72 protein-coding genes, 1 rRNA gene, 1 pseudogene and 3 riboswitches are annotated in these 83,273 nt (G+C 42.9%); of the genes and pseudogenes, 53 read left to right on the top strand and 21 right to left on the bottom strand.

Annotated elements, in window-relative coordinates; all coding sequences use genetic code 11:
* Together rrf and JOD21_RS15260 are read left to right on the top strand one after the other, a co-directional pair.
* Positions 1-94 (top strand): 5S ribosomal RNA (gene rrf, locus JOD21_RS15265); the annotation flags it as partial.
* Positions 95-536: 442 nt separating this feature from the next.
* Positions 537-1,196: a type 1 glutamine amidotransferase domain-containing protein gene (locus JOD21_RS15260; protein WP_204730454.1), complete on the top strand. Its 660-nt coding sequence runs from the start codon at positions 537-539 to the stop codon at positions 1,194-1,196.
* Positions 1,197-1,242: 46 nt separating this feature from the next.
* Here the strand turns inward: JOD21_RS15260 and JOD21_RS15255 are convergent, their stop codons facing one another.
* A complete protein-coding gene (locus JOD21_RS15255; protein WP_204730453.1) occupies positions 1,243-2,193 on the bottom strand; it encodes a Gfo/Idh/MocA family protein in 951 nt (316 codons plus the stop codon).
* Between the two features lie 159 nt (positions 2,194-2,352).
* On the opposite strand from JOD21_RS15255, the gene JOD21_RS15250 reads away from it, so the two are divergent.
* From JOD21_RS15250 to JOD21_RS15180, 15 genes are all read left to right on the top strand, one after another.
* Positions 2,353-2,919, top strand: coding sequence for a DUF2179 domain-containing protein (locus tag JOD21_RS15250; RefSeq protein WP_204730452.1), 567 nt, complete (start codon positions 2,353-2,355; stop codon positions 2,917-2,919).
* Positions 2,900-3,094: an NETI motif-containing protein gene (locus tag JOD21_RS15245; protein ID WP_204730451.1), complete on the top strand. Its 195-nt coding sequence runs from the start codon at positions 2,900-2,902 to the stop codon at positions 3,092-3,094. The genes JOD21_RS15250 and JOD21_RS15245 overlap by 20 nt, the downstream gene beginning before the upstream one ends.
* A 70-nt stretch (positions 3,095-3,164) precedes the next feature.
* Positions 3,165-3,265: riboswitch (purine riboswitch) on the top strand.
* Positions 3,266-3,500: 235 nt separating this feature from the next.
* Positions 3,501-3,989 (top strand): 5-(carboxyamino)imidazole ribonucleotide mutase, encoded by a 489-nt coding sequence (gene purE, locus JOD21_RS15240; RefSeq protein ID WP_204730450.1) that lies wholly within the window; start codon positions 3,501-3,503, stop codon positions 3,987-3,989.
* A complete protein-coding gene (gene purK / locus JOD21_RS15235) occupies positions 3,986-5,134 on the top strand; it encodes a 5-(carboxyamino)imidazole ribonucleotide synthase (protein ID WP_204730449.1) in 1,149 nt (382 codons plus the stop codon). The genes purE and purK overlap by 4 nt, the downstream gene beginning before the upstream one ends.
* Complete coding sequence (purB, locus tag JOD21_RS15230; protein ID WP_204730448.1) at positions 5,131-6,426, top strand: adenylosuccinate lyase; 1,296 nt, start codon at positions 5,131-5,133, stop codon at positions 6,424-6,426. Before purK ends, purB begins: the two co-directional genes overlap by 4 nt.
* A gap of 230 nt (positions 6,427-6,656) precedes the next feature.
* The gene (gene purC / locus JOD21_RS15225) at positions 6,657-7,373 is read left to right on the top strand and encodes a phosphoribosylaminoimidazolesuccinocarboxamide synthase (protein ID WP_204730447.1); all 717 of its coding nucleotides are present in this window, start codon (positions 6,657-6,659) and stop codon (positions 7,371-7,373) included.
* Positions 7,370-7,624 carry a phosphoribosylformylglycinamidine synthase subunit PurS gene (gene purS, locus JOD21_RS15220; protein ID WP_204730446.1) on the top strand — a complete coding sequence of 85 codons (255 nt, stop codon included), beginning with the start codon at positions 7,370-7,372 and terminating at the stop codon, positions 7,622-7,624. The genes purC and purS overlap by 4 nt, the downstream gene beginning before the upstream one ends.
* Positions 7,621-8,304, top strand: coding sequence for a phosphoribosylformylglycinamidine synthase subunit PurQ (gene purQ / locus JOD21_RS15215; RefSeq protein WP_204730445.1), 684 nt, complete (start codon positions 7,621-7,623; stop codon positions 8,302-8,304). The genes purS and purQ overlap by 4 nt, the downstream gene beginning before the upstream one ends.
* Complete coding sequence (purL, locus tag JOD21_RS15210) at positions 8,288-10,501, top strand: phosphoribosylformylglycinamidine synthase subunit PurL (protein ID WP_204730444.1); 2,214 nt, start codon at positions 8,288-8,290, stop codon at positions 10,499-10,501. Before purQ ends, purL begins: the two co-directional genes overlap by 17 nt.
* Positions 10,486-11,907: an amidophosphoribosyltransferase gene (gene purF / locus JOD21_RS15205; RefSeq protein ID WP_204730443.1), complete on the top strand. Its 1,422-nt coding sequence runs from the start codon at positions 10,486-10,488 to the stop codon at positions 11,905-11,907. Before purL ends, purF begins: the two co-directional genes overlap by 16 nt.
* 237 nt (positions 11,908-12,144) lie before the next feature.
* Positions 12,145-13,179 (top strand): phosphoribosylformylglycinamidine cyclo-ligase, encoded by a 1,035-nt coding sequence (purM, locus tag JOD21_RS15200; RefSeq protein ID WP_204730442.1) that lies wholly within the window; start codon positions 12,145-12,147, stop codon positions 13,177-13,179.
* Positions 13,172-13,762, top strand: coding sequence for a phosphoribosylglycinamide formyltransferase (gene purN, locus JOD21_RS15195; protein WP_204730441.1), 591 nt, complete (start codon positions 13,172-13,174; stop codon positions 13,760-13,762). Before purM ends, purN begins: the two co-directional genes overlap by 8 nt.
* Positions 13,759-15,291: a bifunctional phosphoribosylaminoimidazolecarboxamide formyltransferase/IMP cyclohydrolase gene (gene purH / locus JOD21_RS15190; protein WP_204730440.1), complete on the top strand. Its 1,533-nt coding sequence runs from the start codon at positions 13,759-13,761 to the stop codon at positions 15,289-15,291. Before purN ends, purH begins: the two co-directional genes overlap by 4 nt.
* A gap of 422 nt (positions 15,292-15,713) precedes the next feature.
* Positions 15,714-16,970: a phosphoribosylamine--glycine ligase gene (gene purD / locus JOD21_RS15185; RefSeq protein WP_204730439.1), complete on the top strand. Its 1,257-nt coding sequence runs from the start codon at positions 15,714-15,716 to the stop codon at positions 16,968-16,970.
* 513 nt (positions 16,971-17,483) lie between these two features.
* Positions 17,484-17,580: riboswitch (cyclic di-GMP riboswitch) on the top strand.
* A gap of 34 nt (positions 17,581-17,614) precedes the next feature.
* Positions 17,615-17,761 (top strand): anti-repressor SinI family protein, encoded by a 147-nt coding sequence (locus JOD21_RS15180; RefSeq protein WP_204730438.1) that lies wholly within the window; start codon positions 17,615-17,617, stop codon positions 17,759-17,761.
* 52 nt (positions 17,762-17,813) lie between these two features.
* On the opposite strand, the gene JOD21_RS15175 is transcribed toward JOD21_RS15180, so the two are convergent.
* A complete protein-coding gene (locus JOD21_RS15175) occupies positions 17,814-18,134 on the bottom strand; it encodes a helix-turn-helix domain-containing protein (RefSeq protein WP_204730437.1) in 321 nt (106 codons plus the stop codon).
* Positions 18,135-18,468: 334 nt separating this feature from the next.
* On the opposite strand from JOD21_RS15175, the gene JOD21_RS15170 reads away from it, so the two are divergent.
* From JOD21_RS15170 to JOD21_RS15145, 6 genes are all read left to right on the top strand, one after another.
* On the top strand, positions 18,469-20,202 hold the full coding sequence (locus JOD21_RS15170) for an adenine deaminase C-terminal domain-containing protein (protein ID WP_338032911.1): 1,734 nt from the start codon (positions 18,469-18,471) through the stop codon (positions 20,200-20,202).
* Between the two features lie 76 nt (positions 20,203-20,278).
* Entirely contained in the window at positions 20,279-20,596 is a 318-nt protein-coding gene (locus JOD21_RS15165) for a YerC/YecD family TrpR-related protein (RefSeq protein ID WP_204730435.1), read from the top strand.
* A gap of 131 nt (positions 20,597-20,727) precedes the next feature.
* On the top strand, positions 20,728-21,405 hold the full coding sequence (gene pcrB / locus JOD21_RS15160; protein ID WP_204730434.1) for a heptaprenylglyceryl phosphate synthase: 678 nt from the start codon (positions 20,728-20,730) through the stop codon (positions 21,403-21,405).
* 60 nt (positions 21,406-21,465) lie between these two features.
* Positions 21,466-23,685, top strand: coding sequence for a DNA helicase PcrA (pcrA, locus tag JOD21_RS15155; protein WP_204730433.1), 2,220 nt, complete (start codon positions 21,466-21,468; stop codon positions 23,683-23,685).
* A gap of 12 nt (positions 23,686-23,697) precedes the next feature.
* Positions 23,698-25,710, top strand: a complete 2,013-nt coding sequence (gene ligA, locus JOD21_RS15150; RefSeq protein WP_204730432.1) for an NAD-dependent DNA ligase LigA — start codon at positions 23,698-23,700, stop codon at positions 25,708-25,710.
* Positions 25,711-25,718: 8 nt separating this feature from the next.
* The gene (locus JOD21_RS15145) at positions 25,719-26,933 is read left to right on the top strand and encodes a CamS family sex pheromone protein (protein WP_204730431.1); all 1,215 of its coding nucleotides are present in this window, start codon (positions 25,719-25,721) and stop codon (positions 26,931-26,933) included.
* 469 nt (positions 26,934-27,402) lie between these two features.
* On the opposite strand, the gene JOD21_RS15140 is transcribed toward JOD21_RS15145, so the two are convergent.
* The 6 genes from JOD21_RS15140 to putP form a co-directional block, all read right to left on the bottom strand.
* On the bottom strand, positions 27,403-29,790 hold the full coding sequence (locus JOD21_RS15140; protein WP_204730430.1) for a glycogen/starch/alpha-glucan phosphorylase: 2,388 nt from the start codon (positions 29,788-29,790) through the stop codon (positions 27,403-27,405).
* A gap of 3 nt (positions 29,791-29,793) precedes the next feature.
* Complete coding sequence (glgA, locus tag JOD21_RS15135; protein ID WP_204730429.1) at positions 29,794-31,233, bottom strand: glycogen synthase GlgA; 1,440 nt, start codon at positions 31,231-31,233, stop codon at positions 29,794-29,796.
* A complete protein-coding gene (locus JOD21_RS15130; protein ID WP_204730428.1) occupies positions 31,230-32,258 on the bottom strand; it encodes a GlgC family sugar phosphate nucleotidyltransferase in 1,029 nt (342 codons plus the stop codon). Before JOD21_RS15130 ends, glgA begins: the two co-directional genes overlap by 4 nt.
* Positions 32,255-33,412, bottom strand: coding sequence for a glucose-1-phosphate adenylyltransferase (locus JOD21_RS15125; RefSeq protein ID WP_275579605.1), 1,158 nt, complete (start codon positions 33,410-33,412; stop codon positions 32,255-32,257). Before JOD21_RS15125 ends, JOD21_RS15130 begins: the two co-directional genes overlap by 4 nt.
* Positions 33,413-33,428: 16 nt before the next feature.
* Positions 33,429-35,294, bottom strand: a complete 1,866-nt coding sequence (gene glgB, locus JOD21_RS15120; protein ID WP_239581628.1) for a 1,4-alpha-glucan branching enzyme — start codon at positions 35,292-35,294, stop codon at positions 33,429-33,431.
* A 300-nt stretch (positions 35,295-35,594) separates the two neighbouring features.
* Positions 35,595-37,034: a sodium/proline symporter PutP gene (putP, locus tag JOD21_RS15115; RefSeq protein ID WP_239581631.1), complete on the bottom strand. Its 1,440-nt coding sequence runs from the start codon at positions 37,032-37,034 to the stop codon at positions 35,595-35,597.
* Positions 37,035-37,493: 459 nt separating this feature from the next.
* Between putP and JOD21_RS15110 the strand changes: the two genes are divergently transcribed.
* The 6 genes from JOD21_RS15110 (at position 37,494) to JOD21_RS15085 (ending at position 43,515) form a co-directional block, all read left to right on the top strand.
* Positions 37,494-37,919, top strand: coding sequence for a YueI family protein (locus tag JOD21_RS15110; RefSeq protein WP_204730425.1), 426 nt, complete (start codon positions 37,494-37,496; stop codon positions 37,917-37,919).
* 356 nt (positions 37,920-38,275) lie between these two features.
* Positions 38,276-38,566 (top strand): Asp-tRNA(Asn)/Glu-tRNA(Gln) amidotransferase subunit GatC, encoded by a 291-nt coding sequence (gene gatC, locus JOD21_RS15105; protein WP_204730424.1) that lies wholly within the window; start codon positions 38,276-38,278, stop codon positions 38,564-38,566.
* A gap of 12 nt (positions 38,567-38,578) precedes the next feature.
* Complete coding sequence (gene gatA, locus JOD21_RS15100) at positions 38,579-40,030, top strand: Asp-tRNA(Asn)/Glu-tRNA(Gln) amidotransferase subunit GatA (RefSeq protein ID WP_204730423.1); 1,452 nt, start codon at positions 38,579-38,581, stop codon at positions 40,028-40,030.
* A 12-nt stretch (positions 40,031-40,042) separates the two neighbouring features.
* Entirely contained in the window at positions 40,043-41,476 is a 1,434-nt protein-coding gene (gene gatB, locus JOD21_RS15095; protein WP_204730422.1) for an Asp-tRNA(Asn)/Glu-tRNA(Gln) amidotransferase subunit GatB, read from the top strand.
* A 376-nt stretch (positions 41,477-41,852) separates the two neighbouring features.
* Positions 41,853-42,422, top strand: a complete 570-nt coding sequence (locus tag JOD21_RS15090) for a thioredoxin family protein (protein WP_204730421.1) — start codon at positions 41,853-41,855, stop codon at positions 42,420-42,422.
* A 112-nt stretch (positions 42,423-42,534) separates the two neighbouring features.
* The gene (locus JOD21_RS15085; protein ID WP_204730420.1) at positions 42,535-43,515 is read left to right on the top strand and encodes a diacylglycerol kinase; all 981 of its coding nucleotides are present in this window, start codon (positions 42,535-42,537) and stop codon (positions 43,513-43,515) included.
* Between the two features lie 37 nt (positions 43,516-43,552).
* Here JOD21_RS15085 and JOD21_RS15080 read toward each other — a convergent pair whose 3' ends face one another.
* A complete protein-coding gene (locus tag JOD21_RS15080) occupies positions 43,553-44,002 on the bottom strand; it encodes an NUDIX hydrolase (protein ID WP_204730419.1) in 450 nt (149 codons plus the stop codon).
* Between the two features lie 634 nt (positions 44,003-44,636).
* Between JOD21_RS15080 and rlmD the strand changes: the two genes are divergently transcribed.
* From rlmD to JOD21_RS15035, 9 genes are all read left to right on the top strand, one after another.
* Positions 44,637-46,013 carry a 23S rRNA (uracil(1939)-C(5))-methyltransferase RlmD gene (gene rlmD / locus JOD21_RS15075; RefSeq protein WP_204730418.1) on the top strand — a complete coding sequence of 459 codons (1,377 nt, stop codon included), beginning with the start codon at positions 44,637-44,639 and terminating at the stop codon, positions 46,011-46,013.
* Positions 46,014-46,151: 138 nt separating this feature from the next.
* The gene (locus tag JOD21_RS15070; protein WP_204730417.1) at positions 46,152-46,598 is read left to right on the top strand and encodes a staygreen family protein; all 447 of its coding nucleotides are present in this window, start codon (positions 46,152-46,154) and stop codon (positions 46,596-46,598) included.
* 178 nt (positions 46,599-46,776) lie between these two features.
* Positions 46,777-46,878: riboswitch (purine riboswitch) on the top strand.
* A gap of 145 nt (positions 46,879-47,023) precedes the next feature.
* The gene (locus JOD21_RS15065; RefSeq protein ID WP_204730416.1) at positions 47,024-48,217 is read left to right on the top strand and encodes a NupC/NupG family nucleoside CNT transporter; all 1,194 of its coding nucleotides are present in this window, start codon (positions 47,024-47,026) and stop codon (positions 48,215-48,217) included.
* A gap of 149 nt (positions 48,218-48,366) precedes the next feature.
* The gene (locus tag JOD21_RS15060; RefSeq protein ID WP_204730415.1) at positions 48,367-49,374 is read left to right on the top strand and encodes a macro domain-containing protein; all 1,008 of its coding nucleotides are present in this window, start codon (positions 48,367-48,369) and stop codon (positions 49,372-49,374) included.
* Positions 49,375-49,509: 135 nt separating this feature from the next.
* Positions 49,510-50,166, top strand: coding sequence for a vWA domain-containing protein (locus JOD21_RS15055; protein WP_204730414.1), 657 nt, complete (start codon positions 49,510-49,512; stop codon positions 50,164-50,166).
* A gap of 62 nt (positions 50,167-50,228) precedes the next feature.
* On the top strand, positions 50,229-50,966 hold the full coding sequence (truA, locus tag JOD21_RS15050; protein WP_204730413.1) for a tRNA pseudouridine(38-40) synthase TruA: 738 nt from the start codon (positions 50,229-50,231) through the stop codon (positions 50,964-50,966).
* A gap of 375 nt (positions 50,967-51,341) precedes the next feature.
* The gene (locus tag JOD21_RS15045) at positions 51,342-51,875 is read left to right on the top strand and encodes a glycerol-3-phosphate responsive antiterminator (protein ID WP_204730412.1); all 534 of its coding nucleotides are present in this window, start codon (positions 51,342-51,344) and stop codon (positions 51,873-51,875) included.
* 313 nt (positions 51,876-52,188) lie between these two features.
* Positions 52,189-54,201, top strand: coding sequence for an alpha/beta fold hydrolase (locus JOD21_RS15040; protein WP_239581627.1), 2,013 nt, complete (start codon positions 52,189-52,191; stop codon positions 54,199-54,201).
* Positions 54,202-54,623: 422 nt separating this feature from the next.
* On the top strand, positions 54,624-55,310 hold the full coding sequence (locus JOD21_RS15035) for an isoprenyl transferase (RefSeq protein ID WP_204730410.1): 687 nt from the start codon (positions 54,624-54,626) through the stop codon (positions 55,308-55,310).
* A 42-nt stretch (positions 55,311-55,352) separates the two neighbouring features.
* Here JOD21_RS15035 and JOD21_RS15030 read toward each other — a convergent pair whose 3' ends face one another.
* Positions 55,353-55,913, bottom strand: a complete 561-nt coding sequence (locus tag JOD21_RS15030) for a TetR/AcrR family transcriptional regulator (RefSeq protein WP_204730409.1) — start codon at positions 55,911-55,913, stop codon at positions 55,353-55,355.
* 144 nt (positions 55,914-56,057) lie between these two features.
* Here JOD21_RS15030 and JOD21_RS15025 point away from each other — a divergent pair, with 144 nt between their 5' ends.
* Entirely contained in the window at positions 56,058-56,816 is a 759-nt protein-coding gene (locus JOD21_RS15025) for an SDR family oxidoreductase (RefSeq protein ID WP_204730408.1), read from the top strand.
* 270 nt (positions 56,817-57,086) lie between these two features.
* Positions 57,087-58,217, top strand: a complete 1,131-nt coding sequence (locus tag JOD21_RS15020; RefSeq protein WP_204730407.1) for a GGDEF domain-containing protein — start codon at positions 57,087-57,089, stop codon at positions 58,215-58,217.
* A 44-nt stretch (positions 58,218-58,261) separates the two neighbouring features.
* On the opposite strand, the gene JOD21_RS15015 is transcribed toward JOD21_RS15020, so the two are convergent.
* Positions 58,262-59,569: a cytochrome P450 gene (locus JOD21_RS15015; protein WP_204730406.1), complete on the bottom strand. Its 1,308-nt coding sequence runs from the start codon at positions 59,567-59,569 to the stop codon at positions 58,262-58,264.
* 156 nt (positions 59,570-59,725) lie between these two features.
* Between JOD21_RS15015 and JOD21_RS15010 the strand changes: the two genes are divergently transcribed.
* The 3 genes from JOD21_RS15010 (at position 59,726) to JOD21_RS15000 (ending at position 62,077) form a co-directional block, all read left to right on the top strand.
* Positions 59,726-60,355, top strand: a complete 630-nt coding sequence (locus JOD21_RS15010; RefSeq protein ID WP_204730405.1) for a transporter — start codon at positions 59,726-59,728, stop codon at positions 60,353-60,355.
* A gap of 63 nt (positions 60,356-60,418) precedes the next feature.
* Positions 60,419-61,201 carry an SDR family oxidoreductase gene (locus JOD21_RS15005; protein ID WP_204730404.1) on the top strand — a complete coding sequence of 261 codons (783 nt, stop codon included), beginning with the start codon at positions 60,419-60,421 and terminating at the stop codon, positions 61,199-61,201.
* Between the two features lie 96 nt (positions 61,202-61,297).
* Positions 61,298-62,077: a Cof-type HAD-IIB family hydrolase gene (locus tag JOD21_RS15000; RefSeq protein WP_204730403.1), complete on the top strand. Its 780-nt coding sequence runs from the start codon at positions 61,298-61,300 to the stop codon at positions 62,075-62,077.
* Positions 62,078-62,303: 226 nt separating this feature from the next.
* Here JOD21_RS15000 and JOD21_RS14995 read toward each other — a convergent pair whose 3' ends face one another.
* On the bottom strand, positions 62,304-62,744 hold the full coding sequence (locus JOD21_RS14995; RefSeq protein WP_204730402.1) for a MarR family winged helix-turn-helix transcriptional regulator: 441 nt from the start codon (positions 62,742-62,744) through the stop codon (positions 62,304-62,306).
* A 281-nt stretch (positions 62,745-63,025) separates the two neighbouring features.
* Between JOD21_RS14995 and JOD21_RS14990 the strand changes: the two genes are divergently transcribed.
* The 4 genes and pseudogenes from JOD21_RS14990 to JOD21_RS14975 all read left to right on the top strand — a co-directional run bounded on the left by JOD21_RS14990 (position 63,026) and on the right by JOD21_RS14975 (position 66,826).
* Positions 63,026-64,459 carry an MDR family MFS transporter gene (locus JOD21_RS14990; protein ID WP_204730401.1) on the top strand — a complete coding sequence of 478 codons (1,434 nt, stop codon included), beginning with the start codon at positions 63,026-63,028 and terminating at the stop codon, positions 64,457-64,459.
* Between the two features lie 110 nt (positions 64,460-64,569).
* A complete protein-coding gene (locus JOD21_RS14985; protein WP_204730400.1) occupies positions 64,570-65,313 on the top strand; it encodes a YqcI/YcgG family protein in 744 nt (247 codons plus the stop codon).
* 13 nt (positions 65,314-65,326) lie between these two features.
* Positions 65,327-66,155 (top strand): annotated as a pseudogene (locus JOD21_RS14980) (NAD(P)H-hydrate dehydratase).
* Positions 66,156-66,328: 173 nt separating this feature from the next.
* Positions 66,329-66,826 (top strand): DoxX family protein, encoded by a 498-nt coding sequence (locus JOD21_RS14975; protein ID WP_041121956.1) that lies wholly within the window; start codon positions 66,329-66,331, stop codon positions 66,824-66,826.
* A 419-nt stretch (positions 66,827-67,245) separates the two neighbouring features.
* On the opposite strand, the gene JOD21_RS14970 is transcribed toward JOD21_RS14975, so the two are convergent.
* Positions 67,246-67,983: an SDR family NAD(P)-dependent oxidoreductase gene (locus JOD21_RS14970; protein WP_204730399.1), complete on the bottom strand. Its 738-nt coding sequence runs from the start codon at positions 67,981-67,983 to the stop codon at positions 67,246-67,248.
* Positions 67,984-68,145: 162 nt separating this feature from the next.
* On the opposite strand from JOD21_RS14970, the gene JOD21_RS14965 reads away from it, so the two are divergent.
* A complete protein-coding gene (locus JOD21_RS14965) occupies positions 68,146-69,798 on the top strand; it encodes a diguanylate cyclase domain-containing protein (protein ID WP_204730398.1) in 1,653 nt (550 codons plus the stop codon).
* A gap of 76 nt (positions 69,799-69,874) precedes the next feature.
* Positions 69,875-70,591: a YebC/PmpR family DNA-binding transcriptional regulator gene (locus JOD21_RS14960; RefSeq protein WP_204730397.1), complete on the top strand. Its 717-nt coding sequence runs from the start codon at positions 69,875-69,877 to the stop codon at positions 70,589-70,591.
* 52 nt (positions 70,592-70,643) lie between these two features.
* Here the strand turns inward: JOD21_RS14960 and JOD21_RS14955 are convergent, their stop codons facing one another.
* Positions 70,644-71,042 carry an S-Ena type endospore appendage gene (locus JOD21_RS14955; RefSeq protein WP_204730396.1) on the bottom strand — a complete coding sequence of 133 codons (399 nt, stop codon included), beginning with the start codon at positions 71,040-71,042 and terminating at the stop codon, positions 70,644-70,646.
* A 330-nt stretch (positions 71,043-71,372) separates the two neighbouring features.
* Between JOD21_RS14955 and JOD21_RS14950 the strand changes: the two genes are divergently transcribed.
* Positions 71,373-73,802: a S8 family serine peptidase gene (locus tag JOD21_RS14950; protein WP_204730395.1), complete on the top strand. Its 2,430-nt coding sequence runs from the start codon at positions 71,373-71,375 to the stop codon at positions 73,800-73,802.
* 243 nt (positions 73,803-74,045) lie between these two features.
* Here JOD21_RS14950 and JOD21_RS14945 read toward each other — a convergent pair whose 3' ends face one another.
* The 5 genes from JOD21_RS14945 to JOD21_RS14925 all read right to left on the bottom strand — a co-directional run bounded on the left by JOD21_RS14945 (position 74,046) and on the right by JOD21_RS14925 (position 77,993).
* Positions 74,046-75,608, bottom strand: a complete 1,563-nt coding sequence (locus tag JOD21_RS14945; protein ID WP_204730394.1) for a polyamine aminopropyltransferase — start codon at positions 75,606-75,608, stop codon at positions 74,046-74,048.
* Between the two features lie 23 nt (positions 75,609-75,631).
* Positions 75,632-76,027: a DUF350 domain-containing protein gene (locus tag JOD21_RS14940; protein WP_204730393.1), complete on the bottom strand. Its 396-nt coding sequence runs from the start codon at positions 76,025-76,027 to the stop codon at positions 75,632-75,634.
* 26 nt (positions 76,028-76,053) lie between these two features.
* A complete protein-coding gene (locus JOD21_RS14935; RefSeq protein WP_239581626.1) occupies positions 76,054-76,641 on the bottom strand; it encodes a DUF4247 domain-containing protein in 588 nt (195 codons plus the stop codon).
* A gap of 153 nt (positions 76,642-76,794) precedes the next feature.
* Positions 76,795-77,460 (bottom strand): PspA/IM30 family protein, encoded by a 666-nt coding sequence (locus JOD21_RS14930; protein WP_204730392.1) that lies wholly within the window; start codon positions 77,458-77,460, stop codon positions 76,795-76,797.
* Positions 77,461-77,480: 20 nt separating this feature from the next.
* Positions 77,481-77,993 carry a DUF4178 domain-containing protein gene (locus tag JOD21_RS14925; protein WP_041121965.1) on the bottom strand — a complete coding sequence of 171 codons (513 nt, stop codon included), beginning with the start codon at positions 77,991-77,993 and terminating at the stop codon, positions 77,481-77,483.
* 146 nt (positions 77,994-78,139) lie between these two features.
* On the opposite strand from JOD21_RS14925, the gene JOD21_RS14920 reads away from it, so the two are divergent.
* Both JOD21_RS14920 and JOD21_RS14915 read left to right on the top strand, forming a co-directional pair.
* Positions 78,140-78,664: a sigma-70 family RNA polymerase sigma factor gene (locus tag JOD21_RS14920; protein ID WP_204730391.1), complete on the top strand. Its 525-nt coding sequence runs from the start codon at positions 78,140-78,142 to the stop codon at positions 78,662-78,664.
* Entirely contained in the window at positions 78,651-79,967 is a 1,317-nt protein-coding gene (locus tag JOD21_RS14915) for a DUF4179 domain-containing protein (protein WP_204730390.1), read from the top strand. Before JOD21_RS14920 ends, JOD21_RS14915 begins: the two co-directional genes overlap by 14 nt.
* Positions 79,968-80,178: 211 nt before the next feature.
* Here the strand turns inward: JOD21_RS14915 and JOD21_RS14910 are convergent, their stop codons facing one another.
* Positions 80,179-82,044 (bottom strand): methyl-accepting chemotaxis protein, encoded by a 1,866-nt coding sequence (locus tag JOD21_RS14910; RefSeq protein ID WP_204730389.1) that lies wholly within the window; start codon positions 82,042-82,044, stop codon positions 80,179-80,181.
* 202 nt (positions 82,045-82,246) lie between these two features.
* The gene (locus JOD21_RS14905; protein ID WP_204730388.1) at positions 82,247-82,549 is read right to left on the bottom strand and encodes a DUF6509 family protein; all 303 of its coding nucleotides are present in this window, start codon (positions 82,547-82,549) and stop codon (positions 82,247-82,249) included.
* A 90-nt stretch (positions 82,550-82,639) separates the two neighbouring features.
* Here JOD21_RS14905 and JOD21_RS14900 point away from each other — a divergent pair, with 90 nt between their 5' ends.
* On the top strand, positions 82,640-83,161 hold the full coding sequence (locus JOD21_RS14900) for a type 1 glutamine amidotransferase domain-containing protein (protein ID WP_204730387.1): 522 nt from the start codon (positions 82,640-82,642) through the stop codon (positions 83,159-83,161).
* The last annotated feature ends 112 nt before the right edge of the window (positions 83,162-83,273 follow it).

Below are 83,273 nucleotides of genomic sequence, written 5' to 3'. Positions count from 1 at the left end.
TCACACCCGTTCCCATGCCGAACACGGAAGTTAAGCTCTTCAGCGCCGATGGTAGTTGGGGGTTTCCCCCTGTGAGAGTAGGACGTCGCTAGGCACTTTTGAAAAAGTCTTTCCTTTAGAGGAGAGGCTTTTTTTGTGCGTTTGGAAGGAAAAAGGCCAGTGACCTGAAGGCAAGAAGGGCAAAAGGCTAGAATCTCAAGTGCATTCAGTGCGGACGGCCAGTGACCTGAGTGCATTCAGGGCAAAAAGCCAGGATCACAAGGGTAGAATCCTGATCTGCATTCCTTCAGTCTGGCCGTTATTTCCATCAGCACCGCGATTTATTCCTTCCTTCAGCTGAAATCATTATTCCCTCACCCGTCGCTTCGTCATGTGAGGACATCAGTAGAATACCTTGTGCGGACCTGACTAATCATGGCGCTGAGGGGTGAAAAAATGCTTAATTCAGTATTGGATCGTTTAATGAAGCTGTGAACGGGTATCGTAATAGAGTGAAACAAGATAATATCCATTACTGAAAAGGTGGTATGTCTACAATGAGTAAAAGCGTATTAATGGTATTAACGAACACAAGTGAAATTGATAATGAACATCCGACAGGCTTATGGCTTTCGGAATTTGCAGAACCTTATGTTGAGTTTAAGAAAAATGGCTATGATGTAACAGTGGTAAGCCCTAAAGGCGGCGGAATCCCGTTGGATCCAAACAGTCTGGATGACGGTGAGAATCCATCAGAGTGGAAAAAAGCTGAAGAAGAGCTGCAGAATACTGAAAAGCTCTCCAGTGTAGTATTTGAGAATTTTGATGGCATCTTCCTGCCGGGTGGACATGGTACGATGTTTGACCTGCCAAATGAGCCTCAATTGCAGGACGCATTGTCGCACTTTGCTGAGAATAATAAAGCGATCGGTGCTGTATGTCACGGACCGGCCGGTTTTGTGGATGTAGAGTTGTCTGATGGAACTTATCTGGTTAAAGGTAAGAAAATGACCGGCTTTACAGATGAAGAAGAGAAGGAAACTGGTTTAGATTCTCTTATGCCATTTCTTCTTCAGTCTAAGCTTGAAGAACAGGGCGCTCATTTTGTAGCGCAGGGTAACTGGGCAGAGCATGTCCTGACTGATGGCAAGTTTGTTACTGGACAAAACCCTCAGTCCAGCCAAAAAGCTGCTGAAGCATTTGTAAAAGTATTATAAGAAAAAAGCGCAAATCCTGTATATATAGGGTTTGCGCTTTTATTATTCATTTTTTAAGCAATTCTTCAAACACCTTCTGTACTGCAGTTCCTTCTTCAAATGTAATCAGATTCACCGGCTCTCCAGTGAGGATTGACTGATGAAACGAAGTCAGTAGCGTTTCAGATGCTGATACGGATCTCTCCTGGATTAATTGCAACGGCTGATCGGCTGTTGCATGTTTCAGTTCTGACCACTGATCAAGTGAGAGCACACCTTTTGTTCCATAGATTCTGTACGTTAAGTCATCTTTCATGCCGATTCCGCTGTGGCCATTGATCAGGATTGGCACGTGTCCTGCATTTCCCAGTGCGATGATGCTTGTTTCACTCAGTTCTTCGTTCTCAGGATATAGCGTTTCATTTGACATTATGGCTATTTTTCCAAATAACCGGTGTGTTAACTGAATAAAATGAGGGGTAATCTCTCTGATGAATCCACCTTGTTCATGTTTTGCAATCCAGTCATTTCGCTGCCAGAAACGTGGCCATGTTTCAAATCTCATGGTCAGTTCAATACGGACGATTTCACCGATTGAGCTGAGTTTTTCTTTTAAAAGGGCGACTTCCTGACTGTAGTGCAGGGGAAAATGGATCGCATTGATTACTTTTGCCTCTTTAACAGCTGCTGCCATTGCTTCTGCCTCTTCAGTAGAATTAGCAAGCGGTTTTTCACACAGGATCGCGATTCCACGCTTTGCGGCAAGCAAGGCATAGTGATGATGGTATTTTGGCGGCACAGCTATATAGACAGCATCCAATGAACCGTACTCAATCATCTCTTCTGCATTTGTATAATGGATGGCTTTTAAGCCATGTTTTTCAGTTGTTTGTTTCATAAGATCTTTATTGACGTCGCTGATTGCTGAGACGGTGAAGCCTTCGTGCTGTTCAAATGACGGGATCAGACGCTGTCCGATCGCGCCAAGTCCAATGATTCCGATGGATAACTCTTTCATGATCTTCACTCCTGTACAAATGATAAGACAATTATATCACTTAGACACACGAAGTTATGAAAAGTTCACGATTTAAGGCGTAATGTTCTTTACATTTTCCACTCAGCCTAGTAGGATTGCTTTTAGGATTTGAAAATATCGGAAAAGAGGAGAAGTTATTTGCTTGAAAACAGCTTAGTTATGGTAGCGATCATTTTTTCAATTAATATTTTTTATGTATCGTTTTTTACCATTCGAATGATTTTAACGTTGAAAGGATACCGTTATTATGCTGCAGGTGTCAGTATGGTGGAGGTTGTTATATATGTAGTCGGATTAGGGTTGGTGCTTGATAATCTGAATGAGATACAAAACCTGATTGCTTATGCGTTAGGTTATGGGTTAGGCGTCATTATTGGAATGAAAATTGAAGAGAAGCTCGCGCTTGGTTATATTACAGTTAATGTGATTACGACGGATAATGGTCTTGAGCTTCCGAGAAAACTGCGTGAACTTGGTTATGGCGTTACAGACTGGGAAGCGAATGGACTTGAAGGTGACCGGTTTGCCATGCAGATTCTCACACCAAGGAAATATGAATTAAAATTGTATGACCGCATTAAAGAAATTGATCCAAAGGCATTTATGATATCATACGAACCAAAGGCCATTCATGGCGGATTCTGGGTGAAGAGTGTGAGAAGAAGAATGTCGCAGGAGGAGAAGAATGAGCAAAAAGTGGTTTGACGTTGAAGAGAACGAGTCAATTGGTGACTGCCTTGATCGAATGGCGCAGGAAGGTTATACACCTGTGAGAAGAATGGAAGAGCCGGTGTTTAAAGAAGTAAAAGATGGATCTTCTGTCAGACAGGAGCCAATTAGACAGAAAATCAGATTTCAGGGTCAAAAAAGCGAACAATGAAATGTTCAGAAAATACAATGTTCGCTTTTAGTGTTGACGTTCTGATGTCACCTTGTTATGATGATTACGAAATCAATTGAATGAACGGCCTCATATAAAATCGGGAATATGGCCCGAAAGTTTCTACCCTGCACCGTAAATGACAGGACTATGAGGGAAAGAGTCAGGTACACTCGCATATTCTGCAGGTCTCCTGACATTTGTCAGCAGCTTTCCTTCATTAGTATTAATGAAAGAAAGCTGCTGTTTTTTTATTTATCTAAATAAGAGATCTTTTTAGTAAATGATTAGATTCAGCTGTTGATTTTCGTTCTGGACGAAGACTCCCGCACTGGGCAGGAAAGCGACGTCCTCCACGGAAATCACCAGCGGTTATAAAAGAAATTTACCCGGATGGAGTGAGAGGATGTCAGCACTTGTTAGCGTCATTATGGGAAGTACGTCAGACTGGCCATCAATGAAAAAAGCATGCGAAAAACTGGACGAGCTGCAGGTACCTTATGAAAAGCAGGTAGTCAGCGCGCACCGTACACCAGACCTCATGTTTACATTTGCAGAACAGGCAAGATCGCGCGGTATCAAAGTGATCATTGCGGGTGCAGGCGGAGCAGCTCATCTGCCTGGAATGGTGGCAGCGAAAACAACACTGCCTGTCATCGGGGTACCGATTCAGTCAAAAGCGCTGAACGGACTGGATTCACTTTTATCCATTGCACAAATGCCAGCAGGCGTACCTGTAGCAACCGTAGCGATTGGGGATGCAGGAGCCGCAAATGCCGGTCTTCTGGCAGCCCAGATGCTGTCATCTTTTGACGAAACGCTTGCTGAAAGAATTGCTGCTATGAGAAAGAAGAGTGAAGAAAAAGTACTTGAAAGCAGTGGTGATCTCGTATGAAGAAAATGGTCATGCCACCGGCTGTGATCGGAATTATAGGCGGAGGTCAGCTCGGCAGAATGATGGCGATCGCAGCTAAAGAGATGGGGTTCAAAATTGCTGTTTTAGACCCTTCTGAGAATGGTCCGTGTGCCCAGGTCGCAGACTTCACGATTCAGACAGCTTATGATGACGAAAAAGGTCTTGCAGAGCTGGCAGAACTCAGTGATGTAATCACCTATGAATTTGAAAATATAGATTATGAATCTTTGAAAAAACTTTCTGAAAAAGCATATGTTCCGCAGGGGGCAGAGCTGATTAAAGTGACACAGAACCGCCAGTTTGAAAAAGATTCTTTAACGAAAGCAAATGTTCCGACTGCTTCTTATAAAATCATAGAAAACGAACAACAATTATATGATATGATAGGAACGTTCGTTTTTCCGATGTTATTGAAGACCATTACAGGGGGTTATGATGGGAAAGGACAGGTAAAGCTGAATAGCGAGGATGATATGCCAGAAGCAGCTCAGCTGATCTGTCAAAATGGAACATGTATATTAGAAGCATTTGTCGATTTTGACTGTGAAATCTCTGTCATTGTTCACAGGAACGCACAGGGCGAAACAGTAACCCAGCCAATCGCTGAGAATATACATGAAAACCAGATCCTTCATGCTTCCATTGTTCCGGCAAGAGTGGAGAAAAGCATCAAAGCAGATGCAATCAGGCTCGCAAAACAGGTAGCTGATCAGCTTCAACTGGTTGGTACGCTTGCTGTTGAGATGTTTGTCGGTAAAGAGGGAGAGCTGTATGTGAATGAGCTCGCTCCGAGACCTCATAATTCGGGGCACTACTCGATTGAAGCAACTTCCGCATCACAGTTCCGTCAGCATATCAGAGCGGTTGTGAACTGGCCGCTGCCTGATTCAGATTTATTGAAACCTGCCGTGATGGTGAACCTTTTAGGACAGCATGTTCAGCCTGCATTAACAGCCATTGCAGATTATCCGCACTGGTCACTTCATTTGTACGGAAAAGACGAAGCAAAATTGAACAGGAAAATGGGGCATATCACAATATTGACAGACGATCTTGAGAAGACACTTCATGAAATTGAAGCATCAGATGTCTGGACCCCTGCAGTCGAGGAGGCACAACGATGATTGAACGTTATACGCGACCTGAGATGGGTGCGATTTGGACTGAACAAAACCGCTTTGAAGCATGGCTTGAAGTTGAAATTCTGGCTTGTGAAGCATGGTCAGAGCTTGGTGATATTCCGAAAGAGGATGTAAAGAAAATACGCGATAACGCATCATTTGATGTAGACCGCATTAAAGCAATTGAGGAAGAAACGCGTCACGACGTTGTGGCATTTACAAGAGCGGTTTCTGAGACGCTTGGAGATGAAAAGAAATGGGTGCATTACGGGCTGACTTCAACAGACGTTGTCGATACAGCACTCTCATATCTGTTAAGACAGGCAAATGAAATCCTGCTTGCTGACCTTGAACGTTTTGTAGATATTTTAGCTGAAAAAGCAAAAGAACATAAAGATACAGTGATGATGGGCCGTACACACGGTGTCCACGCTGAGCCGACAACGTTCGGCCTGAAGCTTGCACTCTGGTATGAAGAAATGAAACGTAACCTGGACCGCTTTAAGCGCGCAGCAGCAGGCGTTGAATTCGGTAAAATGTCAGGTGCAGTTGGTACTTATGCAAATATCGATCCATTTGTTGAATCTTATGTATGTGAAAAGCTTGGCTTAACGCCTGCTCCGGTTTCAACACAGACGCTTCAGCGGGACCGCCACGCAGATTATATGGCAACTCTTGCACTGATCGCAACTTCAATTGAAAAGTTCGCCGTTGAAGTCCGCAGCCTGCAAAAGAGTGAAACGCGCGAAGTGGAAGAGTTCTTCGCGAAAGGGCAGAAAGGATCTTCAGCAATGCCTCATAAAAGAAATCCGATCGGCTCTGAAAATATGACAGGCCTTGCACGTCTGATCAGAGGATATATGCAGACCGCTTATGAAAATGTACCGTTATGGCATGAGCGCGATATTTCTCACTCATCAGCAGAACGCGTCATTCTGCCGGATGCAACGATCGCACTGAATTATATGCTGAACCGTTTCGGTAACATCGTGAAAAACCTGACAGTGTTCCCTGAAAACATGAAGCGCAACATGGACCGCACACTCGGCCTGATCTATTCACAGCGCGTATTACTCGCACTGATCGACAAAGGCCTGTCACGCGAAGAAGCGTATGACACAGTCCAGCCGAAAGCGATGGAAGCATGGGAAAAGCAGGTACACTTCCGCGAGCTTGTTGAAGGTGAAGAAAAAATTACGTCAAAATTGTCACCTGCAGAAATCGAAGACTGCTTCGATTATACTTACCACCTGCAGCATGTAGATACGGTGTTTAAGCGCATCGGACTTCTGTAATTCTATTTAAATCATGAAGCAGACACTTTCTATTGATGGTATCGTCTATTTTTACATTCTGAGTTGATCTGAGTGTAAGGCGGTGACTCCAGCGGGATATGACGGAGAGCTGAGGAGGCTCAGCGCCGTCCCCGCAGAAAGCGTTCGCTTGAAGCGAAGATCAACGGTTCACAACTAGGCTTTATGATAAATAATCCCAATATTCCGACATTCGAAAGGATGAAATCCAGTTGAAAAAAGAACAGCTTCTCTATGAAGGCAAGGCAAAGCGACTGTATCAGACAGATGAAAAAGACGTTCTATGGATTGAATATAAAGACTCAGCTACTGCATTTAACGGTGAGAAGAAAGAGACGATTGCGGGTAAGGGTGTGCTGAATAACCTGATCACGAGCCTACTTTTTGAAAAGCTGAAGGGTGAAGGAATTGAGTCTCACTTTATTAAGAAGATTTCTGATCATGAGCAGCTTGTGAAGGCAGTTGAGATCATTCCGATTGAAGTGGTTGTGAGAAGTACAGTAGCAGGAACGCTTGCGAAGCGGATTGGTCTGGATGAGGGAACAAAGCTTCCGAAAACAATTGTGGAGTGGTATTACAAGGACGATGATCTCGGTGATCCGCTCATTAACGAAGATCACATTGAAGTACTCGGACTGGCTTCAGCTGAAGAGCTGAAACTTTTAAAAGAAAAAGGACTTCAGGTAAGTGAGGTCATGACAGCATTTTTCAAAGAAATCGGTCTTGATTTAATCGATTTCAAGCTTGAGTTTGGCCGTGATGAAAATGGACAGGTGCTGCTGGCTGATGAGATTTCACCTGATACGTGCAGGCTTTGGGATATTAAAACGGGTGAGAAGATGGATAAAGATGTGTTCAGACGGAATCTTGGAAGTCTGACAGAAGCTTATGAAAAGGTATTAAACCGACTGGGAGGCGTCAAATCATGATAAAAGTTAAAGTTCATGTAACGTTAAGAGAGAGTGTACTTGATCCGCAGGGAACAGCAGTAAAGAATTCACTTCATGCAATGGATTATCACGAAGTGCAGGATGTACGAATCGGAAAATACCTTGAGCTGTTAATCGAACCATCTGATCGTCCGATTGAAGAGACAGTGAAAGAAATGTGCGAGAAGCTGCTCGCAAATACAGTTATTGAGAACTATGAGTTTGAAGTGGAGGAGGCCGTTACACAATGAAGTTTGCGGTCATCGTATTTCCAGGATCAAACTGTGACATTGACATGTACCATGCAGTAAAAGATGAGCTTGGTGAAGAAGTTGAATACGTCTGGCATGATGAAGCTGACTTAACTCAGTTTGACGGCGTTTTACTGCCTGGTGGATTCTCTTATGGAGATTACCTGCGTTCAGGGTCTATTGCCCGCTTTTCAAATGTGATGAGTGAAGTGGTAAAGGCAGCTGAAGAAGGTAAGCCTGTCCTTGGCGTATGTAACGGATTTCAGATTCTGCTTGAAGCAGGACTGCTGCCTGGTGCCATGCTTCGTAATCAGGGGCTGAAGTTTATCTGCCGTCCTGTCGAACTTGAAGTTGTCAATAACGAAACCATGTTTACACAAGCCTATCAGAAAAATGAGCGGATCACAGTACCAGTCGCACACGGTGAAGGGAATTATTTCTGTGATGCGGATACCTTAAAGCAGCTTGAAGCAAACGGCCAGATCGCTTTTCGCTATGCGGATAACCCAAATGGCAGCCTGCTTTCAATTGCAGGGATCACGAATGAAAAAGGAAATGTCCTTGGTATGATGCCTCACCCTGAACGTGCAGTGGACGAGCTGTTAGGAAGTGCAGATGGACTTAAATTGTTTCAATCAATCGTAAAACACTGGAGGGACTCTCATGTCGTTAATGCTTGAACCGGCACAGCAGCAAATTAAGGATGAGAAAATCTATCGTGAAATGGGGCTGACTGATGAGGAGTTCAGCCTAGTAGAGGGTATCCTTGGCAGATTGCCTAACTATACAGAGCTTGGATTATTTTCAGTCATGTGGTCAGAGCACTGCAGCTATAAAAATTCTAAGCCTCTTTTAAAGAAATTCCCTGTAACAGGTGAGCAGGTACTGCAGGGACCGGGAGAAGGAGCTGGCATTGTTGATATTGGAGACGGCCAGGCAGTGGCATTCAAAATCGAGAGTCATAACCATCCATCTGCGATCGAACCTTACCAGGGTGCGGCAACAGGTGTTGGCGGAATTATACGTGACGTATTTTCAATGGGAGCTAGACCCATTGCGATACTCAATTCCTTACGCTTTGGAGAACTGGATTCTCCTCGTGTTCGGTACTTATTTGAGCAGGTAGTAGCAGGTATTGCAGGTTATGGAAACTGTATCGGTATTCCGACAGTCGGCGGCGAAGTGCAGTTTGATAAATCTTATGACGGCAACCCGCTTGTCAATGCCATGTGCGTTGGACTGATTAACCATGATGAAATCCAGAAAGGTCAGGCAAAAGGTGTCGGTAATACTGTGATGTATGTGGGTGCTAAGACGGGCCGCGACGGGATTCACGGTGCGACATTTGCATCTGAGGAATTAACAGAGGACTCAGATGAGAAGCGCCCGGCAGTACAGGTAGGGGATCCATTTATGGAGAAGCTTCTGCTTGAAGCATGCCTTGAGCTGATTAAAAACGATGCGCTGATTGGTATTCAGGATATGGGTGCGGCAGGTCTGACAAGTTCATCAGCTGAAATGGCAAGTAAAGCAGGTTCAGGTATAGAAATGAATCTTGATCTTGTTCCACAGCGTGAAACAGGCATGTCAGCTTATGAAATGATGCTCTCAGAATCACAGGAGCGTATGCTGATCGTTATTGAAAAAGGACGTGAAGCAGAAATTCAGGAGCTGTTCCACAAGTACGATCTTGATGCAGTAGCAGTCGGAACGGTAACAGACGATAAGCGCCTTCGCCTTGTTCATGAAGGAAATGTCGTAGCAGATGTGCCGGTCGATGCGCTTGCTGAAGATGCACCTGTGTATCATAAGCCGTCTAAAGAGCCTGCTTACTACCGTGAATTCCAGGCGATTGAAAATGCAGAGCCTGAAGTTGAAAATGTTGAAGAAACACTGCATGCACTATTAAAGCAGCCAACGATTGCAAGTAAAGAATGGGTCTATGACCAGTATGACTATCAGGTGCGTACAAACACAGTTGTAACGCCTGGTTCTGATGCGGCAGTCCTTCGTATCCGCGGCACTGAAAAGGCGCTTGCAATGACAACAGACTGCAATTCACGCTATCTGTATCTTGACCCTGAAACAGGCGGAAAGATTGCAGTGGCAGAAGCTGCAAGAAATATTGTCTGCTCAGGCGGACGTCCGCTTGCGATTACAGACTGCCTGAACTTCGGCAGCCCGGATAAGCCGGAGATCTTCTGGCAGATGGAAAAATCAGTGGATGGCATGAGTGAAGCATGCCGCGTGCTGAATGCACCTGTTATTGGCGGAAACGTGTCTTTATATAACGAAACGAACGGTACAGCAGTCTACCCGACGCCGGTTGTCGGTATGGTCGGACTGATTGAAAACCTTGAACATATTACAACACAAAGCTTTAAACAGGTTGGAGATGCCGTCTATCTGGTTGGTGAGACGAAAACTGAATTTGGCGGCAGTGAGCTTCAAAAGCTGACTGCAGGAGAGATTTCAGGTAAAGCACCAGAGCTTGACCTAACAACAGAGCTTGATCGTCAGGAAAAGGTACTGACAGCAATTAAACAGGGGCTTGTACAATCGGCTCATGACCTTGCTGAAGGTGGACTTGCAGTGGCGCTGGCTGAATCAGCATTCGGCTCAGGTCTTGGTGTGACAGCTGAGACAGAAGGATCTGCAGTAACGGAGCTTTTCAGTGAAACACAGTCAAGATTCTTAATCAGTGTGAAACCTGAAAATCAACAGGCTTTTGAAGCACTGACAGGCGCAAAGAAAATCGGTGAAGTAACAGCACAGCCTGTATTAAAAGTTGTGCATAACGGATCAGCCGTCATTGACCAGCCAGTTGAAAAATTTGAAGAGAGCTGGAGAGGAGCAATCCCATGCTTGCTGAATTAAAAGGATTAAATGAAGAATGTGGCGTCTTCGGCGTCTGGGGCCATGAACAGGCTGCGCAGATGACGTATTACGCACTTCAGAGCTTGCAGCACCGAGGTCAGGAAGGAGCGGGTATCGCTGCAACTGACGGGGAAAACTTATCTTTCTCAAAAGGTGAGGGGCTGGTAACTGAAGTATTTAACCAGGAAATGCTTTCTGAGCTAAAAGGACACGGAGCAATCGGTCACGTCCGCTATGCAACAGCAGGAGGAGGCGGTTATGAAAACGTTCAGCCGCTCGTCTTCCGCTCACAAAGCGGCACACTGACACTTGCCCATAACGGGAATCTGGTTAACGCAAACCAGTTAAAGCATCAGCTTGAGCGTCAGGGAAGCATTCTTCAGACAACGTCTGATACAGAAGTGCTTGCCCACCTGATCAAAAGAAGTGGATATGCCTCCCTTGAAGAACGTGTGAAAAACGCACTGACAATGCTAAAGGGTGCTTATGCGTTTGTGATTATGACTGAAACTGAATTAATGGTTGCACTGGACCCGCATGGTTTAAGACCGCTGACACTTGCAAAAGTCGGTGACGGTTATGCAGTGGCTTCTGAAACATGTGCATTTGACATTATCGGAGCGGAAGTGATTCGTTCAGTAGAGCCTGGAGAGCTGTTGATTATTAATGATGAAGGGATCCGCTCAGAGCGCTTTTCATACGCAACGAACCGTGCAATCTGTTCAATGGAATACATTTATTTCTCAAGACCGGACAGTGATATTGATGGAATCAATATTCACTCTGCGAGAAAACGACTCGGCAAACAGCTCGCGAATGAATTTCCGATTGAAGCTGACGTTGTAACAGGCGTTCCGGATTCAAGTATCTCAGCAGCAATTGGCTACGCTGAGGAAGCGTCTATCCCTTATGAAATGGGACTGATTAAAAACCGCTACATCGGCCGTACTTTTATCCAGCCATCACAGGAGCTTCGTGAGCAGGGCGTTAAGATGAAGCTGTCACCGGTAAGAGGTGTCGTTGAAGGCAAGCGGGTTGTCATGGTGGATGATTCAATCGTCCGCGGGACAACAAGCCGCCGGATTGTGAAAATGTTAAAAGAAGCAGGAGCGACTGAGGTACACGTCGTGATCAGTTCACCGCCGATTAAGAATCCATGTTTTTATGGAATTGATACAAGCAGTCACGAAGAATTGATTGCATCCAAGAACTCAGTTGAAGAGATCCGTCAGCAAATTGGCGCAGATTCTCTATCGTTTTTAAGTGTAGAAGGACTTGTGAAAGCAGTCGGGCGTGATGATGAAGGCGAAAACCGCGGTCACTGTCTTGCATGCTTTACAGGAAAGTATCCAACCGAGATCTATCCGGATACACTCCATCCTTATGAAAAAGAATTAGCGCATTAATATATTGGATTGGCTATTTTAAAGCCCAACATTTTTTTAGCACAGCTGGTGATTGTAGCGGAAGGGGGACGACTCCAGCAGGAGAAGCGTGACAGGTGAGACCCCGCAGCGCGAAGCGTGAGGAGGCTTACCGCACGCCCTGCGGAAAGCGGTCCCCCTGCAGCGGAAATCAACAGCCAAATTTTTACAGAGCTATCTGATTAAAAGACCCAACAGCGTATTCAAGGAGGAACATTCATGTCTGATGCCTACAAACAGGCCGGAGTTAACATCGAAGCAGGATACGAAGCAGTAGAACGGATGAAAAAACACGTCAAGCGCACAGAACGTGCAGGTATCATGGGCGCATTCGGCGGATTTGGCGGCATGTTCGATCTGTCGGCACTGAACTATAAAGAACCAGTACTGATCTCAGGAACAGACGGCGTCGGTACAAAGCTGAAGCTTGCATTTGCCATGGATAAGCACGACACAATCGGCATCGACTGTGTAGCAATGTGTGTGAACGATATTGCCGCTCAGGGAGCAGAGCCGCTGTATTTCCTTGATTATCTGGCAGTCGGTAAAGCAGAACCTGAAAAGATAGAGCAGCTGGTAAAGGGAATTGCGGATGCGTGTGTGGATTCAGGCTGTGCGCTAATCGGCGGGGAAACTGCTGAGATGCCTGGCATGTATGAAGAGGATGAATACGATATGGCAGGGTTTGCAGTAGGTGTAGCTGAAAAGAGCAAAATCATTACAGGTGAAGCAATCAAGCCTGGGGATGTTCTAATTGGCCTGCCGTCAAGCGGAATCCACAGTAACGGCTTTTCGCTTGTCCGTAAAGTCCTTCTTGAACAGCAGCAACTGAAGCTGACTGACCGTCCGGATGGCTTTCAGCAAACGCTTGGTGAAGTGCTCTTAACACCGACCCGACTGTATCCAAAAGCTGTAAAAACAGCTCTCGCAGCAGGTGAAGTTACAGGGATGGCGCATATCACGGGAGGCGGTTTCTATGAGAACCTTCCACGCATGCTGCCTGATGGTACATCAATCGAAGTGATGAATAACAGCTGGCCTGTGCTTCCTGTGTTTGATCTGATTCAAAAGGCAGGAGATTTTTCAGATCAGGAAATGTTCAGCGTGTTTAATATGGGGATTGGCTTTGTATTTGCAGTCCGACCTGATTATGCAGCAGCGGTTCAGAGAAAGCTTGCCGATTCAGGTGAAGAGAGCTTCGAGATCGGTCGTGTAACAGCTGAAAGCGGAAAGAAGGTAACAATCTATGAGTGATATAAAATTTGCTGTATTTGCATCAGGAAGCGGAAGTAACTTTGAAGCAATTGCACAGGCAGTACGCGACGGCAGATTAAAAGGTTCACTCGTGTTACTTGTAACAGATAAACCTGGCGCATATGCAGTTAATCGTGCAGAAGCATTGGGGATTGAAGTGTGTGCACTCAATCCGAAAGATTTTTCGTCAAAAGCTGAGTATGAGACAGCAATCCTTGAAATGCTTCATCAAAAAGAAGTAGAATGGCTGGTATTAGCAGGGTATATGAGACTCATCGGATCCGTCCTTCTTCAGGCCTATCCAAGGCGTATTGTTAACGTCCATCCATCACTTCTTCCTGCTTTTCCGGGGAAAGATGCACTCGGACAGGCAATCGACAGTGGCATGAAAGTAACAGGTGTCACAATTCATTACGTGGATGAAGGAATGGATACAGGTCCTGTCATTGTACAGGAGCCATTTAAAATTCCTGACGGTTGGGAAAGAGAAGAGATTGAAAAGGTGATTCATGGCATTGAACACCGTCTTTACCCTGAAACACTTAATCAGCTATTTGCTGAAGCATTGGAGGAAACAAAATGACTAAACGTGCGTTAATCAGTGTATCTGAAAAAGCAGGTATCGTGGAATTTGCAGAACAGCTGAAGGCACTTGGCTATGAAATCCTTTCAACAGGCGGCACAAAAACACTGCTTGCTGATAATGGAGTTGAAGTAAAAGGTGTCGATGAAGTAACCGGTTTTCCGGAAATCCTTGAAGGACGCGTAAAAACACTTCATCCATCTATTCACGGTGGACTGCTTGCCAAGCAGGATCAGCCGGATCACCAGCGTCAGCTTCAGGAGCAGGGAATTGAAGCGATTGACCTTGTGTGTGTAAACCTCTATCCATTCCAGCAGACGATCGCAAAGCCGAATGTATCATTTGAAGATGCTGTTGAAAATATTGATATCGGCGGACCGACTATGCTGCGTGCAGCTGCTAAGAACCACGCATACTTAACGGTTGTTGTTGATTCAGAGGATTATGAAAAGGTGATTGAAGAATTAAAAGCAGGTGGCGTTTCACCTGAGTTCAAAAAGCGTCTCGCTGCAAAAGTGTTCCGTCATACTGCAGCTTATGATGCTTATATCGCACAGTACTTAACAGAGGAATCTGGTGAAGAAAACCCTGAGCGAATCACGGTGACATATGAACGCAAGCAGGATCTGCGCTACGGTGAGAATCCTCACCAGAAAGCAGCATTCTACCGTAATCCGCTCGGCTCTGAATTTTCAATCGCACATGCGCGCCAGCACCACGGAAAAGAGCTTTCCTACAACAATATCAAAGATGCCGATGCAGCCCTTCAGGTTGTAAAGGACTTTGATCAGGCAGCAGCAGTTGCTGTTAAACATATGAACCCATGCGGAGTAGGCACCGGTGACAGCCCTCAGGAAGCTTTCCAGAGAGCATTTGAAGCAGATTCCACATCTATTTTTGGCGGAATTGTCGCATTCAACCGTGGTGTTAATAAGGAAACGGCTGAAAAACTGGCTGATATTTTTCTTGAGATCGTCATCGCACCTGCATTTTCAGAGGATGCACTTGAAATTCTCACAAAGAAGAAAAACATCAGACTGCTTACTGTTCCATTTGACCGTCACGTAAAGCATGAATACATTTACACGTCAGTTGAAGGCGGTCTGCTTGTGCAGCATCAGGATAATTATACGCTTGAAGATGCTGACCTTAAAGTCGTAACGAAGCGTAAGCCGACTGAAGAAGAGTGGGCAGCAATGAAAACAGCCTGGAAGGTGGTGAAGCACGTTAAGTCGAACGCAATTGTCGTTGCTGAACCTCATATGACACTGGGCATTGGCGCAGGTCAAATGAACCGTGTCGGAGCAGCCAAAATCGCGCTTGAACAGGCGGGCGAACGCGCGAAGGGAGCTTCGCTTGCTTCAGACGCTTTCTTCCCGATGAATGATACAGTTGAAGCAGCTGCTAAAGCTGGCATTACTGCGATTATTCAGACAGGCGGATCGATTAAGGATGAAGATTCGATTAAGAAAGCTGATGAATATGGCATTACGATGGTGATGACCGGCGTACGTCATTTTAAGCATTAATTCGAATTAGGTCTGTGATCAATGGCGTTTGATCTCCATTCCAGGCGGACGCTTTCCGCGGACGAACGGTCAAGCCTCCTCAGGCAGAAAACCACTGCCTTCCGGGGTCTTTCCCGATCGTTTTTCCGCCGGAGTCGCCGCCTTCCATTGCGATCAACGCTTTGCATATGAAAGGTTTAGCGCTTTTTAGAGTTATCCCATTTAATTTGTGTATGTATGAACGAAACTTCTCTATTTACGTAAGAGGTCCATGTCAAAGCCGCTTACAGAATATATTTAAGCCGGCTTCTTCATGGGGCCGGCTCTTTTTAAAATTCAGCTATGTTAAAGTGAACTGTTGTATTAGTACAGCTGGTGATTGCAGCGGAAATTACCAGCCACCTTTAACAGAGCCTCTAAATATAGTATCAGGAGGAATCATCATGAATGTACTGGTTATCGGACGTGGAGGGCGCGAGCATGCGCTTTGTTATAAATTTTCGAAGGATGATTCAGTCAGTAAAGTTTTCTGTGCACCGGGAAATGCCGGTATCGCTACTCACGCAACATGTGTTGAGATAAAGGAAACAGATCAGCATGCACTTGTTGAATTTGCGACGAGCAACAATATTGCATTGACTGTAATCGGTCCTGAACAGCCACTCTCAGAAGGGTTGGCTGATGCGTTCGCAGCTGCCGGGTTAAAAGTATTCGGGCCCTCTCAAAAAGCATCTGCAATAGAAGGCAGTAAAGCTTTTGCAAAAGAGCTGATGAAACAATATGATATTCCAACAGCCGGTTATGAGACTTTTACTGACTTTGCGGATGCTTCTGCCTACATAAAGCAAAAAGGTGCGCCAATTGTGATAAAAGCTGATGGTCTGGCAGCGGGTAAGGGTGTCGTTGTAGCCATGACGGTAGAAGAAGCTCTTCAGGCGGCAGAAGATATGCTTGAGCACAACCGCTTCGGTGCATCCTCTGCGAAAGTTGTTGTAGAAGATTTTCTGGATGGTGAAGAATTCTCACTTATGTGTCTGGTAAACGGGAGCAAGATTGTTCCGCTTGCCCTCGCGCAGGATCATAAAAGAGCGTATGACAATGATAAAGGGCCTAATACAGGCGGAATGGGTGCATATTCACCTGTTGCCCATCTTCCTGCTGAAACTGAAGAAACGGCAATGAAAGAGATCATTAAACCGGTTGTAGAAGCAATGGAGAAAGAACAGCTTGATTTTACAGGTGTATTGTATGCAGGGCTGATTCTGACTTCAGAGGGGCCGAAAGTGATCGAGTTTAATGCCCGCTTTGGAGATCCTGAAACGCAGGTCGTACTGCACAGATTAAAATCTGATCTGGCTACACTTTTATTAAATCTCTTAGATGGTGAGACCGGAACTCCAGATTGGTCAGATGAAACAGTAGTGGGGGTGGTCATTGCATCAGAAGGCTATCCGGGTGACTATCAGAAAGAACAGCCGCTTGAATCAATATTAAAAGCAGATACTTTCTTTTATCATGCAGGGACGAAAAACTCAGATGGCGGGATCGTTTCTGATGGGGGAAGGGTGCTCCTTGCAGCTGGTGTGGGAGAAAACGTGGCAGCTGCACAAACGCAGGTTTATCAGGCCTTACAGAGCGTTCACTCAGAGCATTTCTTCTATAGAAAAGACATAGGTAATAAAGCATTAAAAAGAAGTTAGAATATTCTAATTTAATGACTAAAACGGAGTAATTGAGAGCAATTACCTGTTAAACATTCTTTTTGCACCTGAAACAGGGTTTTTTCACGCTTGCATCATTACGTTCTTAGATTATAATGAGAGTACAATAATTCTCTATAAAGAACAAAAGGGGTGATCCTATGGTGCGAAAAGAATGTCCAAAGTGTACGCGTTCCTCATATAGCAGCGGTACACGAGAAGTCTGGAACTGTCCGGTCTGCGGAGAAGATCTGACCGCATATCCTTCCTTGAGAGCAATCTCTTATTACGAGCTGAATCAGTCAATTCGTCAATCTGCGTACCACCATTCTCCAAAATAAGCCAATAGAGTATTGTAACATAAATTTAATGTTGAAAAAGTCAGAATATTTAGGTGTATATGACTATTTATTTGCTGGGACATGGGTGCTAATATATATTCATAGCACAAATAAATTTATTTTTCAAACTTTTAACCCGATGTTTAGCCCAATGCTGCAATCGCTTTGAGAGAACAGAAAAAGGCAAACCACCTGAAAAGGTGGGACGCAAAGCTAACGGGTCTAAGGCCAATATAAAAATAGGGAGCTATGACGGCTGAGCCGCCTGAAGTACTGTAGAAAGTATTTTAGGAGGGGAATGTAATGGGTCGGAAAAACGAAGTTGATGTTGAGTGGATGGCGCTGATTGAGGAAGCTGTACAGGCGGGTATCTCGCCCGAGGAAATTAAAAAATTTCTTGAAGGGACAGGCTTGAACAGCTGGGGAAGGAATGATTTAGTTGTTGGTTGAACCGGATTTAAGGCGATAAAATAGCCTGTGCATCAGCAATGAGCTGCACAGGCTATTTTTGATTGATACGCCATTTATTGAATTCAATAAATTCTTTAAATTGTTCTTTTGAAATCCCAGATTCCATTGCAGTCTTTGCAAGATTGACCCATTCGCTGTCTACATTATTCTCATCACTATCAGGATCAAGCAGAGAATTTACCGTGACTCCGAGAACCGGAGCGATTTTTTCCAGAAATTGAATGGATGGATTTTTTTGAAGATTTCTTTCCAGAGAACTGATATATGATTTTGCTACCCCTGCCTGATCCGCCAGTTCAGTCAGCGACATTTTCTTTTCTTTTCTTAAAGACTTAACACGATCTCCAATCATCCCAATCACTCTCTTTGCTCAAATATTCTTATTTTTATCATATCATACAAACGTAAAAAGACCACCGATAACTGAAAGGACAATACTCTTTATTTCTGAATATTTTGTTTACTCTTTTAAAATCCCCTTGCAGCCTTAACTTGAAACACCTTTTAAATACTTTTTTTCATCATATCAATTTTTTCATCAAAAAACAGGAATCATATATATACTTTTTTAAAATAATGTTCAACGATGCACATTATCAAGAAAAAATCACATTTCTTTTGTGCGGTGACGCGTAAAATATGGTAAGATGAATGAAACTTTTAAGGATATTATTGGAGTGATGAGAGTGGAACAGAGATTCCCCTGGAAGATCAGTCATTTGAGAGACCATTCTTCTATTCTGGATGGGACAGCATCTCCTGATCTCGTATTGACAGACGCACATTATCTTAATTCATCTCTTCATCAATGGATGAAGGGTAATATATGGATTTATCAGGACAGAATTGTCTATGCAGGAAGCAGCATGCCTGAAAAAATGAATGGTACTGAAATCATTCAACTGAAAGATAAATGGATCGTGCCGGGCTACATTGAACCGCATGTACACCCGTTTCAGTTGTATAACCCGCAAAGCTTTAGTGAGTATGCAGCTGCGCGTGGAACGACAACATTTATTCAGGATAATCTCATGCTGCTTTTATTATGCGACAAAAAGAAAGCGCTTCCTTTTATGCAGCAGTTTAAGGCTTCGCCACTTAACTATTACTGGTGGAGCAGATTAGATTCACAGACTGAGCTGAGAAATGAAGAAGATGTTTTTACTAACGGTGAGGTTTTATCATGGCTAGATGACCCGAGTGTTTTGCTTGCAGGTGAGCTGACTGCATGGCCGAAGCTTGCTGAGGGGGATGACCTTCTCCTGAGCTGGGTACAGGAAGCACGCCTCCGCTATAAAAGAGTAGAGGGACATTTGCCGGGGGCATCTGAGAAGACAATCGCTAAAATGACACTTTTTGGTGTGACAGGTGATCATGAATCGATGACAGGTGATGACGTCTGGAAGCGTCTTGAACAGGGACTTGCAGTGACATTAAGACATTCATCGATCAGACCGGATCTTGCACAGCTGATCCGCGAGCTGAAGGAGAAGCAGTTACATTCCTTTGACTCACTGATGATGACAACAGACGGATCAAGCCCTTCATTTTATGAAAGCGGCGTCATGGATCAGCTGATCAAAATTGCAATCGACGAGGGTGTTGAGCCGATTGAGGCTTACCATATGGCAACATATGCAGTCGCAAAATATTACCGCCTTGATTATATGCAGGGAATGATTGCAACGGGCAGGCTTGCTACATTAAATATTTTAAGCGATCCTAAAAATCCTGTTCCGGAATCAGTGATGTCTAAAGGAAAGTGGATTAAAAAAGACGGGGTCGTGCAGGAGCAGGAATTCCAGCCTGACTGGTCTTCTATCCAGCCTCTTGATATTAAATGGGATATTGACCATGATGACCTTCAATTCTCAATGCCATGTGGAATGAATATGGTGAACAATGTCATCACAAAACCTTATTCGGTATCAATTGACGCCAGTGTCAATGAATTGTCAAGAGATCATGATGAAAGCTTTCTGATGCTGTTAGACCGGCATGGCGAATGGAAGATCTGTACGCTGATCAAAGGCTTTGCATCTGATCTCGGCGGCCTTGCTTCATCATTTTCAAATACAGGAGATATTCTGCTCATTGGTAAAAGTAAGCAGGACCTGATAGACGCCTTCAATAGAATGAAAGAAATCGGGGGCGGAATCGTGCTGACTGATAAAGGTGAAAGGCTTCATGAGATTCCACTTGCCCTTGGAGGTGTGATGTCAGATCAGCCGATGGAAACGCTGATTGAACAGGAAAAGGAACTCAGAAACGTATTGAATAATCGCGGCTATGCTTTTGATGATCCTGTCTATACACTACTGTTTTTGAGTTCAACGCATTTACCTTATTTAAGGGTGACTCAGCGGGGAATATATGATGTAAAGAAGAAAACGGTACTCTTTCCAACGATAATGCGTTAAAATGTAAAAGAGTCCTAATTTCAGCTGAGCACACGTTTGCTCTTGCAATACTTTTAAAAGGAGCTGTATCTGTCTGATGCAAATCGATAAATTAAGAGGGAAGGAACTGGACCAGCTATGCGAAGCCGTCCTTTCACTTAAAGACAAAGACGAAGCCTACCGATTCTTTGATGACTTGTGCACAATAAATGAAATACAATCTCTTGCTCAGCGCCTAGAAGTAGCCAGAATGCTGCGTGATGGAAATACCTATCATAAAATAGAAACACAAACAGGTGCAAGCACCGCAACCATCTCACGTGTCAAACGCTGCCTGAATTACGGTAATGACACTTACGCAATGGTACTCGAACGCGTTCATCAGAGTGATGACAGCGGACAAGAGAAAGAATAAGTCAGCTCAAAGCCTCCTGAAATCAGGGGGCTTTTTGATTCGTTCAGAACTTCCTGCCCACTTCTCTTTTAGAGACCGTTTTTCGGTGCTATAATAGGACGGATAATGAGTGTTCGAATGGAGGATTTGGCATGTACGATGTCCGGGAATGGAAACATGTTTTTAAACTGGACCCTAATAAAGAAATATCAGATGAAGCCCTGGAGCAGATCTGTGAATCTGGAACAGATGCAGTGATGGTTGGCGGTTCTGATGGTGTAACACTTGAAAATGTATTAGATCTCATGGCGCGCGTGCGCAGATACACAGTTCCATGTGTACTCGAAGTATCTGCCCTTGAAGCAATCACGCCAGGCTATGATTTATATTTTATCCCAACCGTGTTGAATACAAATGATCCGAAATGGTTTAAAGGACTGCATCTTGAAGCAGTAAAAGAGCATGGAGATCTGATGAACTGGGAAGAAATTCTCGCAGAAGGCTATTGTATCCTGAATCCTGACTGCAAGGCCGCAGCACTTACAGGAGCAGATGCAGCGATCAGTGATGAAGAAGTGATCGCATATGCACGAATGGCTGAACATCTGTTTTCACTTCCGGTTTTTTATATGGAGTACAGCGGGACCTATGGAGATCCTGCACTTGTGAAAAAAGTAAGCAGTGAGTTAAGTGAAACGGTTTTATTTTACGGAGGCGGCATCAAAAACAAAAAAGATGCACGTGAAATGGCAGCTTTTGCAGATGTTATAGTAGTTGGCAACATTATTTATGATGATTTAAAAGAAGCGTTGAAAACAGTTTTAGATTAAAGTTGTCCGGTAACTGAATTCCGGTCTATAATAAGAACAAACGTTCGAGGTGGTGCGACAATGCAATTTTTAACAGACCGTCTGCTTAATGGAATGAACCCGGAGCAGGCAAGAGCAATAAAAGCAACAGATGGACCTCTGCTGATTATGGCAGGAGCGGGTTCAGGGAAGACTAGAGTACTGACACACCGGATCGCGTATTTAATGATTGAAAAAGGAGTAGCGCCATATAACATTCTGGCGATTACCTTTACGAACAAAGCTGCGCGTGAAATGAAAGACCGTGTAGGAAACATACTTGGCGGAGCGGCTGAGGATGTATGGATTTCAACATTTCACTCCATGTGTGTGAGGATTTTAAGAAGAGACATCGACAGAATCGGATATAACCGCAATTTTACAATCCTTGACTCAACTGATCAGCAGTCTGTTATCAAACGGATTTTAAAAGACAAAAATCTGGATCCGAAAAAATTTGATCCACGCGCAATTTTATCTGCAATCAGCTCAGCGAAAAATGAACTGACAACACCGGAACAATACGCTAAGGATGCGGGCAGTTACTATGATCAGACAATCAGTGAAGTATTCACTGAGTACCAAAAGAGACTGAGAAAAAACTCGGCGCTTGATTTTGACGATCTGATTATGCAGACGATCCACTTATTTGAGCGTGTACCTGAAGTGCTTGAGACCTACCAGCGCAAATTTCAATATATTCATGTGGATGAGTATCAGGATACAAACCGTGCTCAGTATATGTTAGTCAAACAGCTGGCATCACGCTTTAAAAATCTGTGTGTTGTCGGGGATTCCGATCAGTCCATCTATCGCTGGAGAGGGGCGGATATTACAAATATCCTGTCCTTTGAAAAAGATTATCCGAACGCTACAGTTATATTACTTGAACAAAATTATCGTTCTACTGAGAAAATACTTGATGCAGCAAATGCTGTCATCCAGAACAATCCGAACCGGAAAGCGAAAAATCTCTGGACGGATAAAAAGGGCGGACAGAAGATCACATATGTCCGCGCTGACAGTGAGCAGGGAGAGGGACAGTTTGTCGCCGGAACGATTAACGAAATGGTCCGCTCCGGTAAGAGAAAGCCATCTGACTTTGCGATCCTGTACAGAACCAACGCGCAATCCCGTGTGATGGAGGAAGTACTCATGAAATCAAATATTGAGTACACAATTGTCGGCGGGACAAAGTTCTATGACAGAAAAGAAATCAAGGATATCCTTGCCTATCTTCGTCTGGTGGCGAACCCTGATGATGATATCAGTCTGATCAGAATCATCAACGTGCCAAAGCGCGGAGTGGGTTCGACTTCTCTTGATAAAATTGCAAATTATGCAAGGGATAACGAGATGTCTATGTACAACGCACTCGAACTTGCGGATTTTATTGGACTAAGCGGAAGAGCAGCTAAAACGGTTCTTGAATTTCGTGAGTTCATTAAGAACTTTACTCAAATGCAGGAGTATCTTTCAGTGACGGAATTAGTAGAAGATATTATTGACAAGTCCGGTTATCGTGAATCGCTTCAGGCGGAAAAAACAATTGAAGCCCAGAGCCGTCTTGAGAATATTGATGAATTCTTATCTGTGACAAAAGAATTTGAAAAAGCAAGTGATGATAAGAGTCTGATTGCTTTCTTAACGGACCTTGCTCTTGTTGCAGATATTGATCAGCTCGATAAGGATGATGCGCCTGCAGATGCTGTTACATTGATGACACTTCACTCTGCAAAAGGGCTTGAATATCCCGTGGTCTTTTTAATGGGCCTTGAAGAAGGGGTGTTCCCGCACAGCCGTTCACTGATGGAAGAAGCAGAAATGGAAGAAGAAAGACGCCTGGCATACGTAGGCATTACACGTGCAGAAGAAGAGCTGTTTATTACCAATGCACAAATGCGTACGCTGTTTGGCCGGACAAATATGAATCCGGTATCGCGTTTTATCGCGGAAATCCCGGCAGAGCTGCTTGAAGAGCCAATGAAAAAAGAATCAGTTTCTCCAGGCAGAAGCTTTGGCTCACCTGCAAAACCAAGCCCGAGAAAAGCACCTGTCAGGCGCCCGGCTGCGCGCAATACAGGCGGCAGTGATATGGGATGGAGTGTCGGTGATAAAGCACAGCATGGCAAGTGGGGTACAGGAACAGTAGTCAGTGTAAAAGGAGAAGGCGATTCGATGGAGCTTGATATCGCATTTCCAAGTCCAACCGGCGTGAAAAGACTGCTGGCAAAATTCGCACCTGTGAATAAAGTCACTTAAGGAGATGAGTATGTGAGTGAGTCTGTTGAAAAAAGAGTACAGGAATTGCATGATCTGCTGAATCAGTACAATTATGAATATCATGTACTGGACAAGCCTTCTGTACCTGATGCTGAATACGATCAATTATTAAATGAATTAAAACAAATAGAAGCAGACCACCCTGAACTTGCTACTTCAGATTCCCCGACGCAGCGTGTAGGCGGTGCGGTGCTTGAACAGTTTTCAAAAGTAACGCACCGCACATCCATGCTCAGTCTCGGCAATGCTTTTAACGAAGAAGATCTGAAAGATTTTGACCGTAAAGTAAGAGAGGTAGCAGGGGACGGTGCGATGTACAGCTGTGAACTGAAGATTGATGGTCTTGCAGTTTCCCTGCGCTATGAGGACGGATTGTTTGTCCAGGGTGCTACAAGGGGGGACGGATCAGTCGGTGAAGATATTACAGCAAACCTGAAAACAATCCGGTCTATCCCACTGCGCCTGAAAAAGCCACTATCAATTGAAGTGCGCGGAGAAGCCTTTATGCCGAAATCCTCGTTTTTAAAACTGAATGAAGAACGTGAGAGAAAAGAAGAAGCGTTATTTGCCAATCCGAGAAATGCTGCTGCAGGGTCGCTCAGACAGCTTGATCCGCGCATTGCTGCTTCAAGAAATCTGGATATCTTTTTGTATGCGATTGGTGATCCCGGAGACACAGGTGTCAGATCGCAAAGTGAAGGCATGAAGCTGCTTGATGAAATGGGACTTAAAACGAATCCGGAACGCAGAATGTGTAAGTCTATCGATGAAGTGATGAACTATATTCATGAGTGGACAGAAAAAAGAGCTGATTTGTCTTATGATATAGACGGAATTGTTATCAAAGTGGATTCACTGGATCATCAGGAAGAGCTTGGTTTTACAGCAAAAAGTCCACGCTGGGCGATTGCCTACAAATTTCCTGCTGAAGAAGTCGTAACAGTGCTGCGTGATATTGAATTAAGTATCGGCAGAACTGGAGTAGTAACGCCAACTGCACTGCTTGAACCTGTCAGAGTAGCCGGAACAACTGTGCAGCGCGCTTCTCTGCATAACGAAGATCTTATCCGTGAAAAAGATATCCGGATCGGTGACCATGTGGTAATTAAAAAAGCCGGGGATATTATTCCGGAAGTCGTCAGTGTGATTACTGACAAACGTACATGTGAGGAAAAAGAGTTTCATATGCCAACCAATTGTCCAGCATGTGACAGTGAACTGGAGCGGCTCGAAGGCGAGGTGGCACTCAGATGCCTTAACCCGAAATGTCCGGCACAGCTTCAGGAAGGTCTGACTCACTTTGTATCCCGTAACGCGATGAATATTGATGGTCTTGGCGAAAAAGTCATTGCCCAGCTGTATCAGAGTGAATTGATACGGGACGTTGCGGATTTGTATAGCTTAACAAAGGAGCAGTTAATCGGTCTTGATAGAATGGGAGAGAAATCAGCTGACAATCTGTTACATGCGATTGAAGCATCCAAGAAAAACTCTATGGAAAAGCTGCTCTTTGGTCTCGGGATCCGCCATGTTGGTGCTAAAGCTGCGAGAACCATAGCTGAACATTTCCATACAGTTGATGCATTAAAAGAAGCGTCAGCTGAAGAATTGTGTCAAATTGATGAAATTGGTAACAAAATGGCCGATGCAATCGTCACATACTTTGAGAACGAAGAAGTCCTTGAGTTAATCGAAGAATTAAGAGAAAACGGCGTTAATCTTACTTATACCGGACCTGTAAAGAAAAAAGCAGAAGAAGTTGATTCAGCTTTCTCAGGTAAAACAATTGTCTTAACCGGGAAATTAGCTCAATTGACACGCGGTGATGCGAAAGAGAAAATAGAACTGTTGGGCGGAAAGGTAACAGGCAGTGTCAGTAAGAAAACAGACCTGCTAATTGCCGGAGAAGACGCAGGGTCCAAACTGACGAAAGCACAGGATTTAAATATCACTGTGTGGGATGAAGATAGACTGGTCGAAGAAATAAGAAAACAAGAGGTGTAGCAGTTAAAATGAAAAAATGGTTAGCCGCTGCGACGGGTACTGCATTGCTGATGAGCGGCTGTATGCCGTCTTTTCAGCAGGAAGATGAAGTCGTGCAGGAAAATGCCCCAGAAGACAGTGAAGAGCAGACGGTGATTATCCCTAATTTCCAGATTTCTGATGAGTATTACCGTACGCTACTTCCATATGAACCTTCCCCTTCAAGAGGGATGGTTGTTAATAACCTGAACACAAATTATGATATTGCTGAGTTTGAAAATGGATTGATGCGTGTCGCACAGCAGAATTTTTCACCTGAAGAATATTTTTTTCAGGCGGGACAATTTCTTGAGAGTGACACAATCTCAAGCTGGCTGAATCGTGAATTTACTGAAGAACAACTTACTGAGTATGGTATGGAGCCTGAAGAGAATATTGGATTAAATCCTCTGGATAACGGCGAAGGATCACGTGCTGAACGTGCAGAAAGAAGTCCGATTCTGCTCGCACATATTCTTGAACATAACTATTTCGTCAAATCTTCAGGAGATGAATCCAAAGTCAGATTAGGCGGCATTGTCATTGGGCTTGCAATGAACTCTGTGTATTATTACAACAATGATGGAGATCCGTATGGTCCTACCTTTGAAGAAAATATTCCTCAGAGCAGACTTGAAGAAGAGGGAAAGGCGATCGCTGCTGAAGTTGTGTCGAGAATCCGTGAAATCGCAGCAAATGATCCTGAAAAAGCAGAGCTGGCTGATGTGCCTGTCACTGTCGCACTGTTTAAGCAGGAACCAAAAAGCACCGTTATTCCGGGTAACTTTTTCGGATATTCAACTGCTGAAGCGGGCAGTAGCGAGCTTGGCGAATGGAATGCAATGAACGAGAATTATGTTTTGTTCCCTTCAGAAGAAGCACGTGAAAGCTACCGGAATGACGAAACAGCATTTTTGAATTTCAAACAGGATATTGAAACGTACTTTCCGAACTTTAATAGCGTAATTGGAACAGGACTGTACCGTGGGGATCAGCTCTCACATCTTAAGATTGATATTCCGATACAATTTTACGGAAAGTCAGAGATCGTCGGCTTTACACAATATATTGCCGGCAGATTAATTGATTTGTTCCCTGAATACTTTGATATTGAAGTGAGTATCACATCAATCAACGGCCCTGAGGCATTGATTATTAAAGAACCTGAAGATACAGAACCATTTGTTCATATTTATGAGCAGTAAGCTGTAAGGCTTACTGTTTGTAGAGCAATGAAAAAAGACTGAGACAATTTGTCTCAGTCTTTTTTATGAGATCCAGCTCCAGCAGGCAGCTCCTCGGGTCATAAGCCACGCATCGGTAAACGGGAAAGTTCGCCCGTTTACCGCTCCGCGTCTTATACCTGTCGGAGCTAAACGCCTGCCTCCGCTTTTCACGAGATCCAGCTCCAGCAGGCAGGGGCTAGTGCGGTTCCCTCGGTTCCTTAAGATAAGTCAACATCGGCTCACTTCGTCACCGTGTTTCCTTTATCTCAATCCACCTCAGTCCACCGCATACGCCCCTAAACGCCTGCCTCCGCTTTTCATTAGATCCAGCTCCAGGCGCTAGCTCCTCGGGTCATAAGCTACGCATCGGTAAACGGGAAAGTTCACCCGTTTTCCGCTCCGCATCTTATGCCTGTCGGAGCTGAACGAGCGCCTTCCGCTTTTCATGCTACAACCCCCAAATTTCATCCGCATACTGCCTGATCGTCCGGTCGCTTGAGAAGTACCCGGAGCGGGCAATGTTATGAATACTTGAATTCAGCCAGCGTTTTTTATCCTGATAAGCTTCAGCTGCTTTTTCCTGTGCACGTACATAGGCATCAAAGTCTTTTAATAGGAAATACTGATCATTTTCCATCAGCAGTGAATCAGAGATCATCTCAAAATCATAGAACGTGTCCGGGAAAAATCCGGAAGTGAACTGATCGATGATTTTCTTAATTCTTGGATCACCGTGGTAATAATCATACGAATGATATCCACCGTGCTTTTCATATTTCATTACTTCCTGAGCCGTCAGTCCGAAGATGAAGATGTGTTCAGGACCTGTCAGTTCTTCGATCTCAACGTTGGCACCATCAAGCGTACCAAGTGTCAATGCTCCATTCATCATGAACTTCATATTTCCGGTTCCTGAAGCTTCTTTACTCGCAGTCGAGATCTGTTCGCTGATATTCGTAGCCGGAATGATCTTTTCAGCCAGTGACACTCTGTAGTTCTCCAGAAATACGACGGTTAAGTAGTCTTTGGAAACCGGATCGTAATTGACCAGGTTCGCAACAGAGTGAATCAGCTTGATCACTTTTTTTGCGTAATGGTAGCCTGGTGCAGCTTTTGCCCCGAAAATGAACGTTTGAGGATGGGGCTTAAATGAGCTATCCTCTTTCATTTTGTTGTAAAGGTGCATCACATGCATAATATTTAACAGCTGTCTTTTATAGGCATGAAGTCTCTTAATTTGAACATCAAAGATCGAATCTGGATTGACTTGGATCCCGTTTTTCTCCTGGATCAGATCAGCCAGTATACGCTTTTTATCGTGCTTAATCTGGTCAATCTTATATTGAAAAGCAGCATCATCAGCGTGCTTGACAAGATCATTCAGCTTTTCAGTATCCTTTACCCATCCTGTGCCGATTGTCTCATTGATTAAGGCTGTCAGTTCGGGATTTGCCTGCAGAAGCCATCTTCTATGTGTGATACCATTCGTTTTATTATTAAAACGGTCAGGGTAAAATTCATGGAAGTTTTTCATCTCACGCATTTTTAGAATTTCAGTGTGCAGTCTCGCCACGCCATTAATACTGTGGCTGCCGACAATAGAGAGGTGAGCCATTTTCACAAATCCATGTGCGATCACAGCCATTGATTCGATGCGGTCCCAGTCACCCGGATAAGCCTCCCACAGATCTTCACAAAATCTTCTGTTGATCTCTTCAATAATCAGGAAGATACGCGGGAAGAGGGGTCTGAATAAATCGACTGACCATTTTTCAAGCGCTTCTGATAAAATCGTATGGTTCGTATAAGAGATGGTTCCTGTGACAATGCTCCAGGCTTCTTCCCAGCCCATACCTTCTTCATCCATTAGAATTCTCATTAATTCAGGGATTGCGAGGGCAGGGTGTGTATCATTAATATGAATCGCTACGTGTTCATGAAGTTCTGTTAAATCATCATGGTCTTCTTTATAGTCACGCAGAATACTCTCAAGGCTCGATCTGACCAGAAAATACTGCTGTTTCAATCTGAGGATCTTTCCTTCATCTGACATATCATCAGGATAAAGAAACTCTGAAATCTGCTCAGTATCCCGCTTATATTGCATAAAGTCTTTGTGTGGCGGGAAGTGTTTTGCAGGTTCAGCGCCCCATAGACGAAGCGTATTCACCCGTTCTGTATCAAAACCGATAACAGGCATATCAAAAGGGACAGCAAGCACCGTTTCTGCTTTCTCATGGGTAAAGATCATCCGGCCATTTTTTTCAGTCCATTTGACTTCGCCCCAATAAGGAACTTCTACAGCAAGATCGGCTTTCCTTATCTCCCATACATTCCCATTTCTCAGCCATTGTTCAGGAAGTTCCACCTGATAGCCGTTTACAATTTTCTGTTCAAACAAACCATGCTTGTATCGGATTCCATGTCCGTGACCTGCGAGTGACAAAGAAGCCATTGAATCAAGAAAACATGCAGCCAGACGGCCAAGGCCACCGTTACCAAGGCCTGCATCAGCTTCAGCTTCTTCCAGTTCACTTAAGTTGATACCCAGGTCAGACAGGCCATCTTCAACCAGGTCTTTGACACCCAGATTCACCAGGGAGCTTACAAGCAGCCTGCCAAGAAGGAACTCAATTGATAAATAATAGACTTCCTTATGGTCGCCTTTACGTGATTCTTCATTCGATGCAATCCAGTTCGTGCTGACATGTTCCCGCACCATCATACCGAGTGTCTGATATTGGTGCTGTAAAGTTGAATGTTCGAATGATAAACCGCTTGATTGTTCAAGCCGTTGTAAAAAGGCTGCCTTAAATGCTTTTTTATCTGTAAACATGCATTATTTCCTCCTCTGGAGTCCCTCATAAAGGCTGTAATATTCCTCAGCTGATTTTGCCCAGCTGTAATCGCCTGACATTGCGTTTTTCTGAAGAAGCGGCCAGACTTTCCTGTTGCTGTAATGTGAAAGCGAACGCTCAACTGTATGCTTCATATCATGTGCATTATAAGCACTGAATGTGAAACCATTTCCTGTATGTTCAGTTTCATGCCATGACTGTACAGTGTCATTCAATCCGCCGGTTTCCCTTGCAATCGGAATGGTACCGTACTGCAGTGAAATCAGCTGACTGAGTCCGCACGGTTCAAACATTGAAGGCATTAAGAAGAAATCAGCTCCTGCATAGATCCGGTGAGCGAGCGCTTCGCTGAATCCGATATAGACACCGGTTTTTTCAGGGTAGGCACCTGCTAAATAGTTAAAGTAGCTTTCAAATTCAGGATCGCCGCTTCCAAGGACAATGAGTTGCATGTTTTGCTCATTTAATAACTCATGCATCACCCTTTTAACAAGGGAAAGTCCTTTTTGCTCGGTCAGCCTGGTCACCATGGCGACAACAGGAATATGGTCAGAGACAGGAAGGTTAAATTCTTTTTGCAGCGCAGCTTTATTTTTCTTCTTATCTTTTAACGTTTTTAATGAATAGTTTTTTTCAATATACGTATCTTTTTCAGGATGATAGGCATCTGTATCAATCCCATTCAAAATGCCGCTCAGTTTAAAAGATTGGTCGCGAAGCAGCCCATCAAGTTTTTCACCGAAGAACGGGGTCTGAATTTCATCTTTATAAGTAGGGCTTACAGTTGTCAGCGCATTAGCACTTAACAGGGCACCTTTCATAAAGCTGACAGCACCGTAGAATTCCAGTTCGCCTGAAGTGAAATAGCGGTGATCAAGGTTCAGCAGGTCACCAAGCACACTTTCAGGGAACAGCCCCTGAAATTGCAGGTTATGGATCGTAAAGACCGTTTTTATATTTTTATAAAAAGGATAAGTTCTGTACTGCCGGTCGAGAAGGAAAGGGACCATTCCTGTGTGCCAGTCATGCGCATGAATCACATCAGGTTTGAATGGAATGAGCGGCAGCGCATCAAGTGCAGCTCTGCTGAAAAAAGCGAAGCGCTCTCCATCATCAAAATCCCCGTACAGTGCATTTCTTTTGAAATAATATTCATTATCGAGCAGGTAGTAGGTAACGCCGTCATGCTTTAGCGTTTCAATTCCACAGTACTGCCTTCTCCAACCGACATTTACATAAAACGTTTTAACCTTTTTTGCTTTTAGGAGAAGGTCTTCTGAGATCGTTGAGTACTTCGGCAGCATCACCCGCACATCAGCTCCGAGTTTGATTAACTCTTTAGGAAGAGCCCCGGCGACATCGCCGAGGCCTCCTGATTTTGCAAATGGCGCACATTCAGAAACTGTAAACAATACCTTCATGATTTCACCATTGCTGCTTCACGTACGCTTCCTTTACGGAGTACAAGCGGCTGTTCAGCAGTTCCTTTTAATGAAGTGCCATCAAGTACTCTAACGTCTTTATCGAGAATGACATATTCGAGTGAACAGTCATTTCCGATTTGAGATTTCTGCATAACGACACAATTTTTAACCTTTGAACCCTGGCCGATTTTAGCGGCTCTCGACACAATGCTGTTTTCGACGCTTCCACGTATGTCAGCTCCATTGGCAATCATTGAATTACTGACTTGTGCAGTGGAACTGTATTTTGTCGGTGGTTCATCTTTAACCTTTGTATAGATCGGGCGGTCCTGAGTGAACAGGCGGCTCCAGACATCGTGACGCAACAGGTCCATTGAGTGCTTCAGGTAAGCAGGGATTGAATCAATAATGGCTGTATAATCCTTGTGATCATAAGCCCCGATTTTGTAGTTATGAAGTGGCTGTTTCACTACATCCGATACACTGATGAACTGTGAACGGCGTCTGCCTTCGATCAACTCGATCAGCAGTGCTTTACTGATCACATAGATCTCAAGAGACTTTCCATTGTGCTGAACCTCAGTAATATCATAGTCATGGATTAAATGTTCTGCCAGCGCTTCTTCAAAATCGATATTCGCAATCACATAGCTGCTTGCAATGACAACGTAATCCTGATGACTGCGCTTGAAAAATTCAATGTGCTGCTCCAGTCTTGAAAATGATCCGATACTGGTCGTTTCATTTGGCTCAAAGTAAGGAGGGAAGAAGAAGAGACCGTCTCTTTTGCGGTCAAGATCCCAATTCTTACCTGAACCAATATGGTCCATCAGTGAACGGTACTGATGCTTTGGGAAAATGGCTACACTGTCCACACCCGAGTTCACCATATTGGATAAAACAAAATCAATAAAACGGTATCGCCCTGCAAAAGGAATGGAAGCAACAGAGCGGTTCAATGTCAGATCCTGAAGTCCTCCCATTACTGTGGCTGCATCAATGACTCCTAATAAACGGCTCATGCTGTCACATCCTTTCTTAATTTCTCGACTAATTCTTGTGTGACAAGGATAATTTCCTCGTTTCCGTCTGCCGGTGAAATCGTAACACCATCAGGAACAGTGATATCACCTGGAACAATTGCTTTTGTGATCGTTACATTCTTTCCGATTACTGCATCGGGCATAACAACTGACTCATGCACAGAAGCACCTGTTCCAATGGAGACACCCTGGAAAATGACTGAGCGTGAGACTTTTCCTTCAATCACACATCCCTCATTAATGAGTGAATCTGTCACTTCTGATGAAGCGGCAAGATACTGAGGCGGCTGATTCGGGTTTCTTGAATAGATTCTCCATGAGTGATCGAACAGGTTAAGCCCAGGATTTTCTGCAAGCAGATCCATATTCGCTTCCCACAGGCTTTTTACTGTTCCGACGTCTTTCCAGTATCCTTCAAACGGATAGGCCATCAGGCGCTTTCCTTCGTTAAGGAATAAAGGAATGATATCTTTTCCGAAGTCATGGGAAGATTCTTCATTCAGATTATCCTGATCAAGGTATTTCTGCAGTGATTTCCAGTTGAAAATATAGATACCCATTGAAGCCAGGTTATTCTTTGGCTCAGCAGGCTTTTCATCAAACTCCAGAATTTCCAGGTCATCATTTGTGTTCATGATGCCAAAACGGCTTGCTTCATCCCAAGGAACTTCAATGACTGAAATCGTCGCTTCCGCTTCATTCTGGATATGATAATCAAGCATATTTGAGTAATCCATTTTGTAAATGTGATCTCCTGAAAGTACAAGCACATACTCAGGATCATATTGTTCGATATAGTTCAGGTTCTGATAGATCGCGTTGGCAGTTCCGCTGTACCATTTAACTCCGCTTGCTTCTGTGTAAGGAGGGAGAACAGTTACCCCGCCATTACGGCGGTCAAGGTCCCATGCGCTGCCAATTCCGATATATGAATTCAGAACGAGCGGCTGGTACTGTGTGAGCACTCCAACCGTGTGAATACCTGAATTAGTACAATTACTAAGCGTGAAATCGATAATGCGGTATTTACCGCCAAACGGCACAGCCGGTTTGGCAATTTTCGTTGTCAGGGAATGAAGGCGGCTTCCTTGTCCTCCTGCTAATAACATTGCTACACATTTCTTCTTTACCATCATGTCACGCTCCTCTTTATTTTTTTGCCGGCTTCCAGATCGTTACGCCAAAAGGTGGAATCTTTACAGTGAGAGACTGTTTTTTATTGTGAAGCGGCTTTTCTTCAGTTACTGCTGACTGATTTAACAGGTTTGTACCACCAAACTGCTGAAGATCACTTGAGAATACTTCTTCCCATCTACCTTCAAAAGGTGCACCAATCTCAAAATGATCGTAGGTGACATTGGTAAAGTTACAGATAACCATTAATGTATCGCTTTTTCTTTTTCCTTTTCTGATAAAGGAATAAATACTCTGTTCTGCATTATCTGCATCAATCCATTCAAACCCTTGAGGATCGTGATCAAACTCATGTAATGCTTTATGGTTTTGATAAAAGTCCATCAGCTCTTTTGAGAAGTGGTCTGCCTGATGATGTGCATCATAATCTTTCAGGAACCAATCAAGACCCTGAACATATTTCCATTCGTCAAACTGGGCGAACTCACCACCCATAAATAACAGCTTTTTCCCTGGGTGAGTGATCAGATAGCTGAGAAGTAATCGCCACTGTGCGAACTTTTCCCAGTATTCACCTGGCATTTTGTGAAGAAGAGACCTTTTTCCATGTACCACTTCATCATGTGAAAGGGGTAGAATATAATTCTCCGAATATGCATACACAAGTGAGAAAGTGAGCTTGTGATGATGGTGTCTCCGTTCAAATGGAGGATATTCCATGTAATCAAGCACATCGTTCATCCATCCCATGTTCCATTTATAATTAAAGCCAAGACCGCCTTCATGCACAGGTTTTGTGACACCTGGCCAGTCTGTGGAATCCTCTGCCATCATGAGAAACCGCGGATTTTCCTTAAAGACCGCTTTATTTAACTCCTGAAGAAACTCCGTTGCATAAGGGTTAGCCGTCTCAGGTTCGCTATTGGCCCAGTAAATAATATTAGCCACAGCATCAACTCTTAACCCATCAATTCTGTAAAAATGCATCCAGTAAAGCGCATTTGAAATTAAAAAGCTTCTGACTTCGCCTTTTGCCAGATTAAAGTTAGCTGTTCCCCACTCGTGATTCTCCCGATCGTTAAAGGAATCATATTCATATAAAGGTTCCCCATCGAACATATATAAACCATGCGAATCTTTACAGAAATGCCCGGGCACCCAATCCATCAAAACGCCTATGTCCTCCTGATGACAGCGGTCAATCAGGTACATCAGGTCATGAGGTGTGCCAAAACGGCTGGTAGGGGAGAAGTATCCTGTACCCTGATATCCCCACGAGGCATCAAGGGGATGTTCAGTTAAGGGAAGTAACTCAATATGAGTGAATCCATGTTCTTTTACATATGGAATTAATTCATCAGCATATTCTCTATAAGTAAAGTAAGATCCGTCTTCTTTTTGTTTCCAGGAATTCAGGTGCAGTTCATATATAGAGAGCGGCCTCTCATAGATTGGTCTGCGCTTGCGGACGCGCTGACGGTATAACTGATCACCCCATTTATATCCTGAGAGGTCATAAACGACTGAAGCTGTCTGAGGTCTCAATTCAGAATGAAAAGCATACGGATCAGATTTCAGAATCAGGTCACCGGAAGCAGTGGTAATAGCGTATTTATACATTTCTCCTGTCAGGTCCCGGTCTATTGTACATGTCCAGATTCCTTCCTGATTTACACGTGTCATTTCATACTTTCCTGTTTCCCAGTTAGTAAAGCTGCCGGTTACAGATACGGCTTGAGCATGGGGAGCCCACACAGTAAATCTTGTACCTGTTACTTTCTTCTTCTGCTTTTCAAGATGTGCGCCGAAAGTGTGATGAGCGTTATAAAGGGTTCCTTCATGGAAAAGATGAATGTCAAAATCACTGATTGTTTGATCCATGTGCGCCATCCTTTCTATATATTCGTCTATACAATTTCAACATTAACACAATAAAGTCCTTGTGGAATCTGAATTTTCGATAAAAATTTTGAAAATTCAGAAGTAAGCGTTTGCATTTGTATATCATTGTTTCAAGTGACAACTAAGGGTGATATGTAATAAGTGTTCAAAACTAACAGTCAGTGAAACGGTATTGATCAATAATGAAATTTTCCCCAATCACTTGCAGTTGAAACAATTATTCAGAAATTCACTGTAATAAAAAACGGCTGATCCGAAGACCAGCCGCTTTAATCATAATTATTTATTTGATTCTACTTCATGTACTTTTTCAAACTTATCGAAGCCTTCCTGAACCGGTTCACGTGAATTACCGTTGATCAGGCTGACTACAACAATTGCAATCGTACTTAAGATAAAGCCTGGAATCATTTCATATAACCAGCTGCTCAGTCCGAGTACATACACCCAAAGGATGACTGTAATCGCACCAGTAAGCATACCTGCAAGGGCACCCCAGCGAGTCATACGCTTCCAGTAAAGTGAAAGTAAAATCGCAGGTCCGAATGCTGAACCGAATCCGGCCCAAGCATTACTTACGATATCAAGAATTGAGCTATTAGAATCCAGTGACAGGATGATTGCTACTAGTGATACGAGAAGTACAGAGATACGGCCAACAAGAACAAGCTCTTTGTCAGATGCACTGCGCTTCAGGAACGTATTGTAGAAATCTTCTGTCAGCGCACTTGATGTTACAAGCAGCTGAGAAGAAACTGTACTCATGACTGCCGCGAGAATCGCTGCCAGTAAGAATCCTGAAATCAGCGGATGGAATAGTACCTGAGAGAAGAAAATAAAGATTGTCTCAGGATTATCAAGCGTACCGCCTGTTTCTGAAATGTAAGCAATACCGATTAGTCCTGTGAATAATGCACCGATAATCGCAATAATCATCCATGTCATACCAATACGGCGTGCTGACTTTAATGACTTAACGTCTCGGATTGCCATGAAACGTACGATAATGTGCGGCTGACCGAAGTAACCAAGACCCCAGGCCATTAATCCGATGAAACCAAGGAATGTTGTACCCTCAAAAAACGATGTCAACGTTGGATCAATTGAATTCAGCGTATCGAATGTCGGTCCCACACCGCCAAGTTCCATGAACGCGACAATCGGTACAAGGATCAGTGCCACAAACATGATACAGCCCTGTACAAAGTCTGTCATAGATACTGCAAGGAATCCTCCGAACAGTGTATAAGCAAGTACTACACCCGCAGTTACAAATAAACCAAGTGTATAATCCATGCCAAATGCACTTTCAAATAGTACTCCACCAGAAACCATACCTGAAGATGTATAAACAGTGAAGAAAATAATGATGACAATTGCGGATACGAAACGCAAAATTTTTGTATTGTCTACAAAGCGATTCTCGAAGTAATCAGGGATTGTAATTGAATCGTTTGCCACTTCCGTATAAGTTCTTAAACGAGGTGCAACTAAAATATAATTTAAATATGCCCCAATTGATAAACCAACCGCAATCCACATGCCCGAGATTCCGGATACATAGATCGAGCCTGGTAGACCAAGCAGCATCCATCCACTCATATCGGATGCTCCTGCAGATAGTGCTGTTACAGCCGGGCCCATTTGTCTTCCACCCAACATGTACTCTGATAGGTTGCCGGTCGATTTTTTATAAGCGTAATAACCGATTGCCAGCATCCCGATGAAATATAATGCGAGAGATATATAGACTTCAAAAGTAATCTCTACAGCTTCCACCAAATCTCCTCCTTGTAAAATGAATTTTTTGTGTCAAATGTTGCATGACGCTTACAGTTGACTAACCTAACAAAAATTTTACGACTGTTCAAGTGATATAAAATGCATCATATCAACTTAAAACGTCGTCACCCTATTAAGCACAAGGGTTAGGGGATGATTTCAAAAACATTAAAGTAAAATAATTCTGAAAATTAAATCATACTTTATTTTAATCTGTAACTTGAAAATTTGGCAAGTAAAATCACCTGAAACGTTGATACATAAACGTTAGAGAATGGAATAATCATCCTGTAAAGGAATTGTAATATGCAAAAGAATGTGAATAGATACACAAATAGATGATTTGAAAAGTAATATTTTGTACAATAGAATCATGATAAATGAAAGGGTGAGAGTATGGCACAGGGCAAGAGTGTAGACGATTATATTCAGGAAGGAATATATGGTGCCAGAGAAACTTTGCCGGATGAAAGAAGGATGTTTTTAACTTCGATCAGAGAACGTATCGAATTTGCGCTCCTTCAAAATCAGGTGCGTGAATCTGATGTGTACCCGGAAATAGAGCAGGCACTGAAGAAACACCGCGATCTGAAAATGTTTTTAAACGGAAATATGAATTACAGATTTTTATCAAAATATATTCAGCTCGCCGACCGTTACAAAACATCCTATCAGGTTGTAACGAATAAAGAACACAACTCTGAATACGGGCTAGTTTTAGCGCATGCGGAAGCAGTGGATAAGGACAAGATCACACTGCCTAAAAGACATGCAGATAACGGGGCAGCACCGTCATTCTGGGATCGTTTATTCCGTTCTTAATCGCTTTCTTCTATTTTAATATGGGCGGGATGAACAGTTTAAGCAAAATATGAGATTATAATTCAAAATTAAAGGTTATGTTAATCCCGATGTTGTTTTAGCATAGCTGGTGATTGCAGCAGAAGGGGGACGACTCCAGCAGGAGAAGCGTGACAGGTGAGACCCCGCAGGCGAAGCCGAGGAGGCTCACCGCACGCCCTGCGGAAAGCGTTCCCCCTGGAGCGGAAATCAGCAGCCAACTTTAACAGAGCTAAATTTATAAGGCAGGGTCTTCAGGTAAAGTTGCCTGAACTCCTGCCTTTTTGGTATGATAAACAGTATTGTGAGTGTTCGAACATACACGGAGGTGAGTCACAATGACGAAAATTACAAAAGATGAAGTAAAACACGTAGCTCATTTAGCAAGACTGAATATTGACGAACAGGAAGCAGAAAAGTTTGCTGACCAGCTTGGTTCAATCATTACATTCGCTGAACAGCTGAATGAACTCGACACAGAGAATGTTGAACCGACAACGCACGTTCTTGATATGAAAAATATTTTACGCGACGATAAGCCAACTGACGGCCTTCCGCGTGAGCAAGTATTAAAAAATGCACCGGATCACCAGGATGGACAGGTGAAGGTGCCGACGATTTTAGAGTAGGAGGGCAAAGAGATGTCTTTATTCGATCACAAACTGGCGGATCTGCATGATCTTTTACATAAAAAAGAGATTACCATTGCTGATCTTGTCCGTGAATCATATAAACGTATTGAAGAAGTCGATGGTAAGGTTCAGGCCTTCCTGACACTTGATGAAGAGCGTGCACTTGCGCGTGCAGAAGAGCTTCAGCAAAAGCTTGGCAGCGACGAAGGTCTTCTATTTGGTATGCCAATCGGTGTAAAAGATAACATCGTTACAAAAGAACTCCGCACGACAGCTGCAAGTAAAATCCTTGGAAACTTTGACCCGATCTATAATGCAACAGTTGCAGATAAACTGCACTCAGCTGATGCGATTACAATCGGTAAGCTGAACATGGATGAATTTGCGATGGGATCTTCAACAGAGAACTCCCATTTTGCTAAAACGAAAAACCCATGGAACCTTGATACAGTACCGGGTGGATCTTCAGGCGGATCTGCAGCAGCAGTGGCAGCCGGAGAAGTACCATTCTCACTTGGTTCTGATACAGGCGGTTCAATTCGTCAGCCAGCGTCATTCTGTGGTGTAGTTGGACTTAAGCCGACTTATGGCCGTGTATCTCGTTTTGGACTGATTGCATTCGCATCTTCACTGGATCAGATTGGACCAATTACAACAAACGTTGAAGATAATGCTTATCTGCTAGAAGCAATCGCTGGACTGGATCCAAACGATTCCACTTCAGCCAATGTGAATGTTCCAAACTACCGCAGCGCACTGACAGGTGATATTAAAGGCCTTAAGGTTGCTGTGCCAAGAGAATACCTTGGTGACGGTGTAAGTGAGGAAGTACGCCAGTCAGTCCGCGAAGCGCTTAAAGTGCTTGAAGGACTTGGTGCAACGATTGATGAAGTATCACTGCCGCATTCTAAATATGGTGTAGCAACGTACTACCTGCTGTCTTCTTCTGAAGCATCAGCAAACCTTGCACGCTTTGACGGTATCCGCTACGGTTACCGCGCTGATAACGCAGAAAACCTGATTGACCTTTATAAGAAAACACGTGCAGAAGGCTTCGGTGATGAAGTAAAACGCCGTATTATGCTTGGCACATATGCACTAAGCTCAGGTTATTATGATGCTTACTATAAAAAAGCACAAAAAGTACGTACATTAATTAAGCAGGACTTCGAAAAAGTATTTGAAGACTATGATGTAATCGTAGGACCAACTACGCCAACACCTGCTTTTAAGATTGGCGAGCAGATTGATGATCCGCTTACGATGTATGCAAATGATATTCTGACGATTCCTGTTAACCTTGCGGGCGTACCGGGTATCTCAGTACCTGCAGGTCTTTCAGAAAGCGGTCTGCCGCTTGGCCTTCAGATTATCGGAAAGCACTTTGATGAAAGCACAGTTTACCGTGTTGCACACGCTTATGAACAGGCAGCAAATCACAACATGAAGCCGGAACTGTAGGAGGGAGAAGACATGACTAACTTTGAAACGATTATTGGACTTGAAGTACACGTAGAGCTGAAAACTGATTCAAAAATGTTCTCTCCTGCACCTGCTCATTTCGGTGCGGAGCCGAACACGAATACAAATGTCGTTGACCTTGGCTACCCAGGCGTACTGCCGGTTATTAACCGCCGGGCAGTAGACTGGGGTATGAAAGCTGCAATGGCCCTTAACTGTGAAATTGCAGAACATACAAAATTCGATCGTAAAAATTATTTCTATCCTGATAATCCGAAAGCGTATCAGATCTCACAATTTGATCAGCCAATCGGTGAACACGGCTGGATTGAAATTGAAGTAGATGGTTATAAGAAGAGAATCGGGATTACACGTCTTCACTTAGAAGAAGATGCCGGTAAGCTGACGCACACTGATCAGGGATATTCACTTGTAGACTACAACCGTCAGGGAACACCGCTGATTGAAATCGTATCTGAGCCTGATTTGAGAACGCCGGCTGAAGCCTATGCGTATCTTGAGAAGATCAAGTCGATCATCCAGTACACGGGCGTGTCTGACTGTAAAATGGAAGAAGGATCTCTTCGCTGTGATGCAAACATCTCACTCCGTCCAGTCGGCCGTGAAGAGTTCGGTACAAAAACTGAGCTGAAAAACCTGAACTCATTCAACTTTGTTAAAAAAGGTCTTGAGTTTGAAGAAAAACGTCAGGAAGAAGTATTACTTTCAGGCGGAGAAATTCAGCAGGAATCACGACGCTTTGATGAGTCAACAGGCAAAACACTTCTGATGCGTGTGAAAGAAGGATCTGATGACTACCGCTACTTCCCTGAGCCAGACCTTGTATCAATGGTCATTGATGAAGAGTGGAAAGAGCGCGTGCGCCAGACAATCCCTGAGCTTCCGGATGCGCGTAAAAAGCGCTATGTAGAAGACCTGGGACTGCCAGCGTATGATGCAATGGTACTGACACTTACAAAAGAAATGTCTGATTTCTTTGAGCAGACGCTTAAGCAGGGTGCAGATGCGAAACTTGCTTCTAACTGGCTGATGGGTGAAGTATCTGCCTACTTAAATGCAGAGCAAAAAGAACTGAGTGATACAGCACTGACAGCTGAAGGCCTTGCAGGCATGATTAAGCTGATTGAAGATGGCACGATTTCATCTAAAATCGCGAAAAAAGTCTTCAAGGAACTGATTGAAAAAGGCGGAGATCCAAACAAGATTGTAAAAGAAAAAGGTCTTGTACAGATTTCTGATGAAGGTCAGCTGCTTGGCTTTGTAACAGAAGCGCTTGATAACAACCCTCAGTCGATTGAGGACTTCAAGAATGGTAAAGACCGTGCGATCGGATTCCTTGTCGGTCAGATTATGAAGGCATCTAAGGGACAGGCAAATCCTCCGATGGTGAATAAGCTGCTGATGCAGGAGATTAAGAAGCGGTAAAAATGATTTTTGTTTTTGGTGGAAACGCACTTTTGTGGTGCGTTTCTTTTTTTGTGTGGCTGTAGTGGAGTGGGGTGGTCAGGGGGTTGATGGTGGTGCGCAGTCATTATTGTTTCATCTTTTCGGATATATCTATCAGCTTTCTGATTAATTCTATGAGCAATCCGGGTTATTCGTTCTGCCGTTAGTTCGTACTGGATGATTCAATCACCTTTTAAAATAATTCTATCAGCTCCCGCATTTTATCTTACACCTTTTACGCTATTCAGCCACCTTACCCGCACTCTACCACCAGGTCTGAAACCGGCACATCCCATAAGCAACTCACTCGAATAAAAAACTCTACTATGAGATGCTTGAAAATGAGGTGATTAGGATGACAAACTTGAATGAATGGTTTGATAAAGGATTAACGGCTGAGGCTTACAAGGACCAGATGGAGTCTCATAAAGAGAATATGGAATCTGTCTATGAGCAGTTCACGCTTCCGGAAGATGAGACTTTTTTCGAAAAGCTGAAGGAGCAGCAGCTTCGTGCGATTGTGATTACTGAAGACTGGTGCGGGGATGCGATGATGAATAATCCGGTCCTTCTAAAACTCGCTGAACGTTCAGGGATGGATGTAAGGTTTGTTCTGCGGGACAGCAACCTTGAACTGATGGATCAGTATTTAACGAACGGTAAATCACGAGCGATTCCGATCTTTATTTTCATTGATCAGAACGGCAAAGAATTAGCTAAATGGGGACCGAGAGCCAAAAAAGTTCAGGCATTTGTCGATGAAGCAAGATCTAGTCTCCCGGCAAAAGAAGATCCGGCCTTTAAGGGTGGTCAACAGCTGATGATTAAACAGCTGACGGCTGCTTACACTGAAAGGGAGGACTTCTGGAATGAAGTCTATCATGAACTAAAAGATCAGCTCACTATGGTAAAATCCGCTAATTAACGATATGATTAGGACAAGCCGATAGAATGGCTTGTTCTTTTTTGTTTACATAAACTTAAAAGTGATTATAATTTTATAGTATGCTTAATTTATAAAAGGCAGGCTGAATAGAATGAAACGAGCTAGAATTATTTATAATCCGACTTCAGGACGTGAGATTTTCAGAAGGCACCTGCCTGAAGTATTAATGAAACTTGAACAGGCGGGATATGAAACATCCTGTCATGCGACAACATGCGCGGGGGATGCTTCTGTTGCTGCAACGACTGCAGCTGAACGCGGCTTCGACCTGATCATTGCCTCAGGCGGGGATGGGACGTTAAATGAAGTCGTCAACGGTCTTGCAGAAAAACCGAACCGTCCGAGACTTGGATTAATTCCGACTGGGACAACGAATGATTTCGCACGCGCGCTCCATATTCCAAGAGATATTGAGGATGCGCTTGATATTATTATTAAAGGTGATACAATCCCGGTTGATGTCGGTAGAATGAATGATAAATATTTTATAAATATTGCCGGCGGCGGGCGGATCACTGAACTGACGTATGAAGTGCCAAGTAAGCTGAAAACAGTTCTTGGACAGCTTGCATATTACTTAAAAGGGATTGAAATGCTGCCTTCCTTCAAGCCGACGAATGTCCGCATTGAGTATGATGGGAAGGTGTTTGAAGGGGAAGTCATGCTGTTTTTAATCGGACTGACCAATTCAGTTGGCGGGTTTGAGAAGCTGGCACCGGACTCTTCCATTAACGATGGGCTGTTTACACTCATGTTCCTGAAAAAAACAAATATGGCGGAAACGATCCGGGTGATCTCACTGGCGCTGCGCGGTGAACATCTCCACGATCCGCACCTTGAATATGTAAAAGCAAATCATATAAAAGTGACCTCACAGGATACGGTTCAGTTGAATCTGGATGGGGAGTTTGGCGGACTGCTGCCTGCTGAATTCCAGAACCTATACAGACATCTGAATGTGTGTGCACCGCTTGATAAGCTGCGTAAAGAAGATCGGGTTGACGCAGATAAGAATGTCGTACTGAAAAACAGTCTGATTGATGAAGAAGATGAGATCAGGAGCGATCAATAGACAAGAAAAAAGGCCTCGGCATCTGCCAGGCCTTTTCTTATACTTCGTTCAGCCACTCCACTGCATTGTCCATGTCAGCTGCAAGCTTAGAAGCATCTTCAAGTGGACGCCATTCAAACTGAAATTTGAATCCGTCATCTTTACCATTACTTTCTACTGTATATTCCCACTCGTTTTCCACAGGACGCTTTAGAGCCAGGTGGAAGAAATTACGCTCATAATATCTGGAGCGGTCCTCAGAATAATACATATGCTTATGAAGCTTACCTTGAAGCTGAAGTTCGTCTCTCTTCAGGCCTGTTTCTTCCTCAATTTCACGATAAAGTGCATCAATCAGCAGTTCATCGTCTTCAACGCCGCCACCTGGTACCTGGAGGCCAGCCTGTGGACGTTCTTTTTGTGAAAAGACCAGCAGTTCAGTCTTTCCGGCATTCTCCCGCGTGATATAAGCGAGTACTTTTTGTTTTACGATAGGTGATTGTTCCATAACGCTTCCTCCTTAGTTAGAATTTTAAGAATAGTTCCTCTATTCTACACACCATTAAATAAAAAATCAAGGTTATTTAGGTAATTTTATATATACCCCTTATAGGGTATGGGTAAACATTTTTAATGATCTAGGCTCTGTTAATGGTGGCTGTTGATTTCCGCTCCAGGGGAAACGCTTTCCGCAGGGCGTGCGGTGAGCCTCCTCGCGCTTCGTGCTGCGGGGTCTCACCTGTCACGCATCTCCTGCTGGAGTCGTTCCCCTTCCGCTGCAATCACCAGCTGTGCTAATACTACGTTGGACTTTAACAGAGTTATAATCTAAAAACTTAACTAAGCTTTTTAATGAGAATCGCTGAACCTTTCCGTGGCGAACTGCGCTTTCCGCGGACGAACAAACGTGGCCGGTTGCACCGTTTTGGCTTGTAAATGTTGTATATTGCGTAGCAGCTGTAAGATACACCCGGGTTAGTCGTAATGAGACAGCCCACAGCTGCAGTGAGACGCGATTTGATTGTTGTGACACCAGAACCAGCCGTAGCTGTAGATAGCTCTTTTGCATAATAATCAAGTCATGCAGATTAAAATATGCTACAATAATGGGCAGCGATTCTAACGAAGAGGGCGATTATGAGATGACGAAAAAGCAGGCATTACCTGTTAAGAAGAATGATACGGTAACAGTGACAATAGAGGATTTAACGCATGAAGGGCACGGCGTTGGAAAGGTGGATGGATATCCGCTGTTTATTCCAATGACGCTGCCTGATGAAGAAGTGAAAGTGAAGGTATTGAAAACGACGAAAAACTTCGGTTTCGGCAAGCTTGAAGAGATGGTACAGGCAAGTGAAGACAGAACTGAACCGCCATGTCCTGTCTATGACCGCTGCGGCGGATGCCAGCTTCAGCACTTCAGTTATGAAGGCCAGCTGAAGGCGAAGCAGAAGCAGGTGCAGGATGTGCTTGAGCGGATCGGGAAGATTAAAGATGTACCCGTGCATCCGACGCTTGGGATGGAAGACCCGTGGCGTTACCGGAATAAAAGTCAGATCCCTGTCGGCAGTGAAAGTGGAAGGATCATTGCGGGATTTTATGCCACGAGAAGTCACCGGATTGTGGATACGGATGTATGTCTGATCCAGGAGGAAATCAGTGACCGCGTCATGAACATAGTGAAGCAGGAAGCTGACCGTTTTGGCATTCAGCCTTATGATGAAGAGAGACATAAGGGGGTGCTGCGCCATGTAGTAGTGCGTTATGGCCGTACGTCAGGCGAAGTAATGGTCGTGCTTGTGACGCGTACCAAGCACCTGCCGCATGCTGAAGATCTGATCGCTGTTTTACGTGAAAAAGTGCCTGGATTAAAATCGATTGTTCATAATATTAACGATCAGCGTACGAATGTCATCCTTGGCAATAAAGGACAGAGGATCTGGGGCAGTGATGTTATTTATGATTCAATTGGTGAAGTAAAGTTTGCCATCTCGGCACGAAGCTTTTACCAGATCAATCCTGTGCAAACAGAAGTGCTCTATCAAAAAGCACTTGAATACGCGCAGCTGACTGGAGAAGAATCAGTGATTGATGCATACTGCGGTATCGGTACGATCTCACTCTTTTTAGCACAAAAAGCGAAAAAGGTATTTGGCGTTGAGATCATCAGACAGGCCATTGAAGATGCAAAAGCAAATGCAGAGCTCAATGGCTTCAGTAATACTGAATTTGAAGCAGGCCCGGCTGAAGAAGTGATTCCCGCATGGCACAAAAAAGGCAATCAGGCAGACGTGATCGTAGTCGATCCGCCGAGAAAAGGCTGTGATCAGGCGCTGCTTGATACCATGCTTGCGATGAAACCGAAGCGGATTGTGTATGTATCGTGTAATCCGGCGACGCTTGCAAGAGATTTGAGAATTCTCGAAGACGGTGGGTATCAGACGCAGGAAGTGCAGCCTGTGGATATGTTCCCGCAGACGAGTCACGTGGAGTGTGTGGCGTGGCTTGAACTCGCTTAAAATCATTTATTTCAAAAGCATTCACTTAACCGGGTGGATGCTTTTATTTGTGAAATTTATTTAAACTTACATACCTGATCGTGAAGGACCATAAATTTTATGAGTAGGAAATACAGTATATTTCAGGAGGGCGATCTGTTGAAAAAGCTGAATCCGGAAAAGTTAACTGTTGAATTCAGCACAGGTGTAACGATGACTGAACCGATAATAGGACGCAAGTATACATTAACTCACTCCGACATCACTGCAGACCTTTTTCTCACAATTGGTCTGCAGTTTGCTTGTGAAAAGGTCAATGCTATGAGGGATGAAGTGCTTGCAGAATGGAAAATGGCTGAGGGATTTCCATTTCTATACGTATATGTTTATGTTGATGGAGCGTTTGGTCCGGCAGTTACTGCTGTGCGGGATACAATTTTCAGGAGGGAGCTGCCTTTGGCTTTAGAGGCAATCAGATATGGAGATCGAACATACTTTGCAGCGCATCCAGCGTTAGACAGTGCACCGATCTGGATTCACTTTGATTCAACAAATCCACTGTACAACAAGTTTGAGAACTGGGGCACTCCTGGTGATTATAAGTAATTTGCTTAAACTCCCTGTTCATTAAACGATTTGAACGATTTAACATAACTGTGAAGAAATCATTAAAAAGATGGCATAAATCCAGTGATTTTCCATCCTGATCGTGTGAAATTTCATAATATATAATCTTTACGATTTCATATTGTTTAAAAGTTATTCCTCGTGTTAAAGTGTCAAAATAAACTTCATATGAATTCCTTATATAACTATGGTGATATGGACCATAAGTCTCTACCTGGCAGCCTTAAACAGCCGGACTATAAGGAAAGTCATTCTATGCATGAAAAGTGTATGGGGCTTTCTTTATATTGAGAGAAAGTCACATACACTTTTTTTATTTTTCCTGAAAGTGGTCTGACATCATACGACCTTAAAGAAATATAAGAAATAATTGAAGTGAACACATTACTGGGAGGTATCTTGCTTTGAGTTTTATTTATGGTGTTTTTTCTTTAATGGGCGTTCTATTTTTGGCCTGGCTATGGAGCAGTAAGCGCTCAGCGATTAATTGGCGTACAGTCATAATAGGGATTGTGCTTGAATTTTTGCTTGTTATGTTTGTTTTGAAGGTTCCTTTTGGACAAGCCATGCTGAATAATGCGGCGCTCGGAGTTCAGAAGGTCATTGATTATAGCACGGAAGGAATCATGTTCGTCTTCGGAGGTTTTTATGAGGAAGGGACCAACATCACTTTCGTTTTTGCCATTAATGTTCTGGGTGCGATCATTTTTATTTCGGCACTCATTTCTGCTCTCTATTATTTACGCCTCATTCCCTTCTTTGTGAAATATATCGGAATTGTACTTGGCAAAATTTTAGGTACAACAAAGGTGGAATCGTTCAATGCGATCGGCAACTCCTTTTTGGGATTGGTTGAAGCTCCGCTATTGATCAAACCTTATCTGATTAAGCTGACCCGCTCAGAGGTTTTTGCTGTGATGGTTGGAGGAACAGCCTCGGCAAGTGGTGCTATACTGATCGGGTATTCCTTAATGGGAATTGATATGAAGTTACTGCTTCTTTCCGTGTTCAGTGTGCCACTCGTTTCGCTCGTCATAGCTAAAGTGATGGAGCCTGAAACAGAGGAATCACAGACAAATGGAGATATCTCGCTCGGAAAAACCACTCATACAAATGTGTTCGAAGCCATTGCAGATGGTGCGTTAAACGGAACAAAGCTCGCCATCAATATTGGGGGACTGCTGATCGCTTTTATTGGAATCCTGGCACTGATTAACGGTCTGCTTGGTCTGGTTAACACAGAACTTTCCACTATTTTTGGTTATGTTTTTTATCCCTTAGCATTGCTGATCGGTATTCCGATGGATGAGGCATTTAAAGCAGCCTCCATTATAGGTACCAAGCTTTCTGTTAATGAATTTGTCGCATTCAGTGAACTGTCAACAATTATGGATGATCTTTCACCAAAGACGGTGGCGATTTTAACCGTTGCGCTTTGCAACTTCGCCAATCTGTCATCCATTGGACAATTGATTGTCGGATTAGGTTCCCTTGAGCCCAGCCAGCAAAAGACTGTATCAAAATTAAGCTTCAAAGCAATTGTGGCAGGAACACTGGCAAGTTTTATTACAGCCATTATTGTAGGCATCTTTTTGTAAGAATCATCATGATTCTGTTGATCGAGAATTATCTTAGGAATATGACATTTAAACACGTTTATAATCGGGACGGAGTGACAGTTCGATCATAGAACTGTCACTCCGTCCCTCACTTTTACCTTATAATAAGTAAAAGGAGTGATAGAGCAATGCCCTTTACGATCATCAGGCAGGACATAACAAAATTAGAGGTGGATGCAATTGTGAATGCTGCTAACACTGCGTTGCAAATGGGCGGTGGTGTCTGCGGTGCCATTTTTAACGCGGCAGGAGTATCTGAACTTCAGGAGGCGTGTGACGGACTTTCCCCTATTCATACAGGGGAAGCGGTGATTACTCCAGGGTTTAATCTGCCGGCTAAGTTCATTATTCATACAGCTGGTCCGGTTTATCATCACGCGAACAAAGAGAAGAGCGAAAATGATCTTCGTACTTCATACATAAATTCCTTGAAGAGAGCTGTTGAAAATAAATGTGAGAGCATTGCATTCCCGTTAATTTCAAGCGGTATATTCGGTTATCCAAAAGCTGAGGCTCTGCAAGTGGCGACTGCTGCTATACAGGATTTTCTTACTGTTCATGATATAAATGTGATGCTGGTTATATTTGATCAGTCAGCATTTAAAATAAGCCAGGAACTGCTTGGATCTGTTGAAAGTTATATTGACGAGTATTATGTGGAAAAGTACGAAATAAAAAGAAGAGACTTACTACATGATGAACAGGAATTTTTATATAAGTCTCTGCAGCGTCCGAGTGATCAGGATAATGATTTCAAAGAATTACATCTGCCGATAGAAGATTTTGTCGATCATCTTGATGAACCGTTTTCGACTTCACTTATGCGGCTGATTGATCTTAAGGGAAAGACTGACGTTGAAGTATACAAACGTGCAAATCTTGATAGAAGGCTGTTTTCAAAAATCAGAACAGCTAAAGGCTATGAACCGAGCAAGCGCACAGCTGTGGCTCTCGCGATTGCATTAGAGTTGTCGGTTGAAGAAACAGCTGACCTATTAAAGCGGGCAGGGTACGCATTGTCACGCAGTCAAAAATTTGATGTGATTATCGAATATTTTATTGTGAATGGGAGATATGATATTTTCGAGATTAATGAGGTCCTTTTCAAGTACGAATTACCGTTACTGGGTAGTTGAAGTACAGATTGTGGGAATAAGCTGCAGGTATGATTCAGTCTGAAAACATCAAACTTAATTTGTCGCTTCTGAAGCGACCGTTGGATAAATTGAGCTTGTTATCCTTAAGTTACAAAACTTGAGGAGGACATCATCATGAAAACTGCCTTAACCGAATTAGTGTTCATACTGGATAAAAGCGGATCGATGAGTGGGTTGGAATCTGATACAATAGGCGGGTACAACTCAATGCTTGAAAAGCAGAAGATGATTAAAGGTGAATGCAATATCACGACTATATTATTTGATCATACGTATGAGTTGCTTCATGATCGCATGGATATAAGAGAGGTCAGCCCACTGACTGAAAAGGATTACCAGATCGGCGGATCAACGGCGCTTCTTGATGCGGTAGGAAGAACGCTGCACAAAATCATCAATGTGCAGAAGTACGCTAAAGCTGATGCCCGTGCTGAGAAGGTGATGTTTGTTATAATTACTGATGGAGAGGAGAATTCAAGCTGCGAATATTCAGCCGGAAAGATCAAAGCTCTCATCGAACAGCAAAAGACAGAGTACGGTTGGGAATTCGTTTTTCTTGGAGCAAACCTGGACGCAGTCAAAACTGCTGATAGGTATGGAATCTCATCTGACAGAGCGATAGATTATCTTGCTGATCAGAAGGGCACACAATTAAACTATAAAGTAATGGCACAGGCTGTCGCGTCATTCCGGGAAGCAGGAACGGTAGATGAGACCTGTTTTGAGGAAATCCGTAAAGATGTAAAACAGCGCAGAAAGAAAAAATCATAAGACAATTCCCCGATCTGAATTTGCAGGTGCAGGGGACTAAAGGGTTAAACAAGGAGATCTAAATGAACAATTACAAACTAACCATTCAATATGACGGAGGCCGCTATAAGGGCTGGCAACGTCTTGGTAACAGCGATAACACCATTCAGGGGAAAATTGAAAACGTGTTGACAGAGCTGGCGGGAGAAAAGATTGAAATCATTGGATCCGGCAGAACGGATGCCGGTGTACATGCGCTTGCTCAGATTGCTAACTTTAAGATGCGTAAAGATGCAACTGAAGATGAAGTGATGAAGTATTTGAACAGATATCTTCCGCATGATATTAGCGTTACCGACGTGACGCTGATGCATGACCGCTTTCATTCCCGTTATAATGCGAAAGATAAAACGTATTTGTATAAGATCTGGAACGAGCAGTATACACATCCCTTCATGCGGAAATACAGTATGCATGTTGATGAAAAGCTTGATATCGAAAAGATGAGACATGCATCTCAGCATTTTCTCGGAGAACATGATTTTACTTCTTATTCGAACGCGAAATCGAAGAAGAAGTCTATGGTTCGTGAAATATATTCGCTTGATATTACTGAAGATGCAGGATTTATTGAAATCAGCATTCGTGGTAACGGCTTCCTTTACAATATGGTTAGAAAAATTGTCGGAAGCCTGATCGAAGTCGGATTGGGAGAAATGGATGCAGCCGCAATACCCGCCATTCTCGAATCCAAAGAAAGAATACAGACGGGCCGTATGGCTGATGGAGAAGGATTGTATTTGGAGAAGGTTGGTTTTTAAGATATTTCCCCAGTGAGACACATATTGAATAGAAGCAGCATTCACTAATAGGGGTGGATGCTGTTTTTTGTATACTATAGTACTTTAGATCGTTAAATCTTTAGCAGGGTAATTGACTAAACCTTTTGAAGGAGGTATATTTTGTTAAACGAATTATTTATTATGCAAATTGTCGTATTCATAAAAAGAACAATACCTTTTGAGAGAATACACGATTCATATAATAAATACTTTCGTTATCAAGTTGGCTATGTTAGAGACCAATGTTGTTCTGGCACAGCTGGTGATTGAAGCGGAAAGCGTTCCCCCTGCAGCGAAAATCAACAGCCCTCTTAACAGAGCTATCAAGTTAAAAAAGTCAAAAGAGGTGATAGGTTGTTAAAGAATGTTATACCTGCTGTGCGTAATATGAAGGATTTTGAATACGCGTTAAGAAAAGATCATGAAACAATTATTTTACTTGAGACGCGTCTTTCACAAATTGAAAGCGTTGTCAGATATGCAAAGCAGCAAGAGAAAAAAGTGTTTATGCATGCTGACCTTATTCAGGGGTTAAAAGTGGACGAGTATGGTCTTGAATACTTAATTAATAATGTAAAAGTTGATGGGATTATTTCAACAAAGTCATCAGTTATTGCTTTTGCGAAAAAATATAATGTGATGGGCATTCAGCGTTTATTTGCACTCGATAGTCATGCGCTTGATCATAACTTAAACGCATGTAAAAAAATCCAGCCTGACTATATCGAAGTTTTACCCGGTATTATTCCGGATATTTTGAAAGAAATAAGCGACGAAACTGGGATTCCATTAATCGCAGGTGGTCTTATTCGTACAAAAGAAGATGTTGAGAATTCGTTAAATAACGGGGCTACAGCTGTTACAACTTCAGACAGGAGTCTGTGGTAGCAGGGAGTTTGACATTGATTTATTAGAAATTAATTTTACAATTATTATAGAAAAATAACTAAATGAGATTGACAACGCTTTCATTAATTTATATACTTTCATAAAGTTAATATTTTGTGACGAGATGAGGAGACACATTATTTTGCCTAAACATTTGTTTCGGGCGATTTAATGTGTCTTTTTTATTCTCTAAATGTCAGAGAAGCTTCATGGGGGTGAGTTCTTATACATATTTTAATTAAACGGAAGTAATTGAATGCTGGGGGATTAGAGTTGGGTTTACATTTTTTAATAACATAAAGGGGATGGGATGATGAGAAAGAAGCCTATTATATTTTTAGTGCTTTCATTATTATTGATTTTTGCCGGCAGTTTTGTCGCGTCGTTATTTAACAGTTCGCACGGAGATGTTGATGTTTCAAGAATTTATTTTGAGACCCCAAGAGGTGAATTGTCAGGACTTCTCTATAAACCTGATGATGCTGATCAGGAAGCGAAGCCAACCATCATCGCCACACATGGATATCTTAACTCAGCCGAAATGCAGGATGCCCAGGCGATTGAGATGTCAAAAAGAGGATATGTTGTGCTGGCGTTGGATCAATATGACCATGGCCATTCAACAAATACAACAGAAAAGCCGGTTCCTTTCTTTTCGTTCTGGCCGCACGCTATATATGATGCTGTTCAGTATATGTATGATCAGGAATATGTGTTAAAAGATGAGGAAGGTAATGGTGTCATCGCAGTATCGGGTCATTCAATGGGCGGTTTCTCTTCTACCCATGCGGTGATGCTCGATGAAGTAGATTTTCAGGAAAGCGGTATCAGAAAAATCTTTGCATCCCTCACGATGGGATCAGATTATCAATGGATTAAGACACTTGGATTTACAGATGAAGAAATCAATGGATCTTATGGACCGAGATTTTCAGGTAAAATTGCAGGTCAGTACGATGAATTTTTCTTTGATGCTGCAGCAACAGGCGCTGGTCAGTCAGTTGTAAAGAAAAACTATGTTGCTACAGAAGAAGGAATGGGCTTTTTAGGTAACCCTGAAACGGCCTCAGCAGGTACTGTCTATGATGTCGATGGCGGAAAACGAATTATCTATCAGCCGAATGAAACTCATCCATGGAATCATTTTTCTGAGACTTCTACAGCTCATGCGATTGATTTCTATGATATGACATTTGCCGATTATGATGCACTCGTATCAGTCGGGCAGGATGGTCAGACATGGGTATGGAAAGAATGGTTTTCATTTGTAGCTTTAATTGGTTTCTTTTTATTCTTTATTCCGTTCATCAATTTATTAGGAAAATTACCGTTCTTGAAGAACATTTATACAAGCAAACCGGCATCACTTCCTGAACCAAAAACAAATGGCGGGAAGCTTGCAGGACTATTACTGATTGTTTTTGGTGCATTGTTCCCAGCTATATTCTTCTCTGCTTACTACGGTGGAGACTTTTATGGCATGCGCCTGTTAAGACAGGTCAGCATGATCTTTATTGCATTAGCAGCGATCGTTCTGATTGTTTCCATTGTGAAAAATGCAGAAAGAACCATCAAATCATGTTCGTTCATTGTATTGGTGTTAAGTGTCATTCAGTATTTCTTCTTGAGAAATCAGGCTGATTTAATTGCGACAACAGAATTCTTTGGTGCCCCGACCGTTAACCCGGTTCTATACTGGGCACTTAACGTGGCGATCGTCACGCTTATTATCATGGTTTGTTATCATTTCGTTTCGAAAAAGCCTGATGGGGCAACAGTTCAGAATTACGGTTTAAAAACAGGTTTTAAGACGATTGTTGCTTCATTATCGGTTGCGATTTTAGCAGTGGTGGCTGGATATGGGCTTCTCTTCATTGTTGATAGCCTATTTAAAACTGATTTCAGATTATGGACATTTGCGGTTAAAACATTTGAAGCACAGCATCTAATCGCTTTACTTAAATATGCACCACTGTTCTTCATCTATTATTTTGTAGTAGGTCTTTCGGTGAACATGAATACAGCTACTGTAAAATACGATGGCTATAAAGGTTATGTCATATCAATATTTCACTTTGTGGGTGGTCTCGCTCTGTACCTCGTTTATCATTACGGTCTGTTATTCTTAACTGGAACAGCAGGATACCCGAGTCAGTCACTATCTTCAATTATTGTCATTGGTCTAGTGCCGGTGTTAGCAATTGCAGCTGTATTTAATCGTTATTTGTATAGAAAAACAGGTAATGTTTATGTAGCAGCATTTCTTAACACGCTATTAATGACCATGATCACGATTGCAAACACTGCGCTATATACAATCATCTAAAATGTTAGATACAGAAAAAAAGTGAAAAACCTTTAATTAAAAGTATTCTGTAGAGTAGACGGTTTTACTGGTCTACACTGCAGAATACTTTTTTATTTTGGGCTTTGTTAAAGCCCAATGTTGTTTTGGCACAGCTGGTGATTGGAGCGGAAGGGGGACGACTCCAACAGGAGAAGCGTGACAGGTGAGACCCCGCAGAAGCGTAGCTTCGAGGAGGCTCACCGCACGCCCTGCGGAAAGGGTTCCCCCTGAAGCGGAAATCAACAGCCACTATTAACAGAGCTTTATTTTTTAAAGACGAGTATGAATTTAATTAGTTATATACTCCCAATAAATGAATATTGTATAAATTTTTATTGATTATCAATAAAAATTTATTTATAATCATAATTAATTCATTCCAAATTGAAAGGTGAGAATTCATGAGTCAATTAGCAGACATTTCACATATAGCAATTATTATGGATGGTAACGGGCGCTGGGCAGAGAGAAGGGGGCTGTCACGGACGGATGGTCATGTTGAAGGCGTGTCGACTGTAGTGAAAATCGTGAAAAGAGCGGCTGAAAGAGACGTGAAGTTTCTGACGCTTTATACTTTCTCCAGCGAAAACTGGAAAAGGCCTCAGAAAGAAGTTGAGTTTATTCTACAGCTGCCTAAGAAGTTTTTGTTTCAATATCTTCCGGAATTAATGAAGAACAACGTAAAAATAAATATACTTGGAGACATCCGGCAGCTTCCTTACAGTACGCGTGAAGCCCTTAAGCATGCTGTGAGGAAGACTGCTAAGAATGATGGCCTGCAGTTGAATTTTGCGCTGAATTATGGTGGAAGGCAGGAGCTCCTTAAAGCGTTTGAGGAGATGAAAGCTGCTGGAGATGACGTAACTGAAGATCATCTTGAGAAGTACCTTTACACAGCAGGTATGCCGGATCCGGATCTGCTGATCAGAACTGGTGGGGAGAAGAGATTGAGTAATTTCCTTCTGTGGCAGATGGCATATACAGAGTTTTGTTTTTCAGATTCACTCTGGCCTGACTTTTCAGTAGAAGAGTTTGATGCTGCGATAGATGAGTTTGCCGTGCGTCACAGACGCTTTGGCGGGTTGTAAGGGTAACGCTAAGGCCTGGTAATCAGGCCTTTCGTTTTTTAATCATCGTTCCCCCTTTTTCAAAATAAATACCAGATTCCTGCTCATGTCTTCAGCGGAATCCCTGAAACCTCTTCTGTACCACTCGATGATCAGACCAATGATTGCATTGGAAGTATAGGAGAAAAAGAAGTCACGCGGTCCATCAATTTTTTCGCTGTGGGGGTCTTTTTCGAGCACTTCTTTCACCGCGTCAAAAAACATATAATAGTAAGAGATCGACACTTTTTCTGAGAAAATTACACTGTAGAAGTCCTCGTACTTTTTTATATGATGAAAAATTCGTACTGTGTCCGGATCAAGATTTTTTACATCTAAAAATACATTGTGCCGGTAGGGTTCTTCGTATGAATCCTTCAGGTCCTCCATGATCTCTTCAAAGAACTCCATGAATACATCTCCAACTTCCTGATAATGAAAATAAAATGTCCCCCGGTTAATATTAGCTGTCTTACAGAGTTCAGTAATTTTAATCCGGCTAAGCGGCTTTTCTTTTAGACATTCAGTCAGTGCATAGTGAATCCGTTCTTTTGTTTTTACCACACGCAGGTCGTGCTTAGACAAAAAATCATCCCCTTATCATACACATTTAAATCGTATGTACATTATTATACAACTCTTCATTTTTTGCTGATTGTATCTGATTCTACCTCTATCATAAAATGTTATTGAACATGTGTACATTAAAATTCAGAAAGGGGTATAGTGATGCGTCTGAAAGATAAAGTAGCGATTGTAACAGGAGCAGCTTCAGGTATGGGAAAAGCGATTGCGGAATTGTATGCAAAAGAAGGGGCAAAAGTGGTTGTATCTGACTTTAACGAAGAAGGTGCAAAGGCGGTAGCTGACTCGATTAAACAGCAGGGAGGGACTGCAATTGCAAACCGTACGAATGTAGCTGAACTGAATGAATTAGAGCATCTATTTCAAGAAACAAAAAGTGCATTTGGAAGACTTGATATTTTAGTTAACAATGCAGGAATTATGGACGGAATGGAGCCTGTTGGTGAGATCTCTGATGAAAAGTGGGATCGCGTATTTGCTGTTAATACAACTGGTGTGATGCGTGCGATGAGAATTGCGGTTAATCTTTTTCAGGAGCAGGGCAATGGTGTAATCGTCAACAATATTTCTGCAGGAGGTCTGAGAGGTGCGCGTGCAGGAGCTGCTTATACTGCTTCAAAGCATGCAGTAACGGGGCTGACTAAAAATACTGCTTATATGTATGCACAATCAGGCATCCGGTGCAATGGGATTGCGCCTGGTGGAGTAGAGACAAATATCGGTTCCACGATGACCAATATTTCAGAGTTCGGGATGGGCCGTCAAATGACTGGCAGCAATACAATGCCAAGAGTGGGACAGCCTGATGAGATTGCCCAGCTTGCATTATTCCTAGGATCGGATGAATCAAGCTTTGTAAATGGACAGGTCATCGCTGCGGATGCCGGCTGGATTGCGTATTAATCACAAAATATGAGGCAAAGACTAAGACATAACAACTGTTTTAGTCTTTTTTAAATTGATTCGATAAAGTTACATATTGTGTAGCCAGGATAATGATTGGAAAGGAAATCAACAGTAAAATTTAATAAAGATATCCGTTAAAGAATTATCAAAAAGTTCTCAATTGAGAAAATATTCCGTTGACAAAGGTGAAAAAAGTAGGATAATAGAATGAAAAAGAGATACAAAGGGGTCTATTATTCACTACTTTTATAGAGGCGGGAGAGGGATATGGATTATCTGGTGCAGTTTCAGTTAAATGTTTTTGCCTTAGCCGCGCTGGTCATTCTCTATGCAATTGTGAAAATGAGGTCGAAAATTGAGACTTTCAGTAAAAAAATGCTTAAAGCATTGATGCTTACGAGTGGAATTGCAATGATTTTAGAGCCGCTGACGTGGATTTTTGATGGCATGCTTTTTCCAGGAGCATACTTTCTGGAATACAGCACGAACTTTTTTCTGTTTCTCGTTGGACCAGTCCTTGGAGGGTTAATGCTGTCTTACGTGGATTATCATATTTTTAAAGATCCTAAACGTATTTATAAAAAAGGCTTTTATCAGCACTTAAGTATCCTGACATTTGCTGTATTAATTGTAAATCTTGCTTACCCCGTTTATTTTCATGTAGATCCACTTTCAAACAAATATAGCAGTGGTGATTTTAAGGACATTCATTATGTCGTATTAGCTTCACTTTATGTATACATGATTTTCTTTTTACTTAAGAACCGCAAACATACACACACATATATTATCAATATATTTATGGGATTTTTTACACTGCCGATTGTAGGAATGATCATACAAATGTTCGATTCCAAGCTTTATTTTTCCTGGACTTCAGGTGTGCTGGCTATTTTAGTCGCTTATATCTTCTTAGAATCAACGACCGCTGAGGAAGATTTCCTTACAAAACTCTATAATCGTCACAGTTATGAAGTGTATCAGAAACATTTGATTGAAGCTGGAAAACCTTTTGGTATTATGCTGATTGACCTGAACTATTTTAAGGAGATCAATGATCAATATGGCCATCAGCGTGGTGATCAGGTGTTAATTGGATTTTCCCAGACGCTTAAGAGGAGTTTTGATCAAAAAGGACTGATTGCAAGACTTGGCGGTGATGAATTCATCATTGTTTTTGAAGGAAATCATAAAAATCCGGATGAAATTGCCGGAAAGATTGACCAGTTGTTAAGCAAGCATGAAGATCCACTGATCAAGGAGCTGAGTTTCAGCTATGGCTGTGAATTTTATCATCACCATCAGTCAGTGGATAAAATGTATACCACAGCTGATGAAAAGATGTATCAGTATAAACGAGCGAGTAAATCTATGCATGAACAGAGTGAGATGATTTAAAAAGAGAGGTCCCGTCACCGGAGGCCTCTTCTTTGTTGCTCATATTATCTGACTGCAGAAAATCCATCCAACAGCTCAGCAAGATTCTTTTCATAATCAGCAGCCTTTTTGACATTTTTAATCACAAGTCTGCTATTAGGAAATGTCGGCATTCTTTCCAAACTGAATGACAGATCCTGTTCAGGTACATCATAAGTCAGGTTCTTAGCAAAGAATTCAAAAAATGAGCTCATCACAATCACTGTCAGCCACTCACCTGCGCAGCGGTGTCCTGTATGATGATCTCCTCCGCCCTGTGGGATAAATGAAAACGGGCTGCCTTTCCAGCCGTCGAACCTTTCAGGGATAAATGAATCAGCGTCATCCCATGAATCAGGATGACGATTCGTACCGAAAATATCGAGTACAACCAGCGTATCTTTCTTAAATTTATATCCTTTGAACGTAAAGTTTTTCTTCACTTTCGCAACCATTGCAGGTACAAAAGGATAATACCGGCGGGTCTCCTGTGCAAACATATGGCTGTATTTCGGATTTTGTTTAAGTTTCTCTACAGTCTCCGGATGCTCATGCATCGCCAGCACACCGAATGTCAGGAAGTAAGCAGTCGCAAGAAGTGGTCTGAATGAATTGCTTAATTCAACAGCTGCAATCTCCTTATCAAATCTTTTCCCGTTATTCTCACGGTGATGGGACATAATATAAGCTGCCGTATTAGGCTTCGGGCTCATCTTTCCTTTCCTTACACCTTTAACAATATCCTGAAGCCAGGCTTCATGACTGTTTCTCGCTATCTTCCCATCTTTAAATCTCGAGAGCGATCCACCGAATGAATCAATCATATCGATCATTTCACGGGTGCGCTGCTTCACTTCCTCTTCTTCAAGCGGAACGCCTGCCCACTCGCATCCTGCTCTGGCTAAGATCTCCTGCATCTCATCAAAGATGACCACTTCATCAGCATGTTCCCACTTACTTACTTTTTCATCCAAATGTTTAATTGCCATACGTTTCAGGTCTTCAACCCTGTCCGGTGTGAACATAGAGAGGAAAGTGCGCTTTCTGTTCAGATGCGCTTCACCGTCCATTCCATGAAGGCTGCCTTCTCCAAACAGTGACATTTTAAATGGCTTTGGCATGGCACCTTCACGTTTGAACTTTTCAGTATCATAAAAAATCTCTGATGCTTCTTCTCCTGCTATACAGACTGCTTTTTTGCCAAGCAGCCTCGTTTCAAAAATATCTGAACCAAGTTCCTGCCGCTGATTCGGTAAAAATTGAAAGCCTTCTTTTATTAGAGTGAGAGAGTTATCTATTCCCTTTGCGCGCGGTACAGGCTTTTTCACATCCATTTTTAGCAGCTCCTTTATATGTATCATGTTAATAACAAAATACCCTGACCCCATGCTGATAAACGCAATCAAAAAGGGGACTTAATTAAATGAATCCATCATGAACGCTGTCTGGTAGTATAGACATAGAGATTAATTGAAAGAAGGTGATCATTGATGTCATCCATACTGACTAGATTATATGAAGGCTTCATGATCATACTCGTAATTTTTACAATTACAACATTATGGAGTGACCAGCCATACAGTTCCATCACAAACTGGATTGTCTGGCTGATCTTTTTTATCGATTTTGCTGTCAGATTATATAGGGCGGATTCCAAATGGGGATTTTTTAAAAAGCATCCATTTTTGACGATTGCCATTATTCCGTTTGATCAGTTTTTTCAGGCTGCCCGTATTGTAAGAATCATCTACCTGTTCCGTACGAAAACCATTACAAAACACTACGTCCAGCCATTTATTGATAAGCTCACGAATGCGTCAAAAGCAATCATTCTGCTGAGCATCCTGGGATTATTCTTCCTGGAGTCTCTTGTGATATGGCAGCTGCCGAATGTCATAACAACTTATACTGAAGCCCTTACTTTTATCTTCAGCCAGCTCTTGTTTTTTGGGCGGAGGATCTATGAGATTGAATCAACATTGATGCATACATTCGTCATTGTGAACTCGATCATAGGTGTGATCCTTCACGGCATCGCACTGCAGTGGATATTCAGCAGATTTGAAGATTCATTTAGTTCTTTTAAAAAGTTTGTGAAGAGCAAGGTCTCTTCTTCATGACGTTTAGATTTTGTTCAGTTGGGAAAAAGCGGGATATGACTTGATATTCAGGAGGAACCCGATATGACAAAGACAATCTTTATTACTGGAGCAGGAACAGGACTTGGCCGCGGGGCGGCACTTGGGCTTGCGAAAAAAGGACATCGCGTAATTGCAACAACGGAGCTGACAGCGCAGAAAACGGATCTTTTAAGAGAAACGGATGAACAGGGGCTTGATATGGAAATCTTCAAGCTTGATATTACAAACCAGCGTGACCTTGCTGAAATTGCAAAACATGACTTTGATATTTTCGTTGCCAATGCTGCAATCAATGAAGGTGGGCAGCTTGGTGAAGTGCCGATGGACAGATTTCGTGCATTATTTGAGGTGAACGTATTTGCTACACTGGAATCAGCGCAGCTTGCCGCGCAAAAGCTTGTGAAAAAAGGAAGCGGTAAGATTATTTTCATGAGCTCAATGGCCGGTATTTCAGCCACACCATATGTTGGACCTTACACAGCAACAAAACATGCACTTGAAGGCATTGCACAAACAATGAAAGCTGAACTTGAAGAGTTCGGTGTACAGGTAGCAACCATTAACCCTGGACCATTCGCAACCGGATTCAACAAACGGAGTGCTGAAGAAAAGTGGAAGTGGTATAACGAGAACCAGCACTTTACACGAAAAGAAGATATGATCGAACAGGAAGAAGGCTTACAGGAGTTTGACCCTGAGGACATGATTCAAAAGATGATCGAAATCATTCCAGCGGATCATCACAAATTCCGTACAGTCTATCCACAGGAAACAGAAGACCAGCTGAAAGAGACACAGAAAGAACGATGGGACATGGAGATTTAAATGAAAGCAGCTGACGCGTCAGCTGCTTTTTCTGTGCGAAAAATCACAAAGTCAGGTACACTTATCGTATAAAACATTAAAAAGGTTGGATGAAACATGGAAAAGAGCATTATATTTTTTGATATAGACGGTACGCTGCTGAATCACGATAAAAAGCTGCCTGCCTCAACAAAGGAAGCAATTTTCAGGCTGCAAAAGCTTGGCCATGAAGTTGCCATTGCAACAGGCCGCGCACCGTTCATGTATGAAAATCTCAGAAAAGAGCTTGGGATCCGCTCATTTATCAGCTACAACGGCCAATATGTCGTGCTGAATGATGAAGTGATCTACACAAATCCTCTTAACGCGGAAGCACTGGAGAAACTGACTGCTGTCGCTGTTGAAAATGAGCACCCGGTCGTGTATATGGACCATGAAGACATGAAAGCAAATGTACGTCAGCACGCTTATATTGAAGAGAGTATTGGAACGCTGAAGATCGGTATGGAACCAACACATGACCCTGACTACCATGTAGACCGCCCATTGTATCAATCTTTATTATTCTGTGAAAGAGGAGAAGAGGAGCAGTACAGAGAAACATTTACTGACTTTGATTTCATCAGATGGCATCCTTATTCTGTGGATATTCTGCCAAAAGGCGGTTCCAAAGCACAGGGTATTGCTAAAATGGTTGAAAAACTCGGCTACCCGGCTGAGCGCCAGTTTGCATTTGGTGATGGACTGAATGATATAGAAATGCTTACAGCTGTGGAAAACAGTTTTGCAATGGGAAATGCACTTGATAAAGTAAAAGCTTCTGCAAAATTTGTAACCAAATCCGTTGAGGATGACGGGATTTTGCACGGACTGAAGATGGCAGGACTGTTAGACTGAACAAAATCCCTCTGGCGTGTTTTTGCGTCAGAGGGATTTTTTAAAGAGGGGGAAAACCAGAAGTAAAAAGTAGTTCATTTACACAATCTCCTGAACGGACTACAAAATTTTCGTAACATGACGTCATATTTCATGAAAGCCAGAAGGTATTTCATGAACACCACGTGTAATCTCCTGAACCACATCCGATATTTCATGAACCATTCTACCGCCGATGCTCAGTCAATCAACCCTTGGACCAATAAACCTTCACCGAGTCATTGAACTTCTTCAAAAGTACACCAAACTGAGCGCGTTCCTCTTCAGTCCAGTCGCTCAGCAGTTCATCGACTTTCTCTCTTCTGATCTGCTGGTATTCAGTCATTTCGCGCCTGCCTTCTTCAGTAATTTCATATAGATATGAACGTTTATCCTGAGGCAGCGGCACTTTTTTAATATAGCCTTTTTGGTCGAGAGATGCTGCCTGTCTGCTGACTGTTGAAATATCTAGCTGTAGTTCTTCTGCAAGGCCTTTAACACCGGCCGGTCCATGTGTTGATATTTGAAATAGAAGCAGATAGGCAGCTCTGACCAGATTTTCTTCACGCTTGTTTCTGGCTACAGAAGCAATGCGTCTTGATAAGACCGCCATTTCAAGTTCTATTTGTGATAATGATTCTTCGCTCATATAAATACCGCCTTTTTATCTTTTTGGTTATGTTAAAGGCCTATGTTGTATTGGCACAGCTGGTGATTTCAGCAGAAGGGGGGACGACTCCCAGCAGGAGAAGTCCGCATGCCCTGCGGAAAGCGTTCCCCCTTGAGTGGAAATCAACAGCCTCCTATAACAGAGGCATCTTTTTAAAACAAGTTACTTGCCACTCAATAGTTGTATGATACAATCATATAGTTGTATAATGCAAATACTTAATTCGATTAACGAAATTTTTAATAGAAAGAAGGATGAATATGACGACACACGCAGAAAGCCAGCCGGCAGCTGGAGCTGGGATTAATAAGGTGCCACTACTGATTGTGCTGATTTCAGGTGCTTTTGCAGCAATCCTCAACCAGACATTGCTCGCAACAGCCATTCCTGTCATTATGGAGGATCTGCAGCTTAATGCCTCAACTGCACAATGGCTCCAATCGATTTTTATGCTGGTAAACGGAATTATGATTCCAATCACAGCGTTTTTAATAGAAAGGTTCACAACGAGACGGCTGTTTTTAACAGCGATGGGATTATTCGCGTTTGGTACACTGGTTTGTGCCATTGCACCGAATTTCGGACTGTTACTGACAGGACGCGTCTTACAAGCATCAGGGGCAGGAATTATAATGCCGCTGATGCAGACGATTTTATTTCTAATCTTTCCGATTGAAAAAAGAGGACAGGCGATGGGCATGTTCGGATTAGTCATTGCCTTTGCACCGGCGATCGGACCGACGCTATCGGGCTGGATGGTCGATCAGTTCCCATGGAGAAGCTTATTCTACATTATCCTTCCGGTTGTTCTGATTGATATTGTTGTTGCGTATTTTATATTAAAAAATGTAACGAAGCAGACTTTCCCTAAAGTCGATCCTGCTTCAATTGCACTTTCAACCCTTGGATTTGGTGGACTGCTGTATGCATTCAGTACGGCTGGAAACAGCGGATGGGCGAGTCCACAGGTATTAGTTTCATTGATTGTAGGACTGATTGCTTTACCAGTTTTTATCACAAGACAATCCAAGCTTAAGCAGCCGATGCTTGAATTTAAAGTTTTCCGTAATAAAGTATTTACGATTACTACTATTATCGGAATGGTTGTATTCATCGCAATGATTGGCGGTGCAGTAGTATTGCCGCTTCTGATGCAGAATATGCTTGGATTTACTGCGTTTGAGTCAGGGCTGATGCTCCTGCCTGGTGCTGTGCTGATGGGCTTGATGAATCCTGTGTCAGGGAAATTGTTTGATATGTTTGGTGCACGCTGGCTTGCGATAACCGGTATGACACTTTTAACGATCACAACATTTATGTTTACGAACCTGACGACAGAAACGACATTTACTTATCTCGCTACTGTCAATGCTGTAAGGATGTTCGGGCTCGCGCTTGTAATGATGCCTGTTACTACAGCCGGACTGAACCAGTTACCGACAAGTCTGATTCCGCACGGGACTGCCATGAATAACACAATGAGACAGATTGCCGGAGCTGTTGGTACGGCACTTCTTGTTACGGTAATGTCAACTGCTGCTATTCCATCTGAAGGCATGCAGGGAATGGTGCACGGCGTAAATGTATCATTTATTGTTGCAGGGATTACAGCATTGGTTGGTCTGATATTAGCGTTTTTCGTTAAATCAAAAAAAGATATAGACCGGGATATAGCTGAACAAAACCGCAGCTGATCACATAGACAGTACTCAATCATGGGTACTGTCTTTTTTAATCAATTTTGGTGTTTTGTCTGGGAATTAAGGGTAAATAAAAGCATCACGGACAAGGTGGAGGAAATCTAATGACATTAAAAAGTTCAGGATTATTAACAAAAGAAGATATGGAAAGACATGAAAATTTGCCGGAATGGCTTGTGAATGAATATAAAACATTTGAGCAAACTGTACTGGATCCGACGTTTCCCTGCTATTTCGGGATGAAGGGTCAGCGCAAAGGAGAATTACGTTATGCATACATATCGCAGGATGACTGGACAAACCTGCCACAGGCTGTGGGAGAATTTTTAACATTATTTAATGAAGCAACAAAAATTAAGCACGGATTATTTATTTTTGTAGAGCCATTTGAAGAAGAAGGAAAGCTTGAAGCATACAGGGATCAATTCTGGGACATTATTCAATATCTTCATGATAAGGATACAGTCGAGTGGCCGGAGGATCATCCGAGAGATCCTGAACACTTTTTATGGGATTTTCATTTTAAAGGTGAACCGATTTTTGTATTCGGTAATGCACCTGCTTACAAACAGAGAAAAACACGTGATCTTGGAAACAGCATGGTTCTAGGGTTTCAGCCGCGGGCAATTTTTCAGGGACTTGAAGGTACTGAAAAAGGCGGCATTATGTCGCGGGAAAAGGTTCGTGAACGTGTAGAAGCCTGGGATCAACTGCCAAAGCATCCTGATATCAGCCATTACGGGGATCCTGATCACAATGAGTGGAAGCAGTCATTTATCGGGGACGATATCGAACCAATCACAGGCAAATGCCCATTTGTTCATAAAGAAATGAAAGTACATTCGTAAAGGAGTGAGCATCATGAAAAAATGGAGTAAAGAAAACGTCGTAAACACTTTACCAGTCAGAAAATCTGATGCTCACAAAGGGACTTACGGAACAGCATTGATTGCTGCAGGAAGCAGGTTCATGCCGGGCGCTGCTGTCCTGTCGGCAATTGCATGTATGAGAAGCGGCGTTGGAAAGCTTGAGGTGGGAACTGAAGAATCAGTCATTCCATATGTGATTCAGCACCTGCCCGAAACCACATTCGTTCCCGGGTTTTATGAGCGGCTGGATGACCTTCAATTTGACCATTATTCTGTACTCGCTGCAGGACCAGGCAGAGAGGAAAATGATGAGACTGAAAAAGTCGTACAGACTTTCCTCTCTACAGACCTGCCCGTTGTACTCGATGCAGGGGCACTCAGAGAAAGAAACTATCAAAAGCGCGAAGCCCCGATTATCTTAACACCTCATCCGGGAGAATTTATCAGAATTTCATCATAATGATAAAGAGCAGGTTGAACAAGACAGACAGGCTGCTGCGTCAGAGTTCGCGGCTCAGACTGGAGTTACTGTTGTATTGAAAGGCAAGGAAACGATTACTGCCTTTCCAGATGGTGAAACCTATATGAACACGACCGGTAATAGCGCACTCTCTAAAGGGGGAACAGGGGACACCCTGACCGGAATGATTACAGGCATGTTGTGCTGTCATGATGATTGGAAGCAGGCTATATTAAATGCAGTCTACCTCCATGGGGCATGCGCTGATCAATGGATTAAAACAAGATCACCACATACCATGCTGGCCAGTGAACTGACAGACCTGCTTCCTGAAGTTTGGAAAAAACACGAGCATAATTAAGGAAATGAACAAATTGTGAAATGTTGCACAAACTATTGCGTACCTGGTAAATATGCATTATTATAAAGGTAACAAATACATGTGAAACATTTCACAATAAACAAAGAGATAGTAGCACTTATTTTTTTAACATCAAATGTGAAAAGTTTCACAAATAAAAGGAGAGAAATAAGATGGGTGAAAAATGGTGGAACGGCAGAGTGGCAGCAGGGATTTGGACAGTGTTAAGAATCTGGCTTGGTGTACAATGGCTTCAGGCAGGCTGGGGGAAAGTGACAGGCGAATTTGATGCAACTGGTTATCTGCAGGGGGCGATTGCTAAAGCAGGAGGAGAAGCGCCGGTAGTGGCAGGCTGGTACGGTACCTTCCTTGAAACAGTTGCACTGCCAAACGCAGAGATCTTTAATATTCTGATTCCTTGGGGTGAGTTATTCGTAGGACTTGGTCTAATCGCAGGACTTTTAACAATGCCGGCATTAGCAGCAGGTGCATTCATGAACCTGAACTTCCTGTTAGCTGGCACAATCAGCACGAATCCGGTATTACTCGCAGCAGCAGTGATTCTGATGTTTGCCGGACACGCTGCAATCAGATACGGTCTGGACAGATGGGCAGTGCCTATGGCAAAAGAAAAAGTAACAAAGCGTACGCTGAGAGAAGCTCACGCTTAATAGAGGAAAAGCTGAAGAGTGTGTGCTCTTCAGCTTTTTTTGGTGTGTGGCGGATAGGAGTCGGTGTGCCGGATTAGGGCCTAGAGACTTTTTCCATCAATGCTGGAAACATTTCCTTCAATCTTGACGTATTTCCATCATTACTGAAATGGATTACTTCAGAATAGATTTTTATTCCATTAGTTTCTTGCAATTCCATCAAAGATGACAGCATTAATTCCATCATTCTTGTTGTAATTCCATCAGGTTTTATTATATTTCCTTAGCCCTGACGCGAGCGCCATCCGCTTTTCATGGGATCCAGCTCCAGGCGCTAGCTCCTCGGGTCATAAGCCACGCATCGGTAAACGGGAAGTTCGCCCGTTTTCCGCTCCGCGTCTTATGCCTGTCGGAGCTGAACGAGCGCCTTCCGCTTTTCATTATTGAGCTGTATATCCGCCGTCTACTAGCAGATTAATTCCTGTAACAAACTCATTCTCACACAAAAATACGATGGCGTGTGCGATTTCTTCCGGGACGCCGAGGCGGCCGATTGGGTGTTTTGCGACCAGTCCGTCATAATAATCGCCGAGTGCTTCTTTGTTGACCATCCCTGATTCTACATAACCCGGGTTCACTGAATTCACGCGGATTTTTTTATCGGCATATTCAAGTGCGAGTGATTTGGTCAGTGTGTTGACAGCTCCTTTGCTTGCATTATACGCAAATGCACCAGTCTGTCCGACAAAACCGAGGATCGAAGAAGTATTCACAATTGAACCGCCTCCATTTTTCATCATTTCCCTGATTGCATATTTTGACCCGTAGAATACCCCGTCCTGATTAACAGAGATCACTTTATGATAGTCCTCAGCCGTTAACTCATGGGTTTCTGCAAGCGTACCGATTCCGGCATTATTCACCAGGACGTCAAGCTGACCAAAGTGTTTAACTGTATACTCGATCATACTTCTGACAGACTCTTCATTACCTGTATCAACATGAATAAATGTAACTTTGTCAGAACCGAATCTTTCTACTGCTGCACTGCCGCCTTCTTCATTGAAGTCCGCGAGTACAACGTTCATACCTTTTTTCAAAAATGCTTCTACCGTTGCAAGGCCAATTCCTGAGGCTCCACCTGTTACGACTGCAGTCTTTCCGTTTAAATCAATCATATCCAATCCTCCTTAAAATTGACTTTCACTTTTAATGATTCGGGATTATTTATAAAACTCCTCTAATTTAAGGTGCCATTCACCATTTTTCTACCTTTACAACGATAAAATTAATGAATAGTATGATATTAGATTATAATTATATTTCAGGGGGATAGGTCCATGAGAAGTGACGATCTTCTTTACAGGGCGATGATGAACGGCATCAGAGAAATGGTTTTTATTGTGAAGGTTGAAACTGATGGTGAGTTCACATATGTATTTATAAATGAAGAAGCCAAAATGAGGTCCGGGCTTAGCGAATATGACTATGGGAAGCCTATTAAATCTTTACAGGACAGTCATGTAACAGATTATTTATATGAACAGTATAGATATGTAATCATGACAGGAGAAGAAGTGGTGTATAAAGATTCTTATCAATCTTCTTCAGGGGAAACCTATTATTCTAAAACCAGACTATCTCCGCTTTTGAATGAAGCAGGAAAGTGTGAATATATTACGGCACTCGTCCAGGACATAACAGAGTCTACGTGGGCTGAAAGAAGTGCAGTAGAATCCAAAAAAAGAGCAGTTGAGAGCAGGGAGCGCTTCAGATCATTATTTGAGCATAATCTGGATGCGATTATGTATCTAAATCTTAAGGGTGAAATAGAATCGCTGAACAAAGCAGCAGAAAGTTTGTTTATTGATGAAAATATCAGAGGAAAGCGATATTTTGATCTGATTTCCTCTACAGATCATCTTAAGGCATCGAATAGTTTTAAGTCTGTAGTTAATGGAAATGCTGAGTCTCATCGTCTATCAATCAAAACGAGAGAAGATGAGAAGGTTGAAGGATTGTCTTTGTTTGTACCGGTCTTTGTTGGTGGTGAATTAACGGGAATTTACTGGATTTTAAAAGATATTACAAGTGAAATGAAGGCGATGAGAAATTTTCATGAAAGTGAAAAGAAATTCAGAATTATAGCCGAAAATGCGCAGGATCTAATTACGCTGGTTGATCACAGGGGATTAATTATCTATACCTCACCGTCCTATAAAAAATTGCTTGGGTATATAGAGACAGATTTTGAAGGGAAGCCTTTTTCATTTGGTGTGGAAGAAAAGTACCTGAAAGAACTGGATGAAGCGTTTGTTCGGGCAATTAAAGAAGACAAGCCTTTTAAACTTCAGGTAAGACAGCTGAAAGGAAATGGCACACCGATTTGGACTGAGGTACAGGGGACGCCGGTTTTTGATGAAGGTGACGTGTTCAGTTATATGGTTGTAATTTCAAGAGATATCACGTTGACGAAGCAATATGAATCCAAGCTGAAACATTTTGCTTATCACGACTCACTGACCGGGCTGCCGAACAGACGAATGCTTGAAGAAGAAATGAAAAAGGAATTAGCGAAAGAAGATACAGTATTTTCAGTGCTGATCCTTGATATTGATCACTTTAAAACAATCAATGATACGATGGGGCACGATACCGGGGATGCAGTGATTGAAGAGTTTGCGATTCGTCTTTCAGGAAGTGTGAGACGGTCAGATCTGGTAGTAAGACTTGGTGGGGACGAGTTTGTGATCCTGCTGTATGATGTGGGTGATCAAGGGGTACTTGCTCAGATCGCTGAAAAGATCCTTCTGTCAGTCAGAAGACCGTGGATCTTACAGGGGGAGCCTTTTGGGGTGACGACAAGTATTGGTATGACAGTTGTAAATGAGAAGAATAATACGGCAGAAGAAATATTGAAAGCTGCAGATGATGCGCTGTATAAAGCGAAAGAACAAGGCAAGAACACCTATTCAGTTACCATGCTTAACTGACGTTCAATTTGCCTTCTTTTACTAAAAAAAGTATAGTGAAAAGGCAGAGAGTATCGAATGAAAGAGAGTGAACGTGATGGGACGTAAGTGGAATAATATTAAAGAGAAAAAAGCAGCAAAAGATGCGAATACAAGTCAGGTATATAACAAGTTTGCCAGAGAGATCTATGTAACGGCAAAGCAGGGAGAGCCTGATCCTGAGGCAAATACTGCGCTTCGCATGGTGTTAGACCGCGCAAAGACATATAATGTGCCAAAAGCCATTATCGAAAGAGCGATCGAAAAAGCAAAAGGCGGAGGCGAAGAGAATTATGACAGCCTGCGCTATGAAGGGTTTGGCCCTGCAGGATCAATGATTATCGTTGATGCCCTGACGAATAACGTAAACCGTACAGCATCAGAAGTGCGTGCTGCTTTTGGTAAGAATGGCGGGAACATGGGCGTGAGCGGTTCAGTGTCATATATGTTCGATTCTACAGCGGTTTTTGGTGTTGAGGATAAATCAGCTGATGAAATTCTTGAACTGCTGATGGAGCACGACATTGACGTGCGTGATGTACTTGAAGAGGACAATACTGTCATTATTTACGCAGAACCGGATCAGTATAATGCAGTTCAACAGGCATTAAAGGAAAATGGTATCACTGAATTCACAGTCGCTGAACTGACAATGCTTGCACAAAATGACGTATCTGTATCCGACGAAGATCAGGAGCAGTTAGAAAAATTACTTGGTGCGCTCGAAGAACTTGAAGATGTTCAGCAGGTGTATCATAACGTGGAATTTAATTAATTAAACAGTAAAAAGGGTGCCTGATGAGGGCACCCTTTTTGCGTCCGGAAGATTAGTTATCTTTTTCAACTTCATACGTGATCTGGTACTTAAACGACCCGGTATAAGCCTGGCCGAATGAGTTGACCGTGATGCGTACAACTTCATCGTGTACAAATGTCAGCGATGATCCTGCCTGAACAGCGATTGTTTCCTGACTGTTCTGGCGGAAGATTGTGACGTTAAGACCGTCTGTACTGAAGTTTTCAATCGTTGCAGCCATTGTGACCGGAAGAGAGTTTGGTTCTGTGTCGAAGATAATGTTGTTTGGTGTGTTTTGATTACCGGCAATCGGAGAGCAGTTTTCAAAGAGCATCAGTACCCGCTTGTCAGGACGAGGACGCTTTGGACAGTCGCAGTCACATTTTCCGATAGAACCAAGGGGCAGTTTGTAGTGGTTTTTGCAAGTCATATTTTTTCACCTCCTGATAATAGAATATGAAATTAATAGAGTTTGGACAGGGCATTCAATAAAAAAGGCTATATACCAGTGTTATTCAACCTGATATCTAGGGAAGCTAACTATTTATCTATACGGTAGGCAGGTATGGCAATACATATGCACTATATAAGATAAAAGACATATGTCATATATCACAATAAATTTATTGGAAAAATAAGAAAATCAACTCTATGAAAATATACAGAAATGACTGAATATTGTATATGTTCATTATTTTTAATAAATGGAAGGAGTGAATGAGAAAAGGTACACAAAAAAGAGTTTGGAAGGGGAAAAAGGATGAAAAAGAGATCGGCAAAATCACTCATTTCAACACTGGTACTTCTTTTGCTGCTGTCAGCATTCGGCATGGGGGCCGGAGCGAATACAGCGCCAAAAGATGCAGACTCACTGGCTCAGCTGAAAGGAGATTTTAACTTTCAGTCAGGAAAAGAAACAACTGTCATCATTGAATTAGAAGAACCTTCAATTGCTGAAGCGAAATCAATTGGCGTTTCCCAGTCTAAAGGGAACCTGAAAAATAAGCGTGGAGAAGTAAAATCATCTGTTATGAGCAAGATCGAGGGAGCAGAAATTCATAAAGAATATGACACTGTATTCTCAGGCTTTTCTCTGGAGCTTGCTGAAAAAGATGTACCTGAACTTCTTGCAGTTGAAGGAATTAAAGCTGTATATCCAAACGTTACATATACCGCTTCAGTAGTGGATGAAGCAACTCCTGTATCCCAGGATAACCTGAAAGCTGAAATGTTCGCCAGCGCTCCATTTATCGGATCTGACGATGCGTGGGCTGAAGGATTCACGGGTGAGGGTGTAACTGTCGCAGTTATTGATACAGGCGTAGATTATACACACCCTGACCTTGCACATGCCTTCGGGGATTACAAAGGATATGACTTTGTCGATAACGATCAAGATCCGCAGGAAACACCTGAAGGCGATCCGCGCGGCGAATCTACACTTCACGGTTCTCACGTAGCAGGTACAGTTGCTGCTAATGGGGCAATCAAAGGTGTAGCACCAGATGCGACACTACTTGCATACCGTGTTCTTGGACCTGGCGGCAGCGGTTCAACTGAAAACGTGGTAGCAGGAATCGAAAGAGCAGTACAAGACGGGGCTGATGTATTAAACCTGTCACTTGGAAATTCACTGAACGCTCCGGACTGGGCAACATCTATTGCACTTGACTGGGCAATGGAGGAAGGTGTGGTGGCAGTTACTTCAAACGGTAACAGTGGTCCAACGAACTGGACAGTCGGCTCACCTGGAACGTCACGTGAAGCAATCTCAGTTGGTGCAACGCAGCTTCCATACAATGTATTTTCTGCAGCAGTTGATACAGCAGGTGATGCTGAGTACCCATCTGCTAAAGTAATGGGCTTCCCATCAGATGAAGCAATTCTTGGTCTGAATGGTCAGGAATTTGAATTTGAATACGTTGGCCTTGGTGGTCCGGCTGATTTTGAAGGAAAGAACCTGGAAGGTAAAATTGCACTGATTCAGCGTGGGGATTACCCATTCGTTGAAAAGTCAGATAATGCAAAAGCTGCAGGAGCAGCCGGAGCAATTATCTTTAACAATGTAGAAGGGGAGCAGCCTGATATTCCGGGTATCTCACTGCCTACAATCAAAATGAGCAATGCAGATGGTCAAAAGCTGCTTGCTGAACTTGAAGCAGGTAACAACACAGTATCATTCAACGTTGAATTTGACCGTGAAGTAGGAGAGTCTATGGCTGATTTCTCTTCACGCGGACCTGTTGTTGATACATGGATGATCAAGCCTGATGTATCAGCGCCTGGTGTAAACATTATCAGCACAATTCCTACTCATAATCCTGCTGAACCGCATGGCTATGCAGCTCTTCAGGGAACAAGTATGGCAGCACCACACGTAGCAGGTGCAGCAGCACTTGTGCTTGAAGCAAATCCGGAGTGGTCAGTAGATGACGTCAAAGCAGCACTGATGAACACAGCCGCTGCAATCATTGATCCGGCAACCGGTGAAGAATACGCTCACAACACGCAGGGGGCAGGAAGCATCCGCGTACTTGATGCGATCGAAACAGAGATCCTTGTCGGAAGCGGAAGCCATTCATTCGGTAAATTCGTTAAATCAAACGGCAAACAGGTTGAACGCAATCACTTTGACGTGAAAAACCTGTCTGATAAAAAAGTAAACTATTCATTTGATGTTGACTTTGGTGAAAATAATCAGGCAATCAAGGTAAGCACAAGCGGCAACACGAAAGTAAATGCCAACAGTTCTAAAAAGATTAATATGAATGTACAGGTTGATGCCACGAAGCTTGATCCTGGCTATTATGAAGGCAGCATTATCATTTCTAATGGTGAGCAGACAGTAGACGTTCCAACGATTCTATTTGTCGGCGAACCGGATTACCCGCGCGTGACAAGCATGGGTGTCTATCAGGACGGAGATGTATTCACAATTGAAGGATATTTCCCGGGGGGAGCAGAAACAGTTGACCTGTTTGTCTATGAATCAAATGAAGCAGGTGCACCGCTTGCTTATGTAGGCGATATCGCAATTGTAGAAAACGTTGAAGCCGGATTCCAGACATTCGCTTGGGACGGGAAAGTAAACGGTCAGAAACTTGAAGCAGGAAAGTATTATAACGTTTATGCCTATGCAACACTAAAAGGACAGACTGACCTTGCAGGCGTTAACTTCCTGATGGAATAATAGTAATTGAACATCAAAAAAGCGCGTCAGAGAAATTTGCTCTGATGCGCTTTTTAATAATTGGTTTAACTAAAGATAAATATTATATTAGCACAGCTGGTGATTGTAGCGGAAGGGGGCGACTCCAGCAGGAGAAGCGTGACAGGTAAGACCCCGCAGACGCAAAGCGTCGAGGAGGCTTACCGCACGCCCTGCGGAAAGCGTCCCCCTGAAGCGGAAATCAGCAGCCAAACGGAAAGAGTTTTAATAATTTGCCCAAGCTTTATCATACATCTCAAGCAGGATCGGATCGATCAACGTATTCGGTTGAAGCTCAAACTCATTACCACGATCATCCGTTATATCACGATCAATATCCTTACCAAACGTTCTCAGACTCTGTAAGGTTTCTTCATTTAAAAACTTTGTCTCCACATTAAAGGTCATCTCATCGAGTGCACCTGACTCCTCGCGTTCAGCAAAGATAAAACCCCAGTCCCCAAAGCTTGGTACATCCACATGAAGGTTTTCCACACGCAGACCAGTCTCGCGGACTGTATGATCAATTGTCCAATAGACTTCTGTAGCAAAAGTCGGACTCGTAGCCTGTACCATCATGGCGCCGCCCGGTTCAAGTGAATTCCGCAACAGCTGATAGAATTGAAGTGTATAAAGCTTATTCAAAGACTCATTGTTAGGGTCAGGAAGGTCGACAATGATTACGTCATAAAATGTGTTCGACTGTTCCATAAATGAAAAGGCATCCTGGTGATGAACAGTGACGCGGGGATCGTCGAAAGATCCTTCATTCAATTGAAGGAGATCATAATTTGTCTCCGCAAGTTCAACAACTGCAGGGTCCAGATCAACTAAATCCACTTTTTTGATTTCATCGTATTTCCAAAGTTCCCGTAATACGAGTCCATCTCCTCCGCCAAGCACTAATACCCGTTCAGGTGATTCAGCAGCTTCAACTGCAGGGTGGACCAGCGTTTCGTGGTAACGGTACTCATCAGTTGAACTCATCTGAAGCTGTCCGTCAAGAAACAGTCTGACGTCTCCACGCTCTTTCGTGAGAATAATCTGCTGGTAATCTGTCTGTTCATTATAGATAATCGGATCCCGGTAAAGCTTCTGTTCAAAGGAAAAAGCCATTTCCTCACCCCAGAACACACCTGAAAACAAAATAAGAAAGAAGGTGATACCTGAGACGAGATGCAGTCGGAATCTTGTAATTTCTTTTCTGAAATAGTACAGCACCCAAAGTGCGACCGCTACATTAATTAATCCGACAATAAAAGCTGATTTCACAAGTCCGAATTCAGGGCGGAGGAAAAATACAAACAGCAGTCCGCCAATCAGTCCGCCGGCATAGTCTGAAAAAAGAACACGTGCGGTGCTTTTTCTGAGGGTGACACCAATATCATTCGCTTTTCTGATCAGTATAGGAAGCTCAAGTCCCGTTAAGCCGCCAACGACCAGCGTAATTCCGTAAAGAAAAATCGCATCTGTTCCATCAGGCAGAAATGCTGTCACACCGAAGAATAAAAAGGTGGATAATCCGCCGATGATACCAATTGCATATTCAATCCAGATGAATGAAGGGATCAGGTTTCTGGTTACGCGTTCACTGATTGAAGCACCGATCCCCATTCCAGTTAAAAAAAGCGAGATGGTGAGCGTATATTGCTTCACACCATCTCCCAAAATGTAAGAGCCAGCAGCTCCGAATAATACTTCAAATATAATGCCGCAAATTGAAACGATTCCTGAAGCCCAGTAGATTGTTTTACTCTGTCTGATGCCAAGTTCATTAACTGTCTTCATGGTGAAACTCCTAACCGATTATATTATGTAATGGACGCGCCGATTACAAAAGCCAGGCCTACTGAAACGCCAAAGCTGATAATACCTACTGCAAGATTTCCTTTATGAAGCTGCTCCTCAACTGAGAACTTTCTTGTGAAAAGTTCAAATAACAGATAACCGATCATCTGTAATACAACACCAAGGCCGCCCCAGATTAATGTTTCCCACACAGCAAAACTGTGGTAGATAGCGAATGCAAGAATAATACTGATACCGATAATTTTTCCACTGATCGACAGAGCTACAGCTTTGTTACCGGCAAGGATTTCATCCCAGTCTTTATATTTTGTTGTAATGAGTTCAAAAACTGCCAATCCAACCAGGATCACAACAATTGCAATTGCAAAGTACATAATAGTAAGTAAAAATGGTTCCATTTCAGTTGCTCCTCTCAAAATAAGTTTTATTTTCCAAATCCGACTCCGCCGCCGCGATTACTCGAACCACGAATCGTAGGCGTTGAGTTTTTACCAACGTAAGAACCGGCAGAATTATATCCACCATAACAGCGCTCAGGATTAATATTACATTGTCTGCTTCTCGAATCGTACCAGTTATTTCCGAAAATATTTGAGATCAGACTCGCCAGCAGATACCCCTCAAAAAAGCTTGGACCATAGTTGTTACGGGCAAATTCCTGCTCAGCTACTTCGATCATAGTATTGTCAGCATCCTCTTCCGACTCAGTCAGTGTGACAAAGACATCATCATAGATGAAAATCTGTTTTCCATTATTAATTTCACTCATTTCATCAGGTGTTTCATGACTTTGTAATGAATCAGATACAGAGGAAAGATTTGTGTTTTCTGCCTGATAGATTCTTGCATAGCGATCGCTGTTTTCTGCGCTTTCAACTGTATCGTATAAAGTGTATGTAGTGCTGATATAATCTTCAATGCCGTCTTTAAATATTGAGCCCCCGCTGTTGCCGCAGGCTGCTGTAAACATCATAACTGTAATAATCATCACTGACATGATTGACCGTTTCATATTCTCACCGTCCTTTCAACAAAGCTATATTCTATACATAGTTGCAGCAGTGCCCGGCTTTCAGGTCAAAACTCACCAGGCAAAAACCATTCGCCGAACTTTACACCTAAAGAAGGGCACAGGTGACAATTTGTCACGCTGGCCCTGAAATTGTTACTCTTTACCCATTTTTTTCTTCAATGCTGCAAGTTCATCATCAACACTGTTATCAAGTGAATCAAACTCGTCATCAAGGCTGCGGTTTGACTGACGGAGGTCTTCACTTGTTTCAGCCTCAGCTTCAAACTGCATAACCTTTTCTTCCATTCTCTCAAATCCGCCGCGTGAAGCATCATTGTTGATTCCTGAAAGTGTACGATTCATCTTCGTGCGTGTTTTAGCTGATTCAGCACGTGCTTTCAGAGAATCCTTTTTCATTTTCATTTCGTTATATTCTTTCTTCATTTCATCAAGCTTTGTTCTTAGGCCGGCAACATCTTCTTTAGCTCTTGCATAAGACTCCTGCAGTGAAGATGCCTGGTCTGCATGATTCTTTTTATCTTCAAGCGCGCGACGTGCAAGGTCTTCGTTACCTGATTCGATTGCTTTCATTGCCTGATCTTCACGCTTTTTCATCATGCTTTCCGCGTCTTCAACTTTTTTCTGGAGCATTTTTTCGCTGGCAATCTGCTTTGCTACTGCTGTTTCCACTTCACGGATATCTGCTTCCATTTCACGCATGAACTGATCAAGCATTTTTACCGGATCTTCCGCCTTATCAAGCATTGAATTTAATTCTGATCCTACTACGGTTTTAACTCTTTTGAAAAATTGAAACATTTGTCATTCCTCCAATATTTTTAATGTGATCCTGCAATGATTTTTAATTCATATTCTTCAATACTGTATCCTGTACTTGCTTCAACGTCACCGCCCCAGATTTCAACGGATAAAGCTTTCTCATCATCTTCATCATAGTATTCAGCGTATTTACACTTAACACCATCAACATTCTGACTTCTGCCTTCACCTTTGACAATCGCCGAACCTGTTTCATCAAGATAATAAGTTGTGCCTTCATACTCGATTTCCTTTGGCAGGGGCTCCTGGAGTTTCAGCGTTGATTTTTTGTAAATGCCAAGTTCGAGTTCGTCATCCATTTCAACGCCAAGCCAGATTACTTCCTGTACACCCTGAAGCTGATAGGCTGACCATTTAAAGCCATGATCATTATAAGACAGCTTTCCAACCACTTCATAATCCTGAAGGTCATAAGTAACAATGTCACCGATTTTCAAGTTATGAACGGTTCTGTCTTTTACTTCAGGCCGTGTATCCTGTTTTCCGCCAAACAGCCGCTTAAAAAAGCTCATCTGTTCATCATCCTTTTTTCTATGTCTTTCCTGTTACAATACCTTATACGCATCAAAAAATAAAAGGTTTCATCTTTATGAAAAATATCAAACTTTTTTGTGAGTTGAGTGATCTAATAGATAGAAGGTAAGTGAGGGGGAAGCATATGGAACTTGAAGAATTGGTGTCTGACGCCATAAAAGGAGATGACGGGGCGTTTGTGAGCCTGATGCAGGCATGTAAAACTGATTTATATAAAACAGCTTATGCCTATTTAAGAAATGAAGCTGATGCAATCGAAGCAGTTCAGGAAACAACCTGCCGTGCTTATCAATCAATTCAAACACTGCAACACCCCGAATATGCAAAAACCTGGCTGATCAGGATCATGATAAATGTTTGTCAAACGGAACTTCAAAAGAGAAAGAAAGTGACAGTGCACCCGTTTTTAGAAGATGAGCGTTCAGTTGATCATCAGCATTCCACTATAGAAACCACAGAAGCGCTTGAAAGTCTAAGTCCGAAAGAAAGAGAACTGATTCATCTTAAATATATTCAGGATTTAACGATCAGACAGGTTGCCGAAGTGCTGGAAATGCCTGAAGGAACAGTGAAGACTAAGCTTTATCAATCATTGTCACGATTGAAGCGCTGGTTTGAGAAGGGGGATGACCAACATGTATCAAAATGAAAAAAACCGGTTAAAAGAATACAAAAGATCACTCGAGCAGCAGCCAGTGCCTGAAGAGCTGCTTGATGATGCGATTCTGAGCGGAATGAAAAAAGCACAGCAAAAGAAACAGCCTGCTTTTAAAAAGTGGGTGATTCCTCTTACCACTGCCGCTGTTCTGGTCTTTGCTTTTGTAATGACAGTCAGAGTGTCACCTGTCATGGCAGGACATATTTCTTCCATTCCGGGTATGGATCGGATTGTTGAATTGATCCGTCATGACAGGGGTCTTCAAACTGCACTGGAGAATGAATACTTTGAACAGTTGGACGTCAGCCGTTCGAAGGAAGGTGTCATCGTCACAATCAACTCTGCTATCCAGGATGAGCAGGGACTCGTACTGTTTTACACTGTAGAGATTCCCGAGCCGGTAAGAGACCCATTTTTCTCAGTTACTGAACTTCTTGATGAGAATGGAAATAAAGTGAAGGCATCTTTTTCAACAGGATCAGGTGTAGGCGATGATGCAGATCCTGAGAGTACCTTGCACACTGGTTCAGCCAACTTCTTTTTTGAAAAAGGATATTCACCCGGTAGGGAGCTGACAGTGGTATTCGGTGACAGGCAGAATCAGCATGTATTTGACGGTGAAATCGAAATACCGATCACGTTATCTACTGAAAAAGCTGAAACTGAAACGTATGAACTGAATAAAACAGTCAGTATTGAAGGACAGGAACTCACGATTAAGGAAGTGAATATTTCGCCGATCAGAGCCAGTGTGGAGTTAGTGCCTGATCCTGATAATGAAAAAAAGATCCTTGCCTATGAAGCAATGAAGATGACAGATGAGAATGGTGAAGAATGGAAACAGTCAACAGATGGCCTGACATCCACGGGAGATGCAGAAGCAAGAACCGTTTATTTTGAAAGCAGCTATTTTGATATGCCGGAGGAACTTTCACTGATTATTGGAAAAGTGCAGGCAGTTGATCGTGAACAAGAGGCTATGACAGTTGATACAGATACTGGCGAAGTGATATCGGCTCCGGATGATTCAGGTATTACTTTTACATCCATTGACCGCCTGGGACTTGAACTTGAGATTAACAGGCCTGATTTTGGTTACAGCCTGTTCAGTCAGGCGACTGACGCTGAGGGTGAAACTGTTGATATTCCATCAGCAGGATATCGATCTGATGAACATAAATCAATGATGAATTTTACATTTGAAAACGGAGATTATGTAAACCCTCTGACAATTGACTTTGCATTTTATCCGGGATGGATTGAGTCAGATGAAGTGATTAGTATTTATCAGTAGAGTAGATGAGTGAGAAATGCGCGTGCTCATTTGCTGAGTGAGTATGTAAGTGTACGGGCGGCAGAACGGGTGAAGAAAATAGGGGACTGTCTGATGGAATAAATGAATGGGCCTGAAGGAATTCGCAGCCCGCCAGTCCCGACACTGCCGCTATCACCATCCCCGCCAAAACCAAAGGCCGGAGCACACAGCTCCGGCCTTTCACTATACATTATGATATTTTTGACTGTTTGTTCTCTGAATCGTACAATTCGCTGTACTCTTCCTCAGAAAGATCCTGATCTTCATATTCAGACTCAGTCTCTTCCTCATAGTTTTCTTCAATATCGTGATCATCAGAATCATCATCTTCATTGAAAACGTCATCTGCAGCTGCCAGGCTTTCGTCAGGCAGTTCAAACGTTGCGATCAATGCCTGAAGCTCCTCAGCCATGCCTGTAAGTGCTGCTGATGAAGAGGTGACTTCCTCCATTGAAGCGAGTGTCTGTTGAGCAGCGGCACTGACGCTTGCAGAGTGGTCATTTGTATCTTTCGCAATACCTGTCATGCTGCCCACAGTTTCAGTTACTTCATCTGATTTTGCCGCAATAGACTGAGCTGTTTCATTCATCTGTTCAATTTGTGACGTCATCTGTTGAATAGAGCCGACGATCAGTTGGAATTTTTCTCTCGTATCCTGTGCTGATGTAATGCCGCGTTCTACTTCTGCTTTTACAACATTCATTGTATCAACAGAGTGGGATGAATCTTTTTGCATTTCAGAGATGAGATCATTAATTTTAAGTGTAGATCCGGCTGACTGTTCTGCAAGCTTTCTGACTTCATCAGCTACCACTGCAAATCCTTTGCCATGTTCTCCTGCGCGTGCAGCTTCAATGGCTGCATTCAGTGCAAGGAGGTTTGTCTGATCAGCAATTCCCCGGATGACCTCAAGAATTGAACCGATTTCATCTGTACGTGCTGAGAGGTTTTGAATCGCCTGATCAGACTCACCAACACGTTGGTTAATTGATTCCATATTGTTAACCGTGTTCTCTACAAGTGATCCGCCTTCATTCGCATGGGTCAGAGATACATTTGAATAACGTTCAATCTCATTCGCATTTTCTGCAATCGTCTGAATGCCGGCAGTGACGTTTTTAAGAGAATCAACACTACGGTCTGCGGCCGTTACCTGGTCTTCAGACCCGCGTGAGATTTGTTCAATTGAACCAGCTGTCTGTTCAGTCGCTTTGGATGTCTGCTCAGCATTTGCTGACAGCTCTTCTGATGAAGCAGCTACCTGTGCGGAGTTGAGAGAAATCTTTTGAATCAGATTCTTTAAGTTATCCTGCATCGCAATAAATGAATGCTGCAGCTTAGCGATTTCATCTTTCCCTTTCATTGGGACAGTATGTTCTGTTAGATCACCATTTGCTACTTTTTCTGCCATTGCAGTCATTGATTTCAATGGCTTCGTGATACGTGAAGTCAATACCACGCCGAGCAGAATCGCAATCAGAAATGCTGCACTCATCATAATAGTAGAAAGTGTACGTGCCTGGTCAATTGCTGCGTTTGATGCAGCTAAAGTAGAGGCAATATCTTCATTGATGATGGCGATCATATCATTTGATTCGCCTGCAAGCTGATTCGCAATCCGTGTCATTGATCCTGTTGCTGTTGTACGGGCAATTTCAGGGCTTGACTCAAACACTGGCAGAAGCTCTTCACCGATTGATAGCAGTTCAGCGTTCTTATCAGTAATGGATGATAGGAGCTGTAAGGATGCGTCATCATCAATGAGTGTTTGAATCTTCTCACCGATTGCTGCAGTTTCAGCGTTCAATTCGTAAAAGCTGTCTAAATAGATTGACTGCGAGGATAATAAAAATCCTCTATATGTACTGTTTTGTTCATGAACCGTGCTTTCAAGTTCAAGTATTGCTGCACGAGCCTCGAATAATGATTCAGTGACATCTTCAAATGTCTGACTCATTGAGCGCATGTTTATATAGGAGTAAACGCCTGATGCTGCAAAAATCAGTGCAACGACCACGAATGCTGATACTAGCTTTTGACCTACAGAACCTTTCATCATGTCATCCTTTCTGCTTGTATATATGGGTAAATAGTAATGATCATTCTCCATAATATTATGTGAAGAAGTATTTCGAGTCAAGAAAAGATTTAGATGATTCACAAATTTCTAACACAAAATTCTTAAGGTGCAACTCAGCTGAAGGGACTCCAATGCCGGCAAATAAAAAAGACACCTGATAAGCAGGTGCCTGTAACAATTATGATTCGTTTTCTAATGCTTCCTGACAATGTTTACTGCAAAAAGCACGGACAGTTTCGATTTCATCATCTTCGAGCTCGAAGTCGAGAACTGACCCATCGCTTGTTTTAATCAGATCATATTTTACAAGCTGTTCTTCGCCGTCTTCGATCTTATAAAGCACTTTAAGCTGGACGTCTCCATCCTCGAACAGTTCGTCTTCCGCATCATTTTCAAGTTCCAATAACAGTTCATAACGATCACCGGTCAGAATCCCGAATGAATCATTTATTTTCTCAACAGTATAAGATGTAATATTCATTAAAGTTGTGCCACCTTTCATATATGATTGTTTCAGTATACATCAAAGCGGCTATTGTATGTACGAAAGGACGAAAAGGAGGGATTATATATGAAATTAAAAGATAAGAAAGTCATTGCGTTAGTCAGTGACGATTTTGAAGACTTAGAACTTTGGGTCCCGGTTATGCGTCTGAGAGGCGAAGGGGCAATCGTTCACATCGTTGGTGAAAAAAACGGCGAAGTCTATAAAGGGAAGTATGGTGTGCCTGCTGAAAGCGATTATGCGTTCAGTGAAATTCATGTGAATGAATATGACGGCATTCTTGTGCCCGGTGGCTGGTCACCGGATAAGCTCAGAAGATATAAAGAAGTGTTAGATATGGTGAAATATATGGATCAGCACGAAAAAGTGATCGGTCAGATCTGTCATGCGGGCTGGGTCCTGATATCAGCCGGTATTCTTGAAGGCCGGAATGTAACGAGTACACCTGGCATTAAAGATGATATGACAAATGCCGGAGCGATCTGGCATGACGAAGCGGTTGTCACTGATGGTCATATTGTTTCAAGCAGAAGACCACCTGACCTTCCCGAATATGGAAATGCACTTGTAGAGGCATTTGCGAAGTAAAGTAACAAAGGCCGGGCTGATATGCTCCCCTCTAAGTAGACAGATTAAAAACAAAAATCTGTTTGCCTAGGGGGGAGCTTTTCTATGTCTTATAAACGTTATTCTCTTGAGT

It is taken from the genome of Jeotgalibacillus terrae, from assembly GCF_016908195.1.
GTDB classification, from domain to species: Bacteria; Bacillota; Bacilli; order Bacillales; family Jeotgalibacillaceae; genus Jeotgalibacillus; species Jeotgalibacillus terrae.
This window is presented reverse-complemented; position numbering and strand designations above follow the sequence as displayed.

What these genes read in the sequence shown, in the direction of transcription:
- JOD21_RS15260 (WP_204730454.1), top strand. Translation starts at nt 537, where the DNA reads ATGAGTAAAAGCGTATTAATGGTATTAACGAACACAAGTGAAATTGAT.
- JOD21_RS15255 (WP_204730453.1), bottom strand. Translation starts at nt 2,193, where the DNA reads ATGAAAGAGTTATCCATCGGAATCATTGGACTTGGCGCGATCGGACAG.
- JOD21_RS15245 (WP_204730451.1), top strand. Translation starts at nt 2,900, where the DNA reads ATGAGCAAAAAGTGGTTTGACGTTGAAGAGAACGAGTCAATTGGTGAC.
- purE (WP_204730450.1), top strand. Translation starts at nt 3,501, where the DNA reads ATGTCAGCACTTGTTAGCGTCATTATGGGAAGTACGTCAGACTGGCCA.
- purK (WP_204730449.1), top strand. Translation starts at nt 3,986, where the DNA reads ATGAAGAAAATGGTCATGCCACCGGCTGTGATCGGAATTATAGGCGGA.
- purB (WP_204730448.1), top strand. Translation starts at nt 5,131, where the DNA reads ATGATTGAACGTTATACGCGACCTGAGATGGGTGCGATTTGGACTGAA.
- purS (WP_204730446.1), top strand. Translation starts at nt 7,370, where the DNA reads ATGATAAAAGTTAAAGTTCATGTAACGTTAAGAGAGAGTGTACTTGAT.
- purQ (WP_204730445.1), top strand. Translation starts at nt 7,621, where the DNA reads ATGAAGTTTGCGGTCATCGTATTTCCAGGATCAAACTGTGACATTGAC.
- purL (WP_204730444.1), top strand. Translation starts at nt 8,288, where the DNA reads ATGTCGTTAATGCTTGAACCGGCACAGCAGCAAATTAAGGATGAGAAA.
- purF (WP_204730443.1), top strand. Translation starts at nt 10,486, where the DNA reads ATGCTTGCTGAATTAAAAGGATTAAATGAAGAATGTGGCGTCTTCGGC.
- purM (WP_204730442.1), top strand. Translation starts at nt 12,145, where the DNA reads ATGTCTGATGCCTACAAACAGGCCGGAGTTAACATCGAAGCAGGATAC.
- purN (WP_204730441.1), top strand. Translation starts at nt 13,172, where the DNA reads ATGAGTGATATAAAATTTGCTGTATTTGCATCAGGAAGCGGAAGTAAC.
- purH (WP_204730440.1), top strand. Translation starts at nt 13,759, where the DNA reads ATGACTAAACGTGCGTTAATCAGTGTATCTGAAAAAGCAGGTATCGTG.
- purD (WP_204730439.1), top strand. Translation starts at nt 15,714, where the DNA reads ATGAATGTACTGGTTATCGGACGTGGAGGGCGCGAGCATGCGCTTTGT.
- JOD21_RS15180 (WP_204730438.1), top strand. Translation starts at nt 17,615, where the DNA reads ATGGGTCGGAAAAACGAAGTTGATGTTGAGTGGATGGCGCTGATTGAG.
- JOD21_RS15175 (WP_204730437.1), bottom strand. Translation starts at nt 18,134, where the DNA reads ATGATTGGAGATCGTGTTAAGTCTTTAAGAAAAGAAAAGAAAATGTCG.
- JOD21_RS15165 (WP_204730435.1), top strand. Translation starts at nt 20,279, where the DNA reads ATGCAAATCGATAAATTAAGAGGGAAGGAACTGGACCAGCTATGCGAA.
- pcrB (WP_204730434.1), top strand. Translation starts at nt 20,728, where the DNA reads ATGTACGATGTCCGGGAATGGAAACATGTTTTTAAACTGGACCCTAAT.
- pcrA (WP_204730433.1), top strand. Translation starts at nt 21,466, where the DNA reads ATGCAATTTTTAACAGACCGTCTGCTTAATGGAATGAACCCGGAGCAG.
- JOD21_RS15145 (WP_204730431.1), top strand. Translation starts at nt 25,719, where the DNA reads ATGAAAAAATGGTTAGCCGCTGCGACGGGTACTGCATTGCTGATGAGC.
- JOD21_RS15140 (WP_204730430.1), bottom strand. Translation starts at nt 29,790, where the DNA reads ATGTTTACAGATAAAAAAGCATTTAAGGCAGCCTTTTTACAACGGCTT.
- glgA (WP_204730429.1), bottom strand. Translation starts at nt 31,233, where the DNA reads ATGAAGGTATTGTTTACAGTTTCTGAATGTGCGCCATTTGCAAAATCA.
- JOD21_RS15130 (WP_204730428.1), bottom strand. Translation starts at nt 32,258, where the DNA reads ATGAGCCGTTTATTAGGAGTCATTGATGCAGCCACAGTAATGGGAGGA.
- JOD21_RS15125 (WP_275579605.1), bottom strand. Translation starts at nt 33,412, where the DNA reads ATGGTAAAGAAGAAATGTGTAGCAATGTTATTAGCAGGAGGACAAGGA.
- glgB (WP_239581628.1), bottom strand. Translation starts at nt 35,294, where the DNA reads ATGGATCAAACAATCAGTGATTTTGACATTCATCTTTTCCATGAAGGA.
- putP (WP_239581631.1), bottom strand. Translation starts at nt 37,034, where the DNA reads ATGCTGGCAATCGGTTATTACGCTTATAAAAAATCGACCGGCAACCTA.
- JOD21_RS15110 (WP_204730425.1), top strand. Translation starts at nt 37,494, where the DNA reads ATGGCACAGGGCAAGAGTGTAGACGATTATATTCAGGAAGGAATATAT.
- gatC (WP_204730424.1), top strand. Translation starts at nt 38,276, where the DNA reads ATGACGAAAATTACAAAAGATGAAGTAAAACACGTAGCTCATTTAGCA.
- gatA (WP_204730423.1), top strand. Translation starts at nt 38,579, where the DNA reads ATGTCTTTATTCGATCACAAACTGGCGGATCTGCATGATCTTTTACAT.
- gatB (WP_204730422.1), top strand. Translation starts at nt 40,043, where the DNA reads ATGACTAACTTTGAAACGATTATTGGACTTGAAGTACACGTAGAGCTG.
- JOD21_RS15090 (WP_204730421.1), top strand. Translation starts at nt 41,853, where the DNA reads ATGACAAACTTGAATGAATGGTTTGATAAAGGATTAACGGCTGAGGCT.
- JOD21_RS15085 (WP_204730420.1), top strand. Translation starts at nt 42,535, where the DNA reads ATGAAACGAGCTAGAATTATTTATAATCCGACTTCAGGACGTGAGATT.
- JOD21_RS15080 (WP_204730419.1), bottom strand. Translation starts at nt 44,002, where the DNA reads ATGGAACAATCACCTATCGTAAAACAAAAAGTACTCGCTTATATCACG.
- rlmD (WP_204730418.1), top strand. Translation starts at nt 44,637, where the DNA reads ATGACGAAAAAGCAGGCATTACCTGTTAAGAAGAATGATACGGTAACA.
- JOD21_RS15060 (WP_204730415.1), top strand. Translation starts at nt 48,367, where the DNA reads ATGCCCTTTACGATCATCAGGCAGGACATAACAAAATTAGAGGTGGAT.
- JOD21_RS15055 (WP_204730414.1), top strand. Translation starts at nt 49,510, where the DNA reads ATGAAAACTGCCTTAACCGAATTAGTGTTCATACTGGATAAAAGCGGA.
- truA (WP_204730413.1), top strand. Translation starts at nt 50,229, where the DNA reads ATGAACAATTACAAACTAACCATTCAATATGACGGAGGCCGCTATAAG.
- JOD21_RS15040 (WP_239581627.1), top strand. Translation starts at nt 52,189, where the DNA reads ATGAGAAAGAAGCCTATTATATTTTTAGTGCTTTCATTATTATTGATT.
- JOD21_RS15035 (WP_204730410.1), top strand. Translation starts at nt 54,624, where the DNA reads ATGAGTCAATTAGCAGACATTTCACATATAGCAATTATTATGGATGGT.
- JOD21_RS15025 (WP_204730408.1), top strand. Translation starts at nt 56,058, where the DNA reads ATGCGTCTGAAAGATAAAGTAGCGATTGTAACAGGAGCAGCTTCAGGT.
- JOD21_RS15020 (WP_204730407.1), top strand. Translation starts at nt 57,087, where the DNA reads ATGGATTATCTGGTGCAGTTTCAGTTAAATGTTTTTGCCTTAGCCGCG.
- JOD21_RS15015 (WP_204730406.1), bottom strand. Translation starts at nt 59,569, where the DNA reads ATGGATGTGAAAAAGCCTGTACCGCGCGCAAAGGGAATAGATAACTCT.
- JOD21_RS15010 (WP_204730405.1), top strand. Translation starts at nt 59,726, where the DNA reads ATGTCATCCATACTGACTAGATTATATGAAGGCTTCATGATCATACTC.
- JOD21_RS15005 (WP_204730404.1), top strand. Translation starts at nt 60,419, where the DNA reads ATGACAAAGACAATCTTTATTACTGGAGCAGGAACAGGACTTGGCCGC.
- JOD21_RS15000 (WP_204730403.1), top strand. Translation starts at nt 61,298, where the DNA reads ATGGAAAAGAGCATTATATTTTTTGATATAGACGGTACGCTGCTGAAT.
- JOD21_RS14995 (WP_204730402.1), bottom strand. Translation starts at nt 62,744, where the DNA reads ATGAGCGAAGAATCATTATCACAAATAGAACTTGAAATGGCGGTCTTA.
- JOD21_RS14990 (WP_204730401.1), top strand. Translation starts at nt 63,026, where the DNA reads ATGACGACACACGCAGAAAGCCAGCCGGCAGCTGGAGCTGGGATTAAT.
- JOD21_RS14985 (WP_204730400.1), top strand. Translation starts at nt 64,570, where the DNA reads ATGACATTAAAAAGTTCAGGATTATTAACAAAAGAAGATATGGAAAGA.
- JOD21_RS14975 (WP_041121956.1), top strand. Translation starts at nt 66,329, where the DNA reads ATGGGTGAAAAATGGTGGAACGGCAGAGTGGCAGCAGGGATTTGGACA.
- JOD21_RS14970 (WP_204730399.1), bottom strand. Translation starts at nt 67,983, where the DNA reads ATGATTGATTTAAACGGAAAGACTGCAGTCGTAACAGGTGGAGCCTCA.
- JOD21_RS14965 (WP_204730398.1), top strand. Translation starts at nt 68,146, where the DNA reads ATGAGAAGTGACGATCTTCTTTACAGGGCGATGATGAACGGCATCAGA.
- JOD21_RS14960 (WP_204730397.1), top strand. Translation starts at nt 69,875, where the DNA reads ATGGGACGTAAGTGGAATAATATTAAAGAGAAAAAAGCAGCAAAAGAT.
- JOD21_RS14955 (WP_204730396.1), bottom strand. Translation starts at nt 71,042, where the DNA reads ATGACTTGCAAAAACCACTACAAACTGCCCCTTGGTTCTATCGGAAAA.
- JOD21_RS14950 (WP_204730395.1), top strand. Translation starts at nt 71,373, where the DNA reads ATGAAAAAGAGATCGGCAAAATCACTCATTTCAACACTGGTACTTCTT.
- JOD21_RS14945 (WP_204730394.1), bottom strand. Translation starts at nt 75,608, where the DNA reads ATGAAGACAGTTAATGAACTTGGCATCAGACAGAGTAAAACAATCTAC.
- JOD21_RS14940 (WP_204730393.1), bottom strand. Translation starts at nt 76,027, where the DNA reads ATGGAACCATTTTTACTTACTATTATGTACTTTGCAATTGCAATTGTT.
- JOD21_RS14935 (WP_239581626.1), bottom strand. Translation starts at nt 76,641, where the DNA reads ATGAAACGGTCAATCATGTCAGTGATGATTATTACAGTTATGATGTTT.
- JOD21_RS14930 (WP_204730392.1), bottom strand. Translation starts at nt 77,460, where the DNA reads ATGTTTCAATTTTTCAAAAGAGTTAAAACCGTAGTAGGATCAGAATTA.
- JOD21_RS14925 (WP_041121965.1), bottom strand. Translation starts at nt 77,993, where the DNA reads ATGAGCTTTTTTAAGCGGCTGTTTGGCGGAAAACAGGATACACGGCCT.
- JOD21_RS14920 (WP_204730391.1), top strand. Translation starts at nt 78,140, where the DNA reads ATGGAACTTGAAGAATTGGTGTCTGACGCCATAAAAGGAGATGACGGG.
- JOD21_RS14915 (WP_204730390.1), top strand. Translation starts at nt 78,651, where the DNA reads ATGTATCAAAATGAAAAAAACCGGTTAAAAGAATACAAAAGATCACTC.
- JOD21_RS14910 (WP_204730389.1), bottom strand. Translation starts at nt 82,044, where the DNA reads ATGAAAGGTTCTGTAGGTCAAAAGCTAGTATCAGCATTCGTGGTCGTT.
- JOD21_RS14905 (WP_204730388.1), bottom strand. Translation starts at nt 82,549, where the DNA reads ATGAATATTACATCTTATACTGTTGAGAAAATAAATGATTCATTCGGG.
- JOD21_RS14900 (WP_204730387.1), top strand. Translation starts at nt 82,640, where the DNA reads ATGAAATTAAAAGATAAGAAAGTCATTGCGTTAGTCAGTGACGATTTT.